Below are 83,445 nucleotides of genomic sequence, written 5' to 3'. Positions count from 1 at the left end.
CCTCACCGATTCGGTGAACACGGTCTTCCGGAACCTGACGATCCAGGTGCGGGACATCGCGGCGGTGACCACGGCCGTGGCCAACGGTGACCTCTCGCAGAAGGTCACCGTCGACGTGGCCGGCGAGATGCTCGAGCTGAAGAACACCGTCAACGGGATGGTCGACCAGCTGTCCTACTTCGGTGCCGAGGTCACCCGTGTGGCCAACGAGGTGGGTGCCGAGGGGCGTCTCGGCGGTCAGGCGAAGGTGCCGGGCGCGGCCGGTACGTGGAAGGACCTCACGGACTCCGTCAACACGGCGTTCCGGAATCTCACCGGACAGGTGAGGAACATCGCGGCGGTCACCACGGCCGTGGCCAACGGCGACCTCTCGCAGAAGGTCACCGTCGATGTCGCGGGCGAGATGCTCGAACTGAAGAACACCGTGAACACGATGGTCGACCAGCTGTCGTCGTTCGCCGACCAGGTGACCCGCATGGCCCGTGACGTGGGCACGGAGGGCCGCCTCGGCGGTCAGGCCCGCGTGGACGGTGTGTCGGGCACCTGGAAGGAGCTCACGGACTCCGTCAACTCGATGGCCGGCAATCTCACCTCCCAGGTGCGCAACATCGCGCAGGTGACGACGGCCGTCGCCCGCGGTGACCTGTCGCAGAAGATCGACGTCGACGCGCGCGGCGAGATCCTTGAGCTGAAGAACACCATCAACACGATGGTCGACCAGCTGTCGTCCTTCGCCGACCAGGTGACTCGGGTCGCCCGTGACGTGGGCACCGAGGGCCGCCTCGGTGGTCAGGCGCACGTACCGGGCGTCGCCGGTGTGTGGCGCGACCTCACCGAGTCCGTGAACGGCATGGCCGGCAATCTGACCGGACAGGTCCGCAACATCGCGCAGGTCGCCACGGCGGTCGCCCGAGGTGACCTCTCCCAGAAGATCACCGTGGACGCGCGCGGCGAGATCCTGGAACTGAAGAACACGCTGAACACGATGGTGGACCAGCTGTCGTCGTTCGCGGAGGAGGTCACCAGGGTCGCCCGTGAGGTGGGCACGGAGGGCCAGCTCGGCGGTCAGGCCGAGGTGCAGGGTGTGTCCGGCACCTGGAAGGACCTCACCCAGTCGGTGAACTTCATGGCGAACAACCTGACCATTCAGGTGCGCCAGATCGCAGAGGTCACCACCGCGGTCGCCAAGGGTGACCTGTCGAAGAAGATCACCGTGGACGCCAAGGGCGAGATCCTCGAACTCGTCACCACGGTGAACACGATGGTCGACCAGCTGTCGTCCTTCGCCGAGCAGGTGACCCGGGTGGCCCGCGAGGTGGGCACCGAGGGCATCCTCGGCGGCCAGGCGCACGTGCCGGGCATCACCGGCATCTGGAAGGACCTCAGCGGCAATGTGAACCTGATGGCCAAGAACCTGACCATGCAGGTGCGCAACATCTCCCAGGTCGCCGCCGCGGTCGCCAACGGCGACCTCACGCGCACGGTGACGATCGAGGCACGCGGCGAGGTCGCGGAGCTCGCCGACACCTTCAACAGCATGGTCAAGACGCTGAGCTCCTTCGCGGACCAGGTCACCAAGGTGGCCCGCGAGGTGGGCACGGACGGCATCCTGGGCGGCCAGGCGCACGTACCGGGTGTGGCGGGCACCTGGAAGGACCTCACCGAGTCCGTGAACTCGATGGCGTCCAACCTCACCGGACAGGTCCGCAATATCGCGATGGTCACGACCGCCATCGCCAAGGGCGATCTCACCAAGAAGATCGACATCGACGCGCGCGGCGAGATCCTGGAGCTGAAGACCACCATCAACACGATGGTCGACCAGCTGTCGTCCTTCGCCGAGGAGGTCACCCGGGTGGCCCGCGAGGTGGGCACCGAGGGGCAGCTGGGCGGTCTGGCGCGGGTGCGGGACGTCGATGGCACCTGGCGGGACCTCACCGAGTCGGTGAACGAGATGGCCGGGAACCTCACCCGGCAGGTGCGCGCCATCGCGCGCGTGGCCACCGCGGTGACCCGGGGCGACCTGAATCTCAAGATCGACGTGGACGCGTCGGGCGAGATCAAGGAGCTGCAGGACTACATCAACAAGATGATCGCCAACCTGCGCGACACCACGATCGCCAACCAGGAGCAGGACTGGCTCAAGGGTAACCTCGCCCGGATCTCCGCCCTGATGCAGGGTCGCCGGGACCTCGACGACGTGGCGTCCTTGATCATGAGCGAGCTGACCCCGGTGGTCTCCGCGCAGCACGGGGCGTTCTTCCTGGCGATGCCGCTGGTCGACGGCAAGGACCTGGGCCCGGACAACGAGGACCAGTACGAGTTGCGGATGCTCGGCTCGTACGGTTACTCGATGGGCTCCATGCCGACGTCGTTCCGGCCGGGGGAGGCGCTGGTCGGGACGGCCGCGCAGGAGAAGCGCACGATCCTGGTGGAGAACGCGCCGAGCGGTTATCTGAAGATCTCCTCCGGGCTCGGTGAGGCGCCCCCGGCACAGGTCATCGTGCTTCCGGTGCTCTTCGAGGGGACCGTGCTCGGTGTGATCGAGCTGGCGTCGTTCACGCCGTTCACGCAGATCCAGAAGGACTTCCTCAACCAGATCGCCGAGATGATCGCGACGAGCGTCAACACCATCTCCGTCAACACCAAGACGGAGGTGCTGCTGAAGCAGTCGCAGGAGCTGACCGAGCAACTGCGGGAGCGGTCGGACGAGTTGGAGAACCGGCAGAAGGCCCTCCAGGCGTCCAACGCCGAACTGGAGGAGAAGGCCGAGCTGCTGGCCCGGCAGAACCGCGACATCGAGGTCAAGAACACCGAGATCGAGGAGGCGCGGCAGGTCCTGGAGGAGCGGGCCGAGCAGCTCGCCGTCTCGATGCGCTACAAGAGCGAGTTCCTGGCGAACATGTCGCACGAGCTGCGTACGCCGCTCAACTCACTGCTGATCCTCGCCAAGCTGCTCGCGGACAACGCCGAGTCGAACCTGACGCCCAAGCAGGTCGAGTTCGCCGAGACGATCCACGGGGCGGGCTCCGACCTGCTCCAGCTGATCAACGACATCCTGGACCTGTCGAAGGTCGAGGCGGGCAAGATGGACGTCTCGCCGACCAGGATCGCGCTCGTCCAGCTCGTCGACTACGTGGAGGCCACCTTCCGGCCGCTGACCGCCGAGAAGGGCCTGGACTTCTCCGTACGCGTCTCGCCGGAGCTGCCGGCCACGCTGCACACGGACGAACAGCGGCTGCTCCAGGTGCTGCGGAACCTGCTGTCGAACGCGGTGAAGTTCACCGACTCCGGGGCCGTGGAGCTGGTCATCCGGCCGGCCGGCGCGGATGTGCCGGTGGCCATCAGGGAGCAGTTGCTGGAGGCGGGCTCGCTGAGCGACCCGGACGCCGCCATGATCGCGTTCTCGGTGACCGACACCGGGATCGGTATCGCGGCCAGCAAGATGCGGGTGATCTTCGAGGCGTTCAAGCAGGCCGACGGCACCACGAGCCGCAAGTACGGCGGTACGGGTCTGGGGCTGTCGATCTCGCGGGAGATCGCCCGGCTGCTGGGCGGCGAGATCCACGCCCAGAGCGAGCCCGGACGCGGCTCCACCTTCACCCTCTACCTGCCGTTGCACCCGAGCGAACTGCCTCCGCAGGGCTACGCGAGCAACAGCCCGTCCTCGCTGGAGGCCGGGGAGCTGCTGGCCTCCGAGGCCGAGCTGAGCGAGCCCGCGGAGACACCGGCCGAGGTCAAGTCGTACCAGGAGACGCAGAACGGGGCCGCCGCTCTGTTCAGGCGCCGCCGCAGGGCCGTGCCGGCCGGTCCGTCGTCCGGGATGCCCGGCCAGGGCAGCGGGCAGGCACCGGAGCACTGGGCGCAGGAGGCGCCGCAGGCGCGCCGTGCGGACCGGTTCGACGGCGAGAAGGTGCTGATCGTCGACGACGACATCCGCAACGTCTTCGCGCTCACCAGCGTCCTGGAGCAGCACGGCCTGTCCGTGTTGTACGCGGAGAACGGCCGCGAGGGCATCGAGGTCCTGGAGCAGCACGACGATGTGACAGTCGTCCTGATGGACATCATGATGCCCGAGATGGACGGGTACGCGACGACCACGGCGATCCGCCGGATGCCCCAGTTCGCCGGGCTGCCGATCATCGCGCTGACGGCCAAGGCGATGAAGGGCGACCGGGAGAAGGCGATCGACTCGGGCGCATCCGACTATGTGACCAAGCCGGTCGATCCGGATCATCTGCTGGCGGTGATGGAGCAATGGATGCGGAGTGAGTGACGGGACGGGTCGCACGCGGTCACAACCGGGTGAGCGGGACGCCCAGTTGTTGACTGAGTGTGGCCGCGGCCGTGTAGAAACGCGGGATTCGGGGAACCTTCTGGTCCCCCGCCGCGTTTCTGCTACGAGCACAGTGACATCACGGTGACAGGGTGTGGCGACGGGCGGGGTGCGGCTACGATGACCGGCACAAGGACGGGCGGCGCAAGGGAGTCGTCCCCTGAGGTGACACCCGGCGGTGTCACCTCGGATCCTGAGGACAGGGGAGGCCCCAAGCCGGGGCGAGGAGGGCGGGCCATGGTGCAGAAGGCCAAGATCCTCCTGGTCGATGACCGGCCGGAGAATCTGTTGGCGCTGGAGGCCATCCTCTCCGCGCTCGATCAGACGCTGGTGCGGGCATCGTCCGGGGAGGAAGCGCTCAAGGCGCTGCTGACGGACGACTTCGCGGTCATTCTGCTGGACGTCCAGATGCCGGGTATGGACGGATTCGAGACGGCCGCGCACATCAAGCGGCGTGAGCGGACACGGGACATCCCGATCATCTTCCTCACCGCCATCAACCACGGCCCGCACCACACCTTCCGGGGGTACGCGGCGGGCGCGGTCGACTACATCTCCAAGCCGTTCGACCCGTGGGTGCTGCGGGCGAAGGTCTCCGTGTTCGTCGAGCTGTACATGAAGAACTGCCAGCTCAGGGAGCAGGCGGCGCTGCTACGACTCCAGTTGGAGGGCGGCGGCAAGGGCGCGGCGGGCGGCTCCAAGGAGCCCTCCGGCGGCATCCTCGCCGAACTCTCCGCGCGCCTCGCGGCCGTGGAGGAGCAGGCGGAGGCCCTCTCCAAACAGCTCGACGACGACTCGGCGGACGCGGCGGCGGTGGCCACCGCGGCCCATCTCGAACGCAAACTCACCGGGCTGCGCAGGGCGCTGGACGCGCTGGAGCCGGGCACGGGCGGCCCCGCCTCGGTGCCCTCGCAGAACTGAGCGGAGCCCCGCCGGGGGACGTGCACGGGTCCATGCCGCGGAAGTGGCCGGGACCCGGCCGCAGTTGTGCCCTGACGGCGCGAGGGCCGTGCTCTGACGGCCGCGGCAGCCGTGCTCCGACGGCCGCGGTGGTGTGCCGGACGGCACCGGCAGCTGTGCCGGACACATCGGCGCTGAGTGGCCGTCAGAGGCCGTCAGCTTTGGGGCGACGGACCCGCGACACGAACGGGTGAAGCAGTAGGCACACGTGTCGGCTGTGGCCTCCACCGGTAACCTCACACTCATGGCCTCACGTCAGTCCGCTGCGAAGAAGTCGCCCGCGAAGAAGGCGGCCGCTCCGACGAAGGCTCCGGCGAAGAAGGCCCCCGCGAAGAAAGCCGCCGCCAAGAAGGCACCCGCCAGGAAGGCGGCGGCGAAGAAGACGGCCCCTCCGAAGCCGGCGCCCAACCCGACCGGGGGCGTGTACAAGCTCGTACGCGCCGTCTGGCTCGGTGCCGCGCACGCCGTCGGCGCCGTCTTTCGCGGCATAGGGCAGGGCGCGAGGAACCTCGACCCGGCGCACCGCAAGGACGGCGTCGCGCTGCTGCTGCTCGCCCTCGCCCTGATCGTCGCCGCCGGCACCTGGTCCCATCTGCGCGGCCCCGTCGGCGACCTCGTCGAGATGCTCGTGACCGGCGCCTTCGGCCGGCTCGACCTGCTCGTGCCGATACTGCTCACGATCATCGCCGTACGGTTCATCCGGCACCCCGAGAAGCCCGACGCCAACGGCCGCATCGTCATCGGCCTGTCCGCGCTCGTCATCGGTGTGCTCGGACAGGTCCACATCGCCTGCGGGTCGCCCGCCCGCAGCACCGGGATGCAGCCCATAAGGGACGCCGGCGGGCTCATCGGCTGGGGCACGGCCACCCCGCTGACGTACACCATGGGCGAGGCGCTCGCCGTGGCCATGCTCGTGCTGCTCACCGTCTTCGGGCTCCTCGTCGTCACCGCGACCCCGGTCAACGCGATCCCGCAGCGGCTGCGGCTCCTCGGGCAGAAGCTGGGCATCGTCGCGGCCGACGTGGACGAGGCGTACGGCGACGACGACGCGCGCTACGACGAACAGTGGCGCGAAGGGCTCCCCACGCGCCCTCGTCGCGGCGGATCCGCCCCCCAGGAGTACAACCCGGACGGCGCCGAGCAGGAGGCCCTCTCCAGGCGCCGCCCCCGGCGTTCCGCCGTGCGCCAGCCCGACCCGGACCGGCCGATGGACGCCGTGGACGTCGCCGCCGCGGCCGCCGCCGCCCTCGACGGGGCCGTGCTCCACGGGATGCCGCCCTCGCCGGTGGTCGCCGACCTCACCCACGGGGTGAGCGCCGGGGACCGCGAGGACACCACGCCCGTGCCCGCCGCGCGCACGAAGACGCCCAAGCAGGACCCCCCGGCCGCCAGGACGGCCAAGGCCGCGCAGCAGGAAGCCCTGGTGCCGGACCTGACCAAGAAGGCCCCCGACGAGCCACGTGACCTGCCGGCGCGGGCGGAGCAGCTCCAGCTCTCCGGCGACATCACCTACGCGCTGCCCTCGCTCGACCTGCTGGAACGGGGCGGCCCCGGCAAGACCCGCAGCGCCGCCAACGACGCCGTGGTCGCCTCGCTCACCAACGTCTTCACCGAGTTCAAGGTCGACGCCTCCGTCACCGGCTTCACGCGCGGGCCGACGGTCACGCGCTACGAGGTCGAGCTGGGCCCCGCCGTGAAGGTCGAGCGGATCACCGCGCTGACCAAGAACATCGCGTACGCCGTCGCCAGCCCGGACGTACGGATCATCAGCCCGATCCCCGGCAAGTCGGCGGTCGGCATCGAGATCCCCAACACCGATCGCGAGATGGTCAACCTCGGCGACGTCCTGCGCCTCGCGGACGCGGCCGAGGACGACCACCCGATGCTGGTCGCGCTCGGCAAGGACGTCGAGGGCGGCTATGTGATGGCCAACCTGGCGAAGATGCCGCATGTGCTCGTCGCGGGCGCGACCGGCTCCGGCAAGTCGTCCTGCATCAACTGCCTCATCACGTCGATCATGGTCCGCGCGACCCCCGAGGACGTGCGCATGGTCCTCGTCGACCCCAAGCGCGTCGAGCTGACCGCGTACGAGGGCATCCCGCACCTCATCACGCCGATCATCACCAACCCCAAGCGGGCCGCCGAGGCGCTCCAGTGGGTCGTGCGCGAGATGGACCTGCGCTACGACGACCTCGCGGCGTTCGGCTACCGGCACATCGACGACTTCAACGAGGCCATCAGGAACGGCAAGGTCAAGCTGCCCGAGGGCAGTGAGCGCGAGCTCCAGCCGTACCCGTACCTGCTGGTCATCGTGGACGAGCTCGCCGACCTGATGATGGTCGCGCCGAGGGACGTCGAGGACGCGATCGTCCGCATCACCCAGCTCGCCCGTGCGGCCGGCATCCATCTGGTGCTCGCCACGCAGCGTCCGTCGGTCGACGTCGTCACCGGTCTCATCAAGGCCAACGTGCCGTCACGGCTCGCCTTCGCCACCTCGTCGCTCGCCGACTCGCGCGTCATCCTCGACCAGCCGGGCGCCGAGAAACTCATCGGCAAGGGTGACGGGCTGTTCCTCCCGATGGGGGCGAACAAACCCACCCGTATGCAGGGCGCGTTCGTGACCGAGGACGAGGTCGCGGCGGTCGTCCAGCACTGCAAGGACCAGATGGCGCCCGTCTTCCGCGACGACGTCACCGTGGGCACCAAGCAGAAGAAGGAGATCGACGAGGAGATCGGCGACGACCTCGACCTGCTGTGCCAGGCGGCCGAACTCGTCGTCTCCACGCAGTTCGGCTCGACTTCCATGCTCCAGCGCAAGCTGCGCGTCGGATTCGCCAAGGCCGGGCGGCTGATGGACCTCATGGAGTCGCGGGGCGTCGTGGGACCGAGCGAGGGCTCCAAGGCGCGTGACGTTCTCGTGAAACCCGACGAGCTGGACGGAGTGCTGGCGGTGATCCGGGGGGAAACTGGGGAGTAGGGGGCTGTGAGGGACGGCCTCCGGCCGGGTGGAACTCGCAGGGAGCACGGGTGGACCCACGACATCCGGGTATTCGAACGTGACCCAGCCGTAAGGAATCCGTGAGCAACCGTTTCCCTTCGGCGTACGTCAAGTTGGAGGAAGGGAAAGCCACGTGCCGCACCCTCACCACCAGCAGGATGACCGGCCATTCTGATGGCGTACAAAGACCCACCGCCCGGTTGCCCCACCCTTTCGCACCCCCCCTAGACTGAACCTCCAGCACAGGTGGCTACACGCTCGAAAGGCGCCCCCGTGTCCATCGGCAACTCCCCTGACGGCAACTTCCCCGAAGACGAGCGTCCGTTCGAAGACGACCGAGACGAACGCGCGGCGGAACGCCCCTCGATCGGCCATGCCCTCAGGCAGGCGCGTATCGACGCCGGGCTGACCGTCGACGACGTCAGTAACGCCACCCGGGTCCGCATCGCCATCGTGCACGCGATCGAGCGGGACGACTTCGCCCCTTGCGGCGGCGACGTCTACGCGCGCGGTCACATCCGCTCCGTCGCGCGCGCGGTGCGCATCGACCCCGCCCCGCTGCTCGCCCAGTACGACGAGGCGCACGGCGGGCGTCCCGCGCCGACCCCGGCGGCCCCCCTGTTCGAGGCGGAACGCATCCGCCCCGAGCGCCGCGGACCCAACTGGACCGCCGCCATGGTCGCCGCGATCGTCGCGGTGATCGGCTTCGTCGGCTTCACCGCGTTCGACGGCGGACAGGACGACGACGCCTCCAGCCAGGCCGTCGAGGGCTCCACGCCGACCGCCGGCAAGTCACCCTCGCCCACGCCCAAGGCCGACAAGCCCGAGGCCGACCCCAAGCCGGAGCCGTCCGACAGCGCCATCGCGGCCGCGCCCCGTGACAAGGTCACCGTCCGGGTCACGGCCTCCAACGGCCGCAGCTGGATCTCCGCCAAGGACCACAGCGGTCAGCTGCTGTGGGACGGCCTCCTCCAGCAGGGCCAGTCCAAGACCTTCCAGGACAGCTCCAAGATCGACCTCGTCCTCGGTGACGCGGGGGCCGTCCAGCTCTACGTCAACGGCAAGAAGATCAAGGACGAGTTCCGCCCCGGCCAGGTCGAACGCCTGACGTACACGAAGGGCGACCCGGAGGTCGGCTGACCGGGGGGCCCGCCGCGCAGGGGTCGTGAGGCCCTCCGGCGGGGCGGGCGATCCGCACAGAAGACGCACAGGGAAACGTACGCACGGGGTTGGCCAAGATCGGCCAACCCCGTCGACGTGGGCTGTCAGTGGGACGAAGTAGTCTTGAGCCCATGCCTGAACGCCGTACCGTCGCACTCGTCACTCTTGGCTGCGCCCGCAACGAGGTGGACTCGGAGGAGCTCGCAGGCCGTTTGGAGGCGGACGGCTGGGAGCTCGTCGAGGACGCCGAGGACGCGGACGTCGCGGTCGTCAACACCTGTGGCTTCGTCGAGGCCGCCAAGAAGGACTCCGTCGACGCCCTCCTGGAGGCCAACGACCTCAAGGGCCACGGCAGAACCCAGGCCGTCGTGGCGGTCGGCTGCATGGCCGAGCGGTACGGCAAGGAGCTGGCGGAGGCCCTGCCCGAGGCCGACGGCGTGCTCGGCTTCGACGACTACGCGGACATCTCCGACCGCCTCCAGACCATCCTGAGCGGCGGCGTCCACGCCTCGCACACCCCGCGCGACCGCCGCAAGCTGCTGCCGATCAGCCCGGCCGAGCGCCAGGACTCGGCGGCCGAGGTCGCGCTCCCCGGGCACGCCCCCGCCGATCTTCCGGACGGACTCGCCCCGGCCTCCGGCCCGCGCGCACCCCTGCGCCGCCGGCTCGACGGCTCACCTGTCGCGTCCGTGAAGCTCGCCTCCGGCTGCGACCGCCGCTGCTCGTTCTGCGCCATCCCGTCCTTCCGCGGCTCCTTCATCTCCCGCCGCCCCTCGGATGTGCTCAACGAGACCCGCTGGCTCGCCGAGCAGGGCGTCAAGGAGATCATGCTGGTCTCCGAGAACAACACCTCGTACGGCAAGGACCTCGGCGACATCCGGCTGCTGGAGTCGCTGCTGCCCGAGCTCGCCGAGGTAGACGGCATCGAGCGGGTGCGCGTCAGCTACCTCCAGCCCGCCGAGATGCGGCCCGGCCTCATCGACATGCTCACCTCCACGCCCAAGGTCGTGCCCTACTTCGACCTCTCCTTCCAGCACTCCGCGCCCGCCGTGCTGCGCTCGATGCGCCGCTTCGGCGACACCGACCGCTTCCTGGAGCTGCTCGACACCATCCGCGGCAAGGCCCCCGAGGCCGGTGTCCGGTCCAACTTCATCGTCGGCTTCCCCGGCGAGACCGAGGCCGACCTCGCGGAGCTGGAGCGCTTCCTGAACGGCGCGCGACTGGACGCCATCGGTGTCTTCGGATACTCCGACGAGGAGGGCACCGAAGCGGCCACCTACGACAACAAGCTCGACGAGGACGTGGTCGCCGAGCGCCTCGCCCGCGTCTCCCGGCTGGCCGAGGAACTGGTCTCGCAGCGCGCCGAGGAGCGCGTCGGACAGACGGTCCGCGTCCTGGTCGAGTCGGTCGACGGCGACGAGGGCGCCTACGGCCGCGCCGCCCACCAGGCGCCCGAGACGGACGGCCAGGTGCTGTTCACGAACGGCGAGAACCTGACGGTCGGCCTTATGGTCGACGCGAAGGTGGTCGGCACCGAAGGCGTCGACCTGGTGGCCGAGGCGCTTCCGGGCTCCCTCGCGTGTACTGAGGAGGCGGCCAGATGACGGGTGTCCCGGCATCCGCGGCGGGCGGCTCCCCCGGTGCCAAGAGCGCCACGAGTGCTCCCGGCGCTTCCGGCGCCCCGGGCGGTCCCGGTGCCCCGAGCGGTCCCGGTGCCCCGAGCGGTCCCGGAGACACCAGGCCCGTGCGTGGCGGGAAGCTCGGCGCTGCCGCCGTCAACCAGGCCAGCCTCTGGAACATCGCGAACATCCTGACCATGGTCCGCCTGGTCCTCGTCCCCGGCTTCGTCGCGCTGATGCTCATGGACGGCGGATACGACCCCGTGTGGCGTGCCTGGGCCTGGGCCGCCTTCGCCGTCGCCATGATCACCGACATCTTCGACGGTCATCTGGCCCGGACCTACAACCTCGTCACCGACTTCGGGAAGATCGCCGACCCCATCGCCGACAAGGCGATCATGGGCTCGGCGCTGATCTGCCTGTCGTACCTCGGTGATCTGCCCTGGTGGGTGACGGCGGTCATCCTCGGCCGGGAACTCGGCATCACCCTGCTGCGTTTTGTCGTCATCCGGTACGGGGTGATCCCGGCGAGCCGCGGCGGCAAGCTGAAGACGCTCGCCCAGGGCACCGCCGTCGGGATGTACGTCCTGGTCCTGGAGGGCCCCCTGGCCACCCTGAGGTTCTGGGTGATGGCCGTGGCGGTCATTCTCACCGTCGTCACCGGACTCGACTATGTGAGACAGGCCATTGTGTTGCGCCGACGCGGAATCGCCGAGCGCCAGGCCGCGGCGGAGGGAGCGGAACGGTGACATCCACAGCCGCTGACGTGCTGCGACTACTGAGGGTGAGGGGCGAGACGCTCGCCGTCGCCGAGTCGCTCACCGGCGGTCTGGTCGCGGCCGCGATCACGGACGTCCCCGGCGCCTCCCAGGCCTTCCGGGGCTCGGTCACCGCGTACGCGACCGAGGTGAAGCACCAGTTGTTGGGTGTCGACCCCACCCTCCTGGACCAGCGCGGAGCGGTGGATCCGCAGGTCGCGGCCCAGATGGCGGACGGTGTCCGCAAGGCGCTCGGCGCCGACTGGGGAATTTCGACCACCGGGGTCGCGGGCCCCGACCCACAGGACGGGCAGCCCGTCGGCACGGTCCATGTCGCTGTCGCCGGCCCCTTCGGCGCGGATTCGGGCACATTCGATGGCGGGAAAGTGGCGTCGATGAGGTTGAACGGCGGCCGGGCGGAAATTCGTATGGAGAGTGTACGGAGCGTGCTCGGACTCCTCCTCCAGGAGCTCGTGGGCGAACAGACCGGGAATGAGCGGGCACAGGATACGGAACAGAACGGGGGGACTTGATGTTTGCAGCCCTGAGTGAACACAACAGCGCTCCCCGCACGGCCGCAGCGCGAGGCGGTACGGTGGGGCGTGAAGGATGCGGCTACACGGTCCGAGGAGGGAGCCACCGATGATTCTGCTCCGTCGCCTGCTTGGTGACGTGCTGCGTCGGCAGCGCCAGCGCCAGGGCCGTACTCTGCGCGAAGTCTCCTCGTCCGCCCGAGTCTCACTCGGCTATCTCTCCGAGGTGGAGCGGGGGCAGAAGGAGGCTTCCTCCGAGCTGCTCTCCGCCATTTGCGACGCGCTGGACGTACGGATGTCCGAGCTCATGCGGGAAGTGAGTGACGAGCTCGCCCTTGCCGAGCTGGCCCAGTCCGCAGCGGCCACCGAGCCGGTGCCAGCACCAGTGCGTCGACCCATGCTCAACTCCGTGTCGGTGGCCGGTGTGCCACCGGAGCGGGTCACGATCAAGGCGCCCACCGAAGCGGTGGACGTCGTGGCGGCGTGACAGCCGCACGTGTATGCGTGAGGTTCGGCGCACGCCGCTGAAGTAGAAGTAGAAGCGCGATGGAAGCCCCGGGCGGGCCTCCAGGGAGACCTGGGGGTGTCGGCCGGGGCTTTTGCGTGGGGTGAGCGGGGGGGGGAGGGGGGAGGCAGAGGGGGAGGAGGAGGCCGGAGCGGGGCGGGGGCTGGTGAGAGGGGCGGGTGCTTGGGGGTTCCCGTTTGCCGGGGTGGGGGTGTGCGGTCATGGTGGAGGGGCGGGCTCGGGGGCGTGCGCGCGAGCAGTTCGTGCCCGCACACCGTCGTCAAGGGCGTAGGGCCGACCAGGTCGTACGTCTGTACGTACCCTCGAGAACCGGAGCGCGCCGATGTACGTCGTCAAGAGCCCGCTGTCCGAAGCCGACCTCAAGACCGTCTCCGAGGCGCTGCAAGGCGCCCTGGTCGATCTCGTGGACCTGTCCCTCGTGGCCAAGCAGATCCACTGGAACGTCGTCGGACCCCGCTTCCGTACGGTCCATCTGCAGCTCGACGAGGTCGTGGACACCGCGCGACTGCACTCCGACACGGTCGCCGAGCGAGCGGCCACGCTCGGCGTCTCGCCGGACGGGCGGGCCGCGACGGTGGCCGGGACCAGCGGCATCGGCAAGGTGCCCGACGGCTGGGTCAAGGACACGGACGCCGTGGGAACGCTGGTGGAAGCGCTCGGCGCGGTGATCACCCGGATGCGGACGCGGGTGGAGAGCACCGCGGAGGCGGATCCGGTGAGCCAGGACATCTTCATCGGGATCACGGCGGATCTCGAGAAGCACCATTGGATGTTCCAGGCGGAGAACGGATAGCACCTGGCTGTGGCTGTGGCTGTGGCTGTGGCTGTGGCTGTGGCTGTGGCTGTGGCTGTGGTTGGTGCTTCGTGCCGGGTGCTTCGTGCCGGGTGGGTGCGGTGTGGTCCTGCGGGGCGGGCGCTGCGGCTCGGGGACTGTGACGGGCAGCGCCGCGGTCGCGGCTACGGCTGGGCCGGGCGCCGGTGGGTGGACGGTGCGCTCCGGTGCGGTCGGTGGGTGCGCCGGGTGCGTGTCCAGAGCGGTGTGAGGCTGCGGGGCGCGCCGGGCGCCGTGTGGGTGCCGCCCCCGTGAGTGAGTTGTGCGTCCCTGTGCCGGTGGTGCGCCCTCCCCGGCCGTGTCGAGGGCCGTCTAGCGTCGTTCTGGTGAGGCCCGAAGGCCTGGAGGTGGCGGCTATGCGGATAGTGCGCTGGGGGGCGACTCTGGGGCTCGGTGCGCTGTGGTGGTGGGGAGTGCTGCGACTCGCTGTCGTGCCGGATGCCGACGCGGTGGAGGGGGCGGTCGTGGCCGGGGGGTGGGGGCTGAGTCTCCTGCCCGTGCATTGCGTGCCGAAGGGGTGCGGGGGAGAGGGGCGGGGCGAACGGTGTGAGGAGCGGGACGAGGGGGTGGCTGGGGGCGCTCAGGCTCGCGGGGCGTGCGGTGGTTGATTCAGGTCGACTCGCGGGGGCGGAGGCGGGGGCTTGCGGGTGAGCCGGAGGGGGCATGGGGGCGCGTGGCAGCGCCTTGGGGTCTTCCTGGGGTCACCACGGCATGGCGACGCCGCCGTTCGGGCGGATGATCTGGCCCGTGGTGAACGACGAGGCGTCGGAGGCGAGGTGCAGCACGGCGTGCGCGATGTCGTCGGGCTCGCCGACCCGGCCCAGCGGTGACAGACGAGCCATGAACGACTCGGTCCGCGCCTGTGCCTCGTTGTCGTGGCGGTCGGTCATGGGGGTACGGGTCCACCCGGGCGCCACCGCGTTGACACGGATGCCGTGCGGGCCGACCTCGGTGGCCAGCGTCTTCGTCAGCTGGACCACTGCGGCTTTGGTCACGCCGTAGCAGAGAAGCCCGGGCCCCCCGGTGTCCACGGCGCCGGAGGCCATGGTGACGATGCTGCCCCGCGTCCCGCCGGCGATCATGTGGCGGGCCGCTTCCTGACAGGCGTACAGCACGCCTTTGAAGTTGACCCTCCACACCCGGTCGAGGTCCTCGTCCCGAGTCTCCAGCACGGGGCTGCTGTGCATGATCCCGGCGATCGCCGCCATCACATGGAGGTCGCCCTCGCAGGCGGCCACCGCCTGCGTGAGCCGGGCGCGGTCGGTGACGTCGACGGGGTGGGTGTGGGCGGTGCCGCCCGCCTCCTTGATCAACGTGGCCGTCTCGTGCAGTCCCTGCACGTCGAGGTCCGCGCAGTGCACGGTCGCCCCGGCCTCGGCGAGCAGAACGGCCGAGGCGCGGCCGATGCCACCGGCGGCTCCCGTGACGAACGCGGTGCGGCCGGACAGGTCGTACGCCTTGATGGGCATGCAGTGACCGTACGAGCGTTTCTGACGGGTCGTCAATTAGTGGGTCGGTTCGGGGTACGGCGCTGGGGGCGCGAGTGGGTCGCTCTGGGGGTGCCCGGTGCCGGGGCCGGGCCCTGTTGGCAGGTGGGGCACCAGTAGGTGGGGCGTTCGCGGGAGCCGTCGCCCTGGTCACCGGCCCGGATGGGGGTGTTGCAGCGCAGACAGGGGCGTGGGGCGCGGCCGTACACGAACAGGTCGTGGAGGCGGAGGCCTGTGGTGCTGCGGATCTGGCGGTCACGGTTGGCTTCGAGGAGCTTCTTGGCGAGGGCCGGAAGCAGAGCGGCGCGGTCCTGCGGGAGTGCGCCGACGGGAAGCCATGGGGTGACGCGCAGCAGGAAGCAGAGCTCGCTCTTGTAGACGTTGCCGATGCCGGCGAGATTGCGCTGGTCGAGGAGGGCTTCGCCGAGGGGGCGCGCGGGGTCGCTCTGGAGATTGGCGAGGGCCAGGTCGGGGTCCCAGTCGGGGCCGAGCAGATCGGGGCCGAGGTGGCCGACGGCTCGGTGTTCGTCGGTGGTGCGCAACAGTTCCAGGACGGGGAGGCGGTAGCCGACGGCTGTGCGGTCGAGGGTGCCCAGGATCGCGCGGATCTGGTGCGTGGGGCCTCCGGTCCAGCGTTCGGCGTTTCCGTACACCTTCCAGGAGCCGTCCATCCGCAGGTGCGAGTGCAGTGTGAGACCGCCCTCGATACGGGTCAGCAGGTGCTTGCCCCGCGGGGTGACGTCGAGGACTGTTCGGCCGGTGAGGTCGGCTGTCGCGTACTTCGGCACGCGCAGGTCGGAGCGGTACAGCACCTTGCCGGCGAGGGCGGCGTGCAGCCGTTTCGCCGTCTGCCAGACGGTGTCACCTTCGGGCATGGGTCAAGGGTGGCATGGCGGAGGGGGTGGGGGCGTCGGGTGGCGGCTCAGGCGCGGATGCGTAGGCCGCGAGGGGTCGCGATGAAGCCTGCTGCCTCCAGGAGCGGGCCGTGGGGGGACGTGAGGGCGGAGGCGCCGTTCACGCGTTCCACGGTGACCGTGCCGAGGGAGCCGGCCCGGGCGGCGGTGGCCAGGGCCTCGGCTGCCGGGCGGAGGCGTGGGTCGTCCTGGGGTCTGGCATCCGGGTCGGCGGGCCAGGCCAGGAGGGTCTTGCCGCCGCGCTCCATGTAGAGGGTGAGCTCGCCGTCGACGAGGACGACCAGCGAGCCCGCCTTGCGGCCCGGCTTGTGCCCGGCTTCGGTGGGCGGGTCGGGCCAGGAGAGGGCGGCCCCGTAGGCGTTCGCGGGGTCGGCGGCGGCCAGGACCACGGCTCGGTTGGAGGGGGCGGTGCGGGCGCGGTTCGGTGGGCCGTTCCGACCTTGGGCACCCGGAGGGCCTTGGAGGCCGTACTCGCCGTAACTGCCGTAACCGCTGCGACCGCTCGTGCCGCCGTAGCCGTCATGGCCGTCGGGTGACGGGAAACCGGAGGGCGAGTTCGGGGGTGGCGTGGGCCCGGAGGGAGCCGTCCCGGTGGGGGTCGTCCTGGGCGCCCCGGTGGGGGGCGTCGTGGTTCCGAAAGTGTCGTCCGTGGTGGGGAAGGTGTCGTCGGTGAGCCAGTCGGGGAGGTCCAGGTCGCCGGGGCTGGTGGGGGAGCCGGGTGTCGGGGCGGGGGCCTGGGCGTGGCCGTTCGGGACCATGCCTGGAGCGGTCTCGCCCCTTTCGCGGGCGTTGGCCACCGCGCGCAGGCGGTCCACCGCGCCGTCCATGGCGAACTGGGCCGCGCCGAGTCCCTCGACCACGTAGCCGCGGCGGGCCTGGCCGCTCTCCTCGAACACGGACAGGACCCGGTACGCCGCCGAGAACCCGCCCTCGATGCCCTCGGCGGATACGGCACCCCGGGTGACCACGCCGTGCCGGTCGAGGAGGGTGCGGGCGACGGCGTGGGCGCGGACGGTGGCGTCGGGTTCGTGGGCGGGGAGCAGGGACCAGCGGCCCGCGACCGTGGGCGGCCCCGTACGGGACTGGGTGCGTGCCGCGGCGGTCAGGGAGCCGTAGCGGCCCCGCGGAACGGTGCGCTTGGCGCGGTGGGCCGTGGAACCCGCAGTACGGCCCGAGCCGAGCAGGGAGCGCATGGGGGTGAGTGTGTCGTTGGTGAGGCGGCCCGACCAGGCCAGGTCCCAGATGATGTCGGCCAGTTGGGGATCGGTGGCGTCGGGGTGAGTCGTGGCGCGGACCTGGTCGGCGATCTGACGGAAGAACAGGCCGTAACCGCCGGACAATGCGTCCAGGACGGACTGGTGGAGTGCGGTCAGCTCCAGCGGGTGCGGGGACGGGAGGAGCAGCGGGGCCGTGTCCGCCAGATACAGCGACACCCAGCCGTCCTTGCCGGGGAGGGCACCGGCGCCCGCCCACACGACCTCTCCGGCGGCTGTCAGCTCATCGAGCATCGCGGGGGTGTACTGGGCGACCCGGGACGGCAGGACCAGCTTCTCCAGGGCGGACGCGGGCACGGAGGCGCCCTGCAACTGCTCGACCGCCCGCACCAGGCCGTCGATGCCGCGCAGCCCGTGTCCGCCGCCGACGTGCTGCCACTGGGGCAGGAACTGGGCGAGCGCGGCGGGCGGCACCGGCTCCAGTTCGTGCCGCAGCGCGGCGAGGGAGCGGCGGCGCAGTCGGCGCAGTACGGCCGCGTCGCACCACTCCTGACCGATGCCCGCCGGGTGGAACTCGCCCTGCACGACCCGGCCGCTCGCGGCGAGCCGGTGCAGCGCGCCCTCCGTGACGGCCACGCCGAGGCCGAAGCGGGCCGCCGCCGTGGCCGATGTGAACGGGCCATGGGTGCGCGCGTACCGGGCGAGGAGGTCGCCGAGCGGGTCCTTGACCGGTTCGGTGAACGCCTCCGGCACACCGACGGGCAGAGCCGTGCCGAGCGCGTCCCGCAGGCGGCCGGCGTCCTCGATCGCGGCCCAGTGGTCGATGCCCGCGATCCGGACCCGGATGGCGCGCCGGGCTCCGGCCAGATCCCGCGCCCACTGCGGCTCGGCACCCCGCTCCGCCAACTCGCCGTCCTGGAGCGGGCCTAGCAGACGGAGCAGGTCCGCGACGCCCTCTACGTCCTTGACCTGCCGGTCCTCCGTGAGCCACTGGAGCTCCTGCTCCAGTTCGGTCAGCACCTCGGCGTCGAGCAGCTCGCGCAGCTCCGCCTGGCCCAGCAGCTCCGCCAGCAGTCGCGAGTCCAGCGACAGGGCGGCGGCGCGGCGCTCGGCGAGCGGTGAGTCGCCCTCGTACAGGAACTGGGCCACATAGCCGAAGAGGAGCGAGCGGGCGAACGGTGACGGCTCCGGGGTGGTGACCTCGACGAGACGGACCTTGCGGGACTCGATGGCACCCATCAGTTCGGCGAGTCCGGGCACGTCGAAGACGTCCTGGAGGCATTCGCGGACCGCTTCCAGGACGATCGGGAACGAGCCGAACTCGCTCGCCACCTGGAGCAGCTGGGCCGCCCGCTGCCGCTGCTGCCACAGTGGGGTGCGCTTGCCGGGGTTGCGGCGGGGCAGCAGGAGCGCGCGGGCGGCGCACTCGCGGAAGCGGGACGCGAACAGGGCCGAGCCCCCCACCTGGTCGGTGACGATCTGGTCGACCTCGCCCTTGTCGAAGGCGACGTCCGCCGCGCCGACCGGCGCCTGCTCGGCGTCGTACTCCGTGCCGGCCTTCGTGGGCTCCATGTCGAGGAGGTCCAGGCCCATGAGGTCGGCGTCCGGCAGCCGCAGCACGATGCCGTCGTCGGCGTGCATGACCTGGGCGTCCATGCCGTACCGCTCGGACAACCGGGCACCGAGGGCGAGCGCCCACGGGGCGTGGACCTGGGCTCCGAAGGGCGAGTGGACGACGACCCGCCAGTCGCCCAGCTCGTCCCGGAAGCGCTCGACGACGATCGTGCGGTCGTCCGGGACATGGCCGCAGGCCTCGCGTTGTTCGGCGAGGTAGGAGAGGACGTTGTCCGCGGCCCAGGCGTCGAGGCCGGCGGCCAGCATGCGCAGTCGGGCGTCCTCCTGGGACAGGGAGCCCACTTCGCGCAGGAAAGCGCCCACCGCGCGGCCCAGTTCGAGCGGGCGGCCGAGCTGGTCGCCCTTCCAGAACGGCAGACGGCCCGGAACGCCCGGTGCGGGGGAGACCAGAACCCGGTCGCGTGTGATGTCCTCGATGCGCCACGAGCTGGTGCCCAGCGTGAAGACGTCCCCGATGCGCGACTCGTACACCATCTCCTCGTCCAGCTCCCCGACCCGGCCGCCGCCCTTCTTGGGGTCGGAGCCGGCGAGGAAGACCCCGAAGAGGCCGCGGTCCGGGATGGTGCCCCCGGAGGTGACCGCGAGGCGCTGGGCGCCGGGGCGGCCGGTGACGGTGCCGGTGACCCGGTCCCACACCACGCGCGGGCGCAGTTCCGCGAAGGCGTCGGACGGATAGCGGCCGGCGAGCATGTCGAGGACCGCCGTGAACGCCGACTCCGGGAGCGAGGCGAAGGGCGCGGCCCGCCGGACCATGGCGAGCAGATCGTCGACCTGCCAGGTGTCCATCGACGTCATGGCGACGAGCTGCTGCGCCAGCACGTCCAAGGGATTGCCCGGGATCCTCAGGGACTCGATGGAGCCGGTGCGCATCCGCTCCGTGACCACGGCCGCCTGCACCAGGTCACCGCGGTACTTCGGGAAGACCACGCCCGTGGAGACCGCTCCCACCTGATGTCCGGCGCGTCCCACACGCTGCAGCCCGGACGCGACCGACGGTGGCGACTCCACCTGGACCACGAGGTCCACGGCACCCATGTCGATTCCCAGCTCAAGACTGGACGTGGCGACCACGGCCGGCAGCCGGCCCGCCTTCAGGTCCTCCTCGACCAGGGCACGCTGCTCCTTGGAGACCGAGCCGTGGTGGGCGCGGGCGAGGACCGGGGGCGCTCCCTGAGCGGCACCCGATCCGCCCATCAGCTCGGCCGGGGCGTGGTGTTCGTCCAAGGGCTCGCCGGTGGCCCGCTCGTACGCGATCTCGTTCAGCCGGTTGCACAAGCGTTCCGCGAGACGGCGGGAGTTGGCGAAGACGATCGTGGAGCGGTGCGCCTGCACCAGGTCGGCGATCCGCTCCTCGACATGGGGCCAGATCGACGGGCGTTCCGCACCCTCGGTCCCGTCGGCGACCGGGGAGCCGCCCAGCTCGCCCAGATCCTCCACCGGGACGACCACGGAGAGGTCGAACTCCTTGCCGGAGGGGGGCTGGACGATCTCCACCCTGCGGCGCGGGGAGAGATAGCGCGCCACCTCGTCGACGGGGCGCACGGTGGCGGACAGGCCGATACGGCGCGCGGGCTTCGGCAGCAGTTCGTCGAGCCGCTCCAGGGACAGCGCGAGATGCGCGCCCCGCTTGGTGCCCGCGACCGCGTGCACCTCGTCGAGGATCACCGTCTCCACGCCCGTCAGCGCGTCGCGCGTGGCCGACGTCAGCATGAGGAACAGCGACTCGGGGGTGGTGATGAGGATGTCGGGCGGACGAGTGGCCAGGGCACGGCGCTCGGCGGCCGGGGTGTCGCCCGAGCGGATGCCCACCTTCACCTCGGGCTCGGGCAGGCCCAGGCGAACGGACTCCTGGCGGATACCGGTCAGCGGACTGCGCAGGTTCCGCTCGACGTCCACCGCGAGTGCCTTCAGCGGTGACACGTACAACACCCGGCAGCGCTTCCTCGGGTCCGCCGGAGGCGGGGTCGACGTCAGCTGGTCCAACGCGGCGAGGAACGCGGCCAGGGTCTTGCCGGAACCGGTCGGGGCCACCACCAGCACGTCCGAGCCCTCGCCGATGGCCCGCCACGCCCCGGCCTGGGCCGCGGTGGGCGCGGAGAAGGCCCCCGTGAACCAGCCGCGGGTCGCGGGGGAGAAGCCGTCGAGGGCTCGATCTGCGGAGCTGACCATGCCCCCATCCTGCACCCGCCCACTGACAAAGGCCGTGACCTGCGGAGACGACAGCCCGGAGGGGGCGGGTGAGGGGTGTCGGCGGAGGCGTCCTGCACATGTCGACAAAGCTCGGTCGTCGCAGGACGCAGAATGGAGGCATGGCGGGTTCGACGGAGCGGGCACGGCACTGGCAGTACGAGGAACTGCCCGGTGTCGACCTGCTGCGGGCCAGATACGTCCAGAAGAGGTTCGTCCGGCACACCCACGAGAACTTCGTGATCGCCGCCATCGTCGACGGGGTCGAGGTCTTCCATCACGGCGGCGCCGACCAGTACGCGGGCCCGGGCACGCTGGCCCTGGTCAACCCCGACACCCCGCACACGGGCCGAGCGGGCGGACCCGAGGGCTGGCGGTACGGCGCGGTCTACCCGTCGCCGGACGTCGTGGCCGAGATAGCCGCCGAGACGACCATGATCCGCGGCACCCCCGGTTTCACGAGCCCCGTGCTCTTGGACCCCTACGCCGTCGGTCTGGTCCACCAGGTGTTGCGGGCCGCCGACGAGGGCAACGCGCTCGCCGCCGACACCCTGCTCCGCGTCGCCGTGACCCGGCTGCTGCGCCTCAACGGAGGCCCGCTGCCCCGCCGGACCGTCCACGCTGCCGGTTCCTCGGCGGCGGCACGCGCGCGTGCGGTGCTCCAGGAGCGGATGGCCGACCCGCCCACCCTGGAGCGACTCGCCGCAGACCTCGGCACCAGCCCCTTCGCCCTCCTGCGGGCCTTCCGCACCGCCTACGGCATGCCTCCGCACGCCTGGCTGACCGACGCCCGCGTCCGTCGGGCCAGGGCCCTGCTCGACGCGGGCACGGCCCCCGCCGCGGCAGCCGTCGCCGTCGGCTTCACGGACCAACCGCACCTCAACCGCCACTTCAGCCGGATCGTGGGCGTACCTCCGGGCGCGTACCAGCGGGAACGCAGAAGCAGCCCCGCTGATCTGCGAGAACGCGACGGTGGCAGTGAACACGAGGGCGGCAGGAGCACCGGGCGCGACAGGGAGACCCAGGGCGGCGGACGCGGGCGCAAGAACGTACAAGATTCCTAAGGGGTGGCGGTCCTAACGTCCGAGGTGTGGCAGAACAGACAGCTTTCGCAGACATGCACGACACGGGAGGCGTCAAGCCCGATCGGGCCGTCGTCCGGGACGCCCTGGCGGTCGGGGTCGCCGTCGGGCTGTCCGGGTTCGCTTTCGGGGTGACCTCGGCCGGCAGCGGGCTCAGCCTGCCGCAGACCTGTGCGTTGAGCCTGCTGGTGTTCACCGGTGCTTCCCAGTTCGCCCTGGTGGGTGCGCTCGCGGCCGGCGGCAATCCGTTCACGGCGGCGGCCGGGGCCTTCTTCCTGGGGGTGCGCAACGCGTTCTACGGGCTGCGTCTGTCACAGCTGCTGGCCCTCCCGCGCGCGGTGCGGCCGTTCGCCGCGCAGTGGGTGATCGACGAGACCACGGTCGTCGCGCTCGCCCAGCCCACGCGCCGGGCCGCCCGGATCGGCTTCACCGTCACCGGGCTGAGCCTCTACCTGCTGTGGAACCTCACCACGCTCCTCGGCGCTCTCGGCGCGGAGGCCATCGGCGACACCGAGGCATGGGGGCTCGACGCGGCCGGGCCCGCCGTCTTCCTGGCGCTCCTCGCACCCATGCTCAAGACCACCAGGGAACGGGCCGTGGCCGGCATCGCGGTCCTCCTCGGCCTGGGACTGCTGCCCGTCCTGCCCGCAGGAGTGCCGGTGCTCGTGGCCGCGGCAGCCGCCCCTGTCGTCCTCTGGGCGGAGGGGCGCCGCAAGACCGGCGACCGGGAGGCCGGCGACCGCGCGGTGAACGAATCCCACGACTCACACGACTCACACGACTCCCACGACTCACAGCGCGATCAGTACGGCCCCCAGGAGGAGGACCGATGAACGTCTGGATCGCGATCACTGTGACCGCCGTCGGCTGCTACGCCGTCAAGCTCGTCGGTCTGATGCTCCCCGAGGGCGTCCTGGAACGCCCGCTCGTCCAACGCCTGGCCGCCCTCCTCCCCGTCGCGCTGCTCGCCGCCCTCACGGCGCAGCAGACCTTCGCCGACGGCCGTGCGCTCGTGCTGGACGCCAGGGCAGTGGGAGTCGCCGCGGCCGCCGTCGCCCTCCTCCTGCGCGCGCCCTTCCTGCTCGTCGTGGCAGCGGCGGTGATCGTGACGGCGGGGGTGCGGGCCATCACGGGCTGAGACAGCTGAGACAGCGGCACGCGTACGCGTACGCGCGTGTGGCGCTGTCTCAGCTGTCTCCTCCGCCGTCCTTTCCTCAGCCGATCGGCCGCCCGTACGCGCGCAGCGTGCGCAGTGCCTCGATCGTCACGATCGGGCGGCTCTCCAGGGCGGTTCCCGGGGCCCACTGGCGCCAGCGGATCGGCCACCCGCCGTCGTCGCGCTGCTCGCTCTCCAGGAAGTCGAGCGAACGGGATACTTCCTCGTCGGTGAACCACGCGCGCGCGAGCGACTCCGGCGTACGCGCGAAGTCGAACGCGAAGTGATGCTCCCCCGGCGCGTAACCGGACGCCACGGGATACTCCTCCAGTCGCATGGGATCCAGCACGGCCAGCCGCTGCTCGCGCACCAGCCGGCCGAGCCGGTCGGCGGCCGCCTGCGCGCGCGGACGATCGGGCACGGAGTCCAGGAACGCCACGGCGGCCTGGACCTCGTACGGGTGCGACTTCTCCAGCGTCTCGACCGCGTGCCAGCAGAAGTCGGTCGCCCGGAACAACCACGCGTGCCACACCTGGTTGCGGTGCAGCAAGCCCACCACGGGCCCAGTCGCCAGCAGCTCACTGGGCGGGTCGTCGACGATCGGCACGAACGGGGCCGCGGGATAACCGCGCTGACCGGGACGCACGGCGGGCAGGGCGCCGTCCGCGTTCGACACCGACGTCAGATAGCGGCACACGCGCTCCACCCGCTGTCCGGCACACCGCCCGATCGAGTCCAGGACGCGCAACGCGTGACCGGTGTGCAGGGGCTGGCTCACGGGTCCGCGCAGATCCGGTTCGAGCGCGTGCCCGTACCCCTCGTCGGCGGTGCGGTAGGCGGCCAGCGCGGCCTCCACCGCGTCGGCGCTCCCGTCCAGGAAGTGGTAAGCGAAGCGGCGCTGCTCCAGTACCCGCGCGGTCAGCCAGACGAACTGCTCGGCGCGGGCGAGCGGGGTGTGCGCCGGGGGCGATGAGGGGCGTGAGGATGCTCCGGTTTCGGCCATGCGTCAGACCGTAGGGCGGAAAGCGGTGTCGGCAGGCCGTCCCGGTCCGGCCCACCCCCTGGGGCGGGATACTGGAGTCATGCGGTTGACGGTCTTCTGGCAGCGGATGGCGGAACACTTCGGTGAGGGGTACGCCGAAACCTTCGCGCGCGATCATGTGATGTCCGAACTCGGCGGACGGACGGTGCACGAGGCGCTGGACGCCGGCTGGGAGGCCAAGGACGTGTGGCGCGTGGTGTGCACGACGATGGGCGTTCCGGCCGAGAACCGCTGAAAAGCCAGCGTATCGGTCGCGCGGTCGTCGCCTCGGGGCCGGAAGGTGCAGGGGGCGGGGGCCGATTGTCGGAGGTGTGGGCGAGACTTGGTCCGTGGCCCCCTCAGACGAGACCGCGCAGGTCGAGCCCCAGGCATCCCCCTCCGGCACGGCGCCGCCCACCGGGCCCCCGGTCGGCACCAGGCCGAGTTCGGGCATGCCCCGCTGGCTGCCGCGTGCCATGGTGCTCGCGCTGTCGCTGGTCGCCGTCTTCCAACTGGGCAGTTGGGCGTTCCACCAGCTCATCGGGCTGTTGGTCAACATCCTCATCGCGTTCTTCCTGGCCCTCGCGATCGAGCCCGCGGTCAGCTGGATGGCTTCGAAGGGGCTGCGCAGGGGCTTCGCCACCTTCCTCGTCTTCCTGTTCACGCTGATCGCGGTCGCGGGCTTCGTCACCCTCCTCGGCTCGATGCTCGCCGGTCAGATCATCAAGATGGTCGAGGACTTCCCGGCGTACCTCGACTCGGTCATCAGCTGGATCAACACCACCTTCCACACCGAGCTGAGGCGCGTCGACATCCAGGAGGGGCTGCTCCGCTCCGACTGGCTGAAGAGGTACGTCCAGAACAGCGCCACCGGCGTCCTGGACATCTCCGCGCAGGTCCTCGGCGGCCTCTTCCAGCTGCTGACGATCGCCCTGTTCTCGTTCTACTTCGCGGCCGACGGCCCCCGGCTGCGGCGCGCGCTGTGCTCGGTGCTGCCGCCCGCCAAGCAGGCCGAGGTGCTGCGCGCGTGGGAGATCGCCGTCGACAAGACCGGCGGCTACCTGTACTCCCGCGGCCTGATGGCCATGATCTCCGGCATAGCCCACTACGTCCTGCTGGAGTACCTGAACGTGCCGTACGCCCCCGCCCTCGCGGTCTGGGTCGGCCTGGTCTCCCAGTTCATCCCCACGATCGGCACCTACCTCGCGGGCGCCCTGCCGATGCTGATCGCCTTCACGGTCAACCCCTGGTACGCGCTGTGGGTCCTGGTCTTCGTGGTCATCTACCAGCAGTTCGAGAACTACGTGCTGCAGCCCAAGCTGACCGCCAAGACCGTGGACATCCACCCGGCCGTCGCCTTCGGATCGGTCATCGCGGGCACCGCGCTCCTCGGCGCCGTCGGCGCGCTCATCGCCATCCCTGCCATCGCCACCCTCCAGGCGTTCCTCGGCGCGTACGTGAAGCGGTACGCCGTCACGGACGACCCGCGCGTCCACGGCCACCGCAGACGCGGCTCCGGCAACCTCCTCGCCCGTCTCCGGAACCGGCCGCGCACGGAGCGGGACGAGGACGGCTCCGGAAGCGACGTCCTCACGCGCGTGCGTGAGCGGCTGGAGCACAAGTGGGGCACGAAGCAGCCGTCGGACGACGCCACACGAGAGGAGACCGGGCCCCAGGAGGGAGACGGTCCTCAGGGCGGGGGTGGCCCCCAGGGTGAGGGCGGTCCCCAGGAGGAGGACGGTTCGCAGGGGCCGCGCCGGGACACGGGCCCCGAGGGAAGCTCCGGGTCCGAAGGCGGCACTCCGCGGGACTGATGTCCGGCGGCAGGACTCCGCACCCGCTCCCGTTCGCGGGGCGTGGCGACCAGGTCCGGCGCTCGGCCATCGCCATCGTCGACGAACTGAATCCCCCCTTCCGGAAGTCCCGGGGGCCACGTGGTGCGCTTGACACAAAAATCGAACATCCATTCTTATGGAGGCTCCGGCGAGCCTCTCGACGGGGAGTTCGACAGGGTTTGTGTGGAGAAGTACCCGAGTTATCCACAGGCCGGGCGGGCGTCGGGGCCCATTGTCAGTGGCAGGCGTTAGCGTCTTTCACGTGAAGCGATCGACTCAAGCAAATCGGGTGGAACCCATGGCAGGAACCGACCGCGAGAAGGCGCTCGACGCCGCGCTCGCACAGATTGAACGACAATTCGGCAAGGGCGCGGTCATGCGCATGGGCGAGCGGTCGAAGGAGCCCATCGAGGTCATCCCGACCGGGTCGACCGCGCTGGACGTGGCCCTCGGTGTCGGCGGCCTGCCGCGTGGCCGAGTGGTGGAGATCTACGGCCCCGAGTCCTCCGGTAAGACGACCCTGACCCTCCACGCGGTGGCGAACGCGCAGAAGGCCGGCGGCCAGGTCGCGTTCGTGGACGCCGAGCACGCCCTCGACCCCGAGTACGCGAGGAAGCTCGGCGTCGACATCGACAACCTGATCCTGTCGCAGCCGGACAACGGCGAGCAGGCCCTGGAGATCGTGGACATGCTGGTCCGCTCCGGTGCCCTCGACCTCATCGTCATCGACTCCGTCGCCGCGCTCGTCCCGCGCGCGGAGATCGAGGGCGAGATGGGCGACAGCCACGTGGGTCTGCAGGCCCGACTGATGAGCCAGGCCCTGCGGAAGATCACCAGTGCGCTCAACCAGTCCAAGACCACCGCCATCTTCATCAACCAGCTCCGCGAGAAGATCGGCGTGATGTTCGGCTCGCCGGAGACCACGACCGGTGGCCGCGCGCTGAAGTTCTACGCCTCGGTGCGTATCGACATCCGCCGCATCGAGACCCTGAAGGACGGCACGGAGGCGGTCGGCAACCGCACCCGCTGCAAGGTCGTCAAGAACAAGGTCGCGCCGCCGTTCAAGCAGGCCGAGTTCGACATCCTCTACGGCCAGGGCATCAGCCGCGAGGGCGGTCTGATCGACATGGGTGTGGAGCACGGCTTCGTCCGCAAGGCCGGCGCCTGGTACACGTACGAGGGCGACCAGCTCGGCCAGGGCAAGGAGAACGCCCGCAACTTCCTCAAGGACAACCCCGACCTCGCCAACGAGATCGAGAAGAAGATCAAGGAGAAGCTGGGCGTCGGCGTACGGCCCGAGGAACCCACCGCCGAACCGGCTGCGGACGCCGCGGCCTCCGCCGCGCCCGCCGACGACGCGAAGACAGTGCCGGCCCCTGCTGCGAAGACCGCCAAGACCAAGGCCGCGGCGGCCAAGAGCTAGTCCGTGACACGCAGAACGGACTGGGGCGAGTACGCATACCCCAGTGCCCCTGAGAGCCGGGGGCGCGGGGGTACCGGGGGATCCGCCGCAGAGGAGTTCGGACCGTACGCCGGCGACGCCGACGAGGAACATGTCGCCGGCCCGCCGGGGGAGGGCGACCCTTCCGGTGGCGGCGCGCCGCGCGGTGGCCGTGGACGTGGCGGCGGCGGGCGTGGCGGCGCTGTCTCACCGGGCGCGGCCGGTGAGACACGTGGCCGACGAGGCCGTGGGGGGCGACGGCGCGGCTTCGGGGAGTCGGCCGGCGATTCGTATGACGACGGGGGGTCACAGGACGGGGGTTCGTCTTTCTCGTCGAGGGCCGAGAAAGGGGAGTCCTCAGGGGACCCGGCTGAGCGGGCACGGGCGATCTGCCTGCGCCTGCTCACCGGGACCCCGCGGACCCGCAAGCAACTCGCCGACGCCCTGCGCAAGCGTGAGATCCCCGGCGACGTGGCGGACGAGGTGCTGTCGCGGTTCGAGGAGGTCGGGCTGATCAACGACAGCGCGTTCGCGGACGCCTGGGTGGAGTCCCGCCACCACGGCCGAGGCCTGGCCCGGCGGGCCCTCGCCCGGGAGCTGCGTACCAAAGGCGTCGACTCCGCCCTCATCGACGAGGCAGTCGCCCAGCTCGACTCCGACCAGGAGGAGGCCACCGCGCGTGAGCTCGTGGCCCGCAAGCTGCGCTCCACCCGAGGCCTCGACCGTGACAAACGCCTCCGCCGCCTGGCGGGCATGCTCGCCCGCAAGGGCTACCCCGAGGGGATGGCCCTCCGGGTGGTCCGACAGGCGTTGGAGGAGGAGGGCGAGGACACGGAGGGGCTGGAGGAGGGGTACTGAGCGAAGACGGTCAGTGATCGCTCAGCACCTGTGGGAGTGGGCGCTCACTGCCAGTCCTCCGGGCGTTCGACGTGCTCGAGGCGCAGCACTTGACCCGTGCGGCTGTAGCGGCGGATGCGGGGCAGGGGCGGATAGTAGGCGTGCACCGAGATGGCGTGCTCCTCGGCGGACTCGTTCAGCACCTCGTGCACATGGTGGCGGCCGAAGGAACGGCCCTTGCCGCTGGGCAACCGGCGTTCGCGGTCGACACCATCGGTGAGTTCAAGGGTCTTCCAGCCGTCGGTGGGCAGCCGGACGGCGAGGGAGTACTCCTTCAGCTCACCCGCCGCGGTGACGAACGCGCCCACCGAGTCGGCGTGGTCGTGCCAGCCGGTTCCGCTGCCGGGCGGCCACCCGATGAGCCACGCCTCGCTGCCGCCGGGCCCTTCGAGCCGCACCCAGGTGCGCCCTTCGGGGTCGAGCGGAAGCGAGGCGACCAGCTCGGCGTCGGCAGCGGTCCGGCGCGCGAAGTCGAGCAGCTCGGACTGCGTGGGAGCGGAAAAACCCGAAGCAGGGGCGGCCAGGGAGTTGGAAGTCGCGGAGGACGCGGAGGCGGAGGGCGAGGAGGAAGGGACAGCAGGAGACACAGACACGGGGACCGTCCTGGCGAATGGTTCGCGGGAGCGCGCGCCAACACAACGGCGGCGGCGCGCGGGGAAGAGGGATGCGAATCAGCAGGACGGACGACACACGCAGCCCGCGTAGCGGACGAGGTCCATGTGGACCCTCCGCCACAGGCGCGTAGAGGTGTCGATCACGGTCCGGAGTACACCACGACCGAGCGGACCGGTCAACCGACCGTCACTATGTGGACACACAGTGACGGTTATCGCGAGAAGGGGCCGGACACGAGCCTGCACCGACGCACCGACGCACCGACACATCGCGCACCGGCTCAGCGCGATGCCGCGGCCGCCTCCGTGGAGTCGGGCTGTTGCTTCGCCCCACCCAAGGCCGCCTCCGCCGCCGCGTACAGATCGGCCGGGCGCACGCCGTTCAAGGCTGTGACGAGGTGGCCGTCGGGTCGTACGAGGAGCACGGTGTGGGCAGCCGCGCCCGGGTAGCTCTCGGCCACCAAGAGCTCGGCGAAGTGCGGCAGGGCGGACACCGCCGCCGCGAGCCGGGGCATGATCCCGGCGCTCACCCAGTGCTTGCGCTCCCACACCCCCGTACCCGGCGCGATCAGCACCACCAGCAGCGCACCCCGCCCGAGCCGGTCCCGCAGCGGTACGAACGTGCCGTCCTCGGCGGTCACCTGGACGTCGACGACCTGGGCACCCGGAAGCGTGTCGATCGGGGCCTCGGAGGGGGTGTGCGGAGCCATGAGCGGCGAGTCGGTGTACGCCCCCGGCGCACCCAGCGGGCCACGCCCCAGGTGTCCGTCGGCGAGCAGCGCCTCGTGGCCCCGGCCCGAACCGGGGACGTAGGAGCGCAGCCCCTTGCCGCCGCGCAGCAGGGGCAACGCCTGGTCGGCGGCGCGCAGCCGGGCGGCGACGACCGCGCGGCGCTCCGCCTGGTAGCTGTTGAGCAGTGCCTCGCGCGGGCCGTGGTGCCAGGCCAGCGCCAGTTTCCAGGCGAGGTTGTCGGCGTCGCGCAGCCCTTCGTCGAGGCCCTGGGTACCGAGCGCGCCGAGCAGATGAGCGGCGTCCCCGGCGAGGAAGACCCGGCCGACCCGCCACCGCCGGGCGAGCCGGTGGTGAACGGTGTGCACACCGGTGTCCAACAGGTCGTACGGCGGTGTGGCGCCCCCCGACCAGCCCGCGAGGGTCTCCCGGACGCGGGTCACGAGGAGTTCGGGGGTGACGAGGTCCTTGCCCGGCGGCAGCAGCCAGTCCAGGCGCCAGACTCCGTCGTCGAGCGGCCGGGCGGTCACCTCACCGCCTGAGGGACCTGACGTCCGCCACGGCGGCATACGGTGCAGCAACGCTTCGCCTGGCCAGGGGAGTTCCACGCGCAGGGCCGCCACGGCATGCCGCTCCACGGCCGTACGGCCCGGGAAGCGGATGTCCTGGAGCTTGCGCACGGTGGAACGCGGCCCGTCGCACCCCACCAGATAACTGCCCCGCCACCAGGTGCTCTTGGGGCCGCGAGTATGGGCCGTGACCCCGGACGCCTCCTGCTCGATGGCGTCCACACGGCTTTCCACGGCGACCTTGACGAGGCGTTCCTCGGCGATCGCGTCGCGCAGCGCGGTGGTCAGGACGTGCTGCGGGATGTGGAGCGGGGGAAGGCCGGCGGAGCCCTCGACGGTGTCCTCGGCGGCGTTGCGGGGGCCCCTCGTCGCCTCCCGGGCGGAGCCGTCCGGGCCGTCGGGGTCGATCTCCCCGAACCGGACCTGACGCACCGTCTGCTTGCGCCGCATGGACCGCCATCCGGTCCAGCGATATCCCCCTTCCGTGAGGGGGACGCCGGACAATCGTTCCAGCAGAGCGGCCGTGTCCTCCTGCAGTACGACCGTCCGCGCGAGCCGCTGCTCGTCCTTGCCCGGCCCCTCGTCGAGGACCACGGACGGCACTTCCTGACGCGCCAACGCCAGCGCGAGCGCAAGCCCCACGGGCCCCGCCCCGACAATGATCACCGGGTCCACGGCGCGGCGCCCCCTGCCCGCAGCGGCGTCCCGGAGGACGTAGGTGAACAAGAAGTTGGAGCAGGGTGCACGATCACAGAACGTATGCAACCCATTGCCGGTGCTTGCGTCAAGTGACGGCGAAGAGGGGAGGGCCGAGGTGTACTCGGATCGCTCAGGGCCGTCGGCCTGTGGTGATGCGTCGGCCCCTGCCCGGGAGCGGGGAGGCCGGACGTCGTCGCCGGCCGTCCCGGACATGACGGGAGGCAGCGGCGGTTCATGCCACTGCCTCCCATCGTCCCGACTCGGGTGGCATCCGGAGCGGATGTCACCTGATCAAGCGTCAGGTGTCCTTCTTGTCGATAAAGGTGCCGAGGCCGGGGACGCCGCCGCCTTCCCCGCCGGTGGCCGTCGTGCCACCGACAGCGGCAGCCGGGATGACCGCGCCGGTCGACTTCTTGCCGCGCCGCAGCCGCTGCTCCAGCCAGCCCGCGAAGCTGGTGATGATGAAGTTCAGGATGATGTAGATGATTGCGACGACGACGAAGCTGGGAACGGGGTTCGCGTATACAGCCGCCAGCGTCGCGCGACCGCTGAGCAGTTCGGTGAACCCGATCATCACGCCACCGAGCGCGGTGTCCTTCACGATGACCACGAGCTGGCTGACGATGGCCGGCAGCATCACCGTGACGGCCTGCGGCAGCAGGATGGAGGACATCGTCTGGCCCTTGCGCAGACCGATCGCCTGGGCGGCCTCGGTCTGGCCCTTGGGGAGGGCGAGGATACCGGCGCGCACGACTTCGGCGAGGACCGAGGCGTTGTACAGCACCAGACCGGTGACGACCGCGTAGAGCTGCCGTTGCTCGGTGGTGACTTGAAACGAGCGAGCGATGACCTCGTTGGCGAACAGCATCAGCAGCAGGACCGGGATGGCCCGGAAGAACTCGACCACCGTACCGGCCGGGACGCGGACCCACAGGTGGTCGGAGAGGCGCGCGATGCCGAAGAGCGCACCGAGGGGCAGGGCGATCACCATGGAGAGCGCCATCGTCTTGAGGGTGTTGGCGAGACCGGGCAGCAGATACGTCGTCCATGCCTGGGAGGTGAAGAACGGCTCCCAGAGTTTCCACTCCAGCTGGTTCTTGCTGTCCAGCGCCCGCCAGAGCCACCACGCGAGGAGAGCAAGCAGGACGAAGAAGACCACGGTGAGGATGACATTGCGCCGTTTGGCCCGGGGGCCGGGGGCGTCGTAGAGAACGGAACTCATCGCTTCACCGCCAGTCGCTTGCTCAGCCAGCCGAGGAACAGACCGGTGGGCAGGGTCAGTACCACGAACCCGAAGGCGAAGATCGCGCCGATGAGCAGCGTCTGTGCCTCCTTCTCGATCATGCCCTTCATGAGGTAGGCGGCCTCCGCGACGCCGATCGCGGCCGCCACGGTCGTGTTCTTGGTCAGCGCGATCAGCACGTTGGCCAGCGGCCCGATGACGGCCCGGAACGCCTGCGGCAGCACGATCAGGCCGAGGACCTGGGCGAAGCTCAGTCCGATGGCGCGAGCCGCCTCCGCCTGGCCGACGGGCACGGTGTTGATGCCCGAGCGCAACGCCTCGCAGACGAATGCCGCGGTGTAGGCCACGAAACCGAGAAGGGCGAGCCGGAAGGCCTGGAGCTTGACGTCGCCGCCCGCGCCCATCGTGACCCGGAAGATGTCGGCGAGGCCGAGCGAGGTGAAGACGATGATGACGGTCAGCGGGATGTTCCGCACGACGTTCACGTAGACCGTGCCGAAGCCGCGCATCAGGGGGACGGGGCTGACACGCATGGCGGCCAGCAGGGTTCCCCAGACCAGGGAGCCGATGGCTGAGAAGACGGTGAGTTTGACCGTCATCCAGAACGCACCCAACAAGGTTGGGTCGTCGTAGTTTGATAGGAAGTCGAACACTGTCTCCCGCGCTTCCGGGTGTGTGGCGTACGTGGCAGGCGCGGCGCGCCGCCGCCCTCACCGAGCCTTGCGGCGGGCGGCGGCGCGCTTGCGGATCTCGGCGCTGCTCGCGGATATCCGCTTACTGGACGATGTTGCCGATCTTCGGGGCGGGCTCGTTCTTGTAGTTGGCCGGGCCGAAGTTCTCCTTGACCGCGGTCTCCCAGGCGCCGTCGCTGACCATCTTCTCCAGGGCGGCGTTGATCTTGTCCACGGTCGCGGTGTCGCCCTTCTTGACACCGATGCCGTAGTTCTCGTTGCTGAGCTTCAGGCCCGCGAGCTTGAACTGACCCTTGTAGTTCTCCTGGGCGGCGAAGCCCGCGAGGATCGAGTCGTCGGTGGTGACCGCGTCCACGGCACCGCTCTGCAGGCCGGCGATGCACTCCGAGTAGCCGCCGTACTCCTTCAGCTGGGCCTTCGGAGCGATCTCCTTCTTGACGTTCTCGGCGGAGGTGGAACCGGTCACCGAGCAGAGCGTCTTGCCGTTGAGGTCCGTACCCTTGGCGATCTTCGAGTCCGCCTTGACCAGCAGGTCCTGGTGGGCCAACAGGTAGGGGCCGGCGAAGTCGACGAGCTTCTTGCGCTCGTCGTTGATCGAGTACGTGGCTGCGATGAACTTGACGTCGCCGCGGGCGAGCGCGTTCTCGCGGTCGGCGCTCTTGGTCTCCACGAACTCGATCTGGTTGGGCTCGTAACCGAGTTCCTTGGCCACGTAGGTGGCCACGTCCACGTCGAAGCCGGAGAACGTGCCGTCGGGCTCCTTCAGACCGAGACCCGGCTGGTCGTACTTGATACCGACCTTGATCTTCTTGCCGCCGCCCGAGCCGCCGTCCGAACCGTTGTCGTCCTTGTCGCCGCCGCCGCAGGCGGTGGCCGTCAGAGCGAGGACGAGGGCGGTGGCCGCCGCGGCGGAGACCTTGCGAAGCTTCATGGTGAACATCCTTTGACTGGTGAAGATGCGGACCGTCGTGGTGCGGGTGCCTGTGGCCGGGACCGGCCTCGTCGGGCGGTCAGTGGTGCAGGATCTTGGAAAGGAAGTCCTTGGCCCGGTCGCTGCGGGGGTTGCTGAAGAACTGGTCCGGCACAGCCTCTTCGACGATGCGGCCGTCCGCCATGAACACGACCCGGTTGGCGGCCGAACGGGCGAAGCCCATCTCGTGGGTGACCACGACCATGGTCATGCCGTCGCGGGCGAGCTGCTGCATGACCTCCAGGACCTCGTTGATCATCTCGGGGTCGAGGGCCGAGGTCGGCTCGTCGAACAGCATGACCTTCGGGTCCATCGCCAGCGCCCTGGCGATCGCGACACGCTGCTGCTGACCACCGGAGAGCTGTGCGGGGTACTTGTCCGCCTGCGTGCCCACACCGACCCGGTCGAGCAGGTTCCGCGCCTTCTCCTCGGCCTGCTTCTTGTCGGCCTTGCGGACCTTGAGCTGTCCCAGCATCACGTTCTCGAGCACGGTCTTGTGCGCGAAGAGGTTGAACGACTGGAACACCATGCCGACGTCGGCCCGCAGTCGTGCGAGCGCCTTGCCCTCGGCGGGCAGCGGCTTGCCGTCGATCAGAATGTCGCCGGAGTCGATCGACTCCAGCCGGTTGATGGTGCGGCACAGGGTGGACTTACCGGACCCGGAGGGTCCGATCACCACGACGACCTCGCCCCTGGTGATCGTCAGATCGATGTCCTGGAGTACGTGCAACGCGCCGAAGTGCTTGTTGACGCTCTTCAGGACGACCAGGTCGTCGGCCGCGGGCACCGCGTCCTTGACCACCGAAACTTCGGTCATCGCTTTCTGGCTCCGTCCTCCTCGGTTTCGGAGGACAGTAGTGACCGGCGACGACCAGCGTCATTACATCTGAGGGGAAATTGAGCATAACGATCTGGTAGCAGTCGGACACTGCGCGTAGCGGGCCCGCGCGGGGGCGTTTCGGCTGGGTAACGGAACCCTCGCGGAACCTGTACGGCCTTGACGGCGTCCTCAGTCATCGGTGTCACTGCCCCTGTGGGCGGGCCACAGCAGCCGGGTCCCCGCTTGCCTTCCCGCCATACCCCTGAGCGTCCGGGAACTCGACGTCGGCGGGTGCGCGTATGGTGTGCCAGCCGAGACCGTATGTACGAACGAACGTACGCCCGACAAACGTATGCCCGACCGAACCGGAGGGGGCCGGAATGAGGCTGCTCCTCGTCGAGGACGACAACCATGTCGCGGCCGCGCTGTCCGCGGTCCTGGCCAGGCACGGCTTCGACGTCACCCATGCCCGCAGCGGCGAGGAGGCCCTCCAGGCACTCGTCCCGGAAGGGGCCGGCTTCGGCGTCGTCCTGCTCGACCTCGGCCTGCCCGACCAGGACGGCTACGAGGTCTGCGGCAAGATCCGCAAGCGCACCAGCATCCCCGTGATCATGGTGACCGCCCGCTCCGACGTGCGCTCCCGCATCCACGGCCTCAACCTCGGGGCCGACGACTACGTGGTCAAGCCGTACGACACCGGCGAGCTGCTCGCTCGGATCCACGCCGTCGCCCGGCGCCGGGTCCCCGACGAGTCCGCGACCCCCGGCGACACCGGGCTGCGCCTCGGACCCGTGCTCATCGAGCTGCCCACCCGGCAGGTCAGCGTGGACGGCGCGGTCGTCCAGCTGACCCGCAAGGAGTTCGATCTCCTCGCGTTGCTGGCCCAGCGCCCGGGTGTCGTGTTCCGCCGCGAACAGATCATCAGTGAGGTGTGGCGGACCAGTTGGGAGGGGACCGGACGCACCCTCGAAGTACACGTCGCCTCGCTGCGGTCCAAGCTGCGCATGCCCGCCCTGATCGAGACCGTGCGCGGGGTCGGCTACCGGCTGGTGACCCCGACGCCGTAGCGTTCCCGCGTGCGCACTCGTCTTCTTCCGCTGCTCATCGTCCTGATGGCCGCCGTGCTGCTGGCCCTCGGCATTCCGTTGGCGGTGAGCCTGGCGGCGGCGCGCCAACAGGAGGTCGTCGTCGACCGCATCGACGACACCGCGCGCTTCGCGGCCCTCGCGCAGTTCGTCACCGAGTCCCCGACCCGGTCCCGGACGGACGACATCTCGAGCGACGGTCGCCGGGACACCCTCCAGCGGGAGCTGGAGCAGTACCACAGTGTGTACGGCATCAAGGCCGGCGTCTTCTACCGCGACCGCAACCGGCGTCCCATGGCCAACGCCCCCCTCAGCTGGTACGTGCCCGCGGCCGGCGAGGGAAAGGAGGCGTTCGACGAGGCGCTGCTGGGGCGGCGCCCGCACGACCCGGAGCAGGTGTGGCCGTGGCAGCGCGGCCGCCTCGTGGTCGCCTCCCCGGTCATCCACGACGGTGACGTCGTCGCCGTCGTCGTCACCGACTCGCCCACCGACCAGATGCGCTCCAAGATCCTGCGCGGCTGGCTGATCATCGGCGCCGGCGAGATCGCCGCGATGCTCCTCGCCCTCGGTGCCGCCCTGCGGCTGACGGGCTGGGTCCTCAAGCCCGTGCGCGTCCTCGACACCACCACCCACGCCATCGCCTCCGGACGGCTGAAGTCACGCGTCGCCGTCGCCAGCGGACCGCCCGAACTCAGGCGCCTGGCACGGTCGTTCAACGAGATGGCCGACAACGTCGAGGACGTCCTGGAGCAGCAGCGCGCCTTCGTCGCCGACGCCTCCCACCAACTGCGCAACCCGCTCGCCGCGCTCCTGCTGCGCATCGACCTGCTCGCCCTGGAACTGCCCGAGGGCAACGAGGAGATCGCCTCCGTCCGCACCGAGGGCAAGCGCCTCGCGCAGGTTCTCGACGATCTGCTCGACCTCGCGCTCGCCGAGCACGCCGAGTCCGATCTTCGCCTCACCGACGTGGGGGAGCTGACCGCCGAGCGCGTCGCCTCCTGGTCACCGCTCGCGGAGGACAAGGGTGTGACGCTGGTCGGCACCTGCCCGGCCACCACCGCCTGGGTCGATCCGATCGCCCTGTCCAGCGCCCTGGACGCGGTGATCGACAACGCGCTGAAGTTCACACCCGCCGGGGAGCGGGTCGAGGTCGAGGTCGCCCCGAACGGACCGGACTGCATGGTCGTCGTCACCGACGGCGGCCCCGGCCTCAGCGACGAGGAGCTGGAGCGGGTCGGCGACCGCTTCTGGCGCAGCACAGCGCACCAGAACATCAAGGGCTCGGGCCTCGGGCTCTCCATCTCCCGGGCCCTGATAGCCGCGGGCGGCGGCTCCATCGCGTACGCCCACCACAAGCCGCACGGCCTCAGGGTGACGGTGACGGTGCCGAGGACCCGCCCGCAGAACTGACCGGCTCGCAGAACTGACCGGCCGCAGCCGAACGGCGGCTACGGCTTGACGGACTGGTAGTACCGTTTCGCACCCTCGTGCAGCGGCAGTGGATCGGTGTAGATCGCGGTGCGCAGGTCCACCAGTTGGGCCGCGTGGACCTTCTTGCCGATCCTGTCCCGGCTCTTGATGACCATGCGGGTCAGCCACTGGGTCAGCCGGGGGTCCATGTCATCACGGGTGATCAGCAGGTTCGCCACGGTGATCGTGGGCACGGTGGAGCCCCTGAGGATGGACGCGTAGGCGTCGGCCGGCATCACGGACGCGCGGTAGTGGCTGTAGACGGAGCCCTGTTCGTGCAGCTTCGCCACGAGGTCGCTCTCGATCGGCACGAAGCGGAAGTCGTAGTCGTACTTCTCCGCCAGGTCGGTGATGCCCTTCGTGGGCAGCCCGCCCGACCAGAAGAACGCATCGAGCTTGCCCTTGCGCAGGGCGTCGGGGCCCGTGCGGATGGTGTCGCTGCGCGCGTCGATGTCCTTGTCGATGTCCAGCCCGTCGGCGGAGAGCACACGCCCCGCTATCAGCCGTACTCCCGAGCCCTGGGGTCCGACGGCGACCCGCTTGCCCTTCAGGTCGGCGACCCGCTGGACGGGAGAGGTGGCGGGGACGATCAGCTGCACATAGTCGTCGTACAGCCGTGCGAGGCCGCGCAGCTTGTCGGCACCGGGTTTTCCCTGGTCGACATAGGTCTGCACGGCATCGGCGGCGGCGATGGCGAAGTCGCTCTTCCCGGTGGCGACGCGGGTGACGTTCGTCTGGGATCCGTTGCTGTCCTCCAGGTCGATCCTCAGGTCGGGCATGTCGCCGCCGACCGAGTCCCGCAGCAGCTTGCCGTACTCCTGGTAGACGCCCTGTGGGGCTCCCGTACTGAGGGTGATCGTCCCGCTCGGGGGCGTCTCACGCGGCCAGAGCCACCACGCCAGCAGCCCGAGGACCACCAACGAGGCCGCCGAGCCCAGTAGCGCGCGACGCCCGCCGATGCGGGGGAATACCTGGACCATGCGCGAGATCCTGCCAGGTCACCGGACGGGCGGCCAGGATCGGGACCATCCGGTGCGAGCTCGTGACACGGGGGTGGTGCGAGCGCGCCCCCGAGGACCACCTCGCGCGGGCCGCCCAGCCCTGCGGCACCGGGGCCGGGCGTCACCACGGCGGCCGCCGGTGCCGTGCCCGCCGGGCGGGGGCCCGGCACCGGCGGGCGGCGAGGAGTGGGCGAGCGGCGCGCGGCGGCCACCGGAGGGGCAGGTCAGCGGCGGACGGCGGCCAGCCACGGAGAAGCTCAGCGGTGCGCGGCGGCCACCGAGAAGCCGCTCAGCGGCCCGCAGCCGCCACCGACGAGCGGAGTCGGTCCAGCTCCTGGTACATGACCGCGCCCGGGCACTCGGTCGCCATCCAGTCCCGGTGACCGCTGATCTCCGGGACCTCCTTCTGCACGCCGTTGACCGGGTTCGTGTACGTCACCCGGGCCTGCGGATCCACGCCGTGCAGCCGGACCAGCGCGCGGACCAGCCGGGTGAGCGCCTCACGGGCCGGTTCCTTCGGGCCCTGCTCGGTGAAGGTGCCGAGCAGCGCGATGCCGAGGTTCCCGGAGTTGAAGCCGCCGACGTGGAAGCCGGTTACCACTTTGCCGTCCTTGTCGTGCGCGGGCATGCCGTCGTCACCGGAGTAGCGGCCCTCGTAGATGCGTCCCTCCTCGTCGATGAGGAAGTGGTAGCCGATGTCGCCCCAGTCGTTGGTGACCGCGTGCAGCTGGTAGATCGCGCGGACGGTGGCGGCAGGGTCCGGGTCGTCGTTGGCCATGGCCGTGTGGTGCACCGTGATGGTCTGGAACGGGTAGAACGCGGTCGGCGAGTTCTCCGTGCCGTCCGCCTTGAACCGCAGCTTCTCGTCGGCGCCCCACGCGGCGCGCGAGAGGTACTCGACACCGCGGACCCGGGTCGGGTCGGTCGGCACCCGTACCTTCCGGCGCGGGCCGTGCCGGGTGTCGAGCGCGAGCGACCGCAGGCCGGTGGCGCCGTCGGGTGCCTTGAGTTCGTAGCCGGCGGCCTGGTCGGCGGCGATCAGTACGCCGCCGCCGTTGGCGACGGAGCAGCCGCCGTCGCCGAGCGGCTTCCAGGCGCCCTGGTCGCCGTCGGCGTCCCGGAGCCGGATGCCGCCGCCGGTGGTCTCGTCGGTGCCGCCCCAGGCGACACCGATGTAGCCGATGGGGAAGGCGGCCTCCACGGGCGCCTCACCGCTGGCGGCCTCGGCGCGGGTCCGGGGGAAGGTCTCGGTCGTGGTGCCGCTGCCCGCGTCGTCCTGGCCGGTCGCGGCGGGCTCGGAGTCGTCGGTCGTGGCCATCACCGTCGGCGTGATCACGGCACCGGCGGCGACCGCGCCCGCGGCGCCGAGCAGGGTGCGGCGGGCCACGCGGGAGGTGGCCCGGTGGGAGGCGGAGGTGGGGGGAACGCTCACGTTCGGTCCTCAATCGTTCAGGGGGGCACTTGAAGACTCAACGGAGCGTACGGTTCCGGATCACCGCCCCTGACACCGCCCCCCGGTTACTGATGCGGCATCAGGGGACGGTGAAACCAAGGGGGTTGGCGGTCAGGACCGTACGAGCGAGACAGGCATGTCGAGCCGGCTACGGCGGTCCGGACGGCGGAGGGTCGTAAGCCGACGGCGGTCCGGGTGGGGGATGGGCGCAGGCGGAGGGCGGTCCGGGTTGCGGATGGTCGTAGGCCTACGGCGGTCCATGTGCCGGATGCTCAAGACGCGTCGGCCGTCGGTCGGGGCCCCGGACCTTCGCAGGCGTCGGCCGGTGGTCGATAGGGTCGGCGGATGAGTTCCTCTCCCGCCCGTCTGGTCCGTGAGTTCCATCGCGCCTTCGGGCTCGACACCCGTACCGAGCCGACCGAGGTCTCACCCGAGCTGGCCGCCCACCGCGGCGAACTGCTGGCGGAGGAGGCGGCCGAGGTCGCCGAGGTGGCGGTCGGCGGCCCCCTCGACCGGCTGGCGCACGAACTCGCCGACGTCGTGTACGTGGCGTACGGCACCGCCCTCGTCCACGGCATCGACCTCGACGCGGTGATCGCCGAGATCCACCGCTCCAACATGACCAAGCTGGGCCCCGACGGCCGCGTCGCCCGCCGCGCCGACGGCAAGGTCCTCAAGGGCGACCACTACCGGGCACCCGACATCGCCGCCGTCCTGCGTGAGCAGGGCTGGACCGGCTGAGACGGGCGTGCACGGGGTGAGGGGCGGGGCGTACTCCGCGGAGCGCCTACCCTGGTGACATGACCAGCAGCGACCGGAGCCAGGCAGTGGGCGTCAAGACATACGAAGTACGCACCTACGGGTGCCAGATGAACGTCCACGACTCCGAGCGCCTGTCCGGTCTCCTGGAGGAGGCCGGCTACGTGCGCGCGCCCGAGGACGCCGGCGAGGGCAACGCCGACGTCGTCGTCTTCAACACCTGCGCCGTACGCGAGAACGCCGACAACCGCCTCTACGGCAACCTCGGCCGCCTCGCCCCCATGAAGGCGTCCCGGCCCGGCATGCAGATCGCCGTCGGGGGCTGTCTCGCGCAGAAGGACCGCGACACCATCGTCAAGAAGGCGCCCTGGGTGGACGTCGTCTTCGGCACGCACAACATCGGCAAGCTGCCGGTCCTGCTGGAGCGCGCCCGGATCCAGGACGAGGCGCAGGTCGAGATCGCCGAGTCGCTGGAGGCGTTCCCCTCCACCCTGCCCACCCGCCGGGAGAGCGCCTACGCCGCGTGGGTCTCGATCTCCGTCGGCTGCAACAACACCTGCACCTTCTGCATCGTTCCGGCGCTGCGCGGCAAGGAGAAGGACCGCCGCACCGGCGACATCCTCGCCGAGATCGAGGCGCTGGTCGGCGAGGGCGTCTCCGAGATCACGCTCCTCGGCCAGAACGTCAACGCGTACGGCTCCGACATCGGCGACCGTGAGGCGTTCAGCAAGCTGCTGCGGGCCTGCGGGTCGATCGAGGGCCTGGAGCGCGTCCGGTTCACCTCGCCGCATCCCCGTGACTTCACCGACGACGTGATCGCCGCCATGGCCGAGACGCCGAACGTGATGCCGCAGCTGCACATGCCGCTCCAGTCCGGCTCGGACACCGTCCTCAAGGCGATGCGCCGCTCGTACCGCCAGGAGCGCTACCTGGGGATCATCGAGAAGGTCCGCGCGGCCATCCCGCATGCGGCGATCACCACCGACATCATCGTGGGCTTCCCCGGCGAGACCGAGGAGGACTTCGAGGAGACGCTGCACGTGGTGCGCGAGGCCCGCTTCGCGCAGGCGTTCACCTTCCAGTACTCCAAGCGCCCCGGCACCCCCGCCGCGACCATGGAGGACCAGATCCCCAAGGAGGTCGTGCAGAAGCGCTACGAGCGTCTCGTCGCCCTCCAGGAGGAGATCTCCTGGGAGGAGAACAAGAAGCAGGTCGGGCGCACCCTGGAGCTGATGGTTGCCGAGGGCGAGGGCCGCAAGGACGGCGCCACCCGCCGGCTGTCCGGCCGCGCCCCCGACAACCGCCTCGTCCACTTCACCAAGCCGGACCAGGAGGTGCGCCCCGGTGACGTCGTGACCGTCGAGATCACGTACGCCGCCCCGCACCACCTCCTCGCCGAGGGCGCCGTCCTCGATGTGCGCCGGACGCGCGCCGGTGACGCCTGGGAGAAGCGCAACGCCGCCGCCGAGGCGAAGCCGGCCGGGGTGCTGCTGGGCCTGCCGAAGATCGGCGTCCCGGAGCCGTTGCCGGTGGCGACGACCGGTGGGTGCGGGGGGCACTGACAGCCGCTGTCCGCGAGGGTCCCGGACGGTGCCCGTGCGGGGTCGGCTTCGGCCCTGATGGTGGTTCGCGGGCTGACGGCTGGGGAGGGCGCTCGCGCCGTTCCCCGCTCCCCTTTGCGGCGGCCCGCGCATCCGGCGGTGGTGACGGTTACCCTGCGGATCATGCTTGTCGCCGCCGCTGTCTGTCCCTGTCCTCCGCTGCTCGTGCCCGAGGTGGCCGCGGGGGCCGCGCCCGAGCTGGACCGTGCGCGGGAGGCCTGCGCGGACGCGCTCGGGGTGCTCGCGGCGGCCCGCCCCGGACGCCTGGTGGTCGTCGGGCCCGCCGAGCGGGACGGCCGGTACGCGCAGGGCGCGCGCGGATCGTTCCGCGGGTTCGGCGTGGATCTCGACGTCCGGCTGGGGCCGGGCGAGGGCCGGGCGGAAGCCCCGGAGGGCGCTCTGCCGGCCTCCCTCGCGGTGGCCGCCTGGTTGCTGGACCGTGCTGAGCGGTCCGTCCCCGTCGATGGCGTCGCCGTGGCGGAACCTCTTGATGCCGAGCGGTGTATCTCTCTCGGACGGGACATCGCCGGGGCGGCCGAGCGCGTGGCCCTGCTGGTGATGGGCGACGCCAGCGCGTGCCGCACCCTCAAGGCGCCGGGGTACCTGGACGACCGCGCCGCCGGTTTCGACGCGGAGGTCGCCCGCGCCCTCGCCGCGGTGGACATCGCCGCCCTCAAGGCACTGGACGCCGGGCTCGCCGGGGAGCTGCTGGTCTCCGGCCGCGCCCCCTGGCAGGTGCTCGCCGGCGCCGCCGAGGAGGCGGACCTGAGCGGCAGCCTGCTGTACGACGACGCGCCCTACGGCGTGGGCTACCTGGTGGCTACCTGGTCGTGACACGGCGGACGGCCGGGAGCGAGGTGCTCCGCGGCCGTCCGTCGATGTGAAGGTGGTCAGGAAGTCGGAGGCGGTGGTGGCGTGGCCCCGCCGGCCGGAGGCGGGGGCGGGGTGCCGCCGCGGTCTTCCTTGTGCGCGAGTCGGTCCATGGCGTGTTTCGCCTTGCCCGTGCCCGACTGGATCTTGTGGCTGTACTTGCCCTTGGTCGTCCTGTCGACCGCGTGCGCGGCCTTCTCGAGACCGTGGTGGATCTTGCCCTCGTGCTTCTGCGCGAGGTGCGAGACCTTCTCCTTGGCCGGGGAGAGTCTCGTTCTCATGCTGTGCAGAAGACCCATGGTTCACCTTCCCGCGCGGATCATCACTTGCGGGCGCCCTCACTGGCCTCGTTGTCGGCGGCCTTCTCGGCGGTCTGCTGCTGGGGGATCTCGACGTCGTCCGCCGCGTCGACCACCTCCGCCACGGCGTCCTTCGCCTCGTCCTCGGTGTCGGCTCCCGGCTGGGCGGCCTCAGCAGATCCCTTCGCCTCGTCCGACTCTTCCGTCCCGGTCCCGGTGGTCACCGCGGGGGTCGCCTCGACGGCCTCCTCCGAGCCCTTCGCCTTGCGACGGAACAGCGAAAAAACGCCCATATCAACCTCAATGCTACTTATGCGGGCTAATTCCCGCGCCTTCCCGGAGCGTCCGATTGCGTCAACCGGGTCGCCGGCACTCGAAACCGGCGCATCAGAACACGCAACACGCAACGACCCCGCCCGCCTCGCGTCACGTAGCTCGTTCGAGATGAGGCCCCGAGGTTTGCGAGACTGGGGCAGTGAGTAGCGCAGTTCCCGCCCCGCGGGTCATCGCCGTCGTCGGCCCGACCGCGGCGGGCAAGTCCGATCTGGGCGTATTTCTGGCCCAGCGCCTCGGCGGCGAGGTCGTCAACGCCGATTCCATGCAGCTCTACCGGGGGATGGACATCGGCACCGCCAAGCTGACCCCCGAGGAGCGCGACGGAGTCCCGCACCATCTCCTGGACATCTGGGACGTCACGGTCACCGCCAGCGTCGCCGAATACCAGCGGCTCGCCAGGGCCCGCATCGACGCGCTCCTGGCCGAGGGGCGCTGGCCCATCCTGGTGGGCGGCTCCGGCCTGTACGTCCGGGGCGCCGTCGACAACCTGGAGTTCCCGGGCACGGACCCCGAGGTCAGGGCCCGTCTGGAGGAGGAGCTGACCCTGCGGGGCCCCGGCTCCCTGCATGCCCGGCTGGCCGCCGCCGACCCCGAGGCCGCCCACGCCATCCTGCCCAGCAACGGCCGCCGTATCGTCCGGGCCCTCGAGGTGATCGAGATCACCGGGAAGCCCTTCACCGCCAACCTGCCGGGCCACGACTCCGTCTACGACACCGTGCAGATCGGTGTCGACGTGGCCCGCCCCGAACTCGACGAGCGCATCGCGGCCCGCGTCGACCGCATGTGGGACGCCGGACTGGTCGAGGAAGTGCGCGCACTGGAGGCGCAGGGGTTGCGCGAGGGGCGTACGGCGTCGCGGGCGCTCGGCTACCAGCAGGTCCTCGCGGCCCTGGCCGGACAGTGCACCATGGAGGAGGCGCGTGCCGAGACGGTCCGTGCCACCAAGCGCTTCGCGCGCCGTCAGGATTCATGGTTCAGGCGCGACCCGCGCGTGCATTGGCTCAAGGGGGGTATCGCGGACCGGGCGGAACTCCCGCAGCTCGCACTGGCGTTGATCGAACGACCGGTTACAGCCTGATCACGTCATGGCATCGGGTCGCCCCGGCGGTCTTCCCGGCCTCCGGGAGCGTGCCATCATCGAGCTTCGATCGACCAAGTGGAGTCCGAGTTGGGAGGGCGCGTGGCGATGGAGGCCGGCCCTCGCGACACCGCACAAGGCACGGAGCACGACACCGCGGATGACGCGGACCAGCTGGTTGCCGAGGGATACGCACTGGACCTCGACAGCGGTCCGCTGAGCCCCGACGGGCCGGACGACGAGACTCCGGACGGCGTGACCGACGACGGACCGGAACCGGACGAGATGTCCGCACCGGAGGTCGAGGTCGAGCTGCGCCCCCAGCGCAGGCTCCGGCTGTGGCAGCTCGCCCCCATTGTGGGTCTCGGCGCGGTCGGCTCCCTGATGTTCGCCTTCCCGCTCGCCTTCGAGTTCGGCGACGGCGGCGCCGTGGTCGCCATGCTCGGTCTGCTGATCTGCTCCACCGCCGGCGGCTGGGGCATGATGGCCGCACGCCGTGTGGGTTACACGTGGCCCGGCCTGCCCGCGCGGGGCTCCGGACGCCGCCCGGACTGGCGGGTCGTCCTCGGGTACGCCCTCGTGCTCGCCGCCGTGGTCGTCCTGGCCGTCTGGCGCGTGGCCCGGCTGCGCTAGAGCCGGCGCGCCGGCGGACGGACGCCCCCTGAGCCGGTGCCCGGCGGGGACGCCCCCTCCACCCCGTACGATCGAGGAATGAGCACGCGGATCGCCTTCCTCAAGGGGCACGGGACCGAGAACGACTTCGTGATCGTCCCCGACCCCGAGAACCTCATCGACCTCACTCCCGCCGCCGTCGCCGCGCTGTGCGACCGCCGCGCGGGCATCGGGGGCGACGGCGTGCTGCACGTCGTACGGTCGGCCGCGCACCCGGAGGCGGCGGGCATGGCCGCCGAGGCCGAGTGGTTCATGGACTACCGCAACGGCGACGGATCGATCGCAGAGATGTGCGGGAACGGCGTCCGGGTCTTCGCCCGCTACCTCCAGCACGCCGGTCACGTCACCGAGGGCGACCTCGCCGTCGCCACGCGCGGGGGCGTCAAGCGCGTCCACATCGCCAAGGACGGCGACGTCACCGTCGGCATGGGCACGGCACGCCTCCCCGAGGGGGACGTCACCGTGAGCGTCGGCGACCGCAGCTGGCCCGCGCGCAACGTCAACATGGGCAACCCGCATGCCGTGGCCTTCGTCGACGACCTCTCCGACGCCGGTGACCTGTACGCCCCGCCGCCGTTCAGCCCGGCTGCCGCCTACCCGGATGGGGTCAACGTCGAGTTCGTCGTCGACCGGGGCCCGCGCCATGTGGCGATGCGCGTCCACGAGCGTGGCTCCGGCGAGACCCGGTCGTGCGGCACGGGCGCGTGCGCCGTCGCCGTCGCCACGGCCCGCCGCGACGGCGCCGACCCGGCCGAGACGGGCACCCCCGCCACGTACACGGTCGACGTGCCCGGCGGAACCCTGGTCATCACCGAACGGCCCGACGGCGAGATCGAGATGACCGGCCCCGCTGTGATCGTCGCCGAGGGCGAGCTCGACGCCAACTGGCTCGAAAACGCCGCGCGTTGAGTCATGTGAGGCTCGACACACGGTATGCGGGTCCCGGGTGCCACAGGTGTGCGAGTCGAACCCCTGCTCAAGGGTGCGAATCCCAGGCAGGGCCGGGGTCGCGTGGCTCGAAACCGCAAACACCGGGACCTTCGCTCTAATGGGTGATCCGTTTCACGCTCGCCGAGAGGCGGTCAGGTGGGCGTGATGGGCTCGGTAGCATCAAGCACCGGCACGGACGGGGGAACGACACGATCCCTGAGCCGCCGCACGCCATGGGGCACCCGTCCGCCGGTCCACGCAGCCGGAGGTGCCCATGAGCGCGGAGGCCACGAACCCCGCCGTATCGCCCGCCCCTGCGCCGCCCGCAGCGCACCGCAGGAAGGGCCGGCCCCGTATCGACCTGCGCCGTCTGGGCCGTGCCGCACTGCTGGGGCCGGCCACCCGTGACCGGTTGCCCGACGCCATCAGCCATGTCGCCGAGGCCCACCGCGCCCACCATCCCGACGCCGACCTCGAACCGCTGCGCCGGGCGTACGTCCTCGCCGAGTCCTCGCACCGCGGCCAGATGCGCAAGAGCGGCGAGCCGTACATCACCCACCCGCTCGCCGTGACGCTGATCCTCGCCGAACTCGGCGCGGAGACCACGACCCTGACGGCCTCTCTGCTCCATGACACCGTCGAGGACACGGATGTGACCCTCGATCAGGTGCGCGAGGAGTTCGGCGAGGAGGTGCGCTACCTCGTCGACGGCGTCACCAAGCTGGAGAAGGTCGACTACGGCGCCGCCGCCGAGTCCGAGACCTTCCGCAAGATGCTCGTCGCCACCGGCAACGACGTCCGCGTGATGTCGATCAAGCTCGCCGACCGGCTGCACAACATGCGCACCCTCGGCGTGATGCGCCCCGAGAAGCAGGAACGCATCGCCAAGGTCACCCGTGACGTGCTGATCCCGCTCGCCGAACGCCTCGGCGTCCAGGCCCTCAAGACCGAACTGGAGGACCTCGTCTTCGCGATCCTCCACCCCGGGGAGTACGCCCACACCCGCGAACTGATCGCGGACAACGCCGCCCGGGAGAGCGACCCGCTCGCCGAGATCGCCGAAGAGGTGCGCGGCGTCCTGCGCGAGGCCGGCATCCAGGCCGAAGTCCTGATCAGGCCCCGCCACTTCGTCTCCCTGCACCGGGTCTCGCGAAAACGCGGGCAGCTGCGCGGCACCGACTTCGGACGGCTCCTCGTCCTCGTCAACGAGGACGCCGACTGCTACGCCGTCCTCGGCGAACTGCACACCTGTCTCACCCCGGTGGTCTCGGAGTTCAAGGACTTCATCGCCGTACCGAAGTTCAACCTGTACCAGTCGCTGCACACGGCCGTCGCCCGCGGTGACGGGCAGGTCGCGGAAGTCCTCATCCGTACCAACCAGATGCACAAGGTCGCCGAGGCCGGAGTCGTCGCGCTCGGCAACCCCTATGCCGCCCCCGCCGAGGACCAGACCGACGGCGAGCGGGCCGACGGCGACGGCGAGCGCGTCGACCCCACCCGTCCCGGCTGGCTCTCCCGCCTCCTCGACTGGCAGCAGGCCGCGCCCGACGCCGACATGTTCTGGTCCACCCTGCGCGAGGACCTCGCCCAGGACCGCGAGATCACCGTCTTCCGACCCGACGGCGGCACCCTGGGCCTCCCCGAGGGCGCCAGTTGCGTGGACGCCGCCTACGCCCAGTACGGCGAGGACGCGCACGCCTGTATCGGCGCCCGCGTCAACGGCCGTCTGGCGACGCTGAGCACGGTCCTGAGGGACGGCGACACCGTCCAGCTCCTCATGGGCCAGGACCCCGCCTCCGAGCCCTCCAGAGAGTGGCTGGAGCACGCCCACACCCCCGCCGCCCGCATCGCCATCCAGCGCTGGCTCGCCACTCACCCCTCGTCCACCGCCGACGAGCCGGACGCCCTCGACGCCGAACGCAAGGACGGGGCGCCCGCCCCCCGCCCCGCCCACGACGAGCCCGCCGCGCCCTCGGACACCGCGAACGCCGTGGTCGTCGCCGACCAGCCCGAAGCGAACGTCCGCCTCGCCGGGTGCTGCACCCCCGTACCGCCCGACGAGGTCACCGGCTTCGCCGTCCGCGGGGGAGTGGTGACCGTGCACCGCGTCGAGTGCGCCGCCGTCACACGCATGAAGGGCCTGGGGCGCGCGGAGATCGCCGTGCACTGGGGGGACACCACCGAGTTCCGGGTCACCCTCGTCGCCGAGTCGTTCCAGCGCCCCCACCTCCTCGCCGACCTCACCGAGGCCATCGCGCTGGAGGGCGTCGCCATCGTCTCCGCCACCGTCGAACCCCCGACCCAGCAGCGCGTCCGGCACACGTACACGGTGCAGCTCCCGGACGCCGCCCTCCTCCCGAACCTGATGCGCGCCATGCGCGATGTGGCGGGCGTCTACGACGTGGCCCGGCCCCAGCACCAGGCGGCCACCCCGTAGCCACCCGCGGGCCGGGCGGCTCGGCGGACCGACGGGCCGCTCGTTCGGGTGGGACGGCTGCGAGTCGGCGGCGCGGACAGGGAGCGCGCTGGTAGCGGTGGTCCATGCCGCTCACCCCACGCCTCAGGGCCCGCCGTACCAAGGCGGCGCTGCTCACCTCCGCCGTCTCCGTCTGCCTGATCGCCGCGAGCGCCCCCTCGCCCGCCGTCCCGCTCGGCGTCGGCGACCGCCTCTTCCCGCACCTCGGCAACCCCGGCTACGACGTGCGGTCGTACGACCTCTCCTTCACCTATACCGGCGACAACCTCAAGCCCCTTACGGCCGTCACCACGATCGACGCCCGCACGACCTCCCCGCTGGACCTGGTCAACCTCGACTTCACGCACGGCGAGGTCAGCTCCGTCGAGGTCGACGGGTCGCCCGCCGCCTTCACCACCGCGGGCGAGGACCTGGTGATCACCCCCCGGGAGCCGCTCCCCGCGGGCAGCCGGACCCGCATCACCGTGCGGCACACCAGTGACCCCGTGTACAGCGGGGACGCGGAGGGCGGCTGGGTGCGGACCGCTGACGGGCTCGCCATGGCCAACCAGGCCGACGCCGCCCACGTGGTGTTCCCCTGCAACGACCACCCCTCCGACAAGGCCCTGTTCACCGTCCGCGTCACCGTGCCCGACGGCTACACGGCCGTCTCCAACGGTCTGGACGCCGGGACGCGCCGCGGCCCGCGCACCACCACCTGGACCTACCGCACCGAACATCCCATGGCCACCGAACTGGCCCAGGTGTCCATCGGCCGCTCCGCCGTCGTGCGCCGCTCCGGACCGAACGGTCTGCCCGTCCGCGACGTGGTGCCCGCCAAGGACCGCGAGCGGCTCGAACCGTGGCTGGCGAAGACCCCGGCCCAGATCGCGTGGATGGAGCGCAAGGTCGGCCGCTACCCGTTCGAGACGTACGGGGTCCTCATCGCCGAGGCGCAGACCGGGTTCGAGCTGGAGACCCAGACCCTCTCCCTCTTCGAGAGGGAGCTGTTCGTCCGCGCCGAGTACCCGAAGTGGTACATCGAGTCGATCATGGTGCACGAGCTGGCCCACCAGTGGTTCGGCAACAGCGTCAGCCCGCGCACCTGGTCCGACCTGTGGCTCAACGAGGGGCACGCCACCTGGTACGAGGCCCTGTACGCCGAGGAGACGGCCGGCCGGCCCATGGAGGCCCGTATGAAGGCCGCCTACAGTGCCTCCGACCGCTGGCGGGCCGCAGGGGGGCCGCCGGCGGCCCCCAAGGTGCCCAAGGTCGACCACAAGATCGGCATCTTCCGGCCGAACGTCTACGACGGGGCCGCGCTCGTCCTGTACGCCCTGCGCGAGGAGATCGGCCGCCCCGCCTTCGAGCGGCTCCAGCGGGCCTGGGTCGCCGTCCACCGCGACGGCGTCGCCTCCACCGCCGACTTCCAGCGGCTCGCGACCCGGATCGCCGGACGCGACCTGGACGCCTTCTTCCGGGGCTGGCTCCACGGCGAGCGGACGCCGCCGATGCCGGGGCATCCGGACTGGAAGACGGCCACCGCCGAGGCTTCGGCGAAGCGGAAGACGGGAAAGTAACCCGCGTGACGAGACGAGGCGTGCCGTGCGACCATCTTCGAGTCGGCGGCGCGGCCCACTCCCGGTCAGCCGTGGACCGGCCCCCAGGGGCTGGTCCCGGGTCGGCCGAGGCCCCATCCGGGAATCTCCGGGCAGGCCCGGGCGTTGTCGCCATGGACGGATCGAGATCCGTCACCCCTTCGGTACCCCCATCGACGTAAGGATCCAATGACCTCCTCTTCATCCCCTTCCCAGGCCGCACAGCGCGCCTTCGCGCAGAACAACCCCGAGGGTCTTCGGGCCGATGCCCTGATGGAAGAGGACGTCGCCTGGAGCTTCGAGATCGACGGCGAGCGGGACGGCGACCAGTTCGACCGCTCCGAGCGTGCGGCCCTGCGCCGCGTCGCGGGCCTCTCCACCGAACTCGAGGACGTCACCGAGGTCGAGTACCGCCAGCTCCGCCTGGAGCGGGTCGTGCTCGTCGGTGTCTGGACCACGGGAACCGCGCAGGACGCGGAGAACTCCCTGGCCGAGCTGGCCGCCCTCGCGGAGACGGCGGGCGCGCTCGTGCTCGACGGTGTGATCCAGCGCCGCGACAAGCCGGACGCGGCCACCTACATCGGTTCCGGCAAGGCCGACGAGCTGCGGGACATCGTGCTCGAATCGGGCGCCGACACCGTCATCTGCGACGGTGAGCTGAGCCCGGGGCAGCTCATCCACCTCGAAGACGTCGTCAAGGTCAAGGTCATCGACCGTACGGCCCTGATCCTCGACATCTTCGCCCAGCACGCCAAGTCCCGAGAGGGCAAGGCCCAGGTCGCGCTCGCGCAGATGCAGTACATGCTGCCGCGACTGCGCGGCTGGGGTCAGTCGCTGTCCCGGCAGATGGGCGGCGGCAAGGGCGGCGGCCTCGCCACCCGTGGTCCCGGTGAGACCAAGATCGAGACGGACCGGCGACGGATCCGCGAGAAGATGGCGAAGATGCGCCGGGAGATCGCGGAGATGAAGACCGGCCGCGAGATCAAGCGCCAGGAGCGCAGGCGGAACAAGGTTCCGTCGGTCGCCATCGCCGGCTACACCAACGCGGGCAAGTCCTCCCTGCTCAACCGTCTCACCGGCGCGGGTGTCCTGGTCGAGAACGCCCTGTTCGCGACCCTCGACCCGACCGTGCGCCGGGCCGAGACCCCGAGCGGGCGGCTGTACACGCTGGCGGACACCGTCGGCTTCGTACGGCATCTGCCGCACCACCTCGTCGAGGCGTTCCGCTCCACGATGGAGGAGGTCGGCGACTCCGACCTGATCCTCCATGTGGTCGACGGTTCGCACCCGGCGCCGGAGGAGCAGCTGGCGGCCGTGCGCGAGGTCATCCGTGACGTGGGCGCGACGAACGTCCCCGAGATCGTGGTGATCAACAAGGCGGACGCGGCCGACCCGCTGACGCTGCAGCGCCTGCTGCGGATCGAGAAGCGCTCCATCGCGGTCTCGGCCCGCTCCGGCCAGGGCATCGAGGAACTACTCGCCCTGATCGACAACGAACTGCCTCGCCCGTCGGTCGAGATCGAGGCGCTCGTGCCGTACACGCACGGCAAGCTCGTCGCACGCGCCCACACCGAGGGCGAGGTGATCTCCGAGGAGCACACCCCGGAGGGCACCCTGCTCAAGGCCCGGGTGCACGAGGAACTGGCGGCGGACCTGGCACCGTACGTACCGGCGCCGACGGCCTGACCCGTCACGCCAGGAAGGCCCGCCCCTCGGCCGAGGGGCGGGCCTTCGCGTTGTGCGGGCTTCGCCTTGTGCGGAGGTTCGCTCTGGGGGGGGCGTTCGCTGACCGCCGTCCGTCGGCCCCGGCTCACGGGCAACCGCTCACCGGCCGCCGTACGACATGCTCAGGTCGTCGTACAGCGCCTTGGCGCCCTTGCCCAGCCGGGGTCCGGCGAGCCAGGTGTTGTCGGCCGGGCCGATCGACGTGTTCGAGACGAGCCGGGGCGCGCCGTCGACCATCCGGAACCAGCCGCCGCCCGACGAACCGCCCGTCATCGTGCAGCCGATGCGGTACATCGTCGGCAGCGACGCGTCGAGGGAGAGCCGGCCGGGCCTGTCGATGCAACGGAACATGGTCAGGCCGTTGTACGGCGGTGCCGCCGGATAGCCCCAGGCGCCGAGCGAGTCGATCCCGGACGCGGCGGGCGCCGAGAAGTCCACGTCCAGGGCCGAACCGACGGTCTCCTCCAGCGACTTGGAGCCCGCCTCCGGCTTCACATGCAGGACCGCGTAGTCGTACGCCGCGCCGGCGCCGCCCTCCTGGGAACCGCCCGCGATCCACTCGTCCGAGGTCGCGGCCCAGTCCGCCCACCACTGGCCGAACGGCGCGACCTCCTCCGCGGGGGCGCCCGCGGCCAGCTCCTCCTCGGACCTGCCGAGGTCGTTGTAGGCCGGGACGAAGACGATGTTGCGGTACCAGCCGCCGCCGCTGCCCGCGTGCACGCAGTGGCCCGCGGTCCACACCAGGTTGGACCGCCCCGGGCGGTTCTCGTCCGAGACGACGGTGCCCGAACAGACCATCGCGCCTTCGGGAGAGTCGAAGAAGATCTTGCCGACGGGACCGGCGTTCACGTGGTACGGCGTCTTCTCGGGCGTCGCCTCGACCGGGGCCGGAGGCGGGTCACTGACGCCCTGGTCGACCGAGGCGTCCTGCGGGGAGATCGTCTTCGCCGGGTCCTCGGCCTCACGCATCCGCTCCGCGTCCCACAGGTCCTCGATCACCGGGTTGAAGAACTCCTCGGCCTCACCGAGCCACTGCTCCTCGTCCCAGTCCTTCCAGCCGCCGTCCTGCCAGGCGTCGACGTCGACGCCGAGCTCCTCGAGCTGGTCGGCGATGACATCGGGGACACCGTCGCCGTCCCTGTCGGCGGTGCGGGACGCGGCGACGTCGGGTTTGTCGCTCGTGCCCCTGTCGGCCGAGCCGCAGGCGGTCGCCGTCAGCGCGAGCACCGCGATCAGTCCGGTGGCGGCGAGGAGGGATTGCCGCCGATATGAGAAGCGCATGGTTCTCGACCCCCGTCGGAACTGCTCCTTGTGTCACGCCCACTATGCGGGGGCGCTGGGGGATACGCGCAGGGCGTGCGGCCGATATTTCCGCGCGCCTCCTCCCCCATACCTCGGCGGCTGCCTTCCGACAGCCGCCGCACCGTCGTCGCACACGGCCGTCACCGCGTGCCCGACATCACCGCTGGGCGAACTTCTCGCTCACCGCGTCGTAGATGCCCTGAGCCTCCTTGCCCAGCCGAGGGCCGGCCAGCCAGCCCGCGCTCACCGGGCCGATGGAGGTATTGGACACCAGCGCCGGCTTGCCGTCGGAGCCGGTCGCCACCCAGCCGCCGCCCGACGAACCGCCGGTCATGGTGCAGCCGATGCGGTACATCGTCGGGTCGGACTCGACGAGCGAGAGCCGCCCCGGCTTGTCCGTGCACTGGTACATCGCCTCGCCGTCGTACGGGGCGCCCGCCGGGTAGCCCGTCGCGGTGATGCTGTCCACCTGCGGTACGGCCGGCGCGTCGAAGTCCACCGGCAGCGCGGAACCGACCGTCTCCTCCAGGGACTTGCCGCCGTTGCCCTCCTCCGGCGTCACATGGATGACCGCGAAGTCGTACGGCGCTCCGTCGCCGCCCTTCTGGCCGCCCTGCTCGATCCACTGGTCCGAGGTCTGCGCCCAGTCACCCCACCACATGCCGTACGGGGCGACCTGATCCTTGGTGGCCGTCCGCATCTGTGCCGCCGACAGACCGCTGTCGTTGTAGGAGGGGACGAACGCGATGTTGCGGTACCAGCCGCCCGACTTGCCTGCGTGCACACAGTGCCCGGCCGTCCACACGAGGTTGGACTTGCCCGGGTTGGCCGGGTCCTTCACCACCGTCGCCGAGCAGACCATCGTGCCCTCGGGCGCGTCGAAGAAGACCTTGCCCGCCGCCGGCGCGTTCGCGTGGTACTTCGTCGCCACCGCCTCCGCCTGGACGGCCTGCGGCGTCGGGTCGGTGACACCCTGGTCGCCGGTGAGGTCGCTCTCGTCGACCTCCTTCTCCGGCTCCTCGGCGTCCCGCATCCGGTCGGGGTCCCACAGGTCCTCGATGATCGGGTTGACGTAGTCCTCGGCCTCGCGCAGCCAGTCGTCCTTGTCCCAGTTCTTCCAGGCCCCGCCCCGCCACTTGTCGAGGTCGATCCCGTGTTCCTTGAGCTTTTCCTTGATGTTGTCCGGGATCCGGATCTTGCCGTCGCCGCCGTTGTCCTGGGCGGACGACGACGCCTCGGCGTTCGCCGTGGTGTCCCCCGAGCCGCAGGCGGTGGCGGTGAGCGACAGGGCCGTGGCGAGACCGACCGCTGCCAGGACGGGGGAGGTTCTGCGGCGCGCGCTCCTTCCACGACGAGCGGCGAAGAGCGGGCGTATGGGTCGCATGGTCTGAACTCCCCTGGGGCGTTGAAGAACTCTGTGCTGCCGAAGCGGTTCGCGTATGGCCCTGCCGCACGCCCGCCGCCTCTTCGTACGGCTCCGACACGACTCGCGCTCGGCCCGTACGTCTGCTTCTTCGTACGTGTTCGTACGTGGTCGCCGTACGCGCGGCTTGGTACGGATCCGCCGAGCCGGGCATCCCGCCGGAACGGCACCACACACTATGCGGTCCCTGTGGGGGACATCCGATGGAACGGCAACGGTTCCGTCACGGCAAGGATCTTCGCCTCACCCGCTTCCGAGTGCGTGCCGCGTCGTTGGTACGGGCGGGGACCCGCCGGTGCTCGGTGACCCCTGCCAACTCGCCTCTGAGCAGCGGGAGGAAGTGTAGTCGTGGCGGTGACCGAGTCTGCGGTGGCACCTGTGGGGAGCGGGTCCGAAGGGGCGCGCGCGGGACACGAGGACGAACGGGCGCCCGTGCGGCGGGAGTATGAGGGGGCGCGCTCGGCGCACGAGGGGATCCTGCGGCGGCAGGCGGCGCGCGAGTCTGCGGCGCGCACCTATGCGCGTGCTCTGCCGATCGTGCCGGTGCGGGCACGAGGGCTGACCATCGAGGGCGCGGACGGCCGCCGCTATCTCGACTGTCTGTCCGGCGCCGGCACTCTCGCTCTCGGGCACAACCACCCGGTCGTCCTCGAAGCGATCCGGAAGGTCCTCGACTCGGGCGCCCCGCTGCACGTCCTTGATCTGGCCACTCCCGTCAAGGACGCCTTCACCACCGAACTGTTCCGCACCCTCCCTCCCGGCCTCGCGGACCGCGCCCGGGTGCAGTTCTGCGGGCCTGCCGGCACGGACGCGGTGGAGGCCGCCTTCAAGCTGGTACGGGCGGCGACCGGCCGCACCGGGATGCTCGCCTTCACCGGCGCCTACCACGGCATGACCGCCGGGGCGCTCGAAGCGTCCGGGGGCGCCGGCGATGTGAGGGTCGCCCGCCTGCCGTATCCGCAGGACTACCGCTGCCCGTTCGGTATCGGCGGCGAACGCGGGGCCGAACTCGCCGCCCGCTGGACGGAGTCCGTCCTCGACGACGCCAAGTCCGGTGTCCCGTCGCCCGCCGGAATGATCCTCGAACCCGTCCAGGGCGAGGGCGGTGTCATCCCGGCGCCGGACGGCTGGCTGCGCCGGATGCGCGAGATCACGGCCGCGCGGTCCATCCCGCTGATCGCCGACGAGGTGCAGACGGGCGTGGGGCGCACGGGGCGCTTCTGGGCGGTCGAACACAGCGGGGTCGTTCCCGACGTCATGGTCCTCTCCAAGGCCATCGGGGGCAGCCTTCCCCTGGCCGTCGTGGTCTACCGCGACGACCTCGACGTGTGGCAGCCCGGCGCCCACGCGGGCACGTTCCGCGGCAACCAGCTCGCCATGGCCGCCGGAACCGCCACCCTCGCCTACGTCCGGCAGAACGGCCTCGCCGAGCGCGCCGCGACCCTGGGCGCCCGGATGCTCGCCCACCTCCGCCTCCTCACCGAGGAGTTCGCCTGCGTCGGCGACGTACGGGGGCGGGGGCTGATGATCGGCATCGAGATGGTCAACCCCGAGGCGACCCTGCCCACCGGCGCCACCGGCCCGCACCCTCCCGCCCCGTCCGTCGCCACCGCCGTCCAGCGCGAGTGCCTCAGCCGCGGTCTGATCGTCGAACTGGGCGGCCGCCACGCGGGCGTAGTACGCCTCCTCCCTCCGCTGACGCTCACCGACGAACAGGCCGACGCCGTACTCGACCGCCTCACCGACGCGATCGCCTCCGTGGCCGCCGCCGCGGCGCGAGGACCGGGAGCCGTACGTCACGAGGCGGCCGTGAACCCGGGGCGCGCGCCCGGCGGCTGAGCGTGCGGGCGGCATGGTCAAGCGGCCGGTGCGGGCGGCTCGGGCAACCGGGCGGCGGGGGGATCGGCCAACCGGCCGGTGGGGGCAGCCCGGCCGACCGGTCGGCGTCGGCGGCTCGGCCAACCGGCCGGTGGGGTCACCCCCACGCCACCCCACCAGCCCTCTCGGCAGCCGGTCCGCCCAGACCCCGAGGACGTCCAGCACCGGCCTTGTCCCCACCCCGGCCTCGTCCCCCGCCATGTGCTCTCCCCGCGCCGACCCGCACCTGACTCCCGCCGCACGAGCGCGCGACCATCCCGCGCGCACCACCGCAACCGCCTCGCGCGGATCACCGCACGACCACCCGCGCGGACCACCGCACGACCACCCCCGCCAGGACCACCACATCCAGGAATCACCTTGACCGCGACCCCCGCCTCCGAAGGCCGCACCGATGCGTCCGAGGTTGACGCCCCCTCCCCGCGGGCGCCCGTTACCCCGGCCGAGCCCGAACCCGAGGCCGTGCCGACAGACGCGCCCTCCCGACACCGGGCCACCGGGCACCCGCCCCTCCCCACCCCCGAGCTCCTGGACCATCCCGACCCGCACATCGCGGCCCAGGCCGCGGCCGTCGAGAACCTGCTGCGTTGCTGGGTACGCGAGCACGACCTCACCCGCCCCGACGACGCCACCCTCCGCATCCCCCTCCCCGCCACCGGAACGGCCCTCCTCGTCCCCATCCACTACTGGTCCCCGACCGGCTGGCACCGCTTCGGCTTCCCCCGCCTCGCCGACGCCCCCGAGACGGCACCGGCCGCCGACGCGGTGACGGTGGCCGCGCTGCTGTCCAGAGAGGCGGCGGCAGGGGCGGGGGCGGGAGTGGCCGTGCCGGGTGCGGGTGACGCGGCGGTGGACGACGACTCGCCTGTGGCCGTAGTGCGGCTCGCCGCGACATGCCCCCAGGTGCCGTCGGCTGCCGACCAGCCCGCCCGGCGTGGGCAGGCGGCACCGCATGACCAGCCGACACCGCACGGCCAAGGGGCCCAACCTGGGCAACCGGTCCCACTCAGCCCACTGACCCCGCACAGCCAGCCTGTTCCGCACGACGGAGCGGCTCCGCGCAGCCAGCCTGTTCCGCACGACCAAGCGGCTCCGCGCAGCCAGCCTGTTCCGCACGACCAAGCGGCTCCGCGCAGCCAGCCTGTCCCGCACGACGGAGCGGCTCCGCGCAGCCAGCCTGTCCCGCACGACGAAGCGGCCCCACACAGCCAGTCGGCCCCGCACAACCAGTCGGCCCCGCCCGACCAGTCGGTCCTCCTCGGCCAGCCCGCCCCACTCGACTCGCTCGACCTCGTCGGCCGGGTCGCCGACTCCGCTCGGCGCGTCGCCGGGTTCATCGCCGAACGTCGGGTCCGGCCGGATGACGGGCCGGATCTGTTCCTCGCCGCTGAGCAGGCCCTCGTCCTCGGTCATCCGCTGCACCCCACCCCGAAGAGTCGGGAAGGGCTGTCCGAGGCGGAGGCGCGGCTCTACTCACCCGAGTCGCGTGGCTCCTTCCCCTTGCACTGGCTGGCTGTCGCACCCTCCGTTCTGTCGACCGACTCGGCGTGGACGGAGCGCGGCCGGGTCGTCCCGGCCGAGCAGCTGAGCGCACGGCTGGCCGGCCCCGGCCTACCGCTGCCCGACGGCTACGCCGCCCTGCCCGTCCACCCCTGGCAATGGCGCGAGGTCCGGCACCACCCGACCGTCGCCGCCCTCCTCGACGCCGGACTGCTGCTCGACCTCGGCCCCCACGGCTCGCCGTGGCACCCCACCTCCTCCGTCCGTACCGTGCACGGCACCGCCGCCCCCGCGATGCTGAAGCTGTCGCTGGGCTTGCGGATCACCAACTCCCGTCGGGAGAACCTCCGCAAGGAACTCCACCGGGGCGTCGAGGTCCACCGCCTGCTGCGTACCGGTCTCGCCAAGCAGTGGCAAGCCGTCCACCCGGGGTTCGACATCGTCCGCGACCCGGCCTGGCTGGCGGTCACCGCGCCAGGCGGCGACCCCGTGTCCGGCCTGGACGTGGTGATCCGGCACAACCCGTTCGGCCCGGCGGACGACGCGTGCTGTGTGGCGGGGCTCGTATCACCGAGGCCGTACAGGGACCGAGCGCCAGTGGGCGGGCCACCCGCGGACGGGCCGCACGCAAGCAGGCAGCATGCGCACCGGCCGTACGCGGACGAGCCACTCGCGGCCGGGCCACCATCGGACGGGCCGTTCGCGGAAGGCCCCCACCCGGATGGCGCGCACCAGGCAACCCGCATCCCCGGGCAGCGGGTCTCCGTCCCCGACCGGGCGCCGCATCGCCACGCGGCCTCGCAGGCGTCCGGCCATGCCGACCGTCCTCCGGAGGGGCCCGCCATGCGGTCCCGGCTCGCCGAGGTCGTCACCCGGCTCGCCGGGCGCACCGGCCGTCCCCGAGGTGCCGTTGCCGCCGAGTGGTTCCTGCGCTACCTGGAACAGGTTGTGCGGCCCGTGCTGTGGCTGGACAGCGAGGCCGGGATCGCCCTCGAAGCCCACCAGCAGAACACCGTCCTCCTGCTGGACCCGGACGGCTGGCCCAGGGGCGGGCGGTACCGCGACAACCAGGGCTACTACTTCCGCGAGTCCCGCCGCGCGGACCTCGACGCCCGACTCCCCGGCATCGGCGAGCACAGCGACACCTTCGTCTCCGACGAGGTCACCGACGAACGGTTCGCCTACTACCTCGGCATCAACAACGTGCTCGGTCTCATCGGTGCGTTCGGCTCGCAGGGCCTCGCCGACGAGCGACTGCTGCTCGCCGCCTTCCGCCGCTTCCTCACCGATGTCGCCACCGGCCCCGCCCGGCTGGCCACCCCCCTGCCGGCCCTGCTGCTCGACTCACCCGTCCTGCGCTGCAAGGCCAACCTGCTGACCCGGCTGAACGGCCTCGACGAACTCGTCGGCCCGGTCGACACCCAGTCCGTCTACGTCACCATCGCCAACCCCCTCCACAGCTGATCCGATCACTGTCGACTCCCTTCACGCCCCGAGGAACATGACCCACCCCATCCCCTGAGAGGAGCGTCGCGTGCCTCCCACCGACGCGAGCACCACATCCGGCACCGACACGGGCACCACCCGGGCCCCCAGCAACGAGGACACACTCGAACTGCGCCTGCCCGACGACTGGGCCGCGTTCCTCGCGGAGGACGCCGACCCGGACGGTGGGGGCACCGACCCGGGCGGGGCGGCACTCTCGGGCAAAGGGGAACTGCTGGATCACCTCGCCGACTGGAGACCGACGGTCACCCCCGTCGGCACGCTGCGCCTCCTCCCCGTCCGCCTCGAACGGGACCTCCCGCTGATCACCCGCTGGATGAACGACTCCGCCGTAGCCTCGTCCTGGAAGCTCGCCGGACCCGAGGAGGTGACCGCGAACCACCTCCGGGCCCAGCTCGACGGTGACGGCCGCAGCGTGCCCTGTCTCGGTCTGCTGGACGGCACCCCCATGAGCTACTGGGAGATCTACCGGGCGGACCTCGACCCCGTCGCCCGCCACTACCCCGCCCGGCCCCACGACACAGGCGTCCACCTCCTCATCGGGCCGGTGGCCGACCGGGGGAGAGGTCTCGGCTCCGCCCTGCTCCGCGCCGTCGCCGATCTCGTCCTCGACAACCGCCCTTCCTGCGCCCGCGTCGTCGCGGAACCCGACCTTCGCAACTTCCCCTCCGTCTCCGCTTTCCTCACCGCCGGTTTCCGGTTCTCCGCGGAGGTCGACCTGCCCGACAAGCGGGCCGCCCTCATGATCCGGGACCGGCTGCTGCGCGATCTGATGTAGATCCGATGTGCACCTGCTGTGACGCCGTCATTCCTGGTACACCGCCCGGCCCGATCCGGTTCCCGATCGGGCCGGACGAAATGCCGAGCACGTCGAGCAGCGCCCGCTTCCCTCCCCCTCCCCACCGAAGAGAACCCCTCTTGATCCCGCGCCCCGCCCTCCAACCCGACCTCTGTCCCGCGCTCCGCGCCACCCCTCATCCCGACCTCCGCCCGGACCCCCGTCCCGACCTCCGCCCGGACCCCCGTCCCGCCCTCGGCGCCGCTCCGCCCGCCCCCTGCCCCACCCCTCCTCCCGCCTCCTCCGTCGCCGTCACCCGTTTGTCAGTGCGGCGCCGTAGGGTGGTCGCGCTATGACGAAGCCCTCACTCCACGAACTCCTGCACGCCGCCGTCGCCGCTGTCGGCGGCATGGAGCGCCCCGGCCAGGTGACCATGGCCGAAGCCGTCGCGGAGGCGATCGACGACGGCTCCCATCTGCTGGTCCAGGCGGGCACCGGCACCGGTAAGTCGCTGGGCTACCTGGTGCCCGCCCTCGCACAGGGAGAGCGCGTCGTCGTGGCCACGGCGACCCTGGCCCTCCAGCGGCAGCTCGTGGAGCGGGACCTGCCGAGAACGGTCGACGCGCTGCACCCGCTGCTGCGCCGCCGCCCCGAGTTCGCGATGCTCAAGGGCCGGTCGAACTACCTGTGTCTGCACCGCCTCAACGAGGGCGTGCCCCAGGACGAGGAGGACGGCCTCTTCGACCAGTTCGAGGCGGCCGCCCCCTCCAGCAAACTGGGCCAGGACCTGCTGCGGCTGCGGGACTGGTCGCAGGAGACCGAGACCGGCGACCGGGACGACCTCACCCCCGGTGTCTCCGACCGCGCCTGGTCCCAGGTGTCCGTGTCGTCGCGCGAGTGCCTGGGCGCCTCGAAGTGCGCGTACGGCGCCGAGTGCTTCGCCGAGATGGCCCGGGAGCGCGCCAAGCTCGCCGAGGTCGTCGTCACCAACCACGCCCTGCTCGCGATCGATGCCATCGAGGGCGCCCCGGTGCTCCCGCCGCACGAGGTGCTGATCGTCGACGAGGCCCACGAACTGGTGTCGCGGGTGACCGGCGTGGCCACCGGCGAGCTGACCCCCGGCCAGGTCAACCGCGCGGTGAAGCGAGCGGCGAAGCTCGTCAACGAGAAGGCCGCCGACCAGCTCCAGACCGCCGCCGAGGGCTTCGAGCGGCTGATGGAGCTGGCGCTGCCCGGACGCCTGGAGGAGATCCCCGAGGACTTGGCGTACGCCCTGATGGCCCTGCGCGACGCGGCCCGTACGGTGATCACCGCGATCGGCACCACCCGCGACAAGTCCGTCCAGGACGAGGACGCCGTCCGCAAGCAGGCCCTGGCCGCCGTGGAGAACGTGCACGAGGTCGCGGAGCGCATCAGCAACGGCTCCGAGTGGGACGTCGTCTGGTACGAGCGGCACGACCGCTTCGGTGCCTCCCTGCGCGTGGCCCCCATGTCCGTGTCGGGCCTCCTCAGGGAGAAGCTCTTCGCGGACCGGTCCGTCACCCTGACCTCGGCCACACTGAAGCTGGGCGGTGACTTCAACGGCGTGGGGGCGTCCCTGGGACTGGCGCCCGAGGGCACCGAGGGTGACGACTTCCCGCAGTGGAAGGGCGTCGACGTCGGCTCGCCGTTCGACTACCCGAAGCAGGGCATCCTCTACGTCGCCAAGCATCTGTCGCGTCCCGCGCGGGACGGTGACCGGGCGGACATGCTGGACGAGCTCACGGAGCTGATCCAGGCGGCCGGCGGCAGGACGCTCGGCCTGTTCTCGTCGATGCGGGCGGCCCAACTGGCGGCGGAGGACCTCCGGGTCCGCATCCCGGAGTACCCGATCCTCCTCCAGGGCGAGGAGACGCTGGGCGAGCTTATCAAGGGCTTCGCGGCCGATCCGAAGACCTGTCTGTTCGGCACGCTCTCGCTCTGGCAGGGCGTCGACGTGCCGGGCACCAGCTGCCAGCTGGTCGTCATGGACAAGATCCCGTTCCCGCGTCCCGACGATCCGCTGATGAGCGCCCGCCAGAAGGCTGTCGAGGAAGCGGGCGGCAACGGCTTCATGGCGGTGGCGGCCACCCATGCCGCCCTGCTGATGGCCCAGGGCGCCGGCCGCCTCGTGCGGGCGCAGGGCGACCGGGGCGTCGTCGCCGTCCTCGACCAGAGGCTGGCCACAGCTCGGTACGGCAGCTATCTGAAGGCGTCACTGCCCGACTTCTGGTACACCACGGACCGTAACCAGGTACGGAAGTCGCTCGCGGCGATCGACCAGGCGGCGAAAGCCTTCGAAGAGGCGAGGGCCATCGAAGAGACGAAGGCTCTCGAAGAGACGAAGGCCCTCGAAGAGGCGTAGAAGCCGGTGGCCCGCCCCCGACAGGGGACGGGCCACCGGGCACGGAAAGCCCAGGACCCCGGAACCGGCGCAGTGGATTCCGGGGCCCGGATCAGGGGCGCGGACCGGCACGGGAGGCCGTCCGCCGCGAGGGGTCAGACGCGGCGCAGAACCGCCACCACCTTGCCGAGGATGGTCGCGTCGTCACCCGGGATGGGCTCGTAGGCGGCGTTGTGCGGCAGCAGCCACACATGGCCGTCCTCGCGCTTGAAGCGCTTGACCGTGGCCTCGCCGTCCAGCATGGCGGCCACGATGTCGCCGTTCTCGGCGACCGGCTGGCGGCGGACCGTCACCCAGTCGCCGTCACAGATCGCGGCCTCGATCATGGAGTCACCCACGACCTTCAGGACGAACAGCTCGCCGTCACCGACCAGCTGGCGCGGGAGCGGGAACACGTCCTCGACCGACTCCTCCGCCAGGATCGGGCCACCGGCCGCGATCCGGCCGACGAGCGGCACATACGACGCGGCGGGCTTACCGGCGGTGTCGGTCGGCTGCGCCGCCGCCTGGTCGGAGCCGCGGACCTCGTAGGCACGAGGGCGGTGCGGGTCGCGGCGCAGGAAGCCCTTGCGTTCCAGGGCCATCAGCTGGTGCGCCACGGACGACGTGCTCGACAGGCCGACCGCCTGACCGATCTCCCGCATCGACGGCGGGTACCCGCGCCGCTGCACGGAGTCCCTGATGACCTCGATCACCCGGCGCTGCCGGTCGGTCAGTCCGGAGCTGTCGGCCCTGATGCCTGGAGGTCGGCCGGGCAGGGCCCGCTTGGGCCCGTCATGGTTCGGAACTTCGTTCATCGCGTGCACCGGCTCGAGTCGGCCCTGGGAGCGGTCCTGGGCAGTGATGGTGGCGCTGTCTGCGGTCGTGGTCACGTCGGCCCCTCTCGATGGTCTCCCGTGCAGCACAACGGTAGTTGCTTTCGAAAGGTTGCGCCAAACACACGTTCGAGTGAAAAACCGTGGATTACCTGACGTGACCATGTGTGCAGGTGTATGGCTCGACTGCTCCGGGCGGACAAAACCGCTGATTGCTGTACTCTTCACCGCCGGGGCGGGGGCTTCGTGGGCCGCTGTCGCCGCGCGGCACAGTCTGCCACTCCCCGCTTCTTCCGTCGGGTACCGGTGCCCGGCTTTCTCCGGTTCCCCTCGCGTTCCGGTCCGCTCCGGCGCGTTCGGGTCCGTTCCGCGACGGCGCGGATGCGCTCCGCGACGGCTCCTCCGTCTGGCACTTGCCAGTACGGGTGCGACACGCGCGTCGTGTGGGGATTTACGTGCCAAGCCCTACATCTAGTGCTTGGATTGCAGCAACAGCCCAGAAGTTGTGGTCCCCCCGGTCTGAGGGCTCATGGTCATCCCCTATGCTTGGGGCTGCTTCCGCGGGGTCCAAGAGGCTCGTGGAGCTATTGAGTCGTGCTGTGAGGAGGGTTGGAGTTATGCACTGTCCCTTCTGCAGGCACCCCGACAGCCGTGTCGTCGACAGTCGTACGACGGACGACGGCACGTCGATCCGCAGGCGCCGCCAGTGTCCGGACTGCTCCCGTCGTTTCACGACGGTGGAGACGTGCTCGCTGATGGTGGTCAAGAGGTCCGGTGTGACCGAACCCTTCAGTCGTACCAAGGTCATCAACGGCGTCCGCAAGGCATGCCAGGGGCGGCCTGTCACCGAGGACGCGCTCGCCCAGCTCGGCCAACGGGTCGAGGAGGCGGTGCGTGCCACCGGCAGCGCCGAACTGACCACCCATGACGTGGGTCTGGCCATACTCGGTCCGCTGCAGGAACTCGACCTCGTCGCCTACTTGCGGTTCGCCTCGGTCTACCGGGCCTTCGACTCGCTGGAGGACTTCGAGGCCGCCATCGCGGAACTCAGGGAAGAGCAGGGGAAGCGCCCCGACGCGGACGACGACGGCGTCGACAACGCGGTCGAGGGGTGCCGGGAGAACGACCGCGGGTCCGGAGGGGCTGCCCAAGTCCCCGTGCCCGCCAACGCCGCCGACTGAGGGCGGGCCGCACCTCCGGACCGTCAGGACCGGGTGGTCGGCGGCGATCGAGACCTGTCGCGGACGGCTGTGCGAGCCGGGTCGCGACACAAGACAGAACACCGTGTCACAGGAACAAAGTGGCACTTCAGGGCGTTTTAGCCCGATACAGGGAGGCGGCATGACAGAGACGGCGAGCGGTCCGGCACGGAGTTCCCGCGCCAAGGGCACCAAGGCGAGCAAGGGCCTGCGTATCGAGCGCATCCACACCACCCCTGGCGTGCACCCGTACGACGAGGTGGCCTGGGAGCGCCGTGACGTCGTCATGACCAACTGGCGCGACGGCTCGGTCAACTTCGAGCAGCGTGGCGTCGAGTTCCCCGAGTTCTGGTCGGTGAACGCGGTCAACATCGTCACCAGCAAGTACTTCAGGGGCGCCGTCGGCACCCCGCAGCGTGAGGTGAGCCTGAAGCAGCTCATCGACCGCATCGTGAAGACGTACCGGAAGGCCGGTGAGGACTACAAGTACTTCGCCTCGCCCGCCGACGCCGAGATCTTCGAGCACGAACTGGCGTACGCCCTCCTGCACCAGATCTTCAGCTTCAACAGCCCCGTCTGGTTCAACGTGGGCACCCCGCAGCCCCAGCAGGTCTCCGCCTGCTTCATCCTGGCCGTCGACGACTCCATGGAGTCGATCCTCGACTGGTACAAGGAAGAGGGCATGATCTTCAAGGGGGGCTCCGGCGCCGGCCTGAACCTCTCCCGCATCCGTTCCTCCAAGGAACTGCTCTCCTCCGGTGGCAACGCCTCCGGTCCCGTCTCCTTCATGCGCGGCGCCGACGCGTCCGCGGGAACGATCAAGTCGGGCGGTGCCACCCGCCGCGCCGCCAAGATGGTCGTCCTGGACGTGGACCACCCGGACATCGAGGACTTCATCGAGACCAAGGTGAAGGAGGAGGAGAAGATCCGCGTCCTGCGCGACGCGGGCTTCGACATGGACCTCGGTGGTGACGACATCACCTCCGTCCAGTACCAGAACGCCAACAACTCGGTCCGTGTGAACGACGAGTTCATGAAGGCCGTCGAGGCGGGCGGCGACTTCGGTCTGCGCGCCCGGATGACCGGCGAGGTCATCGAGCAGGTCGACGCCAAGGCGCTGTTCCGCAAGATCGCCGAGGCCGCCTGGGCCTGTGCCGACCCCGGCATCCAGTACGACGACACCATCAACAACTGGCACACCTGCCCCGAGTCCGGCCGGATCACCGCGTCGAACCCGTGCAGCGAGTACATGCACCTGGACAACACGTCCTGCAACCTGGCCTCGCTGAACCTGATGAAGTTCCTGAAGGACGACGGCAAGGGCAACCAGTCCTTCGACGTCGAGCGGTTCCAGAAGGTCGTCGAGCTGGTCATCACCGCGATGGACATCTCGATCTGCTTCGCGGACTTCCCGACCCAGAAGATCGGCGAGAACACCCGCGCCTTCCGCCAGCTCGGCATCGGCTACGCCAACCTCGGCGCCCTGCTCATGGCGACCGGCCACGCGTACGACTCCGACGGCGGCCGCACCCTCGCCGGCGCCATCACCTCCCTGATGACGGGCACGGCCTACCGCCGCTCCGCCGAACTGGCCGCGGTCGTCGGCCCGTACGACGGCTACGCCCGCAACGCCGACGCCCACAACCGCGTCATGAAACAGCACTCCGACGCCAACGGCACCGCCGTGCGCATGGACGACCTGGACACCCCGGTCTGGGCCGCCGCCACGGAGGCCTGGCAGGACGTGCTCCGCCTCGGCGAGAAGAACGGCTTCCGCAACTCGCAGGCCTCGGTGCTCGCCCCCACCGGCACCATCGGCCTTGCGATGTCCTGCGACACGACCGGTGTCGAGCCGGACCTGGCGCTGGTCAAGTTCAAGAAGCTGGTCGGCGGCGGCTCGATGCAGATCGTCAACGGCACGGTCCCGCAGGCCCTGCGCCGCCTGGGCTACCAGGAGGAGCAGATCGAGGCGATCGTCGCCCACATCGCCGAGCACGGCAATGTGATCGACGCCCCGAGCCTCAAGCAGGAGCACTACGAGGTCTTCGACTGCGCCATGGGCGAGCGGGCCATCTCCCCGATGGGCCACGTCCGCATGATGGCCGCGATCCAGCCGTGGATCTCGGGCGCCATCTCCAAGACGGTCAACATGCCGGAGACGGCGACCGTCGAGGAGGTCGAGGAGATCTACTTCGAGGCCTGGAAGCTCGGCGTCAAGGCGCTGGCGATCTACCGCGACAACTGCAAGGTCGGCCAGCCGCTCTCCGCCAAGACCAAGGAGTCGGAGAAGGCGGAGATCACCGAGAAGGCCGAGGAGACCATCCGGACCGCGGTCGAGAAGGTCGTCGAGTACCGCCCGGTCCGCAAGCGCCTCCCGAAGGGACGTCCCGGCATCACCACGTCCTTCACCGTCGGCGGCGCCGAGGGCTACATGACCGCCAACTCCTACCCGGACGACGGTCTCGGCGAGGTCTTCCTGAAGATGTCCAAGCAGGGCTCCACCCTCGCGGGCATGATGGACGCCTTCTCCATCGCGGTCTCCGTCGGCCTCCAGTACGGCGTGCCGCTGGAGACGTACGTCTCGAAGTTCACCAACATGCGCTTCGAGCCGGCCGGCATGACGGACGACCCGGACGTGCGGATGGCCCAGTCGATCGTCGACTACATCTTCCGCCGCCTGGCGCTGGACTTCCTGCCCTTCGAGACGCGTTCCGCGCTCGGCATCCACTCCGCCGAGGAGCGTCAGCGCCACCTGGAGACGGGTTCGTACGAGCCCGCCGAGGAGGACGTGGACGTCGAGGGCCTGGCCCAGTCGGCCCCGCGGCAGACGGACCTGAAGGCCGTGGCCACGCCGAGGGCCGAGGTCGAGGCGGCCAAGCCCGCCCCGAAGCAGGCGCACACCAGCGCCGAGCTGGTGGAGATGCAGCTGGGCATCCACGCGGACGCCCCGCTCTGCTTCTCCTGCGGTACGAAGATGCAGCGGGCCGGTTCCTGCTACATCTGCGAGGGCTGCGGCTCGACCAGCGGTTGCAGCTGACCTCTTGAGACAGTGAAGGGCGGCACAGCTCATGGCTGTGCCGTCCTTCGGTGTCCGTGGCGTGGAGCGTCAGGACTCGCGTGGGGCGCCCATCACGCGGGCGAAGGTCGCCGGGTCCTCGTCGTAGCCGTGGAGACCGGGGAGGAGGCTCCAGGAGCCGGAGCCGTCCCGGACGAACTCTGCGATGACCGCGGCTGTGGAGCCCTGGACGGAGGCGAAGTCGTCCTCGGCCAGGACGGTGTAGTCCTCGCGGATGCGCAGGGCCGGCTTGCTGACGTCACCGAAGGTCTTCGGGCTCGCCCCCTGCTGTATGGCCACGCCGATCACGACGCGCCCGTACCGGCTGTCGAGCCGGTTCAGCTCGACCGTCATCACCTCGTCCCAGCCGAAGCCCTGGCCGGTCTTGCTGTCGCGGTTGAGGGTGATGGTGCCGTCGGGCGAGCGGCTGTCGAAGTGCACGACGTAGGCGGGATCGCCGCTCGGGTCGGCCGCCGGGTAGGTCGCCGCGATGATGTCGAGGTCCGAGGGCGGCTGACCGGCGGGGCTCGGATCCCACTTCAGTGACACCTCGACCTTGCGGATGCCCTTGTTGAGGCCGTTCAACAGAACTCTCCTCCCCGTTCTCCGGTGCGTGAGGGCCGAACTGCTCCCCAGTCCATGCCAGTTGCCCATCCTCGCATGCGTACGCCGGCGCTCGCCGGGCCATAACCCCTCGGAGAGTGACCGGCGCCACGCTCCGTGGCCTTACCATGGCGCGGTGCTGGTCAAGTGGATTCGCTGCACCGTGGTCGACCGCCGCGGCTTCGAGCGGGGGCAGCGAAAGTGGGCGGGGCTTCTGGGGGAGCCGGGATTCCGTGGACAGGGTGGGGGCTGGAGCCGGGCACGACCCGGGGTGGCACACATCTTCTCGTTCTGGGAGAGCCGTGCCTTCTACGACTCCTTCATGGCCCGATCCCACGACCGTCTCGCCGCCTCGCAGTCCGGCACCTACAAGGACGCGCAGGTCAAGCTGTTCGACTACCGCTTCGACGTGAAGACCGGCTTCGAGCCGCGCTTCGGGGACGCCGACGTCGTACGGGTGGCGCACTGCCGTGTCCACGAGGAGCGCGCCGAGCACTTCGCGCTGATGCAGGAGAAGGTCTGGAACCCGGCGATGGCGGGTTCCCCCGGAATGCTGCGGGGCCTGTTCGGCGAGGCGCCGGGCCATGAGTTCTTGATCCTCTCCATGTGGCAGTCGGCCGCCGAGCACGGCAAATACCGCGTCGAACGCATCGAGCGCCTCGCCCTGCGGGCCCAGATCGAAGCGGATGTCGCCGCCCTCGCGGGCGACATCGTGGAGCTGGAACCGAGCTGGACGGTCTGACGCCGAGAGGGGCCTGCCTGGGACGTCGGAGATCCGGACTCGGGTGGGGCCCGGAAACCGGACTGTCAGGATCCGTGTGATCTACGCCGTAGGTGCCCCGGACAGGTGCTCGTTACTGCCCCGTGCCCCTTAGGGTTTTGGCATGGCACGACCACGGCGCATCGTCCTTGTCCGGCACGGCGAGTCAACGGGCAATGTTGATGACACCGTGTACGAACGTGAGCCCGACCATGCTCTGGCCCTCACCGATCTGGGCTGGCAGCAGGCCGAGGAGACCGGTAAACGGCTCCGGGAGCTGTTCGGCCGGGAGCGGGTCAGCGTCTACGTCTCCCCGTACCGCCGGACGCACGAGACCTTCCAGGCCTTCCATCTGGACCCCGAGCAGGTGCGCGTACGCGAGGAGCCCCGCCTGCGGGAGCAGGACTGGGGCAACTGGCAGGACCCCGAGCAGGTGCGCCTCCAGAAGGCCTACCGGGACGCGTACGGCCATTTCTTCTACCGCTTCGCACAGGGGGAGTCCGGAGCCGACGTGTACGACCGGGTCGGCAACTTCCTGGAGAGCCTGTTCCGAAGTTTCGAGGACCCCAACCACCCGCCGAACGTCCTGATCGTGACCCATGGGCTCGCCATGCGGCTGTTCTGCATGCGCTGGTTCCACTGGACGGTCGCCGAATTCGAGTCGCTGTCGAACCCGGGCAACGCGGAGATGCGGATGCTCGTGCTCGGGGAGAACGGCAAGTACACCATCGACCGGCCCTTCGACCGCTGGCGTGACCCGGAATGGTACGGGGCCACCAGTTAGAGTGGCAGGGCGATGACCGCTGACTCCTCTCCCGACGGCCGCCTGGAGCGCGCCCTGGCCAGCCTGCGCGGACTCGCGGTGGGGGACGCGCTGGGCTCGCAGTACTTCGTGCCGGTGAACTATCCGCTGCTCAAGCGCCGTGAGACGCCGCCCGGCCCCTGGCAGTGGACCGACGACACCGAGATGGCCTGTTCCGTCGTGGCCGTCCTCGCCGCCCACCAGCGGATCGACCAGGACGAGCTCGCCCGCTCCTTCGCCGTCCACCACGACTTCGACCGGGGCTACGGGCCCGCGGTCAACCGTCTGCTGCGGCTGGTCCGCGAGGGCGGCGACTGGCGTGAACTGGCCTCCGCCCTCTTCAACGGCCAGGGATCATGGGGCAACGGCGCGGCCATGCGGATCGCTCCGCTGGGCGCCTGGTACGCCGACGACCCCGAGCAGGCGACGCACCAGGCGGAGATCTCGGCGTACCCCACGCACCAGCACCGCGAGGCCGTCGTCGGTGCCATGGCCGTCGCCGCGGCCGCCGCCCTGGCGGCCGACCCGGCGGGGCCGCCGACCGCCGCGGCGCTGCTCGACGGGGTCATCGCGCTCGTCCCGAAGAGCGCCGTCGGCGCGGGGCTGCGGCGTGCCCGGGACATGCTCGACTACGCCGACGCGGACACGGTCGCGGCCGTATTGGGGTGTGGCCGGCGTACGACGGCGCACGACACCGTGCCATTCGCGCTGTGGTCGGCCGCGCGCGCCCTCGGTGACTACGAGACGGCGTTCTGGACCACCGCCCAGGCCGGCGGTGACGTCGACACGACCTGCGCGATCGTCGGGGGAGTGGTCGCCGCCGGCGGCAAGGGCGGGGCGCCTCCCGAGGGATGGGTGGACCAGACAGAGGCCCTGCCGGACTGGGCGCCTGTGCGGTAGTTCCGGCTGGAGGGATCCGATTCGGCGAGGCGGTCGCGTGGCGGCGGCCCGCTTCCCGGGGCTCGATCGTCACAACCGCCTCAAGTGTCACAGGCGTGCCACAGAGTGCTTCTCGGTCTCTGTCATGGCCGGGCGAGCCGCATAGCCTGTCCGGCACGCCGCTGTTGATCTTGACGATGTGCGGCGCCGAGACACCGGCCCCCGACCCTTCCGCCGCAGCGGCATGCCGCCGGCGGTTGGCGGAAGCGGGCCGGTCGGGGGAGGGGGTCCCGTGTCCGAACCACCGTCCACGCCGACAACGCCCGGGTCCGAAGGGCGAACGCCCCGGGCGCGAGCCTCGGGCGAGCAGCGCGGCTCGGATGCGGCTGCGCCCGCGCAGGCGTCCAGGGAGGCCGCGGCAGATGCCGCGGACGTAGGGGACGCGGGGGATCCGACGGCGGAGCGTTCGGCCGCTGAGCAGGCGTCTGCGGGGTCGGTCACCCCGTCGGAGTCGACGCGCTCGGTTGCCGGGTCTGGGACGGCGAGCGGTGGGGCAGCGTCTCCGCCGCCACGTGCGGCTGGGCCCGGTGTCGAGGAGCCCGCGCCGATCCGTACCGCGACGCTCTGGGCCGCGCTGGCCACCGGGCTGCTCAGCATGCTGCTGCTCGGGGACGGGATGGCGGTCAACCTGCTGGTTGTCGCCGTGCCCGCGACGCTGGCCGTGTACTTCGCCGGGCGACGGGCCGGCCGGCGGCCCCGCGCCTGGTCGCTCGTGTGGGGCGCGGGAGGGCTCGCCCTGCTGGTCGTGCCCTCCGTGCGGGCCGCCGAGTGGCCCTCGTTCCTCGCCGTCGTCACCGCGCTCGCGGCGGGCTCGCTCGCCCTGCACGGCGGCCGCACCTGGCCGGCCGTCCTGTTCGGCCCCGTCGGCGTGTTCACGGCGGTGGTCACCGGACCCGCCTGGGCCTGGCAGGGGCTGCGGGAACGCGCGGGCGGCGACCGGAGCAAGGTGGGGCCCGCGCTGCGGTCGCTCGCCGTGGCCGCGGGGCTGCTGCTGGTCTTCGGCGTGCTGTTCGCCCAGGCGGACGCCGCCTTCGCCGACCTCCTCGGCGCCCTGGTGCCGGACGTCTCCACCGAGGACGGGCCCTGGCGGGTCCTGCTTTTCATGCTGGGCCTCTTCGGGACACTCGCCGCGGCCCGCACGGCCGCTGCGCCGACCCGCTGGGACCGGGTCCAGGTGCCCGGCGGAGTGGCCCGCGGTCGTGTCGAGTGGGCGCTCCCGCTGATCGGACTGATCGTCCTCTTCGCCGCCTTCAACGCCGTCCAGCTCGCCGTGCTCTTCGGAGGCTACGACGCCGTGCTGGCACAGACCGGGCTGACCTACGCCCAGTACGCGCGGCAGGGCTTCTGGCAGCTGCTCACCGCCACCTTGCTCACCCTGGCCGTCATCGTCGTGGCGCTGCGCTGGGCGCCGCGTACCCGATCGAGTGACCGCACGCTCGTGCGGGCCGTGCTGGGAACCCTCTGCGCGCTGGCGCTCGTTGTCGTGGCATCCGCTGTGCGCCGTATGGACATGTATGTGGAGGCCTATGGGCTGACGCGACTGAGGATCTCGGTGGTGGCCGTGGAGCTGTGGCTCGGCCTGGTCATCGTGTTCATCATCGCGGCCGGGGTGTGGGGTGCCCGTCTGCTGCCGCGGGCCGTCGCGGTCAGCGCGCTCGCCGGGGTGCTCGCGTTCGGGTTCGTGTCGCCGGACGAGCTGATCGCCGAGCGCAACGTCCAGCGGTACGAGAGCACGGGCCGGTTCGACCTGGAGTACGCGAGGGGGCTGTCCGCCGACGCCGTACCCGTCCTCGACCGGCTCGAGGAGCCGATGCGCTCGTGCGCGCTGCGGGACATCGCCGCCGAACTGGACGAGGAGCGGGACACGCCCTGGTACGCCACGAGCTGGGGAGAGGCCGAGGCCCGGCGCATCCTTGCGGAACGGCCGGTGGCGGCCGAGGTGAGCGGGCCTCCGAGTGGGCCGACCTGCGGCGAGTCGAGGTGGGAGCCGGAGCCGTTCGGCCGCTGAGGCAAGCAGGTGCGTGGTGGGCGCCGGATCCCTTGGTCCGCTGAGGCAGGTGCGTGAGTCCCCTGGCCTGCCCCGTGCGCCGGACCACGGCCCCTGCCTCGGGCTTGGCCTGGGTCGTGGTCCGGCGTCGGCGGGTGGCGGTCAGCCTCCGGTGGGTCCCGCCGTTCCCGCGAGGGCGTCCAGGTCGCTCTTGCGGACCCTGATGACCACCGCGGCGGTGGCCAGGGCGAGGACGGCCATCGCGATGGCCGGGATGAACGCCGTCGCGATGCCATGGGCGAGCACCTCATGGCTCCAGGGGGCCGGAAGCTGCTGCGTCCTCGCGAACTCGGCCTTCTGCTCGGGCGACGCCTCCGCCATGAACAGCCGCACCTGCTTCTCCCCCTCCTCACGGCTGGCCGTACCGAAGACCGTGGTGAGGATGGACAGACCCAGCGAACCGCCCACCTGCTGCGTGGCGTTGAGCAGCCCGGACGCCGCGCCCGCCTCGTGCGGGGCGACCCCGGAGACGGCCGTCAGGGTCAGCGTCACGAAGTTCAGCCCCATGCCGAAGCCGAACAGCAGCATCGGGCCGAGCACACCGCCGGCGTAGGAGCTGTCGGGGGTGATCAGGGTCTGCCAGGCGAGGCCGAGCGCCACCAGCGTCGAACCGCCCAGCATGAACGGCTTCGGCCCCAGCACCGGCAGGAACCGCTGCGACAGACCGGCACCCGTGACGATCGCGACGGTCACCGGCAGGAAGGCGAGACCGGCCTCGATCGGCGTGTACCGCAGCACGTTCTGCACGAACAGCACGATGAAGAAGAACATGCCGAACATCGCCGCGGCCAGGCTCAGCATGATCACGTACGTGCCCGACCGGTTGCGGTCGGCGAACATCCTCAGCGGGGTGATCGGCTCCTTGGCCCGGCCCTCGATGGAGCCGAACGCCAGCAGCAGGACCACCGCCGCCGCGAACGAACCGATGGTCAGGCCGTCGCGCCAGCCCTCCTCGGCCGCGCGGATGAAGCCGTACACCAGGGACGCCATACCGGCCGTCGAGGTGAGCGCGCCCGCTATGTCGAACCGTCCGGGGTGCCGCTCCGACTCGCTGATGTACATCGGCGCGAGCACGGCGATCAGCACACCGATGGGCACGTTGACGAAGAGCACCCACCGCCAGTCGAGCCATTCGGTGAGCATGCCGCCCGCCAGCAGACCGATGGCGCCGCCACCCGCCGAGACCGCGGCGAACACCCCGAACGCCCGGTTCCGCTCGGGCCCTTCCGGGAACGTCGTGGTGATCAGCGCCAGCGAGGTCGGCGACGCGATCGCGCCACCCACCCCCTGGAGGGCGCGCGCGGCCAGCAACTGCCAGGGCTCCTGGGCGAGACCGCCGAGGAGCGAGGCGAGCGTGAAGACGAGGATGCCGGTCATGAAGACCCGGCGGCGACCGAGGATGTCCCCGGCCCTGCCCCCCAGGAGCAGCAGCCCGCCGAACGTCAGCGTGTACGCGCTGACCACCCATGTCAGGTCGGTGGTGCTGAACTTGAGCGACTCTTGAATGTGCGGGAGGGCGATGTTCACAATCGTCGCGTCCAGTACCACCATGAGTTGGCAGGCCGCGATGACCGTGAGCGCGATGCCGGGATGCCCCTCCCGGCGGGCTGCTCCCGGCTTCTGATGCTGAATCAACGGAGAGGTTGTCACTATGGGTCCCCCACAAGTGCCTTAGTGAACGCTCGCGTTCACTGTCGCGTCAACGGTAGTGAGTCCCCCTTAGTGAACGCAAGCGTTCACCGAAGTCGCCGCCGTGCACGCCCCGACCGCCCGCTCGCACCCGCCGAGATCCCCACCCCCAGGCTCAACGGAGAAACACAGATGGTCACTTCGCGCTGGACGGCCGCTCCCGCTCAGACGGCCTCCCCGCGTCGGCGCGGCGCCGTACTCGAGCGCGCGATCCTCGATGCCGCGCTGGATCAGCTCAGTACGGTCGGCTGGAACGGCCTCACCATGGAGGGCGTCGCCGCCGGCGCCCAGACGGGCAAGGCCGCGGTCTACCGGCGCTGGCCGTCCAAGGAGGACCTCGTGGCCGACGCGCTCCAGGCCGGGCTGCCCCGCTTCGACGAGGCGCCGGACCGCGGAAACGTACGTGACGACCTCCTGGAACTCTGCCGCCAGGCCCGCGAGGCGATGTTCTCGCGCCCCGGGTTCGCCCTGCGGTCGGTGATTCACGAATGCGACACCCTCCAGGCAGAGCGCTTCCACACGGTGATCATCGAGGGGGTCGTCGAGCCCACGGTGAAACTGCTGCGGGAGGTCCTGGAGCGCGGAATCCGGCGCGGCGAAGTCCGCCCCGACGCGGCCAACGGCTATGTCCTCGACGCTATTCCCGCCATGATGATGTACCGCTCGAAGGTGTGCGGAAGCGAATGGAGCGAGCAGGAGATGGCGGAGATGATCGACCAGTTGATGGTGCCGCTGCTGCGCTCGCCGGGCGCCTGAACCGGCCCCGGCGCCGGGCCGCGACCGCCCCGGGAACCTGGGTGTCGCACCACCTCGCGGGCGGCGTAGGCTAAGGGCGCCATGCCGTACGAACCACCTACACACACCGTCGAGCGCTCCCTGCGCGCCACGACCGGAGCGAAGGTCATTGCCGGTGTCGACGAGGTGGGGCGAGGTGCGTGGGCCGGCCCCGTCACCGTCTGCGCGGCGATCACCGGACTGCGCCGACCGCCCGAGGGCCTCACCGACTCCAAGCTCCTGACGATCAAGCGCCGCGAGGCGCTCGCCGAGGAACTGCTGAAGTGGGTGACCTCGTACGCCCTCGGTCACGCCTCCCCGGAGGAGATCGACGACCTGGGGATGACGGCCGCGCTGCGGCTCGCCGCCGTACGGGCCCTGGACGCGCTCCCGGTGCGTCCCGACGCGGTCATACTCGACGGCAAGCACGACTACCTCGGTTCGCCCTGGCGCGTCCGTACGGTGATCAAGGGCGACCAGTCCTGCGTCGCCGTCGCGGCGGCCTCGGTGATCGCCAAGGTTCGGCGCGACAAAATGATGGCCGAACTGGGTGTCGAGCATGCAGACTTCGGTTTTGCGGCCAACGCCGGCTATCCGTCGCCCGTGCACAAGGCCGCTCTGGCGGAGCGGGGGCCCACCCCGCACCACCGGTTGTCGTGGGCGTATCTTGATGCGCTGCCCCAGTGGCGGCACCTCAAGAAGGCCCGCAACTGGGCGGACGGAAGCGTTCCGGAGATCGAGGGTCAGCTCGGCTTCGATTTCTGACGGATTCGTTCGCACTCATGTGCCACCCGCTGACGCGAGTCGTCGCGGCGTTTGATAAACATCAGCTCATGCCTCTCATTCCCGAGGAGCCTCAGATTCACGAGAGTGCCCAGGGTCCGCGCGCCACTCCGGCCAGCGGCCGCGTCGCGCCGACCCCTCGTCCCGTACCCGGACCCCGTCCCGCGGCCCCGCCGCGTCCCGGCCGTCCGGGTCCTGCCCGGCCGGTGCCGGCCCAGCGCGCGTCGCACACCGCGGCCAAGCCCGGGCCGTCCGCTCCGGCCGCCACCCCGCAGATCCAGCTGCTCCCGGCCTCGGTCGAGGGCGCGCTGGACGCCGCGGAGGAAGCCGTCGACCTGCTGCTGGAGTCGGGGCGCGCCCCCGGTGACGTACTGGTGATCACCACCGGTGAGCAGCACCCGTGGGCCGCCCACGAGCTGTCCTTCGGGGAGAGCGCGTACTGGGCCCAGCACGACGCGGGTGACGACGTGTTCTACGCCGACGCCTCCGCCGTCGGGCGGGCCGCGCCGCGTCCCGTGGTCGTGGTTGCCGTCAACGGCGGCACCGAGGCCCTCGCCGCGCAGACACTGCCCCAGGCTCTCGGCCGGGCGCGTGCGCTGCTGATCGTCTGCGGCGACCCGCAGAAGATCAACGCGGTGCTGGGCGCCGGAGTCTGAACGACCGCGGACCCTCCCGGTAGGCCCGCCAGGGCACACCGGGGAGCGACGCGTGCCCGTCACGGCCCCCGGGGCGCGGTGACGGCCACACCCCGCGACGGGGCGCTTCGGCGTGCCGGCGGGGTGTTTCGCGTGCCCGCGCGCCCTACGCGTGCGGGCACGCGGGTGCACGTACCCGTAGGCGTGCGCATACGCGAGCGCCCCGTGGGGTGTGGGGGTGTGTGGGGGCGCGTGCGTGGCCTGAAGTGTGCCGGCGCCGCCGGGCCCGGCGTGACGGGAGGGCCCGAAGGCCCCGGGTCAGCGGGCCGCCGCTCGGCGCAGTACCTCGGAGGCCACCCCGCCGGTGCGCGGTATCGGCGGCGGTGCCATGGCCGTGGCGAACGGCTCGGTCGGTGAGTCCGCGTGGGGGCGACGGCCACCGCGGCCCTCGCCGAGGACCTGCCAGCCGTCACGCGTCAGCGTGATGTACGCCCCGCAGCGCAGTCCGTGCAGGGTGCAGGCGTCCCGCAGGCCCCACATCCACGCCCCGTCCTCCTCCGTCCAACGCGCGTCCCCGTCACGGCAGTACAGCAGGACGGCCGTCCGGACCGGCGCACGCCGGCGCAGGTCGTGCGGGATGACCCGGCGCAGCTGCGCGAGGAGCGCGTTACGGAACATCCAGCCGTCCGCCGGAGCCGGTCGCCTGATGAACGAGGCGCTCGCCCGCAGCCGTTCGTCGGGGTCCAGGACGGCGATGACCGCCGTCGCGGGCCGCGGCTCGTGGCGCGCGTGCAGTCCGCTGACGACCTCCCGGGGATTACGCAGCAGCGGAATCCCCGCGGCGGCCCATTCCGCGGGCTCGAGCAACCGGTTGGCGGAAGCGGCGGACAGGTCGGCAGACGTCGACATGGAGGCCGCCGAGGACGGAGCGAATCCGAAGGTCACGATCCTCCCTTCGGCTACGCGCCCACACTGCGGGCGGGGTCGGACTGGGGGAGCGCACGCCGCAGCAGAAGCCCTACCGGTTCACCGGTGGGCCGTGCGGGGAGCGGACCTCAATTCTTCCTGGCGAACTTGGTTGCGGCAACGAGCAATTGGGGCCACTGGCGGTTTTGTGGTGATCCACCGTTTATATCCCCGCCCCGTGGGAGTCGTCGGCAACGCCCCGGGTGGCGGGTGGCAACGCGCTGTTGACGTGTCGATCGGGGGCGGCACATCGCCCGTGGCTGCTTGTGAGGGAGGGGTCGCGTGGGGTGAGGTGGCTGACTGTCCGAGGTATCGGGTTGCATGGGGGCATGGACACCGTGAAGCTCCGTGCCGAAGCCGACGCCATCCTCGCCGAGCTCGTCGGCGACCCCACGGGGTCGGCGACGCTCCGGGAGGACCAGTGGCAGGCGGTGGCGGCCCTCGTGGAGGAGCGCCGGCGCGCCCTGGTGGTGCAGCGCACCGGCTGGGGCAAGTCGGCGGTGTACTTCGTCGCCACCGCCCTGCTGCGCCGTCGCGGGTCCGGTCCGACGGTGATCGTCTCGCCCCTGCTGGCTCTGATGCGCAACCAGGTCGAGTCGGCGGCGCGCGCCGGCATCCAGGCGCGGACCATCAACTCGGCCAACCCGGAGGAGTGGGAGACCGTCTACGGAGAGGTCGAGCGTGGCGAGGCCGACGTCCTCCTCGTCAGCCCCGAGCGCCTCAACTCCGTGGACTTCCGCGAGCATGTGCTGCCCCGGCTCGCGGCCACCACCGGTCTGCTGGTGGTCGACGAGGCGCACTGCATCTCCGACTGGGGACACGACTTCCGGCCCGACTACCGCCGGTTGAGGGCGATGCTGGCCGAACTCCGCCCCGGCGTACCGGTGCTCGCCACCACGGCCACCGCGAACGCACGGGTGACGGCCGACGTGGCCGAGCAGCTGGGCACCGGCGGCGGCGAGGCCCTGGTGCTGCGCGGCCCGCTGGAGCGGGAGAGCCTCCGCCTCGGGGTCGTACGCCTGCCCGACGCGGCCCACCGGCTGGCCTGGCTGGCGGAGCACCTCCAGGAGCTGCCGGGCTCCGGGATCATCTACGCCCTCACGGTGGCCGCCGCCGAGGAGGCCACCGCCTTCCTGCGGCAGCGCGGCTTCGACGTGGCGTCCTACACGGGGCGCACGGAGAACGCCGACCGGCTCCAGGCCGAGGCCGACCTCCAGGAGAACCGGGTGAAGGCGCTGGTCGCGACCTCGGCCCTCGGCATGGGCTTCGACAAGCCGGACCTGGGGTTCGTGGTCCATCTGGGTTCGCCGTCCTCGCCGATCGCCTACTACCAGCAGGTGGGGCGCGCGGGGCGCGGTGTGGCGCACGCCGATGTGCTGCTGCTGCCGGGCAAGGAGGACGAGGCCATCTGGCGCTACTTCGCCGACACCGCCTTCCCGCCCGAGGTACAGGTCCGGCAGACCCTCACGGCCCTCGCCGAAGCGGGGCGGCCGCTGTCGGTGCCGGCCCTGGAGACGTCCGTGGACCTCCGGCGCACCCGGCTGGAGACCATGCTGAAGGTGCTCGACGTGGACGGGGCGGTGAAGCGGGTCAAGGGTGGCTGGATCTCCACCGGCGAGCCCTGGTACTACGACGCCGAGCGGTACGCGTGGGTCGCCAAGCAGCGGGCGGCCGAGCAGCAGGCCATGCGCGACTACGTGAGCACGTCAGGGTGCCGGATGGAGTTCCTGCGCCACCAGCTCGACGACGAGGGCGCCGCCCCCTGCGGCCGGTGCGACAACTGCGCGGGAGCCTGGGCCGACTCCTCCGTCTCCACGGACACGCTGACCAGCGCGACACAGGAACTGGCCCGCCCCGGGGTGGAGGTCGAGCCGCGCAAGATGTGGCCGACGGGGATGCCCGTCCTCGGCGTCGACCTCAAGGGCCGTATCCCGGCCGCCGAGCAGTGCTCCACCGGGCGTGCCCTCGGGCGGCTCTCGGACATCGGGTGGGGCAACCGGCTGCGCCCGCTGCTGGCCGAGAACGCCCCCGACGGACCCGTACCCGACGATGTCCTCAAGGCCGTGGTGACGGTCCTCGCCGACTGGGCCCGCTCCCCGGAAGGCTGGGCGTCCGACGGTCCCGGCTCCGTCGCCCGGCCCGTCGGAGTCGTCGCCATGCCCTCCCTGCGGCGCCCCCAGCTCGTCGCCACACTCGCCGAACGCGTCGCCGCCATCGGGCGTCTGCCCTTCCTCGGCAGCCTCGCGTACACCGGGCAGGGCGGCGAGCACACGGCGCGCCGCAGCAACTCCGCACGGCACCTCCAGGCCCTGTCCGCCGCCCTCACCGTCCCCGACGAACTGGCCGGTGCCCTCGGCTCGGCCTCGGGCCCCGTGCTGCTGGTGGACGACTTCGTCGACTCCGGCTGGACCCTCGCCGTCTCCGCCCGCCTGCTGCGCCGGGCGGGCGCCCGACAGGTCCTGCCCCTGGTGCTCGCCACTACGGGCTGAGAATTCCCCCTCACCTGCGGACACAGGCGGAAGTACTAGAGGCGGAAAAAGCGCAGGGACCATCGTCCTATGGCGGAAGAACTCCGCGGCACGCCAGAGTAATGACCACGGCGAGGAAATACGCAGAGGTCATGACGGGAGTGATCGTGTCCGCGCAGATATCCATTGATCCCGGCCGCTTCAGCCAGTTCGGTGAAGCCATCGGAAGCACTTTCTGTCTGATCACGAATTCTGAGCTGGTTGATCGGATCGAAGTCAAGGAGACGGCACAGTACCGGCAGTACCTGACCATCACGCTGGACGCGGGGGACAATTTCGAGGAAATTCTCGAGAAGAAGATCCCGGAACCCGCGCACGTGCTGGTGATCTCCCCGCACAGGTTCTTCGAGTCACCGGACCCCGATCTGGTGGGGCAGCGGAAGATCATGGGCATGGCGTGCAACTCCACGCCCACCGGGCTCGACGAGATCCGGCACTTCCTCGGTGTGATGGAACGGACGTCGGCCGCCGACCAGGCGGCGTTCTGCGACACGTTCTTCGAGCTCGCCGAGGACGCGGACCACCTCGTGTACGCCGACCCCGTGCACGGCACCCGCGCCACCCTGGACCACCTGCGCGAGGGCCTGGTGTGGAACCAGCAGGCCGGGCCGCTGGACTGGGGCGACCAGCAGATCGTCCCGTCCGGTGAGATCAGCGTCCTGCCGGTCGAGATCAGGGAGTTCGACGAGGCCCTGAAGCTGCCGCTGGAGGGCGAGATCACGCTGCGCGGCTACCCGATCCTGCACAACGGCACCCCCTCCTTCTCCCGGCGCGACCAGGCACGCATCCACTCCCAGCTCTGGGCGATGCACGACAACGCGATCAAGGCGGTCGTCGAGGACGGCAGGATCCGGCATCTGGAGGCGCTGGACGCCGGGGCGGCGCCGGCCGTGGCGATGCTGGAGCAGATGTTCGCGGTGGACTCCCGCTACCGGATCGTGTGGGAGATCGGCCACGCCCTCAACGTCTCGCACGACATCCTGCCCGGCAACCACGCCATGAACGAGGTGTACGGAGGCACGGAGGGCTGCCTGCACTTCGGGCTCGGCCTCACCCCGTACACCCAGTACCACCTGGACATCATCTCGCCCGACACCCGCGTGCTGACCAGTAACGGCGTCGCGGTGATCGGCCACCCGGACCACCCCACCGTCGAGCGGGTCGTGTCCGCCGCGTAGCGGACCGCCACCGTTCGACCCTGCGGGGTGTACGCAAGGAAATACAACCAACAGGAGGTGACTCGCCATGAAGAAGATCAAGGTGCAGAAGAACCGCAACTACCTGGGCACGCTCCTGGGCTGAGTACCGACCCGTGGCGGGGCAGGCACAATGCCCCGCCACGGGGTTCCCCTTGTCTTTTCCGGGACTGCTGCCTTTTCCAGGAGTCCGAGAGTTCTACCCTTTCCGGGCTTTCCGGGATCCTGTCTTCTCTAGGAGTGCGCCCGTGCCACCGCTGGAACTCACGACAAGCGATTTCGGTCAGTTCGGTGGGTCGGCCGAGACTTTCTGTCTGATCACGAGTGAGCAGTGCGGCGAGTCCATCTCCCTGAATCCGGGCGACGGGTGCTCCCGCGTCCTGCGCCTGACGCTTCCGCCCTGCACCCGCCTCGGCGAGCTGATCGCGACGAGCGTTCCCGAGGACGCGCATGTGCTGGCGGTCTGTCCCGGGCGGTTCCTCGACTCGCCGACACCCGAGGAGCTCGGCGGACGCAGGCTGGCCGTGCTGCCGGCCGGGTCCACGCCCCTCACCGACGAGCACGTCCGCTACTTGCTGCGCACCGCCGCCCGCACCGACGTGGCCCGGCAGACCCGTGTCGCCGAGGAGTTCTTCGACCTGGTGGGCGACAGCGACCGGCTGACGATCGTCGACGACGTCTCCGGCACCGAGGCCGAGTTCGACCACACGGCCGGCGCCTGTGTCTGGAACCAGCAGGCCGGCGTCCTGGAACCGGGCGACCAGCAGATCTTCCCCCCGGGGAAGCTGAGCGTCACCGCCGCGGAGATCACCACGTTCGAACCGGACGCCCGGCTGCTCGGACTCAACGGGGACCTCACCCTGCGCGGATGGCCGATCGTCCACCGCCACGAGGACCCGGCCGACGGCGCCGACCAGCGACGACTCTTCGAAGCCCTCTCCCCGCTCGTCGCCCACGCCGTGACGCTGCACATCGCCGCCGGAACCATCGAGGGCGTCACGCCCCGGACACCGGGCGCGACCTCGGCCGCGGTCGAGCTGGAGAAGCTCCTCACCGACGACCCGCGCTATCGCGTCATCTGGGAGCTCGGCTTCGGGATCAACACCACCACGGAGATCATCCCGGCGAACTGCGGCCCCAACGAGGTGTACGGCGCCACCGGCGGCGTCGTGAACCTCGGGCTGGGGATCACGCCGGCCACGCGCTTCGCCCTGGCCTTCCTGTGCCCCCGCAGCTCGCTGGTGACAGCGGACGGAACAGCCGTCCTCGGCGCCCGCAAGGCGGTACGCCGCGGCCGGATGCAGCGCGTCTCCAGCGCGAGCTGCGGCTGCCACTGACCCCAAGGAGGGATGCACGCCATGACGATCAACCCCGAACTGCGCAAGAAGGTCGACGCGATCCTCGACACCTTCATCAAGGACTTCTACGAGACGGTCCCGTACGCCCAGCACCAGAAGAACTCCTCCGAGCTGAACCTCGACTACTACAAGCGCCACAACATCGAGACCATCCTGCGGCTGCGCCGCAAGCGGACCGTGGACGCGCTGGCCATCAAGTACTTCACCAAGGTGGACCCGGTCCAGGC

At 70.9% G+C, this 83,445-nt stretch carries 66 protein-coding genes (1 of these 66 cut by a window edge); 45 read left to right on the top strand and 21 right to left on the bottom strand.

Going from position 1 to position 83,445, the window contains the following annotated elements; all coding sequences use genetic code 11:
• The 10 genes from M8J73_RS02440 to M8J73_RS45440 all read left to right on the top strand — a co-directional run.
• On the top strand, window positions 1-4,276 hold a 4,276-nt coding region (locus M8J73_RS02440; RefSeq protein WP_249828158.1), incomplete at its 5' end, for a HAMP domain-containing protein.
• A 297-nt stretch (window positions 4,277-4,573) separates the two neighbouring features.
• Window positions 4,574-5,257: a response regulator gene (locus M8J73_RS02435; protein WP_055538482.1), complete on the top strand. Its 684-nt coding sequence runs from the start codon at window positions 4,574-4,576 to the stop codon at window positions 5,255-5,257.
• 283 nt (window positions 5,258-5,540) lie between these two features.
• The gene (locus tag M8J73_RS02430; RefSeq protein WP_240501213.1) at window positions 5,541-8,273 is read left to right on the top strand and encodes an FtsK/SpoIIIE family DNA translocase; all 2,733 of its coding nucleotides are present in this window, start codon (window positions 5,541-5,543) and stop codon (window positions 8,271-8,273) included.
• Window positions 8,274-8,567: 294 nt separating this feature from the next.
• Window positions 8,568-9,434 (top strand): helix-turn-helix domain-containing protein, encoded by an 867-nt coding sequence (locus M8J73_RS02425; RefSeq protein ID WP_055538480.1) that lies wholly within the window; start codon window positions 8,568-8,570, stop codon window positions 9,432-9,434.
• Window positions 9,435-9,586: 152 nt separating this feature from the next.
• Window positions 9,587-11,059 carry a 30S ribosomal protein S12 methylthiotransferase RimO gene (gene rimO, locus M8J73_RS02420; RefSeq protein ID WP_079054802.1) on the top strand — a complete coding sequence of 491 codons (1,473 nt, stop codon included), beginning with the start codon at window positions 9,587-9,589 and terminating at the stop codon, window positions 11,057-11,059.
• Window positions 11,056-11,823, top strand: a complete 768-nt coding sequence (gene pgsA, locus M8J73_RS02415; RefSeq protein WP_079054801.1) for a CDP-diacylglycerol--glycerol-3-phosphate 3-phosphatidyltransferase — start codon at window positions 11,056-11,058, stop codon at window positions 11,821-11,823. The genes rimO and pgsA overlap by 4 nt, the downstream gene beginning before the upstream one ends.
• On the top strand, window positions 11,820-12,365 hold the full coding sequence (locus M8J73_RS02410) for a CinA family protein (protein ID WP_055538477.1): 546 nt from the start codon (window positions 11,820-11,822) through the stop codon (window positions 12,363-12,365). The genes pgsA and M8J73_RS02410 overlap by 4 nt, the downstream gene beginning before the upstream one ends.
• Window positions 12,366-12,474: 109 nt before the next feature.
• On the top strand, window positions 12,475-12,852 hold the full coding sequence (locus M8J73_RS02405) for a helix-turn-helix domain-containing protein (protein ID WP_055511872.1): 378 nt from the start codon (window positions 12,475-12,477) through the stop codon (window positions 12,850-12,852).
• 361 nt (window positions 12,853-13,213) lie between these two features.
• Window positions 13,214-13,684, top strand: coding sequence for a Dps family protein (locus tag M8J73_RS02400; protein ID WP_249828157.1), 471 nt, complete (start codon window positions 13,214-13,216; stop codon window positions 13,682-13,684).
• A gap of 395 nt (window positions 13,685-14,079) precedes the next feature.
• Window positions 14,080-14,331: a hypothetical protein gene (locus M8J73_RS45440; protein ID WP_372503879.1), complete on the top strand. Its 252-nt coding sequence runs from the start codon at window positions 14,080-14,082 to the stop codon at window positions 14,329-14,331.
• Window positions 14,332-14,424: 93 nt separating this feature from the next.
• Here M8J73_RS45440 and M8J73_RS02395 read toward each other — a convergent pair whose 3' ends face one another.
• Genes M8J73_RS02395 through M8J73_RS02385 form a run of 3 tightly spaced genes read right to left on the bottom strand, consistent with a single transcriptional unit; the run spans window position 14,425 to window position 21,142 of the window.
• Window positions 14,425-15,192: an SDR family NAD(P)-dependent oxidoreductase gene (locus tag M8J73_RS02395; protein WP_055542208.1), complete on the bottom strand. Its 768-nt coding sequence runs from the start codon at window positions 15,190-15,192 to the stop codon at window positions 14,425-14,427.
• A gap of 32 nt (window positions 15,193-15,224) precedes the next feature.
• Window positions 15,225-16,085 carry a DNA-formamidopyrimidine glycosylase family protein gene (locus tag M8J73_RS02390; RefSeq protein WP_055542209.1) on the bottom strand — a complete coding sequence of 287 codons (861 nt, stop codon included), beginning with the start codon at window positions 16,083-16,085 and terminating at the stop codon, window positions 15,225-15,227.
• A gap of 47 nt (window positions 16,086-16,132) precedes the next feature.
• Complete coding sequence (locus M8J73_RS02385) at window positions 16,133-21,142, bottom strand: ATP-dependent helicase (RefSeq protein ID WP_249828156.1); 5,010 nt, start codon at window positions 21,140-21,142, stop codon at window positions 16,133-16,135.
• Window positions 21,143-21,282: 140 nt separating this feature from the next.
• On the opposite strand from M8J73_RS02385, the gene M8J73_RS02380 reads away from it, so the two are divergent.
• From M8J73_RS02380 to M8J73_RS02370, 3 genes are read left to right on the top strand one after another with little or no spacing between them, the layout of a single operon-like run.
• Window positions 21,283-22,224, top strand: coding sequence for an AraC family transcriptional regulator (locus M8J73_RS02380; RefSeq protein WP_055538947.1), 942 nt, complete (start codon window positions 21,283-21,285; stop codon window positions 22,222-22,224).
• Between the two features lie 53 nt (window positions 22,225-22,277).
• Window positions 22,278-23,075, top strand: a complete 798-nt coding sequence (locus tag M8J73_RS02375; protein ID WP_079054856.1) for an AzlC family ABC transporter permease — start codon at window positions 22,278-22,280, stop codon at window positions 23,073-23,075.
• On the top strand, window positions 23,072-23,380 hold the full coding sequence (locus M8J73_RS02370; RefSeq protein WP_055538945.1) for an AzlD domain-containing protein: 309 nt from the start codon (window positions 23,072-23,074) through the stop codon (window positions 23,378-23,380). The genes M8J73_RS02375 and M8J73_RS02370 overlap by 4 nt, the downstream gene beginning before the upstream one ends.
• Window positions 23,381-23,456: 76 nt before the next feature.
• Here the strand turns inward: M8J73_RS02370 and M8J73_RS02365 are convergent, their stop codons facing one another.
• Complete coding sequence (locus tag M8J73_RS02365) at window positions 23,457-24,401, bottom strand: hypothetical protein (RefSeq protein WP_055538944.1); 945 nt, start codon at window positions 24,399-24,401, stop codon at window positions 23,457-23,459.
• A 79-nt stretch (window positions 24,402-24,480) separates the two neighbouring features.
• On the opposite strand from M8J73_RS02365, the gene M8J73_RS02360 reads away from it, so the two are divergent.
• The 4 genes from M8J73_RS02360 to recX all read left to right on the top strand — a co-directional run bounded on the left by M8J73_RS02360 (window position 24,481) and on the right by recX (window position 28,553).
• Window positions 24,481-24,675 carry a DUF3046 domain-containing protein gene (locus tag M8J73_RS02360; RefSeq protein WP_055538943.1) on the top strand — a complete coding sequence of 65 codons (195 nt, stop codon included), beginning with the start codon at window positions 24,481-24,483 and terminating at the stop codon, window positions 24,673-24,675.
• A gap of 196 nt (window positions 24,676-24,871) precedes the next feature.
• On the top strand, window positions 24,872-26,233 hold the full coding sequence (locus M8J73_RS02355) for an AI-2E family transporter (RefSeq protein WP_079054855.1): 1,362 nt from the start codon (window positions 24,872-24,874) through the stop codon (window positions 26,231-26,233).
• A 319-nt stretch (window positions 26,234-26,552) separates the two neighbouring features.
• Window positions 26,553-27,677 carry a recombinase RecA gene (recA, locus tag M8J73_RS02350; protein ID WP_055538942.1) on the top strand — a complete coding sequence of 375 codons (1,125 nt, stop codon included), beginning with the start codon at window positions 26,553-26,555 and terminating at the stop codon, window positions 27,675-27,677.
• 3 nt (window positions 27,678-27,680) lie between these two features.
• Window positions 27,681-28,553 carry a recombination regulator RecX gene (gene recX / locus M8J73_RS02345; protein WP_079054854.1) on the top strand — a complete coding sequence of 291 codons (873 nt, stop codon included), beginning with the start codon at window positions 27,681-27,683 and terminating at the stop codon, window positions 28,551-28,553.
• Window positions 28,554-28,597: 44 nt separating this feature from the next.
• Here the strand turns inward: recX and M8J73_RS02340 are convergent, their stop codons facing one another.
• The 7 genes from M8J73_RS02340 to M8J73_RS02315 form a co-directional block, all read right to left on the bottom strand.
• A complete protein-coding gene (locus M8J73_RS02340; RefSeq protein WP_372503878.1) occupies window positions 28,598-29,185 on the bottom strand; it encodes a cupin domain-containing protein in 588 nt (195 codons plus the stop codon).
• A gap of 78 nt (window positions 29,186-29,263) precedes the next feature.
• A complete protein-coding gene (locus M8J73_RS45435; protein WP_338060034.1) occupies window positions 29,264-29,476 on the bottom strand; it encodes a putative leader peptide in 213 nt (70 codons plus the stop codon).
• An 11-nt stretch (window positions 29,477-29,487) separates the two neighbouring features.
• Complete coding sequence (locus tag M8J73_RS02335) at window positions 29,488-31,179, bottom strand: FAD-dependent monooxygenase (RefSeq protein ID WP_055538941.1); 1,692 nt, start codon at window positions 31,177-31,179, stop codon at window positions 29,488-29,490.
• Window positions 31,180-31,501: 322 nt separating this feature from the next.
• Window positions 31,502-32,425 (bottom strand): amino acid ABC transporter permease, encoded by a 924-nt coding sequence (locus tag M8J73_RS02330; RefSeq protein WP_055538940.1) that lies wholly within the window; start codon window positions 32,423-32,425, stop codon window positions 31,502-31,504.
• On the bottom strand, window positions 32,422-33,099 hold the full coding sequence (locus M8J73_RS02325; protein WP_055538939.1) for an amino acid ABC transporter permease: 678 nt from the start codon (window positions 33,097-33,099) through the stop codon (window positions 32,422-32,424). The genes M8J73_RS02330 and M8J73_RS02325 overlap by 4 nt, the downstream gene beginning before the upstream one ends.
• 121 nt (window positions 33,100-33,220) lie before the next feature.
• The gene (locus M8J73_RS02320; protein WP_206187844.1) at window positions 33,221-34,069 is read right to left on the bottom strand and encodes a glutamate ABC transporter substrate-binding protein; all 849 of its coding nucleotides are present in this window, start codon (window positions 34,067-34,069) and stop codon (window positions 33,221-33,223) included.
• Window positions 34,070-34,148: 79 nt separating this feature from the next.
• Window positions 34,149-34,925 carry an amino acid ABC transporter ATP-binding protein gene (locus tag M8J73_RS02315; protein ID WP_055538937.1) on the bottom strand — a complete coding sequence of 259 codons (777 nt, stop codon included), beginning with the start codon at window positions 34,923-34,925 and terminating at the stop codon, window positions 34,149-34,151.
• A 383-nt stretch (window positions 34,926-35,308) separates the two neighbouring features.
• On the opposite strand from M8J73_RS02315, the gene M8J73_RS02310 reads away from it, so the two are divergent.
• Both M8J73_RS02310 and M8J73_RS02305 read left to right on the top strand, forming a co-directional pair.
• Window positions 35,309-35,995, top strand: a complete 687-nt coding sequence (locus M8J73_RS02310) for a response regulator transcription factor (RefSeq protein WP_055513557.1) — start codon at window positions 35,309-35,311, stop codon at window positions 35,993-35,995.
• A 9-nt stretch (window positions 35,996-36,004) separates the two neighbouring features.
• Window positions 36,005-37,423, top strand: coding sequence for a sensor histidine kinase (locus M8J73_RS02305; protein ID WP_055538936.1), 1,419 nt, complete (start codon window positions 36,005-36,007; stop codon window positions 37,421-37,423).
• 38 nt (window positions 37,424-37,461) lie between these two features.
• Here the strand turns inward: M8J73_RS02305 and M8J73_RS02300 are convergent, their stop codons facing one another.
• Together M8J73_RS02300 and M8J73_RS02295 are read right to left on the bottom strand one after the other, a co-directional pair.
• Complete coding sequence (locus M8J73_RS02300) at window positions 37,462-38,463, bottom strand: TAXI family TRAP transporter solute-binding subunit (protein ID WP_055538935.1); 1,002 nt, start codon at window positions 38,461-38,463, stop codon at window positions 37,462-37,464.
• Between the two features lie 310 nt (window positions 38,464-38,773).
• Window positions 38,774-39,916 (bottom strand): peptidoglycan recognition protein family protein, encoded by a 1,143-nt coding sequence (locus M8J73_RS02295; protein WP_055538934.1) that lies wholly within the window; start codon window positions 39,914-39,916, stop codon window positions 38,774-38,776.
• A 366-nt stretch (window positions 39,917-40,282) separates the two neighbouring features.
• Between M8J73_RS02295 and M8J73_RS02290 the strand changes: the two genes are divergently transcribed.
• The 3 genes from M8J73_RS02290 to M8J73_RS02280 all read left to right on the top strand — a co-directional run bounded on the left by M8J73_RS02290 (window position 40,283) and on the right by M8J73_RS02280 (window position 43,131).
• Window positions 40,283-40,678 carry a pyrophosphohydrolase domain-containing protein gene (locus tag M8J73_RS02290; protein WP_055538933.1) on the top strand — a complete coding sequence of 132 codons (396 nt, stop codon included), beginning with the start codon at window positions 40,283-40,285 and terminating at the stop codon, window positions 40,676-40,678.
• Window positions 40,679-40,737: 59 nt separating this feature from the next.
• Window positions 40,738-42,258 carry a tRNA (N6-isopentenyl adenosine(37)-C2)-methylthiotransferase MiaB gene (gene miaB, locus M8J73_RS02285; RefSeq protein WP_079054852.1) on the top strand — a complete coding sequence of 507 codons (1,521 nt, stop codon included), beginning with the start codon at window positions 40,738-40,740 and terminating at the stop codon, window positions 42,256-42,258.
• 162 nt (window positions 42,259-42,420) lie between these two features.
• Entirely contained in the window at window positions 42,421-43,131 is a 711-nt protein-coding gene (locus M8J73_RS02280) for a class III extradiol dioxygenase subunit B-like domain-containing protein (protein ID WP_055538949.1), read from the top strand.
• A 56-nt stretch (window positions 43,132-43,187) separates the two neighbouring features.
• On the opposite strand, the gene M8J73_RS02275 is transcribed toward M8J73_RS02280, so the two are convergent.
• Entirely contained in the window at window positions 43,188-43,466 is a 279-nt protein-coding gene (locus M8J73_RS02275) for an antitoxin (protein ID WP_055538932.1), read from the bottom strand.
• Window positions 43,467-43,489: 23 nt separating this feature from the next.
• Window positions 43,490-43,759, bottom strand: a complete 270-nt coding sequence (locus M8J73_RS02270; RefSeq protein ID WP_055538931.1) for a hypothetical protein — start codon at window positions 43,757-43,759, stop codon at window positions 43,490-43,492.
• 182 nt (window positions 43,760-43,941) lie between these two features.
• Here M8J73_RS02270 and miaA point away from each other — a divergent pair, with 182 nt between their 5' ends.
• From miaA to hflX, 6 genes are all read left to right on the top strand, one after another.
• Window positions 43,942-44,880, top strand: a complete 939-nt coding sequence (gene miaA / locus M8J73_RS02265) for a tRNA (adenosine(37)-N6)-dimethylallyltransferase MiaA (RefSeq protein ID WP_055538930.1) — start codon at window positions 43,942-43,944, stop codon at window positions 44,878-44,880.
• A gap of 102 nt (window positions 44,881-44,982) precedes the next feature.
• The gene (locus M8J73_RS02260) at window positions 44,983-45,513 is read left to right on the top strand and encodes a hypothetical protein (protein WP_079054851.1); all 531 of its coding nucleotides are present in this window, start codon (window positions 44,983-44,985) and stop codon (window positions 45,511-45,513) included.
• A gap of 78 nt (window positions 45,514-45,591) precedes the next feature.
• Window positions 45,592-46,461 carry a diaminopimelate epimerase gene (gene dapF / locus M8J73_RS02255; RefSeq protein WP_055543343.1) on the top strand — a complete coding sequence of 290 codons (870 nt, stop codon included), beginning with the start codon at window positions 45,592-45,594 and terminating at the stop codon, window positions 46,459-46,461.
• A 295-nt stretch (window positions 46,462-46,756) separates the two neighbouring features.
• Entirely contained in the window at window positions 46,757-48,919 is a 2,163-nt protein-coding gene (locus tag M8J73_RS02250; protein ID WP_249828155.1) for a RelA/SpoT family protein, read from the top strand.
• A 104-nt stretch (window positions 48,920-49,023) separates the two neighbouring features.
• Window positions 49,024-50,517, top strand: a complete 1,494-nt coding sequence (locus M8J73_RS02245; RefSeq protein ID WP_249828154.1) for a M1 family metallopeptidase — start codon at window positions 49,024-49,026, stop codon at window positions 50,515-50,517.
• 207 nt (window positions 50,518-50,724) lie between these two features.
• On the top strand, window positions 50,725-52,221 hold the full coding sequence (gene hflX / locus M8J73_RS02240; RefSeq protein WP_055540373.1) for a GTPase HflX: 1,497 nt from the start codon (window positions 50,725-50,727) through the stop codon (window positions 52,219-52,221).
• 138 nt (window positions 52,222-52,359) lie between these two features.
• On the opposite strand, the gene M8J73_RS02235 is transcribed toward hflX, so the two are convergent.
• Complete coding sequence (locus tag M8J73_RS02235) at window positions 52,360-53,541, bottom strand: trypsin-like serine peptidase (RefSeq protein WP_055540372.1); 1,182 nt, start codon at window positions 53,539-53,541, stop codon at window positions 52,360-52,362.
• Between the two features lie 178 nt (window positions 53,542-53,719).
• The gene (locus tag M8J73_RS02230) at window positions 53,720-54,946 is read right to left on the bottom strand and encodes a trypsin-like serine peptidase (RefSeq protein ID WP_206187926.1); all 1,227 of its coding nucleotides are present in this window, start codon (window positions 54,944-54,946) and stop codon (window positions 53,720-53,722) included.
• A 471-nt stretch (window positions 54,947-55,417) separates the two neighbouring features.
• On the opposite strand from M8J73_RS02230, the gene M8J73_RS02225 reads away from it, so the two are divergent.
• The 4 genes from M8J73_RS02225 to M8J73_RS02210 all read left to right on the top strand — a co-directional run bounded on the left by M8J73_RS02225 (window position 55,418) and on the right by M8J73_RS02210 (window position 63,030).
• A complete protein-coding gene (locus tag M8J73_RS02225) occupies window positions 55,418-56,824 on the top strand; it encodes a diaminobutyrate--2-oxoglutarate transaminase family protein (RefSeq protein WP_240501514.1) in 1,407 nt (468 codons plus the stop codon).
• 399 nt (window positions 56,825-57,223) lie between these two features.
• Entirely contained in the window at window positions 57,224-59,827 is a 2,604-nt protein-coding gene (locus M8J73_RS02220) for an IucA/IucC family protein (RefSeq protein ID WP_372503877.1), read from the top strand.
• 70 nt (window positions 59,828-59,897) lie between these two features.
• Complete coding sequence (locus M8J73_RS02215; protein WP_055537964.1) at window positions 59,898-60,647, top strand: GNAT family N-acetyltransferase; 750 nt, start codon at window positions 59,898-59,900, stop codon at window positions 60,645-60,647.
• A gap of 352 nt (window positions 60,648-60,999) precedes the next feature.
• The gene (locus M8J73_RS02210) at window positions 61,000-63,030 is read left to right on the top strand and encodes an ATP-dependent DNA helicase (protein WP_249828153.1); all 2,031 of its coding nucleotides are present in this window, start codon (window positions 61,000-61,002) and stop codon (window positions 63,028-63,030) included.
• A gap of 134 nt (window positions 63,031-63,164) precedes the next feature.
• On the opposite strand, the gene lexA is transcribed toward M8J73_RS02210, so the two are convergent.
• Window positions 63,165-63,941, bottom strand: a complete 777-nt coding sequence (gene lexA, locus M8J73_RS02205) for a transcriptional repressor LexA (protein ID WP_055541837.1) — start codon at window positions 63,939-63,941, stop codon at window positions 63,165-63,167.
• Window positions 63,942-64,501: 560 nt separating this feature from the next.
• Between lexA and nrdR the strand changes: the two genes are divergently transcribed.
• Window positions 64,502-65,065, top strand: a complete 564-nt coding sequence (gene nrdR / locus M8J73_RS02200) for a transcriptional regulator NrdR (protein ID WP_055541836.1) — start codon at window positions 64,502-64,504, stop codon at window positions 65,063-65,065.
• Between the two features lie 160 nt (window positions 65,066-65,225).
• Entirely contained in the window at window positions 65,226-68,120 is a 2,895-nt protein-coding gene (locus M8J73_RS02195; protein ID WP_055541835.1) for a vitamin B12-dependent ribonucleotide reductase, read from the top strand.
• Between the two features lie 69 nt (window positions 68,121-68,189).
• On the opposite strand, the gene M8J73_RS02190 is transcribed toward M8J73_RS02195, so the two are convergent.
• Complete coding sequence (locus tag M8J73_RS02190) at window positions 68,190-68,723, bottom strand: TerD family protein (RefSeq protein WP_055541834.1); 534 nt, start codon at window positions 68,721-68,723, stop codon at window positions 68,190-68,192.
• A 154-nt stretch (window positions 68,724-68,877) separates the two neighbouring features.
• On the opposite strand from M8J73_RS02190, the gene M8J73_RS02185 reads away from it, so the two are divergent.
• The 4 genes from M8J73_RS02185 (at window position 68,878) to M8J73_RS02170 (ending at window position 73,250) form a co-directional block, all read left to right on the top strand.
• Window positions 68,878-69,483 (top strand): YdbC family protein, encoded by a 606-nt coding sequence (locus tag M8J73_RS02185; RefSeq protein WP_249828152.1) that lies wholly within the window; start codon window positions 68,878-68,880, stop codon window positions 69,481-69,483.
• A 142-nt stretch (window positions 69,484-69,625) separates the two neighbouring features.
• Entirely contained in the window at window positions 69,626-70,285 is a 660-nt protein-coding gene (locus M8J73_RS02180) for a histidine phosphatase family protein (RefSeq protein ID WP_079055212.1), read from the top strand.
• Between the two features lie 12 nt (window positions 70,286-70,297).
• On the top strand, window positions 70,298-71,203 hold the full coding sequence (locus tag M8J73_RS02175; RefSeq protein ID WP_055542414.1) for an ADP-ribosylglycohydrolase family protein: 906 nt from the start codon (window positions 70,298-70,300) through the stop codon (window positions 71,201-71,203).
• Between the two features lie 223 nt (window positions 71,204-71,426).
• Complete coding sequence (locus tag M8J73_RS02170) at window positions 71,427-73,250, top strand: DUF4153 domain-containing protein (protein ID WP_372503876.1); 1,824 nt, start codon at window positions 71,427-71,429, stop codon at window positions 73,248-73,250.
• A gap of 141 nt (window positions 73,251-73,391) precedes the next feature.
• Here M8J73_RS02170 and M8J73_RS02165 read toward each other — a convergent pair whose 3' ends face one another.
• The gene (locus M8J73_RS02165) at window positions 73,392-74,939 is read right to left on the bottom strand and encodes an MFS transporter (protein ID WP_055542415.1); all 1,548 of its coding nucleotides are present in this window, start codon (window positions 74,937-74,939) and stop codon (window positions 73,392-73,394) included.
• 171 nt (window positions 74,940-75,110) lie between these two features.
• On the opposite strand from M8J73_RS02165, the gene M8J73_RS02160 reads away from it, so the two are divergent.
• The 3 genes from M8J73_RS02160 (at window position 75,111) to M8J73_RS02150 (ending at window position 77,191) form a co-directional block, all read left to right on the top strand.
• Window positions 75,111-75,734 carry a TetR/AcrR family transcriptional regulator gene (locus M8J73_RS02160; protein ID WP_055542416.1) on the top strand — a complete coding sequence of 208 codons (624 nt, stop codon included), beginning with the start codon at window positions 75,111-75,113 and terminating at the stop codon, window positions 75,732-75,734.
• 81 nt (window positions 75,735-75,815) lie between these two features.
• Window positions 75,816-76,517, top strand: a complete 702-nt coding sequence (gene rnhB, locus M8J73_RS02155) for a ribonuclease HII (RefSeq protein ID WP_055512478.1) — start codon at window positions 75,816-75,818, stop codon at window positions 76,515-76,517.
• A 68-nt stretch (window positions 76,518-76,585) separates the two neighbouring features.
• Window positions 76,586-77,191, top strand: a complete 606-nt coding sequence (locus M8J73_RS02150) for a hypothetical protein (protein WP_249828151.1) — start codon at window positions 76,586-76,588, stop codon at window positions 77,189-77,191.
• A gap of 297 nt (window positions 77,192-77,488) precedes the next feature.
• Here the strand turns inward: M8J73_RS02150 and M8J73_RS02145 are convergent, their stop codons facing one another.
• The gene (locus tag M8J73_RS02145; protein WP_055538463.1) at window positions 77,489-78,115 is read right to left on the bottom strand and encodes a hypothetical protein; all 627 of its coding nucleotides are present in this window, start codon (window positions 78,113-78,115) and stop codon (window positions 77,489-77,491) included.
• Between the two features lie 350 nt (window positions 78,116-78,465).
• On the opposite strand from M8J73_RS02145, the gene M8J73_RS02140 reads away from it, so the two are divergent.
• The 4 genes from M8J73_RS02140 to M8J73_RS02125 form a co-directional block, all read left to right on the top strand.
• Window positions 78,466-80,625 carry a RecQ family ATP-dependent DNA helicase gene (locus M8J73_RS02140; protein ID WP_055538464.1) on the top strand — a complete coding sequence of 720 codons (2,160 nt, stop codon included), beginning with the start codon at window positions 78,466-78,468 and terminating at the stop codon, window positions 80,623-80,625.
• 131 nt (window positions 80,626-80,756) lie between these two features.
• Window positions 80,757-81,842, top strand: coding sequence for a hypothetical protein (locus M8J73_RS02135; protein ID WP_055538465.1), 1,086 nt, complete (start codon window positions 80,757-80,759; stop codon window positions 81,840-81,842).
• Window positions 81,843-82,108: 266 nt separating this feature from the next.
• Window positions 82,109-83,197, top strand: a complete 1,089-nt coding sequence (locus M8J73_RS02130) for a hypothetical protein (protein ID WP_055538466.1) — start codon at window positions 82,109-82,111, stop codon at window positions 83,195-83,197.
• A gap of 21 nt (window positions 83,198-83,218) precedes the next feature.
• Window positions 83,219-83,445, top strand: the start of a protein-coding gene (locus tag M8J73_RS02125) for a hypothetical protein (protein WP_240501211.1). 502 nt of this gene lie beyond the right edge of the window; 227 of the gene's 729 nt are visible here — the first part of the coding sequence; its start codon is at window positions 83,219-83,221; the stop codon falls past the right edge of the window.

The sequence above is a fragment of the Streptomyces neyagawaensis genome, assembly GCF_023516595.1.
In the GTDB taxonomy this organism is placed as follows: domain Bacteria; phylum Actinomycetota; class Actinomycetes; order Streptomycetales; family Streptomycetaceae; genus Streptomyces; species Streptomyces neyagawaensis.
Note: the sequence above shows the minus strand (reverse complement) of the source record. Positions and strands in the feature narration are given on the sequence as shown.

Excerpts from the sequence above, each read along its gene's own strand:
- M8J73_RS02355 (WP_079054855.1), top strand. The coding sequence starts at position 24,872 with ATGCCCCGCTGGCTGCCGCGTGCCATGGTGCTCGCGCTGTCGCTGGTC.
- recA (WP_055538942.1), top strand. The coding sequence starts at position 26,553 with ATGGCAGGAACCGACCGCGAGAAGGCGCTCGACGCCGCGCTCGCACAG.
- M8J73_RS02385 (WP_249828156.1), bottom strand. The coding sequence starts at position 21,142 with ATGGTCAGCTCCGCAGATCGAGCCCTCGACGGCTTCTCCCCCGCGACC.
- M8J73_RS02135 (WP_055538465.1), top strand. The coding sequence starts at position 80,757 with ATGACGGGAGTGATCGTGTCCGCGCAGATATCCATTGATCCCGGCCGC.
- M8J73_RS02270 (WP_055538931.1), bottom strand. The coding sequence starts at position 43,759 with ATGGGCGTTTTTTCGCTGTTCCGTCGCAAGGCGAAGGGCTCGGAGGAG.
- nrdR (WP_055541836.1), top strand. The coding sequence starts at position 64,502 with ATGCACTGTCCCTTCTGCAGGCACCCCGACAGCCGTGTCGTCGACAGT.
- M8J73_RS02365 (WP_055538944.1), bottom strand. The coding sequence starts at position 24,401 with ATGGCCGAAACCGGAGCATCCTCACGCCCCTCATCGCCCCCGGCGCAC.
- M8J73_RS02435 (WP_055538482.1), top strand. The coding sequence starts at position 4,574 with ATGGTGCAGAAGGCCAAGATCCTCCTGGTCGATGACCGGCCGGAGAAT.
- M8J73_RS02195 (WP_055541835.1), top strand. The coding sequence starts at position 65,226 with ATGACAGAGACGGCGAGCGGTCCGGCACGGAGTTCCCGCGCCAAGGGC.
- M8J73_RS02280 (WP_055538949.1), top strand. The coding sequence starts at position 42,421 with ATGCTTGTCGCCGCCGCTGTCTGTCCCTGTCCTCCGCTGCTCGTGCCC.
- miaB (WP_079054852.1), top strand. The coding sequence starts at position 40,738 with ATGACCAGCAGCGACCGGAGCCAGGCAGTGGGCGTCAAGACATACGAA.
- M8J73_RS02370 (WP_055538945.1), top strand. The coding sequence starts at position 23,072 with ATGAACGTCTGGATCGCGATCACTGTGACCGCCGTCGGCTGCTACGCC.
- M8J73_RS02150 (WP_249828151.1), top strand. The coding sequence starts at position 76,586 with ATGCCTCTCATTCCCGAGGAGCCTCAGATTCACGAGAGTGCCCAGGGT.
- M8J73_RS02315 (WP_055538937.1), bottom strand. The coding sequence starts at position 34,925 with ATGACCGAAGTTTCGGTGGTCAAGGACGCGGTGCCCGCGGCCGACGAC.
- M8J73_RS45440 (WP_372503879.1), top strand. The coding sequence starts at position 14,080 with ATGCGGATAGTGCGCTGGGGGGCGACTCTGGGGCTCGGTGCGCTGTGG.
- M8J73_RS02210 (WP_249828153.1), top strand. The coding sequence starts at position 61,000 with ATGACGAAGCCCTCACTCCACGAACTCCTGCACGCCGCCGTCGCCGCT.
- M8J73_RS02290 (WP_055538933.1), top strand. The coding sequence starts at position 40,283 with ATGAGTTCCTCTCCCGCCCGTCTGGTCCGTGAGTTCCATCGCGCCTTC.
- M8J73_RS02160 (WP_055542416.1), top strand. The coding sequence starts at position 75,111 with ATGGTCACTTCGCGCTGGACGGCCGCTCCCGCTCAGACGGCCTCCCCG.
- M8J73_RS02235 (WP_055540372.1), bottom strand. The coding sequence starts at position 53,541 with ATGCGCTTCTCATATCGGCGGCAATCCCTCCTCGCCGCCACCGGACTG.
- M8J73_RS02360 (WP_055538943.1), top strand. The coding sequence starts at position 24,481 with ATGCGGTTGACGGTCTTCTGGCAGCGGATGGCGGAACACTTCGGTGAG.
- M8J73_RS02230 (WP_206187926.1), bottom strand. The coding sequence starts at position 54,946 with ATGCGACCCATACGCCCGCTCTTCGCCGCTCGTCGTGGAAGGAGCGCG.
- rnhB (WP_055512478.1), top strand. The coding sequence starts at position 75,816 with ATGCCGTACGAACCACCTACACACACCGTCGAGCGCTCCCTGCGCGCC.
- M8J73_RS02390 (WP_055542209.1), bottom strand. The coding sequence starts at position 16,085 with ATGCCCGAAGGTGACACCGTCTGGCAGACGGCGAAACGGCTGCACGCC.
- pgsA (WP_079054801.1), top strand. The coding sequence starts at position 11,056 with ATGACGGGTGTCCCGGCATCCGCGGCGGGCGGCTCCCCCGGTGCCAAG.
- rimO (WP_079054802.1), top strand. The coding sequence starts at position 9,587 with ATGCCTGAACGCCGTACCGTCGCACTCGTCACTCTTGGCTGCGCCCGC.
- hflX (WP_055540373.1), top strand. The coding sequence starts at position 50,725 with ATGACCTCCTCTTCATCCCCTTCCCAGGCCGCACAGCGCGCCTTCGCG.
- M8J73_RS02405 (WP_055511872.1), top strand. The coding sequence starts at position 12,475 with ATGATTCTGCTCCGTCGCCTGCTTGGTGACGTGCTGCGTCGGCAGCGC.
- M8J73_RS02395 (WP_055542208.1), bottom strand. The coding sequence starts at position 15,192 with ATGCCCATCAAGGCGTACGACCTGTCCGGCCGCACCGCGTTCGTCACG.
- M8J73_RS02400 (WP_249828157.1), top strand. The coding sequence starts at position 13,214 with ATGTACGTCGTCAAGAGCCCGCTGTCCGAAGCCGACCTCAAGACCGTC.
- M8J73_RS02320 (WP_206187844.1), bottom strand. The coding sequence starts at position 34,069 with ATGAAGCTTCGCAAGGTCTCCGCCGCGGCGGCCACCGCCCTCGTCCTC.
- M8J73_RS02180 (WP_079055212.1), top strand. The coding sequence starts at position 69,626 with ATGGCACGACCACGGCGCATCGTCCTTGTCCGGCACGGCGAGTCAACG.
- M8J73_RS45435 (WP_338060034.1), bottom strand. The coding sequence starts at position 29,476 with ATGTGTCGGTGCGTCGGTGCGTCGGTGCAGGCTCGTGTCCGGCCCCTT.
- M8J73_RS02250 (WP_249828155.1), top strand. The coding sequence starts at position 46,757 with ATGAGCGCGGAGGCCACGAACCCCGCCGTATCGCCCGCCCCTGCGCCG.
- M8J73_RS02380 (WP_055538947.1), top strand. The coding sequence starts at position 21,283 with ATGGCGGGTTCGACGGAGCGGGCACGGCACTGGCAGTACGAGGAACTG.
- dapF (WP_055543343.1), top strand. The coding sequence starts at position 45,592 with ATGAGCACGCGGATCGCCTTCCTCAAGGGGCACGGGACCGAGAACGAC.
- M8J73_RS02175 (WP_055542414.1), top strand. The coding sequence starts at position 70,298 with ATGACCGCTGACTCCTCTCCCGACGGCCGCCTGGAGCGCGCCCTGGCC.
- M8J73_RS02245 (WP_249828154.1), top strand. The coding sequence starts at position 49,024 with ATGCCGCTCACCCCACGCCTCAGGGCCCGCCGTACCAAGGCGGCGCTG.
- M8J73_RS02375 (WP_079054856.1), top strand. The coding sequence starts at position 22,278 with ATGCACGACACGGGAGGCGTCAAGCCCGATCGGGCCGTCGTCCGGGAC.
- M8J73_RS02275 (WP_055538932.1), bottom strand. The coding sequence starts at position 43,466 with ATGGGTCTTCTGCACAGCATGAGAACGAGACTCTCCCCGGCCAAGGAG.
- M8J73_RS02310 (WP_055513557.1), top strand. The coding sequence starts at position 35,309 with ATGAGGCTGCTCCTCGTCGAGGACGACAACCATGTCGCGGCCGCGCTG.
- M8J73_RS02430 (WP_240501213.1), top strand. The coding sequence starts at position 5,541 with ATGGCCTCACGTCAGTCCGCTGCGAAGAAGTCGCCCGCGAAGAAGGCG.
- M8J73_RS02140 (WP_055538464.1), top strand. The coding sequence starts at position 78,466 with ATGGACACCGTGAAGCTCCGTGCCGAAGCCGACGCCATCCTCGCCGAG.
- M8J73_RS02300 (WP_055538935.1), bottom strand. The coding sequence starts at position 38,463 with ATGGTCCAGGTATTCCCCCGCATCGGCGGGCGTCGCGCGCTACTGGGC.
- M8J73_RS02170 (WP_372503876.1), top strand. The coding sequence starts at position 71,427 with ATGCCGCCGGCGGTTGGCGGAAGCGGGCCGGTCGGGGGAGGGGGTCCC.
- M8J73_RS02330 (WP_055538940.1), bottom strand. The coding sequence starts at position 32,425 with ATGAGTTCCGTTCTCTACGACGCCCCCGGCCCCCGGGCCAAACGGCGC.